This is a genomic window from Nocardia sp. NPDC050697 (assembly GCF_040654395.1).
In the GTDB taxonomy this organism is placed as follows: Bacteria; Actinomycetota; Actinomycetes; order Mycobacteriales; family Mycobacteriaceae; genus Nocardia.
Genome location: NZ_JBFAHY010000002.1, coordinates 54,337 through 169,679, shown reverse-complemented (window position 1 = coordinate 169,679; position 115,343 = coordinate 54,337). Strand labels below are relative to the sequence as shown.

The following is a 115,343-nucleotide window of genomic DNA, read 5'->3' as shown; positions in this document are numbered from 1 at the left end:
TCGATGCCCGCTCCCTGATCGGGTGCAGGCACCGGTTGCATCTGGACGCGGCGTTCGGGCAGCAGATCGCCGGGGTCAGGGAGGACGCCGGGGTCATCGAGCGCCGCGAGGCGGCCGCGCTGCACCGGCAGCAGGTGCGCGCGGCGCTGGTCGGCGCGGCGCCGGAGCAGTGGGTGGTGATCGACGCGAGCGGCCGCGCCGCCGACCGGGCCGCCGCCACGCTGGCGGCCTGCGCGAACGGCACCCCGCGGATCTGGGGCGCGCTGCTGCCGCAGGAGCCGGATACCGGCCGCCGCGGCGGCGTCGAGATCCTGCTCCGCGATGCCGAGCGCGGCGGCTACATCCCGGTGCTCGTGGTGAACCACAAGGTCACCGACCCGCGCCGCCCGGAGCCGGCCGATTTCCACCCCACCACCACCGACCCCCACGTCTGGAACCCCGCGCCCGACCCGTACCGCAAGCTGCGCCAGCAGCCGCGCGACCAGCAGCGCCTCGCGCACCTGTACCGCATGCTGCAGCGCCACGGCCTCGCCTCGCCCGCCCTGGTCGGCGGGGTGATCGGCTACGAGGGGAACCGCGTCCTCGTGCACGACCTCGGCCCGCTGCTGGCCGACTACGACCGGCGCTACGCGGACCGGATCGCGGTGGTGCGCGGCGAGCTGCCGACGCTACCCTCGAAGGTGCCGGAGTGCAGGCAGTGCCCGTGGTGGAGCCGCGGCCCCGGCGCCGGGCCCGGCTGCGAGGGCGTGCTGGCCGAGCGCAGGGACGTCAGCCTGGTCGCGCCCGGCTCGCGGGCCGAGGTGCTGCGCGGGCACGGCGTGCAGACCATCGACGACCTGGCCGCCTGGTCCGGCCCGGAGCCGGAGGATTGGCAGCACGGCCCGTTCGTCGAGGCCGTGGTCACCGCGCGGGCCTGGATCGTGGGCGCGCCGCTGGTGCGCCGGGTGCAGCCGGTGCGGGTGCAGCGCGCGGACGTCGAGGTCGACGTGGATCTGGAGAGCTTCCAGGAGTTCGGCGCCTACCTGTGGGGCACCCTGCTGGACGGCGTCTACCGCCCCTTCGTCACCTGGGATCCGCTGCCGACGGTGGACGAGGCGCGCTCCTTCGGCGAGTTCTGGACCTGGCTCATGCGCACCCGCGCGCAGGCGCACACCGCGGGCCGCACCTTCGCCGCGTACTGCTACTCCCGCACCGCCGAGGACAAGTGGCTCTACGAGTCGGCGCGGCGCTTCGCGGGCAAGCCGGGGGTGCCGACCGTCGAGCAGGTGCGCGCCTTCGTGGACTCCCCGGAGTGGGTGGACATGTTCCAGGCCGTCTCCGAGCAGTTCATCTGCCCGAACGGCAAGGGGCTCAAGAAGATCGCGCCGGTGGCCGGGTTCGCCTGGCGCGATCCGGAGGCCGGTGGCGAGGCCTCGATGAGCTGGTACCGCCGGGCCGTCGGGTACGAGGCCGAGCCCGATCTCACCCAGCGCACCCGGCTGCTGGAGTACAACGAGGACGACGTCCGCGCCACCAGGGTGCTGCGCGAGTGGATGACCGAGCGGGCAGACCTGGAGGTTCCGGCACTCGACGATTTCGCCCGTCGTACTATCGCGACGTGACAGAGCACGTCGAACAACTCGAGTTCCGGGCGGAGACCCATCAGCTGCTCGAGCTGATGATCCACTCGGTCTACTCCAACAAGGACACCTTCCTTCGCGAGCTGATCTCGAACTCCTCCGACGCGCTGGACAAGCTACGGCTGGAGTCCTACCGCGACAAGGATCTCGAGGTCGACACCTCGGATCTGCACATCGAGCTGGCGACCGACCCCGAGGCGCGCACGCTCACCGTGCGGGACAACGGCATCGGCATGTCCCGCGCCGAGGTCGTGGATCTGATCGGGACGCTGGCCAAGTCCGGCACGGCCGAGCTGCGCAAACAGCTCGCGGAGGCCAAGAGCGCCGACGCCGGTGAGCTGATCGGCCAGTTCGGCATCGGCTTCTACTCGACCTTCATGGTCGCGGACAAGGTCGTGCTGACCACCAGGAAGGCCGGAGAGACCGAGGGGACGCGGTGGGAGGCCGCCGCGGGCAGCTCCACCTACACCATCGAAACCGTCGCGGACGCCCCGCAGGGCACCTCGGTCGGGCTGCACCTCAAGCCCGCCGACGAGGACGACCACCTCTTCGACTACACCCTGGAGTGGAAGCTCAGGGAGATCGTCAAGAAGTACTCCGATTTCATCGCCTGGCCGATCCGGATGCGGGTCGAGCGCACCGTCACCGAGGGTGAGGGCGAGGAGAAGACCGAGAAGACGGTCGTCGAGGACCAGGTCCTCAACTCGCAGAAGGCGCTCTGGACCCGGCCCCGCTCGGAGGTCTCCGACGAGGAGTACACCGAGTTCTACAAGCACGTCAGCCATGCCTGGGACGATCCGCTGGAGATCATCCCGCTCAAGGCCGAGGGCACCTTCGAGTACCAGGCGCTGCTCTTCCTGCCATCGACCGCGCCGTTCGACCTGTTCACCCGGGAGCACAAGCGCGGGGTGCAGCTCTACGTCAAGCGGGTGTTCATCATGGACAACTGCGAGGAGCTGATGCCGGAGTACCTGCGCTTCGTCAAGGGCGTGGTGGACGCACAGGACCTCTCGCTGAACGTCTCGCGGGAGATCCTGCAGCAGGACCGGCAGATCCAGATGATCCGCAAGCGGCTGGTGCGCAAGGTGCTCTCCACCGTCAAGGAGCTGCAGGGCGCCGAGGACCAGGGCAAGTACCAGACCTTCTGGCGCGAGTTCGGCCGCGTCCTCAAGGAGGGGCTGCTGAACGACGCCGACAACCGGGAGACGCTGCTCCAGGTGTCGTCGTTCGCCTCGACGCACTCCGACTCCGAGCTGACCACGCTGGCGCAGTACGTGGAGCGGATGCCGGAGGGGCAGGACGCGATCTACTACATGACCGGTGAGAGCCGGCAGCAGGTGGAGAGCTCCCCGCACCTGGAGGCGTTCCGCGCCAAAGAGCGCGAGGTGCTCATCCTGACCGACCCGGTCGACGAGATGTGGGTCGGCTCGGTGCCGGAGTTCGACGGCAAGCCGTTCACCTCGATCGCCAAGGGCGAGGTCGACCTGGAGACCGAGGAGGAGAAGAAGGCCTCCGAGGCGCTGCGCGAGCAGCAGGACAAGGAGTTCGCTGAGCTGCTCGGCTGGCTCGGCAACACCCTGTCCAGCCAGGTGAAGGAGGTCCGGCTGTCGTCCCGGCTGACCTCGTCGCCCGCCTGCCTGGTCGGTGATGTGTTCGACTTCACCCCCATGCTGGAGCGGATGTACCGCGCCTCCGGGCAGGAGCTGCCGGAGTCCAAGCGGATCCTGGAGCTCAACCCGACGCACCCGCTGGTCACCGGGTTGCGCGCGGCCTACGACAGCCGCCGCGACGATGCCGACGCGGGCAAGGTGCCGGAGCTGGCCGAGACCGCGGAGCTGCTCTACGGCACCGCGGTGCTGGCCGAGGGCGGCGAGTTGAAGGATCCGGCGCGGTTCGCGCACCTGCTCACCGATCGGCTCACCCGGACGGTGTGATCCGCCCCGCCGGGGATCGGTCGCACCGATCCCCGGCGGCGGGTCCGTTTCCGCACGATTTCGCGGAGCGGGGTTTGCCGGAGGGATGCGGACGTAGTCTGGTGCGGTCGGAAGGATCGTCGGAACATGTCGGGGAGTCCGCTGGAGACCGCGGAGGTCTGGGACGCCGTCGCGGTCGGGTACGGGGAATTCGCCGCCGCGGTGATGCGGCCGTTCGCCGTGCTCGCGCTGGAGTTCGCCGCGCTGACCAGCGAGTCGGCGGTGCTGGATGTGGCCGCGGGCACCGGCGCGCTCAGCCTGCCTGCCGCCGAGCGGGCGGGCCGGGTCGCCGCGGTCGACATCTCGCCGGGGATGCTGCGTTTGCTGGCGGACGCCGCGGCCGCCGCCGGGCTGCACAACATCGTGACCGACGTGGCCGACGCCAGGGAGCTGCCGTACGCCGACCGCAGCTTCGACGCCGCCTTCTCCATGTTCGGGCTGATGTTCTTCCCGGACCGCTACCGCGCGCTCGGCGAGCTCCACCGGGTGCTCCGCCCCGGCGGCACCGTCGTCATCTCGAACTGGGCGCCGGTCTGCGAATCCCCGCTGCTGACGATGCTGTACGAGGCGTTCGCCGAGGCGGTGCCCGAGCTCGGCGAGCCGCAGCAGGACTTCCTCAGCCTGGAGAACCCCGAGGTCTTCCAGAGCGAGCTGCGCACCGCCGGGTTCCACGGGGTGGTGATCCAGCGCCACTCCATCGTCACCCGCTTCGCCGACGGCGCCGAGCTCTGGGAGACCATGGTGCGCAGCAGCGCCGCGCTGCAGCTCATGCGGACGCTGTGGGGCGAGGAGCTGTGGGCCGAGCGCTCCCGGCGGGTCCGGGAGTACCTGGACCGGCGGTACCGCCCGAACCAGCCGCTGCCCGCCATCGCGCTGCTCGGCATCGGGCACAAGCCGCAGCTCGACTGAGACGAGCGAACCCCCCGCGGCCGGGGCCGAGGGGGGTTCGCGGAGCGCGGGGAGCCTAGCGCGGGGCCATGCGCAGCGCGCCGTCCATCCGGATGGTCTCGCCGTTCAGGTAGTCGTGCTCGACGATGTACTGCGAGAGCTGCGCGTACTCGTCCGGGCGGCCGAGCCGGGACGGGAACGGCACGCCGGCCTCCAGCCCCTTGCGGTACTCCTCGGTGACACCGGCCAGCATCGGGGTGTCGATGATGCCGGGGGCGATGGTGTTCACCCGGATGCCGAACTGCGCCAGGTCGCGCGCGGCGGGCACGGTCATGCCGTGCACGCCGCCCTTGGAGGCGGAGTAGGCGATCTGGCCGACCTGGCCCTCGAAGGCCGCGACCGAGGCGGTGTTGATGACCACACCGCGCTGGCCGTAATCGTCCACCGGATCGGTCTTGGCGATGGCGTCGGCGGCCAGCCGCATGACATTGAACGAGCCGAGCAGGTTCACCGTGATGACGGTGCGGAACAGCTCCAGATCGTGCGGGCCGTTCTTGGACAGGATGCGCCCGGCCCAGCCGACCCCGGCGCAGTTCACCACGATGCGCAGCGGGACGCCGGACTCGACGACCTTCGCCACCGCGGCGGCGACATCGTCACCACTGGTGACATCGGCGGCCAGCAGCGTGACGCCGTCGGGTACGTTGTCGCCTGCGCGCTCGATCGACTGCGGCACGTCCAGTCCGAACACGGTCGCACCCAGGTCGGCGAAGCGCTTGGCGGTGGCGGCACCCAGGCCGGATGCCCCTCCGGTGACGATGGCGGCGGAACCCGAAATCTCCACGATGGTCCTCTCGTTCGTGACAGCCCATTGGCTCTGGGTCATTCGCACCCTAACCGGTCGGAATTTCCGGTTCGGCCACCTCCCTGCCCGGTGAATTGCGAACACCATTGTTCGCAAGGTGGTACCGTCGAGCCATGAAGCTCTCCGCCGGTGCTTCGCTCGCCGGCCGCAAGATCCTGATCACCGGCGCGGCGCGCGGTATCGGCGCCGTGCTGGCCAGGCAGTTGCACGCGCGCGGCGCCGCGGTGGCGCTGCTCGGGCTGGAGCCGGACCTGCTCGCCGATGTCGCTGCCGACTGCGGCGACGCCCCCTGGCGCTACTGCGACGTGGGCGACCAGGCTCAGGTGGAGCGGGTGGTCCGCACCCTCGTCGCGGAGCTCGGCGGGCTGGACGTGGTCGTCGCGAACGCGGGCATAGCCCGGCAGTTCCCGCTGCTCGGCGGGGAGGCCGCGGTACTGGAGGAGATGCTCGCGGTGAACGTGCTCGGCGTCTACTACACGCTGCGCGCCACCGGCCCGCACGTGGCGCACCCCGGCGGCTACGTGCTGCTGGTCTCCTCGCTCGCCGGCGCGGTGCACCTGCCGCTGGCCGGGGCGTACAGCGTCACCAAGGCCGGGGTCGAGGTGCTCGGCAACACGCTGCGGCACGAGATCAGGCACACCGGCGCCAAGGTCGGGATCGCCTACTTCGCCGAGCTGGACACCGATATGACCTCGCGCGGCTTCGGCACCGCGGCCGCGCGCGCCATCCTCGGCCGGGCTACGGTGTCCGGCGTCGCCCCGCTCGGCCCGGCGATCGATACGCTCGAACGCGCCATTCTGCGGCGCAGGCGGCAGGTGGTCTCCCCCTGGTGGGTGGCCGGGGTGCTCCCGTTCCGCGGGATCGCCCAGCGCGTGATCGACCTGGCCCTGCGGCACGGCGTCGAGCAGGCGGTGGAGATCGCGCGCACCGAGCGGGCCGGCTTCACCACCGACCAGCCGCCGCGCACGCGCAAGATCGAGCGATCGGCCTGACACCGGGTTGTGCACAATGGACAGGCCTGGTGGCCCGTCCAGGATCCGCCGGCGGCGCTACCCCCGAGCAACGGAGCCGACCCACATGACCGAACCGACGCCGAGCCTCCGCCATCTGCCGCGCGGGCGGCACGGCCTGCCCCGCGAACAGGTGGTGGCGTCGCAGCGCGAGCGCATCCTGAGCGCGATGGCCGACGCGATGGTGGACTACGGCTATATCGGCACGTCGGTGGCGGCCATCCTGAAGCGCGCCGGGGTGTCGCGGGAGACCTTCTACGAGCAGTTCCGCTCCAAGGAGCACTGCTTCGAGGCCACCTACGAGCGCGCGGTGACGCTGCTGCTGGACAAGATCGAGCGCGCCGCCGCCACGGTGGACGACCCGGAGACGGTGGACGAGTGGACCATGCGGAGCAACCGGATGGACCGGATCTTCGAGGCGTACCTGGACCACCTGGTCGACGACCCGGCGAGCGCGCGGGTCTTCCTGGTCGAGGTATTCGCGGTCGGCTCGCCCGCGGTGGCCCGCAGGGCCGAGCTGCAGCGGCTCTTCGTCGAGCTGATCGCCGAGGTGCTCGATGTGCAGACCGACGCGCAGATGTTCGCCTGCGCCGCGCTGGCGGCCGGGATCGGCGGCATGGTGACCGGGCGGATCGCCGCGGGCGACATGTCCGGGGTGCGCGCGCTGCGCGCGCCGCTGCTCGACCTGGTGCACCGCGGCGGGGTGCTCTACGGCAACGCCTTCGCCGAGCCCGCCCGGCGCTGAGCGGGTCAGCGCTCGGCGCGCACCGGCGGCTCGGCGGGCTGCTCCGCGCGCCCGCGCCGCAGCACCAGCAGCGTGGCGCCCGCGAGCGCGGGGGCGAGCAGCGCGAGCAGCGCGGCGACCGGCGTGCCGAGCACGGTGCCGAGCCCGGTGAGCGACCCGAAGTAGAGGAAGAGCAGCCCGGAGCCGATGCCGATGGCGTGCTCGGGCAGGTGCTTGCCGAGCAGGATGCCGAGCGCGATGGCGAGCGCGTCGGCGGCGACCATGCCGATGGTGGAGCCGATCCACACCCCGAGCCAGTCGTAGTCGGTGGCGAGCGCGGCGGTGGCGAACATGGTGCGATCGCCGAGCTCCGCCAGCAGGAAGGCCGAGCTGACCACGAAGAACGGCGCCGCCCGGGTGGCGAGGCGCGGCTCCTCGTCGTCCTCGTCGCCCCCGCCGGCCGCGTGCTCGCGCAGCGTCCACACGCCGACGGCGAGGAAGATGACCGCCGCGAGCAGCGCGATGGCGGTGGTCGGCAGCGCCGAGCCGAGGAAGTGGCCGACGCCGACCGAGATCAGGTGCACGCCGGCGGCGGCGACGGCGATCCCGCTCAGCACCACCCACCAGCGGTACTTGAGCGCGAATGTCAGCGCCATCAGCTGCGACTTGTCGCCGAGCTCGGCGAGGAAGACGATGCCGATGGCCAGCATTGCGGTGGTGAGCACGAAACCGAATTTACCTGCGGAAATGCCGGTAGGGCAATACCGTTCTCGTCAAAAGATAACCGCCACAATAAGTTTGGGAATACCGGTTCCGAAAGTTAGGGAACCCTCAAGCGGCGAGCAGCATAGCCAGAACCGCGGTGTCGGGATCGCTGATCGGGTCCAGCCCGACCCGGCTGACCAGCGACGTCACCGTTCCGTCCGACTCCGCCTCGGCCCACGCCGCGCGGTGCTGGAGCCCGAGGTGCGGCACCCCGGGCAGCAGCACGCAGCCGGAGGCCGCGCCCGCGCACTCCGGGAGTGTGGGCTTCGTCTCCGAGGGCGGGTGCAGCATGATCAGTGCGGGCGGCACCGGATCGGCGAACCGGCCGGGCGGCAGCGCCTCCGCGCCGAGCACCGGCCCCTCGGCGAGCACCATGCCGATGGTGCCGGGCGCCGGGTCGTCGGGCAGGTCCTCGCGCACCCCGAAGACGGTGGTGGTGGCGAGCAGCCCCGGCATCGAGGCCACCCGGACCGCGAGAATCAGGAACTGCGCCCACTCCTTGGTGCTGTCCGGCCAGCGGCCGGAGATCACGAAGCCCCGCAGTACCCCGCTGGAGTGGAACGGCGTGATGCCGATGGGTTCGTTCGCGCGCATGGCTGCCTCCCGTGCGGTGGGAGTTTCGAGGATGACGCAGAGATCATCTGGCACACAAGTACCACCGACTGCCAGCGGCGAACGCTTTACCCAGCCGAAACACACGACGGCCCGCGGACATTCGTCCGCGGGCCGTCGGGGCGGGATCGGCTCAGCCGAAGATCAGGCCCTTGGCCTGGCCGGTCGCCTTGGCGAAGCGGTCCTGGACGTCGGCCCAGTTGACCACGTTCCAGAACGCGGTCACGTAGTCCGCCTTCACGTTCTTGTACTGCAGGTAGAAGGCGTGCTCCCACATGTCCACCTGGAGCAGCGGGATGATGCCGAGCGGCACGTTGGCCTGCTGGTCGTAGAGCTGGAAGGTGAGCAGCTTCTGGCCGAGGGTGTCGTAGCCGAGCACGGCCCAGCCGGAGCCCTGCAGGCCGTTGGCCGCGGCGGTGAACTGCGCGCGGAACTTGTCGAACGAGCCGAACTGGTCGTCGATCGCCGAGGCCAGCTCGCCGACCGGCTTGTCGCCGCCGTTCGGGGAGAGGTTCTTCCACCAGATGGAGTGGTTGACGTGGCCGCCGAGGTGGAAGGCGAGGTTCTTCTCGTGCAGGAAGATGGCGCCGTGGTCACCCGCTTCGCGGGCGCCCTCCAGCTTCTCCAGCGCGGTGTTCACACCCGCCACGTAGGCGGCGTGGTGCTTCGAATGGTGAATCTCGTTGATCTGCCCGGAGATGTGGGGCTCCAGGGCGCTGTAGTCGTAATCCAGATCCGGCAGCGTGTACTCAGCCACGTTGTCCCTTCCTGTGTCGGGCCGGGGCGCGCTCCGGCTCGGACGCGCCCCCGACCATCATTCGTACACCCGCTCGGTATCAACCGGCCTCTCGGCACGGTATTCCGCGCACGCTGATCACAACGGCGGCGCGATGCCCGGCCGGACCGCCCTGGGGTCGCCCGCGTCGTGCGCCGCCCACCAGCGCCTGCCGTCCGCCACGAAGTGTGCGGGGGAGAGCTCGGCGCCGGTCGCGTCCTGCACGGAGAGCTCATCGAACCACACCCGGACGTCCAGCTCGCGCGGGTCGACCCCCTCCTCCTGGGAGAACTCGAAGACGTGCGCACCGGGCCGCTCGGGGTCGAGCACCGCGTCGAAGCTGAGCAGTTCGCGCCAGAGCGACCAGCCGCTGTCGTCCACGTCGACGAACTCCCAGCCGTGCAGCCTCCCGCCGCCGAAGCTCTTGATCGCCTGGTCCAGGGTGTCGGGGGCGAGCGGGAGGATATCGGCGCCGACGTGGTTCCAGAGCTGGCGGCGCAGCGAGGCGGCCACCCGGCCGACCCCGCGCAGCGTCAGCCGGACCCGGCCGTCCCGATGGTCTCCGCCGACCCCGGAGCGGGTCTCCGGTAGCCGCAGCACCTCCAGCTCCAGGCAGAGCGTGCGGCCGTCCGCGTCGAAGGCCGAGCCGAGGCAGACCGCCTCGGCGAGCGCGATATTCAGCCCCTCGGTGTCGAGCAGCGGATCGAGCGCGCGGGAATCGTGCCCGGCATCACGCCGCGCGACGATCTCGTTGGGTGCCGTTTCCGGCCCGGTTTCCGGCGTCGAAGTGGGGTCGAGTGCCGTCTGCCGCGCGCCGCTGGTCATAGCGCCAGGCTACCGATGGTGCCGCCGGACGTCGCTGTTTCCGCAGGAAGAGTCCCGTGGCCCGGCGGGAAGATCGCGGCCGAGGGAACCGAATCGCTCCCGGCCCCGTCCAACTAGATATCGGAGCCTCCCTGGGTTCCGAGCCGGCGGCGAGTGGCCGCTCCGGGATGTTTGGAGGGGAGTCCCGGATCGGTCGCTCCCGCCGCCGGCGTAGCGGGCAGCCTGTGGATAACTCGGTGGATAGCTCGTGCGGCGGTGTTTACCGAAAGGTAGCTGTGGTGCCTGAGGTTATAGTCGCCGCCTGTGAATCGCGCGCAGGGCGATAGCTGACCCCTGTGGATCAGGTTGTGGAATCTGTGGATAACTCGGTCGTGGCCATGCACAACGCGGAGAGATCGAGAGCGGCGTCCGGCGCCGGAGCTTCGAAACCTACCCCATGCCCGTTCGCGCTGTCGAATGCGTGGACGGGGGGTGCGGAGATCCGGCGGGAGCGGTCAGCTGTGGATACCCGGCGCGCAACCACGCGGCCGCCCGGCACGCATGGCAGGATCGAAACCGTGACGAGCCCCGATGTTCCGACGGTTCCGGTCCGGGAGGTTCCCGGCGCGTTCGACTCGGCCGCCCCGGCGGCGGTCACCCCACCGGCGATCCTGCTCGACGTGCGCGAGGACGACGAGTGGCGCCTCGGCCACGCGCCCGGCGCGGTGCACATCCCGATGGCCGACGTGCCCGCCCGGGTCGGCGAGCTCGACCCGGACGCCGACATCTACGTGGTCTGCCGCCAGGGCGGCCGGTCGCTGGAGGTGGTGAAGTACCTGGCGAACATCGGGTACGAGGCGGTGAACGTCGGCGGTGGCATGGTGTCCTGGCAGCGGGCCGGGCGGCCGCTCGCCGCCGAGGGCGACAACGAGGCGCGAATCTACTGAAGGGCGGGGTCCGGTGAGTACGGTGGTGCAGCCTTGCGCCCGGTGCGGCGCGCGCTGGGCGGTGCACGGCGCGCCCATGCACTGGTGCCCGCGCTGCCGCGGCGTCCTGCTCTCGCCCGGCCCGGTCGACGCGCCGCCGGAGCGGCGCAACTACCGCTGGGTCGCGCGCAAGCCGGAGCACCGCGGCGCCCGGGCCGCCCCGCGCCCGCACCCCGGGCCCGCAGCGGGCACCCCGCGCTACACCGAGATCCCGCGCTGGGGGCTGCTCGACACCCCCGCCGAGCCGGGCGCCGCGCCCGCGAGCAGGCTCGACCGCGCCGCCGCCGCGGCCAGGAAGCTGCTGCTCTGGACCGCGCTCACCTTCGCGCTGGCCGCGCTCGCCGAGCTCGGCCGCTACGGCATCCTGCTGTACAACCGCACCCGGCTGGTCGACCCGCTGCTGCTCCGGATCTCGGACGCGGCGGTGCTCACCTTCGCGGTGCTCGCCGCCGTGCTCGCGCTGCTCGCCGCCGTCGCGGCGGTGGCGCGGCTGATCCAGCTGCGCCGGGCCGCCTACGCCCGGATCGGCGGGCGGGACCCGCGGTCGCCACGCGCGCTGCTGCTCGGCACGCTGATCCCGGTGCTGAACCTGGTCTGGCCCGGCGTCTTCCTCACCGAGGCGCTCGCCGGCCGCGACGATCCCCGCGCGCTGCGGGTGATCCGGGTCTGGTGGCTGGTCTGGGTGCTCGGCGGGCTGGTCGCGGTCGCCGCGCTCTGCTGGCGCAGCGCCGACTCGCTGCAGGCCAAGGCGGACGGCGTGCTCGTCACCGCGCTGACCGACCTGCTCGCCGCCGCCGTCGCGCTGCTGACGGTCGGCGTGCTGAACGCGCTGGAGGGCCGCGACCTGCGCGGCCGCACCAGGATCTCGCACCGCCTCACCGTGGCGGTCGATCCGGCGGTGCCGGTCATCGCGCCGCTGCACCGCACCGAGCAGCCCCAATCGACCGCCGCCGCGCGCCAGGAGCCGGCGGCGGGAGACAATACCGGCGACGAAGCGGGCGACCGCGAACAGGAGGAGGTCGGGGCCAAGTGACCCAGGGCAGTCGCGCGCCGTTCGTGGTCGCGCACCGCGGCGCCTCGGCGGCGCGGCCGGAACACACCCTCGCCGCCTACGAGCTGGCGCTCGAGCAGGGCGCCGACGGGGTCGAGTGCGACGTCCGGCTCACCCGCGACGGGCACCTGGTCTGCGTGCACGACCGCACCGTCGACCGCACCTCCGACGGCAGCGGCGTCGTCAGCGAGCTCACCCTCGCCGAGCTGGCCGACCTCGACTTCGGCGCGCCCGGCGCCCCGGCCGGGCTGCTCACCCTGGCCGAGCTGATCCAGCTGGTGCTCGATTGGCGCAGCCGTCCCACCAAGCTCTTCATCGAGACCAAGCACCCGGTGCGCTACGGCGCGCTGGTGGAGAACAAGCTGCTCGCCGAGTTGCAGCGGTTCGGCATCGCCACCCCGGCCTCCGCCGACCACTCGCGCGCGGTGGTCATGTCGTTCGCGGCGAGCGCGGTCTGGCGGATCCGCCGCGCCGCGCCGCTGCTGCCGACGGTGCTGCTCGGCGAGTCCTCGCGCTACCTCGGCGGCAGCGCGGCCACCACGGTTGGCGCCACCGCCGTCGGACCGTCGGTCAAGACCCTGCGCGAGCACCCGGACCTGGTGGACAAGGCCGCCGCGGCGGGCCGGGCCACCTACTGCTGGACCGTCGACGACCCGGAAGACGTCACGCTCTGCGCCGAACTCGGGGTCAGCTGGGTGGCCACCAACCACCCCGGCCGCACCAAGGCGCTGCTCGCCGCCCCCGCTTGAACCACACCCGCGCCCCGACCCTGTAGGTTGACCCCCCGTGGGTAAGAGCAAGCGCAACACTCCGAAGCCCGACGGCAACCGGGCCCAGCGGCTCGCCGAGCGCCGGGCGGCACTGGAGCAGGCGGCCAATGCCGTCACCCGGCCGTTCCAGGGACTGGCCGCCGAGTGCGACCTGGTCGCGCTCCGCGAGTTCGTGCCCTCCGCGACCGCGACCCTGAAGCTCGCGCCCGGCGTGGCCGCCGAGCGCTCGGTGGTGCTGGCCACGGTGCTGCCCGGCGCGGTGGCCGCGCTGGTGCGCGCCGGGGACGAGGAGATCGGCTTCGTCGGCGTCCAGGTGCAGCAGCAGGGCCCCGACCCGGCGGCCGATCTCGCCGCCGCCGTGCTGTGGACCCAATCCGCCGAGGGTGGTGAGTCGCTGAACAGCGCGGACGCCGTCGAAGGCGGCCCGACCCTGACCGACGTCCTCGATCCCGGCGCCGATCTGGAACTCACCGTGCACCAGGACTTCGACTGGTGGGTCCCGGAGGGCGTCGTTCCCGACGCCCAAGTGGCTGCCACCATCGAGCAGGCCAAGCAGGCCATCATGCCCTCGGCGCGGCTCGCGCTCGGCCCCGACTCGATCGGCGCCGCCTGGTGGGTGGATGCCGGGGAGAAGGCGCACGTGCGCTGGGTCCGCCCGGAGCCGGAGGACGAGCTGATGGCGGCGCTCGCCCGGCTGCACGCCGCCGGCGGGCTGCACCTCGGCGACGGCTCGCGCTTCGCCGGCACCTTCCGCACGCACGGCCTGCTGGTCCCCGTCTTCGACCTGGACCGCGAGCGGCACCCCGACGAATGGGTAGCCCCCGCCGACGAATTCGCCGCCCGGCTGGCCGGTGCGCTCGCCTCCGACGAGCCGCTCACCTCCGAGGAGCGCCGCTCCAGGGATGGCCTCCGCTCCCGCCAGGTGACATTGCGTTGAATTTGTCGCGCCTTCGGCGCGACGGGTTCGCGGCCCCGGGGAGTCTCGCCGTTCAGCGCTCGAGACTCGCGGCTCCGCCGCATGCGCTTCGAGCGCTGAACGACGAGACGGGCCGCGAACGGGGCTCGTAAGACTCGCCCCCTGGTGGCTGGGTTCGGGGCTACGGCAGCGGGCCCGGCTCCCTGTGGGAGCCGGGCCCGCGGTGTTCAGTCGCCGTGGAGCCGATCGGGTCGGTCAGAGATGGCCGCCGGCGGCGTGGGGGGCGCCGGAGGTATCCGCGGGGCCGCCCATTTCGCGGGCGATGAACTCCTCGAGATCGAACAGGTTGGACCCGGCCCGATCGGCGATCGTGAGCAGGGTGGTCATCCGAGCGACCTCCTCGACCTGCTCCTTCAGGAACCACTGCATGAACTGCTCACCGAGGTAGTCACCCTCCTCGCGGGCGGTGCTCGCGAGCTGGACCACCTGGTCGGTGACGGTCTTCTCCTGCGCCAGCGCCAGCGCGATCGGCTCGCGGGCATTCTCGAAGTGCGACTTGGCCGCGTCGACGCTGGTGATCTCGACGCTGATATCGCGATCCAGGAAGTACTGGACGATCATCATGGCGTGGTTGCGCTCTTCGACCGCCTGCTTGTAGAAGAGCTTGGCGAGCTGCGGCAGATCCGCGTTGTCGTACCAGACCGCCAGGGCGATGTACTGGTGCTCCGCATTGAATTCATTGTGGATCTGATCCTGCAGCAGGCCGTGGAATTTACTGCGCGGTGGCTCCGGGTGGGTCGACATGCTGACCACATTAGTGCTGGTCAAAGGCGCTGTCATCCAAGTACACCCTTATTGAGGATAGTATTGCCTAATTCCGCGCTGAATAGAATAGTGAATTCAGCTACTGCTCCGGGAAGCAATTCCGGGAATGCGCGGCGGTACTCCGGTGGGCACCGCCGGGCGCGCCGACTGTTCCCGCGCCAGGAATTCCTCGACGTCGAACAGATTGCCATCGGCCCGCTCCACCACGGTGAGCAGCGTGTTCGCCCTGGCCAGCTCCTCGATCTGCTGCTCCAGGAACCAGCCGGTGAACTGCTCGCCCAGATAGTCGTTCGCCCGCCGCGCCTGCTGCGCCAGATCGGTGAGCCGATCGCTGCGCTCGCTCTCCAGGGCGCAGATGTGCGCCGCGGCCTCCTGTGACGAAGCGAACTCCGAGCGGATGGGATCGATTCCGGCCACCCCGACCGGGAGCTCCCGGTCCAGCAGGTAGCCGATCATGCGCAGCGCGTCGGTGCGGTTGTCCTCGGAGCGCCGGTACGCGTACGCCGCCGAGCGCGGCAGCCGCGCCGCGTCGAAATACACCGCGACCGCCAGGTACTGCTGCGACGTGGTCAGCTCGAATCGAATGTGGTCGCGGAGCAGCCCCGCGAAGAGCTGCTCCACCGATGCGCCTGCCATGATTCGAACCTACCCCGTGCGGAGGTCCTCCGGAATCGGCTGATCGTTGGCGAGGGCGTCGAAGAACCGGCTGGCTCGGTCGCGGTCCCAGAGCAGCACATTGCCGCTGTCGGTGTCCTCGAAGCCGCCGATCGGCACCGTGGTGTTGATCGTGTCGCCGCGCATCGCCCAGCCGAGCGCGGCCAGGTGCCAGAGGTGGTCGCCCTCGTCCACCTTCACCGAGCCGACGGTGTCGGTGGCCAGCGGCCAGAGCGTGAACGGATTGGCCAGCGTGCCCGCGCCGGTCGCCTTCTTCAGCAGCGCCGACATGAACTTGCGCTGGTTGTTCATCCGGTCGATATCGGCGAGCGCGGTGGCCCGGCTGCGCACGAAGCCGAGCGACTGCGGGCCGTCCAGGGTCTGGCAGCCCGCGGGCAGGTCGATGCCGGCCAGCGGGTCGCTGATCGGGGCGTCCAGGCAGACGTCGATGCCGCCGAGGGTGTCGACCACGGAGGCGAAGCCGCCGAAGCCGATCTGCGCGTAGTGGTCGATGCGCAGCCCGGTGGCGCCCTCGACGGTCTGTACCAGCAGGGTCGGGCCGCCGAGCGAGAACGAGGCGTTCAGCTTGTCCCTGCCGTGGCCGGGCACGCTGACGTAGGAGTCGCGCGGCAGGCTGACCAGCGTCGCCTGCCCCGAGCTCGGGATGTGCACCAGGATGATGGTGTCGGTGCGCTCGGAGCCGACCTCGCCGCCGGTGGCGAGCTCCTGCTCCTGCTCCTCGGAGAGCCCGGCCCTGCTGTCCGAGCCGACCAGCAGCCAGTTGGTGCCCGGGGTGTCGCCGCCCCTGCCCTCGTAGGCGCTGAGCGCGTCGATCCGGGTCAGCGAATTGTCCAGGTGCACAACGGCCGCCACCATGCCGACGATCAGCACCAGCAGGAGCACCAGGAACCAGCGGAAGGGGTGCCGCTTGCGGCGCCTGCGCGGGCGCTCCGGCTGCGGCGCCCGCGGGGGCGCGGTGCGGCCGCGGCCGGGCGGTGGCGGGGGCGGGCGGCGCTCGTCCCGGTAGGGCTGCGGCTGCTGGGTCGGCGCGTGCTGCGCCCGCTGCGGCGGCTGCTGGGTGGGGTACTTGCTGGTGTAGCGGCGGGTCGCCTGCTCCGGCTCCGGGGACTGCGAGTAGGCGAGCTGGTTCTGGTCGCGCCTGCCGTCCCGGCGCACGACCTGGGTCGGCTCGACGTGCCGTTCGCCGGGCGGGGGATTGCGGCGCGGATCGCCGCCGCGCGGCGGCTGCCCGCCGGGTGCCCGATGGCCGGACTCCCGGTTCCCGCCGCGAGGCTGTCCGCCGGGACCGGGCCCCCGCTTTCCGTCGCGAGACTGGCCGCCCGGACCGAATCCCTGATTTCCGTCGCGAGGGGGCTGTCCGCCAGGGTTGGGCCCCCGAACTCCCTCGCGGTGCGGCTGCCCGCCGGGACCGAACCCCCGGTTCCCGCCACCGGGCACCCCCCGACCGCCGCCGGGCGGATTGCCCCCACCCGGCGCACCCCGACCGTCGGGCCCGGGACGACTGCCCCCGGGCGACGGCGGCGGCCCCGGCCTGCGCCCTTGCTGTCCGGGCGGCGGCGTCCGGCGCGCGGGGTACTTGGGGTCCTCGCCGTTCATCATGCAGACTCTACTGATCCGTCGGGTCGATCGGGCGGTACGCGGGAGGGCGCTGAGATCCCCCCGCTCACATGATGAATCACCCGGAGCGCCGCCGGTGTTAGCGGCTCAGGGCAACCAGCCGACGTGGCCGCGCAGCACCGTGTAGCCGACGTAGGCGATGGTGTCGATCAGCGCGTGCGCCACCAGCAGCGGCCAGAGCCGCCCGGTGCGCTGCCACCAGCGCCCGAAGATCAGCCCCATCACGACGTTGCCGAGCCCGCCGCCGAGCCCCTGGTAGAGGTGGTAGCTGCCGCGCAGCAGTGCCGAGGCCAGCAGCGACGAGTTGCCCGACCAGCCGAGCTGCCGCAGCCGGGTGAGCAGGTAGCCGACCACGAGGATCTCCTCGGCCGCCGAGTTGGCGCAGGCGGAGAGGATCAGCACCGGCAGCCGCCACCAGTGCTCGGCGAGCGAGCTCGGCACGATCGTCACGCTGAAGCCGAGCGCGTGCGCGATCAGGTAGAGCCCGAGCCCGGGCAGCCCGATCAGCGCGGTGAAGCCGAGCCCGGCCAGCAGGTCGGCGCGCCACCGATCCCTGGCCAGCCCGACCAGCCGCGGCCCGATCCCGCTGCGCCAGAGCAGGTAGAGCCCGAGCGCGGCCCATGCCGCCAGCCGGAGCACCCCGAGCAGCTGGAAGGCCAGGTCGAGCAGGGGCTGGTCGGCGCGCGAGGCGTTCAGCGCGACGGTCCGGCCGCCCACCCCGCCCGGCTGCAACGCGCTCTCCAGCAGCGAGAGCGCGGCGCTGAGCCCGCTCGCCCCGAAGGTGAGCGCGAGGACGATCACCACCTCGATCCGGAGCGCGCGCCGCTCGGACTCGTCGAGCGGGCGGACGGAGGCGGGATCGGCGGCCATGACAGCGAATCTAGTCAGCGGCGGAACTCCTCCACGGGTGTGTACTCGGCCGCCGCCGCGCCCATCTCGTTGCGGTACCAGGTCTCCCTGCGGGCGCGCTGCACCCGATCGGCCACCCGGTCCAGGCCGGGGATCAGCCTGCGCGCCGTCTCCAGTGTGAACAGCACCGGGAACTGTGCCAGCGGGTGCAGCACCCAGGGCAGCCTGCGCGGCATGGCGTGCCTGGCGTAGGTGCCGGGCGGCAGCCAGAAGCCGGTGTAGCCGATCTGCACCCGGTAGTTGACCTCGTCGCGCAGCCGCTTGCGCCACGGCGTGCCCGGCTTCGGCTCGAAGGCGGGCAGGTACGACTCGACCAGCTCCTCGCCGTCCGCACCCGCGGTGTGCGCCCGCTTCACGAAGGCGGCGAACATGAGCTGCACCGACTCCCGGAAATCCCGCGGGTACCAGTCCGGCTGCACCCCGAGCAGGTGCCCGACGTAGCGCCAGAAGTGCAGCGTCGCCTCGATCTCCCGCTTCGTCGTCTGCAGCCCGACGCTCCAGAGCGCCAGCCCGGGCACCACGCTGCCCGCCATCAGGGTGAGTGTGGCGTCGCCGACGCTGATCGGCACGCCCCAGGCGGCGGCGTCCCACTCCGGCCGCCGCACCAGCTTGCGCCGGATGAAGACGTGCATGATCCGCACCCGCATGGTGGTCTGCCTGCCGCGCGCGCCGATCGCCAGCCCGCCCGGCTCGGAGATATCGATCCAGAACCGCACCGTCTCCAGCTGTCGCTTGTGCGCGCGGGCGCCCGCGTAGCCGCCGGTGTAGGCGAGCGGCTTGGTGATCGAGCTCTCCGAGTACATCTCCAGCGTGCTGGTGGTGGCGAAGGCGAAGACCGAGGTGCCCCAGCGGCGGAAGACAGCGGCGCCGCGCTCCACCAGCGCCGGGTCCAGCCAGGGCGGCGGCGTCTCGAACTCGGCGAAGAGCCGGACCAGCGAGGCGGGCGGGTCGGGGACGGCGTCGATGCCGTGCTCCAGCGCGAGGTCGAGCATGGCGCGGCCCGCCTTGGGGCCGAGTTCGCCGAGGTAGACCTCGTCCACGAACGCCTCCGCGACCGGATCGGCCTGGTAGTAGGCGGCCGCGAAGCGCTCGACCAGCGCGTCGTCGGGTTGCGGGTCGAAGCGGAAGATCGTGCGCCAGAGCTTGCGCATGCGCTGCACGGCCGGGTCCTGCACCCGGTCCCAGTACCTGAATTCGCCCGGCGCGAGTCGAGTTGCCACGAATTCAGCGTAAGGTGAGCAAAAGCTCAGGTTCTACTCGTGTTTCCCGGGGGTGGGTTCGGTGGTCGAGAAGGTCGGTGACCAGCGGCGCAGGCCGCAGCAGGAGCGTTCCCGGGACACTCGCGAGCGGATCCTCACCGCCGCGACTCAGCTCTTCGCCGAGCACGGCGTCGGGAATGTGTCGACCAACCGGATCGCCGCGCACGCCGGCATGAGCATCGGCTCGCTCTACCGCTACTTCGCGGATAAGGACGCCATCCTGGAGACGCTGCGGCTGCGCCTCGTCGGCGAACTCGAGGAGCAGTTCACCGCCGCGGTGCTGGCGGGCATGGCGCTCGCCCCCGCCGAGTCCTTCGCCCGCAGCCTGCACGGCATCGCCGACACCCTCGCGCGCCGCCGCGAACTCGTCCGCGCCCTCTCCCCGCACGCCACCCTCGAGGCGCTCGGCCTCGGCGACCTGGAGCGCCGCCTCCTCATCCTGACCCGCGGCTACCTGCTGAACCTGCTCGGCCCGCTCCCGGACGCCGAACTGGAGGTCAAGGCGTACGTCATGGTCAGCGTCGGCGTAGCGAGCAGCCTCCGCATCGGCCTCGAAGCCCCGTCGCACCTCGACCGCGATGCGGTCATCGCGGAGATCGCCCGGATGGTCGCGGGCTGGCTCGAGCCGTAGTCGCTCAGATCCGCCGCAGCCCGTTCAGGAAGGGGCAGCCTGCCAGGGTGCGGACGGCTCGGCTGAGCTCCTCCACATCATCGGCCGGGGTACGGAACGGAAGCCGGAAGTCGTGGTCGCCGTCCATGCCCTCGATGCGCAGGGTGAGGCCGTATCGGTCGATGGCGAGCGGGTGCACGATGCCGCGCTGCAGGTGTGCCGGGAGCTGCCTGGCGATCATGGCGACCAGGTCGGCGTGGTCGCTCTCCATGTGCTGGAGCCAGGCGGACTCCATGGCGCAGAAGGGGTCGGGGGTGGCGGAGCGGAGCTCGTCGACGTCGACCGATTCGGCGCCGGTGGCGTCGGCCACGACGGCGGATTTGATCACGACGCGGAGCAGGGTGAGGCCGTGCCCGACGTCGAGCAGCATCGGGTGCGGCAGCTCCTCGGCGACCTCGGCGGCGAGCGCGCGCTGCGCGGGCAGCGGCACCGCGCGCACCCAGCCGCGCAGCCAGACCAGGGCGCGCACCGGCTCGCGGACCACGATGGGGGCGTGATCGGTGAGCTCGAGGACCGCGGGCGCGCCGCCACCGCCGGAGTTGGCGACCAGCACCGCCGCCACCGAGGCGCTCGGCACCGCGATCACCGCGTCGCCGCACTCGCGCACGTGGTGCACCGAGACCGGGGTGGGGTCGATTCCCGGCATGGCGAGCACCGCGTGCTCGGCGTGCGCGCAGGCGCTGCGCACCCGCTCCGCGGTCGACGGTGCGAGGGTCGAGTGCGGCATGAAGTCCTCCTGGTGCCCGCTCGCCCGGCTCGGCGAGAATTAGGTTACCCTAAGCTAAGTGAGTGGACGATCTTGCGCAAGAGCCTCGATTCGGGTGGTGCGGCCTCCCGCCCCGGCCGGGAGCGCGCGCCCGTGCCTCTCGGGGCGGGGTTACCGTGAGCGGATGACCGAGTCCTCCGCCGCGCCGGGCGCCGCAGTACCGGAGTCGGGCGCGCCGAGCGGCAGTGCCGTGCCGGCGGGTGGCGGGGAGCCGGTGCTCATGTCGCTGCAGCCGCCCGCCCGGCGCAACCTGACCGATGGCCTGTTCCGTGAGCCGGGTCCGATACCACCGGGGATCAGGGCGCTCGGCCCCGAGATCCCGGACGCCGAACTGGCCGACCTCATCGGCACGGTGGTACACACCGCCGACGGCTTCATCGCCCGCGCCGAGCACGCCGGCCGGGCACTGGCGATCCTCGCCGCGACCGCGGCGGCGCTCTGCGGCGAGGATGTTCGCCGCGCGCTCGCCACCCCGGACATCGCCTTCCTGACCGGGCTGAACCCGCAGGCCGTCGAGGCGGTGCGGGGCGTACTGCTGTGGATCGAGGCGGCGAACCCGGCCGAGCTGACGGCCGGCCTGGCGGCGCTGCTTCGCAGGGGCGGCGAAGGCAGCGCAACGGCGGGATGAGTGCGGAGCGACGCAAGTAGTGTCATAGGCGTGCCTCGTATCGCCTACTTCGGACCATCCGGAACCTTCACCGAGATGGCGCTCGCCCGATTCGAATCGGCGGGCGCCTTCGACGGGCAGGTGGAGCGGGTCGCCGCGCCGAGCCAGGGCGCCGCGCTGGACCTGATCCGGGCCGGCGCGGTGACCGGCGCGGTGGTGCCGATCGAGAGCTCGGTGGAGGGCTCGATCGCCGCCACCCTCGACTCCCTCGCGCTCGGCCCGCGGCTGCAGATCGTGGCCGAGACCGAGCTGGAGGTCACCTTCAGCATCCTGGCCAGGCCGGGCACCGAGCGCGGTGCCGTGCGGTTGCTCGCCGCCTACCCGGTGGCCGCCGGGCAGGTGCGCGAATGGGTGGCGCGCGAGTTGCCGGACGCCGCCTACTACACCTCCACCTCCAATGCGGCCGCCGCCGAGGACGTGGCGGCGGGCCGGGCCGATGCCGCCGTCTCCACCGTCCTGGCCGGCGAGCGGCTCGGGCTGGCCACGCTGGCCGCCGGGGTGGCCGACCACGACCAGGCCATCACCCGCTTCGTGCTGGTGACGGCGCCGCGCCCGGCTCCGCCCGCCACCGGCGCCGACCGCACCTCGGTGGTGCTGGAGCTGACCAACGAACCCGGCGCGCTCATGCGCGCCTTCGCCGAGTTCTCCACGCGCGGCATCGATCTCACCCGGATCGAATCGCGGCCGACCCGAACCGGCATGGGCGCCTACCGCTTCTACCTGGACTGCGTCGGGCACATCGACGACAGCGCGGTGGCGGAGGCGCTCAAGGCGCTGCACCGCTCGGCGCCCCGCATCCGCTTCCTCGGATCGTGGCCCGCGTTCGCCAAGCCGGGCACGCCGCCGCCGCCGGATACCGATGCCGCGCTGTGGCTTTCCCAGCTGAGAAAGGGGGTGGCGGACCGTTGAGCGCACGACTGATCCTGGTCCGGCACGGAGAGACCGAGGGCAACGTCGCCAAGCTGCTGGACACCAGGGTGCCCGGCCTCCCGCTCACCGAACGCGGGGTGGCGCAGGCGAAGACGCTCGGCGCCGCGCTGGCCGCGCCGCCGCGCGCGCTGTACTGCTCGGCCGCGCTGCGCGCCAGGCAGACCGCGAGCTATATCGAGGAGGCCACCGGGGTGACCGCCCAGGTGCTCGACGGCACCTACGAGGTGCAGGTCGGCGATATGGAGGGGCAGAACACGCGCGCCGCGCACGACCTCTTCCAGGAGATCTACCACGCCTGGCACGACGGTGAGCTGAACCGCCGCCCGCCGGGCGGGGAGTCGGGGTACGAGGTGCTCGCCCGCTTCCTCCCGGTGGTCGAGCAGCTGCGGCAGACCTGGTTCACCGACGGCGCCGACGGCGATGTGCTGCTGGTGATCCACGGCGCCGCCATGCGGCTGCTGGCCCGGGTGCTCACCGATATCCGGCCGCCCTTCACCACCAACAACCACCTGGACAACACCGAGACCATCGAGCTGCTGCCGCGGCCGGACCGCGGCTGGGAGCTGCTCCGCTGGGGTCGCTTCACCCCGCCCTTCGGCCCGGATACCGAGCCGCGACAGGACGACCCGATGGGCTGACTTCTACCGGACCGGGAACTCGTCGCGCTCCGGCAGGCCGTTGACCAGGTCGAGCAGCGCGGCGCGCAGCCGGGCCGGGGTGCCGCTGCTCAGCGAGGTCCACTTGCTGCCGTCGTCGGCCCGGCTGGCGGTGGCCAGGAAGCGGCCGTTGCGGGTGTCGAAGACGGCGATGTGGTTGTCGGCGTACTCGCGGGTGCCGTCGCGGTAGGCCACCCCGACGATCTCCGCGTGCGCCTCCAGGTGCACCAGCGCCGAGGCCAGCGCCTGCGCGTCCCGATCCGGGGTGCCGACGGCGGCGAGCCGCCGCGCGGTGGCCGCGGCATCGCCGAGCTCGCCGAAGATCGGCACCAGATCGTCGGTGTAGGCGTTCATGCCGGTGAGGTCGAGCGGCTCGGCCGGGCCGAGCGCGGCCAGCAGCGGGGCGGACAGATCCTCGGCCACCTCGTCCAGGACGTAGGAGTTCGGCCCGCGGAGGGCGACGGTCACCAGATCGTCGCCCTTCGCGAGGCAGAGCCTGCTCACCCGGCCCTCCACCACCAGCCGCAGCGCCACCACCCAGTGCGGGCGGTTCAGCGTGCGCAGCCGGTCGGCGAGCTCCGGGTGCACCTCGCCGTCGGTCAGCAGGGCGCGCTCGGTGAGCGAATCGGCGGCCGCGGCGAGCGCGGCATCGTGCTCGGCGGCATTGTCGTACCGGCCGATGGCGTCGAGCACGACCGGCACGTCATCGATCTGCAGCTCCTCCAGGAGGAACTGCATCTCGTCGAGCGAGAGCACTACCGATTCGAGGGCCGCGGGATTGCGGCCCGCACCGAGCACCGTCACCGAGAGGTGCCGGCGTCCGCGCCGATCACGCCGTCGGTGGCCCAGCGGCCGTCGTGGAAGTGCTCGGCGCTGCGCAGGTAATCCGCGGCGTCGTGCTCGCCCTCGTCGTCCTGGCCGGTGCCGCGGGCATTGCCGAGCAGCGGGCTCTGCCCGCCGGTGGCGGTGCGCACCGGCGCGCCGTCCACCCGGGCGACCACGGAGTCACCGACCGCGGCGGCCACGGGCATGCCCGCGCCGATCGCCGCGCCCGCGCCCCAGCCCTCGGGCAGGGTGAGCTTGCCGTTGCCGTTCGCCGAGCCGCCCGCGCCGACGCCGGAGAGCGCCGCCGAGCGGGTGCTCGCGGCCGCGGCGCCCGCCGCACCGGCCACCCCGAGCCCCATCGGCGCGAGCGCCGCCGGGGCGGTGGAGCCCGCGCCGGTGAGCGCGGAGATGGCGGCGCCGCCGAGGTTGCCCGCGGTGGTGACGCCGGTGCCGACGACCGAGCCGGCCACATTGGCGGCCTGGGTCGCGGCGCTGACCACGGCCGGGTTCTGCGCGAAGGCGGTGGCCGCGGCGACCGCGCCCTGGATCGGATCGCCCTGGAACGCCGTCTCGGCCGCCTCCTCGGAGGCGCCGTCGGCCGTGCCCGCGCCGTTGGCGATGGCGGGCGGCCGGGCGAACTCACCCGGGGTCGTGACGAGCGCGCTGGTGGCGGCCTCGTAGGTCTCCATGACCAGGGCAGCGCGGATATCCATGGCATTCTTGGCGACTTCGGCCACCTCGAAGGCGCCGGAGAGCGCGCCGGGCGGGTTCGCCGAGGCGACCACCGCCGCGTTCACGGCGACGATCTCCGGCAGGCTCGGCATGGCCAGCGAGGCGACGGTGTACGCGGTGGCGTTGGCCGCCGTCTTGGTGGCCATGGCGGCCGCCATCACGCCCTGCTGCTCGGCCCAGCCCATGAAGCCGGTGAGCCGGGAGAGCGCGGCGATGCCGTTGATGCCCTGCATCCCGACGCCGAGCTCGGCCATCACCCGCGCGACGGTGGCGGTCGCGTCCACCCACACCCCGGTGAGCGCGCCCCACGCCGTCGCCGCGGCGGAGATGGGAACGGCGTGCGCGCCCGCGTTCAGCGCGATCGAATTCGCCTCGGCCATGCGCGGCAGCCAGAAAACCCCGGTGATCCCTGCGGTCATTCTCGTTTCTCCCCTGTTCGAATTCGCTCGCGGATCAGGCGCCGATCGCGCCGAGCGCGGCGGCCTGGACGACGTCCGCGCCGACCTGGGCGGCGAGCTGGCTGCGCAGCACCGCGGCCGCGTGGTGCAGCTCGAGGATGCCCTGCGCGACCGCGTGGTCGTGGGTGGCCGCGGCGCTGTTGAAGTGGTTCGCCGCGAGCAGCGAGACCTCCTCGGTGCCGGACGGCAGCACGTGGGTGGCGGGCGCGGTGACGGTGGCGGCTGCCGCCAGCCGCTCGGCGAGCAGATCGAGCTCCGCCGCGGCCAGAAGCACGGCCTCCGGCGACATGAGTACGTGGCCAACCATGACTCGACTCCTTCTAGTGGCTATGGGGCGGAACCACGAGAATTCCCCCTACGAGTTCTAGGACGCGACGGCGACACCATCGGTTCCCTCGAGTCCTCGAGTTCCCTGAGACTAACGCACTTCCGCGCGTTCGCTCCGGGAAAACTCAACCCCAGCCGAGCTCGTGCAGCCGCGCGTCGTCGATGCCGAAGTAGTGCGCGATCTCGTGGATCACGGTGACCGCCACCTCCTCGACCACCTCGGCCTCGGCGGAGCAGATATCCAGGATGGCGTCCCGGTAGATGGTGATGGTGTCCGGCAGCGAGCCGCCGTAGTGGCTGTCCCGCTCGGTGAGCGCGATGCCGTGGTAGAGCCCGAGCAGATGCGGGTCTTCCGGATTGCGTGGCTCGATCAGCACGACCACGTTATCGATGGCACGGGCCAGCTCCGCCGGGACGAGATCCAGTGCGTCGCCGACCAGTTCCTCGAACCGGGCGGCGGGCATGGCGACGGTCACCGCGGCGCCGGCTGCGGCGGCAGCGGGGCCGCGCCGGGCAGCGGGGCCGGGGTGGAGCGGCCGCTGTTCGGCGGCGGCACCGGGGCCTGCCCGTTGATCAGGATGTCACCGCGCGCCGAGCCCTGGATCGGCGCGAAACCCTCGCGGTCGGCGCCCTTTCCGATCATGCAGTCCAGCTTGCGGCTGCCCGCCAGCCAGCTGCGCGCGTCCAGGTAGTCGAAGAAGAGGGTGAGCGTCTTGTTCCGGATGGCGTCCGGGCTGCCCAGGTAGTCCGTCGAGGTGCGGGTGCACTCCTGCTCCATGAACTTGTCCTGGTCGTCCTTGCTCGGCAGCCCGCTGGTGAAGTGCGCGCCGAGGTCGATGGTGGAGACGATCTCGACGGCGTGCTGCTGGGCGCAGTCGACCGGGTCGGACGGCAGATTCTGGTTGATGCCGAGGCAGACGCCGGGCTGGTAGACCCGGGACTGGTCCTGCGCGGCGGCGCTGCCCGACGTGGTCGGCGTCCCGGTGGCGGCCGCCACCTGCAGCCCGCAGCGCAGCGTGCGGTCGCCGGCCTGCCAGCCGTCCGCGCTCGGGTACATGAGCCCGACCACATACCGCCCGCGCGGATCGAACCGCCCGTCCATGTACTTCTGCACCGCGGGCACGCAGTGCTCCTCCTTGAGCTCGGTCAGGCGCAGCGAGTCCGGGAAGCGGGAGCCGGGGGCGAACTCGCGGCCCGGGTAGCGGCTCATGTCCACCTCGGCGGCCACCTCGAACAGGTGCTTGCCGTCGCAGCTCACCTTCACCAGGTCGCTGCGGTCGGTGGTGCTCCAGGTCAGGCAGTCGCCGGCGGCCGCGGTGCCGAAGGCGGCGTCGCGCACGCCCGCCGGGGCGGCGGGGTTGTGCGCCTCCAGCCCGGTCTCGTTGTCGAAGCCGGTGACGAAGAGCGTCACCAGGGCGGCGGCGACCGCGCCGACCGCGACCGCGAGCAGCCCCCAGCGCAGCGTGGGGGCGGACAGGTGCAGTCCGCGCCTGCCCGCGCGCGGCGGCTCGCCCGCGCCCTTTTTTCCGGTGGCGCGGTCGCGGGGGTTCGGCTCGTCGGGAGACATCGCGATCCATCATGGCAGCGCCATCGCGCGGTGTGCCACGTTCGGGTGTATCGGCGGGGGTTCAGCGGGGTCGATTACGCTGGTCGCCCATGATCGACCTCCGATTCTTGCGGGAGAATTCCGACGTCGTCCGGGCCTCCCAGCGCGCCCGCGGCGAGGACCCGGCGCTCGTCGACGCGCTGCTCGAGGCCGACTCCGCGCGCCGCTCCGCGGTGGCGAAGGCGGACAACCTGCGGGCCGAGCACAAGGCCATGGGCAAGCTGGTCGGCAAGGCGAGCAAGGACGAGCGCCCCGCGCTGCTCGCCCGCGCGCAGGAGATGTCCGCCCAGGTCAAGGCGGCCGAGGTGGATCAGCACGCGGCCGACGCCGCGCTGGACACCGCGCAGCGGGCGCTCTCCAATGTGGTCCAGGAAGGCGCGCCCGCGGGCGGCGAGGACGACTACGTCGTGCTGGAGACCGTCGGCACTCCGCCGGAGTTCGGCTTCGAGCCCAAGGACCACCTGGAGCTCGGCGAGGCGCTCGGGCTGATCGACATGGAGCGCGGGGCCAAGGTCTCCGGCGCCCGGTTCTACTTCCTCACCGGGTACGGCGCGCTGCTGCAGCTCGGGCTGTTGCAGCTGGCCGCGCAGCGGGCGGTGGCGAACGGCTTCACCATGATGATCCCGCCGGTGCTGGTCCGCCCGGAGATCATGGCGGGAACCGGGTTCCTCGGGCAGCACTCGGCCGAGGTGTACCACCTGGAGGAGGACGACCTCTACCTGGTCGGCACCTCCGAGGTGCCGCTGGCCGGCTACCACTCGGGCGAGATCATCGACCTGAGCGCGGGGCCGAAGCGGTACGCGGGCTGGTCGTCCTGTTTCCGCCGGGAGGCGGGCAGCTACGGCAAGGACACCAGGGGCATCATCCGGGTGCACCAGTTCGACAAGATCGAGATGTTCGTCTACTGCGACCCGGCCGAGGCCGATGCCGAGCACCGGCGGCTGCTGGCCTGGGAGCGCGAGATGCTGGCCGCCATCGAGGTGCCCTACCGGATCATCGACGTCGCCGCGGGCGACCTGGGCAGCTCGGCCGCGCGCAAGTTCGACTGCGAGGCCTGGGTGCCCACCCAGGGCGCGTACCGGGAGCTCACCTCCACCTCGAACTGCACCACCTTCCAGGGCCGCAGGCTCTCCGTGCGGTACCGCGACGCGGACGGGAAACCGCAGATCGCGGCCACCCTGAACGGGACACTCGCGACCACCCGCTGGATCGTCGCGATCCTGGAGAACAACCAGCTCGCGGATGGCTCGGTGCGGGTGCCGGCCGCGCTGGTGCCGTTCGTGGGTACCGAGGTGCTGGCGCCGCAAACCCGGACATCGGCATGACGTCGCGGTAGCCGGGAGTTCGCCGGGGCCTGAAAACGGTGATCGGGCTGTGGCACCGGTGGGTTGCCTCTACCCTGTTCTCGTGCGAGGAATCGGGTCTCGCGGCGATACCCGAACCCGGGTGCGGGCCGCGTCTGCGCTGGCGACGGCCATGGTCATGTCCAGGACCACCGGCGCCTTCTATGTCATGGGCGGAGCCCTCGGGCTGCTGCTCACCGCGATCGCGCCGGGCGACGAGGGCAACCGGGTGCTGGTCGGCAGCGCGGCGGCGGTCGCGCTGCTACTCGGGCTGAGCCTGCTCGGCTGGGGTCCGCGGATGCCGCACAACGTGCACCACGCCTACGTCGCCATCGCGACCGTGCTGGTGACGGTGGCGGTGCACTCGTTCCCGAACACCGTCGGCGCGATCAGCCTCGCCGCCTTCTATGTCTTCGTCGCCTGCGACGCGGCGCTCTTCTTCGCCTGGCCGCTCGCGGTCACGCACATCGGCTTCGCCATGGTGATGTGTTTGTGGGCGCTGCCGACCCGGGATCTCCCCGGCTGGTCCGGGGTGATCCCGGCGGGCGTGACCTTCGGCGTCGGCGTGGTGGTCGGCATCCTGACCAGGATGGCCTCCGAGGCCGATATCGACACCCTGACCGGGCTGCTCAACCGGCGCGGCTTCGACCGGCTGCTGAACGTCGCCATCGAGCACGCCGGGCGCACCGGGCAGAGCCTGGCGCTGGTCCTGGTCGACCTGGACCGCTTCCGCAAGATCAACGACCACCTCGGGCACCGGGCAGGCGACGCCGTGCTGCAGCGCGTCGCCGACGCCTGGACCGAGCTGCTCGCCCCGGACCAGCGGCTGGCCCGCTACGGCGGCGACGCCTTCGCGCTGCTGCTGCCGAACACCACCGAGCAGGCGGCCATCCTGCTCACCGAGCGGCTGCGCGCCGCCGTCACCACCGGTTGCTCGGCCGGCGTCACCTCGTGGCAGCCGGGGGAGTCCGGCTCGCTGCTGGTGAGCCGCGCGGACGTCGGGCTGTACCGGGCCAAGCAGAGCGGCCGGAACCGGACCGTGCTGGAATCCTCGCGGCAGCAGCCGCTCGCGGTCGAGCTGCGCGAGGCCATCGACAACGGCGCGCTCGACGTGCACTACCAGCCGATCGTCAGCCTGACCGAGGGCGGCGGGAAGGCGGTCGGCGTGGAGGCGCTGCTGCGCTGGTCGCCCGCGGCCCAGCCGGATGTCACCACCGAGGGGCTGATCCGGGTCGCCGAGGAGTTCAACCTCATCTCCGATCTGGACGAGCTGGTGCTGCGCAAGGCCTGCGCCGACGCGGCCCGGCTGCAGGAGACCTTCGCCCAGCTCGACCTGACGCTGAATGTCAATGTCAGCGGGCTGGAGCTGGCCGAGACCGAGTACGCCGACCGGGTGGCCGGGATCCTGGAGAGCACCGGCTGGCCCGCCGACCAGCTGGTGCTCGAGGTGACCGAGAGCGAGCTCGCGGCCGAATCGCAGACGGCCATCGCCAACCTGCACACGCTGCGCGAGCGCGGGGTCCGGATCGCCATCGACGACTTCGGCACCGGGTACTCCTCGCTGAGCCGGCTGGCCACGCTGCCCAGCGACATCATCAAGGTGGACCAGTCCTTCGTGGCCGCCATCCGCTCGGATTCGCCCGCGCCGCCGCTGCTCGGCGTGATCGCGGCGCTGAGCAGCGCGCTCGACCTGCAGGTGATCGCCGAGGGGGTGGAGACCGAGTACCAGGCCGCGGTGCTCACCGAGCTCGGCTTCGCGCTGGCGCAGGGGTACCACTACAGCGATTCGCACCCGGTCGCCGAGCTGATCACCGACCTGAACGCCGGGCGGGCCGAGCTCACCGCCGAGCCGGCCGCACCGCCGCGCACCGGCGACGACGACACGCACGAGACCGCCGACGGGTGGCTTCCGCTCGGCTGAGCGAAATACCGTTGACCCGGTACCGGGCGGGGCGCAGGATGGGCGCATGCACCTGCTGATCTACGCCTGTTGAGTTGCGCTCCGCCGCGCTGAGCGCGGCCGCACCGAGGCGGGGCTCGCGCTCCGCGCGGTGCTCTACACCGGCACCCGCGATTTCGTGCCGTATTACGCGCTGTACGCGCTGCTCTTCGCCGACCACGGGCTGAGCACCGCGCAGATCTCCTCGCTGCTCGCGCTCTGGTCGGGGACGGCGTTCCTGCTCGAGGTGCCCTCCGGGGCCTGGGCCGATGCCTACTCGCGGCGCGCGCTGCTCGTGCTGAGTGGTTTGCTGCTGGTGGCCGGGTTCGGGGTCTGGACGGTGTGGCCGGGGTATCCCGGGTTCGCGCTCGGGTTCGTGCTGTGGGGTGCGGCGGGGGCGCTCTCCTCGGGGACCTTCGAGGCGCTGCTCTACGACGAGCTCACCGCGTTCGGGGCGGCCTCGCGGTATCCGGTCGTGCTCGGGCGGACCAGGGCGGCGGGGGAGTTCGCCGTCGTCATCGCGATCCTCGCGGCGGCGCCGCTGTACGCGTGGGGTGGGTACGCGCTGGTCGGCTGGGTGAGTACCGGGCTCGCCGCGGTGCACACGCTCGCGGCCTGCGCGTTGCCCGCCGCACCGCGGGTGGTCGGGGTCGGGGACGTGCCCGAGGACGGGGAAGAGATCGCGGCCGCCGCGCGCGGGGTGCCCGCCGAGGGGGACGTACTCACCGAGTCCGTCGTGCCCGCGGAGTCTGGAGTGCCTGCGGAGTCTGGAGTGCCCGCCGAGCGAGACGTGCCGGGCGGGCCTTTGGTGCCTACCGAACTAACCGAGCCGGCCGAGTCGGTAGTGCCTGCCGGACCATCTGAGCCGGGCGAGCCGGTAGCGCCCGCCACTCACACCTCCGGCGGCGATGGGAAGCGGCTCGGCGCGCGGGCCGCCGCGGCGGTCCCGGCCGCCGGTGCGGAGCCGGGGCCGACGGGAGTCGGCGAGCGCTGGATCGCCATGCTGCGCAGCGGGATCGGCGAGGCGCTCACGCATCGGAAGGTGCGGCGCGGCGTGCTGCTCGGGGCGGCGCTGTACGGGATCACCTCGTACGACGAGTACTTCGGGCTGCTCGCCGAGGCGGGCGGCGCGGCCACCGCGGTGATCCCGCTGCTGGTCGGGGTGACGGTGGTCGGCTCGCTGCTCGGCTCGCTGGCGGCGGGGCGCACCGAGAACCGCTCCGGCCGGCTGCTCGGCGCGCTCGTCGGCGCGGGCGCGCTGCTGCTCGCCCTCGGCGCGGTACTGACCGGCGGTGCGGGCGGCGCGGTGGCGATGATCGCCGGGTTCCTCGCCATCGCCGTCGGGTACGGCATCGGGGTGAATGCCGAGGTGGTCGCCGACGCCCGGCTGCAGGAGGCGATCGACGGCCCGGCCCGCGCCACCGTCACCTCGGTCTCCGGCCTGCTCTCCGAGGTGGTGGCGCTCGCGGTATTCGGCTTCGTCGCGCTGGCGACGGCGGTGCTCTCGCTGGCCGCCACCATGGCGCTGCTCGGGCTCGCGGTGCTCGGCATCGCGGTGGTCACCCCGCGCTGGCTGCCGCCCCGGCGGTAGCGTGCCGTGGATGACCGGACGCACGCGCATCGGGGTGCTGCTCGGCTTCGGGATCGGCGCCGGGGTCGCCGTGCAGGCCAGGATCAACGGCGCGCTCGGCGCCCGGCTGCAGGACGGCATCGCCGCCGCCACGGTGAGCTTCCTGGTCGGGCTGGTGGCGCTGCTGCTCGCGGCGCTGTTCGACCGCCGGGTGCGCGCCGGGCTGCGCCGGGTGCGCGCCGCGGTCGCCGACCGGTCGCTGCGCCCCTGGCAGCTGCTCGGCGGCCTCTGCGGAGCCTTCTTCGTGGCCGGGCAGGGGCTCACCGTCGCCGCCATCGGCGTCACCGCCTTCACCACCGCGGCGGTGGCCGGGCAACTCATCAGCAGCCTGGTCGTCGACCGGCTCGGGATCGCGCCGAGCGGCCGCACCCCGGTGACCCCGCGGCGGCTCGCCGGCGCGGTACTCGGCATCGGCGCCGTCGCGCTCGCGGCCTTCGGGCAGCACGGCGCGCCCGCGGGCGCGGTATCGCTGCTGCCGGACGTCCCGCCGGTGCTGCTGGTGCTGCTCCCCGCGCTGGCCGGGATCGGGCTGGCCTGGCAGCAGGCGGTGAACGGACGCGTCGGCGCGGTGGGCGGCCCCGCCGCCGCCGCGCTGGTGAACTTCGTGGTCGGACTGGTTTTACTGGTCCCGGTCGCGGCGGCGGTCATGGCGATACGCGGCCTGCCCGCGGCCCCGCCGCCCGAACCCTGGCTCTACCTCGGCGGCCTCATCGGCGTGGTCTTCATCGCCGTCGCCGCCTTCACCGTCCGCTGGATCGGCGTCCTCCTGCTCGGCCTCACCTCGGTGGCGGGCCAGCTCACCGCCGCCGTCCTCCTCGACGTCCTCACCGGCCCCGGCCTCTCCGCCGCAGCCTTGATCGGCTGCCTGCTCACCCTCGCCGCCGTCCTCGCCGCCACCCGAACCCGGGAATCCTGAGCGGTTCTCCGCAACCTCCCGGCCAACGTCGCGCGGTGTGGTTGGGTTCCTCCATGCTGATCGAATACGGGGTGTGGGTGTCGCGGTTGCTGCTCGGCATGGTGTTCGGGCTCGCCGCGGCCGGGAAATTCCTGGACGCCGCGGCGACGCGGAAGGCGGTGGGAGAGTTCGGGGTACCGGTGCGCCCCGTCCCCGCCGTCGCGGCCGGATTGCCCTGGCTGGAGGCGGCGATCGCGGCCGGGGTGCTGATCCGGCCGCTCGCCGGGCTCGCGGCGGCCGTGGCGATGCTGGTCCTGCTGGTCTTCACCGGCGCGGTGCTGCGGCTGCTGCACGCCGGGAAGCGCCCGGCCTGCGCCTGCTTCGGCGCGAGCGAGCGCCCCATCGGCCGGATCACGCTGCTCCGCAATACGATCCTGCTCGCGCTCGCGGCAACGGTGCTGGCGGGCGCGATGCGCTACCCCGAGGTCCCCGCGATCCTGCCCGCGGACAACACCTTCGGGCTCACGCTCTTCGCGCTGCTCGCCGCGGTGCTGCTGTGGCTCGCCGGTGAGCTGCTCGCGGTGCGCCGCAGGCTGGATGAACAGGCGCTGACCACGCTCGGTGCCGAGGGTTTGCCCGCCGGTGCGGTGGCGCCGGAATTCGAGCTGCGCCCGGCCGCTCCCGGTGCGGCCGCGGTGACGCTGGCCGACCTGCTGGCCGGCGGCCGCGGCGTCCTGCTCGTCTTCGTGCACCCGGGCTGCGAGATGTGCGCGGCGCTGGCCAGGGAGCTGCCGCGCTGGCAGCGCAGGGTCGCGGACTCGCTCACCCTCGTCACGGTCGGCAACGGCGACCCGGCGGAACATGCCGCATGGGGCGCCAAGCAGCAGCTTGGTGAGATCCCGGTCCTGGTCCAGCAGGGAAACGAGGTGGCGCTGCGCTATCGCATCCGCGGAACACCGTCCGCGGTTCTGATCGACCGGGAAGGGCGGGTCGCCGCCCCGGTCGGGCGCGGTGCGATGGCCATCAGGGATCTGATCGTGCACCCGAAGGTGGGTGCCCCTCGGTAACCGAGGCGGGTTCCGGGGAGTGTGCCCGAAATTTGCTCGAAGACAATCGGATTCGCGGTGAACCCTGTCAAGTCCCATTACGATCGGCGGCGCAAGGCTCCATCGCCCGACAACAACCGAGGTGACATATGGCTGACTTCGCATTCACGGACTACTCCGGCAAGGAGTTCATCATCCGGCTGACCAACGATCAGCGGATCGAGGAGGCCAGGCGCATCCTCTCCGGGGAGGAGACGATGTCGGTCCACGTCATGGGCCGCATCCGGAAGCAGCGGGCGGACTACAACCCGAACTGGAGCTTCCACCTCGACCCCGACACCATCACCTTCTTCACCATGGCGATCGAGGTGTGCGACTCCTCCATCGAGTACACCGAGGACCACCTGGACGAGGCCTGCGGCGCCTTCCTGCCCGGCTGTTTCTGGTGCCCGTGGTCGTCCAAGCTGACCAGGGAGGTCACCGCGCGAGTCAGCGCCTGACCGCGGCGGTCCGCCGGCCCGCCCGCTGCGGGGCAGGCCGGCGGACCGGCGTCAGCGCGTCTCCAGCTTCTTCGACCGCAGCTCGTGGCCCTTGGAGGTCTTGCAGCGCCCGCTCTCCAGGTCCCACTGCCAGCCGTGCAGGTTGCAGGTCAGGGTGCTGCCCTCGATGACCCCGAAGCGGGAGAGGTCGGCCTTGAGGTGCGGGCAGCGGCGCTGTACCTCCCAGCCGTCCAGCTCGACCGAGGCGGTGTCGTCGTGCGCCTCGGAGAACCAGCCGTCGGCGTAGGCGATCCGCTCGTCGGTGAGGCACTTGAAGAAGGTGTAGAGGAACTCGTTGTAGCCCCCGATCCGCCAGGTCTGGAACCGGGTGGAGAGGAAGATGGTGTTGACCCAGTCCGGCTCGTCGTCGCGCAGCACGGTGCGCACCAGCTCGGGCGCGATGCGGAAGCCGTAGCGGTACTTGCCGTCGCCCTCGGCGGGTGCGCGGACCACCCGCTTCGGGAAGTCGAGCACCACCGTCTCGTCGCCCATGACCAGCCCGACCGGGTAGCCGATGCCGTCGCAGATGAGGTCGCTCTGGGCCATGATCGGCTCGAACTTGGCGCGCAGCGGCTCCAGCAGGGGGCCGTCGCCGTGCGCCCAGGTCGCCTTCTGCGCGGCGATGACCGGCGCCAGCCGCTGCGCCATCTCCTCGATGTAGGCGGCCTTGTCGCCGTAGATCGTCTGCGGATCGACCGGGTGGGTGAGCTCGAGTTCCTTGCCGTGCACCTCGGCGACCGAGCCGGGGATCATCAGGATCCCGCCCTCGTTGCCGTTGATCCGCATCTGCTCGAGGAAGGTCTCCTGGTCCGGGAAGATATTGCTGTTCTCCGGGGAGAAGCGGTCCTCGGTGTCGTTGAGGTAGCGCAGCTCGGGGTCGAGGAAGACCGGCGGCCCCGCCGACGGCACCACCCAGGTGGCGCCGACCTGCTCGATGTAGGAGCGGGCCCGGTCCATGCCGCGCTGACGCTTCTGCCTGGCGAAGTTGGCCTTGGTGCGGGACGGGATGTCGTAGACCATCGGGTACCAGATGGCGCCGGAGTACTGCAGCAGGTGGATGTCGATGTGGCCGAAGGCGGCGTCCAGGACGTCCATGTCGACCGGGCGGGCGTCGTTCATGTTGAAGCAGGTGGTCTCGCCGTCGGAGACGACGATGCCGGAGTCGCCGATCGGGCCGTCGGCGGGCGCGCGCAGCGCGATGATCATGATCTCCAGCTCGCCGCCGGGGCCGGTGACGGTGTGCTTGACCGAGTCCTCGGTCTCGAAGAAGGTGTGGAAGCCCAGCTTCTCCAGCTCGCGGCGCAGGTCGGGCACGGGGTAGTCCGGCAGCAGCACCGTCGCGTTCTTGTTGACGTGCTCGAGCAGGTTCTTCGCGTCGAAGTGGTCGCGGTGCAGGTGCGAGACGTAGAGGAAGTCGACGTCGCCGAGCGCGTCCCAGTCCAGCCCGGTGTTGTCCGGGAACGGCACCCACGAGGCGAAGTAGGCCGGGTTCACCCAGGGATCGCAGAGAATCGTCCCGGCCGTGGTGCGGATATGGAAACCGGCGTGTCCGACGCTGGTGATCTGCACGGAATACTCCTCCTGACCGTTGCCAGATGCCCAGGGTAATCCGTCGGAACGGCGCCTGCTCAGGGGGTGACGTCGCCGATGCAGTAGCCCTGCGCGGCGGCCTCGCCGGTCGCGCTCGCGGACCCGTCGGTGAGGGTGAAGGTGCGGGTCTGGGCGGCCCCGGTGGCCGAGGTGACCGGCGCCCGCACGGTGATGTAGCCGGCGCCGAGCCAGGCCGAGGTGAGCTCGGTGTCGTCGAAGGCGGTGATGCCGGTGAGCGCGCCCGGCTTGCCCGCCAGCGGCGCGGGCAGCGGGGTGCCGGTGCCGCGCGGGTCCCAGGTGGCCGGGGTGGCGGCGCAGACCAGCGGGTGCTCGCCCTCGGTGTCGGCGGGGTCGAGCGGCTGCCCGACGAAGCGGGCGAGGTAGCGGCGCACCACGTGCCTGGCGTCGGCGTCGTCGTACTCCGGGGTGGTGCCGGTGGCGAAGACCCGGGGGCAGGCGTAGCCGGACGCGATATCGCGCAGCTCGGCGCGGACCGTCACCGCGGGGCCCTGCCAGCTGACCGCGGTCGCGGTGGCGGTGCCGGGCCGGGCCAGCGCGGCGAGCACCGGCGCGGCGTCGGCGTACATCTCCGCGACGTGCGCGGGCGCCAGCGTCCAGCAGGAGCTCTGCAGCTCCTCGATCGGCTGCGTGGTCAGCCCGGCGGCCCAGCGGCGCAGCGCGGGCGCGGCCTCGGGGACGCCGGGCACCTCGCCGACCGGCGGGGCGTCCGCGGGCACCGGTGACGCCTGCGGGGCGGGCGGCGGAGCCGGGGCCGCGCTGCTCGGCGCCGTGGCGGTGGACGTCGTGACCTGCGCCGCAGGGTGTTCCGGCTCGTCGCCGGGAATGCCGGAGACGGAGTCGCAGCCCGCGATCATCGCCACCGCGAGCCCGCCGAGCACCAGCCTTCGCGCCTGCCGCCGCTGCCGTTGCGGGGGAGCAGTGCGCGGGGCTCGCGGATCGCGGTGCACGTCGACGTACCTCTTCTCTCGTGATGCCTGGTGCCGGATCGGGTATGCGGCGACTACGCTAGCGGAACTGTGGAACCCGTCTACCGCACGATCATCGGCCTTGCCCGGACCGTCTTCTTCGTGCAGGGCCTGAAATTCACCGTCACCGGCGCCGAGCACATCCCCGCCGCCGGGGGCGGCGTCGTCGCCATCAACCACACCGGCTACCTGGACTTCACCTACGCCGGCCTCCCCGCGCGCACGCCGAAGCGGTACATCCGCTTCATGGCCAAAAAGGAGGTCTTCGACAACAAGATCTCCGGCCCGATCATGCGCGCGCTCAAGCACATCCCGGTGGATCGCGGCGCGGGCGCCGACTCGTACAAGGCCGCGGTGGCGTACCTGAGCCGGGGCGAGCTGGTCGGGGTGTACCCCGAGGCCACCATCAGCCGCAGCTTCGAGATCAAGGACTTCAAGTCCGGCGCGGCCAGAATGGCGATCGAGGCCCAGGTGCCGATCATCCCGGTCGCGATCTGGGGTGCGCAGCGGGTCTGGACCAAGGGCCACCCCAAGCGCCTCGGCCGCACCAACACCCCGATCCACATCGTGGTCGGGGCGCCGATCCAGCCGTACGAGCCCGCCACCGAGCTGACCGCCGAGCTGCGCGCGACCATGCAGCGGCTGCTGCTGGAGGCACAGCGCGACTACCGGCACGAGGAGGGCGCGTACTGGGTGCCGTCCCGGCTCGGCGGCTCCGCGCCAACCCTGGACGAGGCGAACGAGCTGGACGCCGCCGAGGTGGCTGAGCGGGCCGCGAAGCGCGCCGCCGCGACCGAGCCCGAGCAGCGCGATTTCCGGAATCCCGGGGCGGACGGATAGAGTTTTTCCAGCGCCTCGGGGCGCGTGCGGATGTAGCGCAGCTGGTAGCGCATCACCTTGCCAAGGTGAGGGTCGCGGGTTCGAATCCCGTCATCCGCTCTTCGAATGATTCGGCCGGGGGTCTCCGGCTACCCCTCCCGCATGTGCGATCAGCCTGGATTGGCCGAATCGGCCACTTCGCCCGGGGGCTGGTGCAGCCGTGCGGCCAGGCGGTTGCTGGGGTCCGGAAACCGGCCCGGCGACGGCCGATGCGGCCGGAGCGGCGGGGCGGGCGGGGGTAGGCCGGACGCAGACTCAGCCCCCCGGCGCGAAATCCGGGTGTGCCGTGCGGTAACAGCCTGTCACCTGGCACGATCTCCCCTGTGGTCGCGTCGTACAGCTGCACACGACGACGCGATCCGGCGCCGCGCGCGGCGACGTTGCACAGAATTCACCGAGGAATTTCTGGATACCGACCAATCGGTAGCCGCAGTCGTGTCGAATCGCCGAGGAGTGTGTGTCGTGCAAGAGCTCGAGGTGTGAACCCAATGGCCACAGCTGGTGTGTCCGCAGAACGGACAGTGGTGAGCGGGGTGCTGCTCTCGCGATCGTCGACCGACGGCGCGAGCCCCACCGTGCTGCGCACGGCGGAGCGTGACGTCGCCGACGGCGCGACCGTCGAGACCATCGTCACCGTCCTGGACGAGGTGGGCACCGCGCCCGGCTCGGAGGTGACGATCGATGACATCGCCGTCGCCTACCGTTCCCCGGCGCAGCGCCGGGAGATCCTGACCGCGCTGGCCGACGGCCCGTGGCACACGGCGTCGCTGGTCTCGACCAGGTCGGCGCTGGCCGCCTTCGTGGCGCACCTGCCCGAGGTGGCAGGCCACGACACCGTGCTGGTGCTGGAGGCCGCCGACTTCCACACCACCTGCGCGGTGGTCGGCCCGGCCCGCGACCAGGCGCCGGTCGGTGATTCCTGGCAGACCGTCGTCGCCGATGCCGAGGGCATCGAGCGCACGCTGGCCCGGGTCCGCTCGGTGCTGACCGCGGTGGACGCCACCCCGGACGCGGTGGTGCTCTGCGGCTCGGCCGCCGCCGACGCCGCGCTGGAGGAGGCGCTGCGCACGGCGTTCGAGGTGCCGGTCGTGCACCCGGCCGACCCGGGCAAGGCCGTGGCGCAGGGCGCGGCGCTCGCCGCGGCGGCCGGCAGGGCCGTCCCGGTCGCCGCCGCCCCCCGCCGCCGCGGCGTCCGGCCGCTGCTCGTCGCGGCCGCCGCCGTGCTGGTGCTCGGCGCCACCGGCTTCGCGGCCGCGCAGGTGCTGGAGAGCGACCGCGGTGACCAGCAGCCCTCGCCCGCCGCCGTCGCGACCTCGGCGCCCGTGCCGTCCTCGGCTCCCGCCGAGCCGCCGGCGCCCGCCGAGACCCCGCCGCCGGTCGAGCCGCCTCCGCCGCCGCCCGCCGAGGTGCCGCCGCCCCCGCCCGCGGAGATCACCGCCGAGGTCGCCGAGCCGGCTCCGGCACCGCCGCCCGCGCCGCGGCCGGTGCCGCAGCGCCCCGCGCCCCCGCGCACCACGCAGGCCCCGCCGCCGCCCGCGCCGGAGCCGGAGCCCGCGCCGGAGCCCGCCCCCGAACCGGCGCCCGCCCCCGCTCCCGCCTCGCCGATCGCGCCGCTGCCGAGCGGGCTCTTCCCCGGCGAGTCCATGCCGCCCGCCGCGGATGCCGACCCGGAGGTGCAGCGCCGGTGGTGGGAGAACCACCTGCACATGAAGGAGCAGTGGCTCAACAGTGGCGGCGGTTAGCGGAAGGCGCGCAGCCGCAGGCTGTTGCTGACCACGAACACCGAGCTCAGCGCCATGGCCGCACCGGCGAGCATGGGGTTGAGCAGCCCGGCGACGGCCAGCGGGATGGCGGCCACGTTGTAGGCGAAGGCCCAGAACAGGTTGCCGTGGATGGTCCGCAGGGTGCGCCGTGCCAGCCGGATGGCGTCCGCGGCCACCCGCAGGTCGCCGCGGACCAGGGTGAGGTCGCTCGCCTCGATGGCGACGTCGGTGCCGGTGCCCATGGCGATCCCGAGGTCGGCGGTGGCCAGTGCGGCGGCGTCGTTCACGCCGTCGCCGACCATGGCGACCACCCGGCCCCGCTCCTGCAGTTCGCGCATGGTGCCCGCCTTCTCCTCCGGCAGCACGTCGGCGATCACCTCGTCGATCCCGACCTGCGCCGCGACGGCCCGCGCGGCGGCGGCATTGTCGCCGGTGAGCATGATCGGGGTGAGCCCGAGCGCGCGCAACCGGGTGACCGCCTCGGCCGAGGTCGGCTTGACCGCGTCGGCGACGACGAGCACCCCGCGGGCCGCTCCCGCCCACCCCGCCAGCACCGCGGTGCGGCCGGCGCGCTGGGCCCGCTCGACCGCCGCGCGCAGCTCGGCGCCGAGTTCGAGCCCCTGCTCGGCGAGCAGCCGTTCCCGCCCGACCAGCACCTCGGCGCCGTCCACGGTGCCGCGCACCCCGAGCCCCTCGCGATTGGCGAAGCCGGTGACCGCGGCGAGCGCGCCGGTGCGCTCCTCGGCGGCGGTGGCGATCGCGCGGGCGATGGGGTGCTCGGAGCCGTGCTCCAGCGCGCCGGCCAGCGCGAGCACGCGATCGGCGTCCTCGCCGTCGGCCGGGACCACCTCGAGCAGCGTCATGGCGCCGGTGGTGACGGTGCCGGTCTTGTCCAGCACGACGGTGTCCACCCGGCGGGTCTGCTCCAGCACCTCCGGCCCCTTGATCAGGATGCCGAGCTGGGCGCCGCGCCCGGTGCCGACCAGCAGCGCCGTCGGCGTCGCCAGCCCGAGCGCGCACGGGCAGGCGATGATGAGCACCGCCACCGCGGCGGTGAAGGCGGCGGCCACCGCACCTCCGGTGCCGAGCCAGAAGCCGAGCGTGGCGACGGCCAGCGCGATCACCACCGGGACGAAGACGCCGGAGATCCGGTCCGCCAGCCGCTGCGCCCTTGCCTTGCCCGCCTGCGCCTCCTCGACCAGCTTCGCCATCCTGGCCAGCTGGGTGTCGGCGCCCACCCGGGTGGCCCGGACAACCAGCCGCCCGCCGACATCGACGGTGCCGCCGGTCACCGCAGCGCCCGGACCGACCTCGATCGGCACCGATTCGCCGGTGAGCAGGGCGGCGTCCACCGCCGATGAGCCGTCGACCACGATGCCGTCGGCCGCGATCTTCTCGCCCGGCCGCACCACGAATTCATCGCCGACCAGCAGTTCGCGCACCGGAATCCGCCGCTCGACCCCGTCCCGGCGCACCGCGACGTCCTTGGCGCCGAGCTCCAGCAGCGCCCGCAGCGCGGCCCCCGCCTGCCGCTTGGAGCGCGCCTCGAAGTACCGCCCGGCCAGGATGAAGGTGGTGACGCCGGCCGCGGCCTCCAGGTAGATCGCGCCGGTGCCGTCCATCCTGGCGATGGTGAACTCGAACGGGTGCGTCATCCCCGGCATGCCCGCGGTGCCGAGGAACAGCGCGTACAGCGACCAGCCGAAGGCGGCGAGCACCCCCATCGAGACCAGGGTGTCCATGGTGGCGGTGGCGTGCCGCAGGTTGGTCAGCGCCGCGCGATGGAAGGGCAGCGCGCCCCACACCACCACCGGCGCGGCCAGCGTGAGCGAGAGCCACTGCCAATTGGTGAACTGCAGCGCCGGGATCATGGCCATGGCGATCACCGGGACGGTGAGCAGCGCCGAGATCACCAGCCGGTTCCTGGCCTCGGCCGCCGGGTCGGACTCCGGCGCGGCGGCCGCCTCGGCCGCGGGCGGTGCGGGCAGCGCGGCGGTGTACCCGGCCTGCTCGACCACGTCGATCAGCTGATCGGTGTGCACCGCACCGGTGACCTCGACGCTGGCCTTCTCGGTGGCGTAGTTGACCGTCGCGCGCACGCCGTCCAGCCGGTTCAGCTTCTTCTCGATCCGGTTGGCGCAGGACGCGCAGGTCATGCCGCCGATCACCAGCTCGACCTGCCCGGCGGGCTGCTGCGTGGCCGTGCTCATCGGGCGCTCCTTCGTCGGTGGGTTCGCCCTCTACCATACCCCCCTAGGGTAATTTGTCGAGACCGGGCAGCCGCCGCGCGGTCGGCGAGGCGGCCACGGTCTCCGGGTCCGGGTAGGTGCCGAAGAGCCGGTCGGCGGTGCCGGAGCTGGTCACCGTGAACCAGTAGTGCTCGTTGCGATAGTGGTGGTGCCGGTGGTTGCGCCAGACGGCGCGGTAGGGCGCGTGCCTGGGCTTGTAGTCGGTGTGGATCAGGTAGTGCGTCCACTCGTAGGCGATACCGAGCACGGTGATGCTCAGCAGGAAGGTGAGTCCCAGCTCCACCCGGGGGAAGGCGAGCAGCGCGATCGCGGTCAGCACCGCGATGGTGACCAGCAGGGAGCGGGGCGGGATGAAGATCAGCGGGATAGCGCGCGGGTCGGCGTGGTGTTCGCGGTGCTTGCGGGCCAGCTCGGAGTCGATCGGCACCGGCCCGACCCGGCGCGGGCGCCAGTGCAGCACGGTCACGTGAATGACCCACTCGACGACCGGGAACGCCGCCAGCGCGAGCAGCGGGACCAGGGCGTCGGTGGGCTGCCAGTCGCCGAGCGCGAGCCGGGCGGCGAGCGCCGCCGCCAGGGTCGCGCCGATCATCCAGGGCGAGGGGTGGCGCAGGAACTCCGCGAACGCGGCGCGCAGGGTGAGATTGCGGCGCACGGGCTTGCGGGTCCGGGCGGCGGCCGGATTCTCGGTGCTCACGGCTCCTCCTCGGGGGTGAGGATCTCGATCAGGGCGGTGGTGGCGGGCTCCAGCAGGGCGCGGGCGCGCGCGGCGGCCTCGTCCGGGCGGCCCGCCGCGACGGCGGCGGCCAGCGCCCGGTACGCCTCGGCATTGCCCACCTCGGCGGCCATGACCGGGGCCAGCGCCGCCAGCGCGGGTTCGTAGGCGGCGCGCAGCATGGTGAACATGAGCCGGAAGACGATGGAGTCGGCGGCGTCGACCAGGTGGTCCCAGAAGGTGAGGGCCGCCCGCTGCGCGGCGATGAGATCGCCGGCCGCGGCGACGTCCTCCGCGGCGGCGACGATCCCGTCCGCGATGGCGCTGCGAGGTGCCGCGCCGGAATCGGCCGTGCCGGTCGCGGACTGCCGCCCGCCGAGGCGGGCCGCGGCCAGCTCGGCGATCTTCGGGCCGTTGTGCAGCCGGACCTCCAGGATGCTGCGCGCCACCGCGGGCTCCAGCACGCCCTCGCGGATCAGCAGCCGGGGCAGGATCTCCAGCCCGGAGCCGTGCCGGTAGTCCAGCACGGTGGTCGCGTCGCCCTGCCGCACCGCGACCAGCCCGGCCCCGGCCAGCCGCTGCAGCGCCTCCCGCACGGCGGGCCGGGAGACGCCGAGCGCCTCGGCCAGCTGCCGCTCACTGGGCAGCGTCGAGCCGGGCGGTAACTCGCCGCTCAGGACATCGGCCGCGATCTGTTCGAAGACGTCGGCCGAGACCGAACGCTTGACCACCGGTTGCAAGGGCATGCCGGAAGTCTGCGCCGGAATTGGTCAGAGGTCAAGTGGTCAGACCAGTCAGCTCGGGTCGGACCCCCGGATCGCCGCGAGCCACAGCGCCGCCACCGCCGCCACCGAGCACGCCGCCGTGAAGACCGCGAGCCCGCCACCGGCGATATAGACCCAGAACAGCGCGGCGAACGGCGCCGCCACCGCCGACTGCGCATCCAGCACCAGCCGCCGCCCAACCCGCCCGCGCGCCGCGGCATCGGGATCCGGCCGGGACGGATTGTCGACCAGCTGCCCCGGCGGCTCGGCCTGCCGCACCGGCCCCGACGGGAAGAGCCGTCCGCTCCGCACCCGCGGCGCCGCCCCGGCCGGAACGTCCTGCTCCACCAGCGTGAGCAGCGCCGGATCGAAGTGCACCGGCACCCAGACCGGCCTGCCTCCCGCCGCCGGCGCGATCTCGATCCAGGACCGGCTGACCAGCCGATGCTGCTGCCGCACCCGCCGCACCCGCCCGGCGGGCACCCCGCCCCCGATCCACCCCAGCGCGAACGCCAGCTGGACCCCGCTGTACCCGAGCACCCCGAGCGCCACCGCCGCTACCCCGCCGAGCTGATCCGGATCGGCGAACGGCGCCCACGCGGCACAGACCGCGAGGGCGCCGATCGTCACGGACACCGGGTAGGCCGCCACTCGACGGCCCGCGCTCACTTCACGAAACCGATGATGGTGTAGTCCAGCGAGGCCAGCCCGGCCGCGCCGAAGTTGGCGAGGTCGGCGCGGACGGCGACATTGCCCGGCGACTGCAGCAGCGGCAGCGAGTGCCCCTCCTCGAAGACCGCGCGGTCGATCTGGTTCGCCATCTCCACGGCCTTCGCCGGGTCGAGCTCGGAGATGGTCGCCTCGATCAGCGCGTTCAGCTCGGGCGAGCCGATCCGGCCGTAGTTGCCCTGCAGGTTGTCCGGGTTGTAGCCGTAGATCTGGTCCAGGCTGCCCAGCGGGAACGGGTCGCCGACCCAGGTCCACTGCGCGACATCGAAGTTGCCGGGCTGGATCACGTCGGTGAAGTAGCCGCGGCCCGGCTTGGTCTCGATGTTCAGCTTGACCCCGACCGCGCTCAGGTTCTGCTGGATGATCTGCGCGATCTGCACCCAGGTGTCCGCGTCGTACATGATGTCGCGGATCTCCAGCCTGCGGCCGTCCTTGACCCGGACGTCGCCCTCCAGCTTCCAGCCGAGCGCGTCCAGCTCGGCGGCGGCCGCGGCCGGGTCGAAGGGCAGGCTGTTGTCCTGGTACCCCTGCTGACCCTGCAGGTAGATGTGGTTGTTCAGCGGCTTGGGCTCCTGCACCAGCCCGTTGTGGATGGCGGTGGCGATGCCCTGCCGGTCGATCGCCTTGAAGATCGCCACCCGCAGCGCCGGGTCGGCCAGGATCGAGCCGGGCGCGCCGTTGAAGGTCAGGTGGCTCCAGCCGTTGCCCGGTGCGCGGCGGATCGCGATGCCGGGGGTGGACTGCGCGGTGCGCAGGTCGTCGCGGGAGCCGATGCCGACGGCGTCGATCTCGTTGTTCTGCAGCGCCGGAATCTGCGCGGCGCTGTCCAGCACGCTGTAGGTGATGGTGTCGAGCTTGGGCTTGGTGCCCCACCAGCGCGGGTTGTGGCCGAGCACGATCCGGTTCTGCGCCCGGTCCACCGACTGCACCAGGAACGGCCCCGCGGTCTGGCCGATGCCGTCCACCAGGCTCTTGTTGAACGCCTCCGGATTCCCCATCACCGCCTTGGGGAAGAGGAACGAGTTGCCGGCGAACTGGCCACGCCAATCGGCGAAGTGCCGGTCGAAGGTGAGGATCGCCTGCTTGTCGTCGACGCCGCGCTCGACCTTCGCCACCCGGTCGAAGCCGCTGGTGTTGGCGATCAGGTAGGCCGGATCGCGACCGCTCAGGGCATTGGCCTGGGCAGCGATGTCCTCCCAGGTGATCGGGGTGCCGTCGGACCACACCGCGGCCGGGTTGATCGTGTAGGTGACCTGCTGCGGCTCGGTACCCGTGAGCTCGACGCTGGTGAAGTAGTCGGTATTCACCGAGAGCGCACCCGCCGCGTCGGTGCGGAACGAGCGCGGCATCACGGGCCGCAGCAAGCTGCCGAGCTCGGCGTCGTTGCCGTCGTTGGAGAGCGCGTTCCAGTTGGCGGGCAGCGCGGAGAGCGAGAGCCGCAGGTTGCCGCCCTCCTTGATATCGGCGGGGTCGCGCGGGTTGATGTCGCTGGTGCTGCCGATCGCGGCCACCGCGCCGTCCGGCGCGCCGGAGTCGTCCGCGGCACAGCCGGTCGCGATCAGGCTCAGCGCGATCAGGGGTATCGCGAGACGGGCCACCGTGGTTCTGGCACGCATGGCACTCCTTCCGGTCCGGTGCGGCGAGGTCACTTCAGGAACCCGATCGTGGTGTAGTCGTAGGAGGCGAGCCCCGGCGCGCCGTAGTTCGCCAGCTCGGCCCGCACGGCGACGTTACCCGTGGACTGCACCAGCGGAACCGAGAAGCCGATCTCGAAGAGTCTCCGGTCGACCTCGTTGGCGAGTTCGATCGCCTTCGCCGGGTCCAGCTCGGCCAGCGTGCGGTCGATCAGGGCATTGATCTCCGGGGTGCCGATCCGGCCGTAGTTGCCCTGCACGTCGTCCGGGCTGTAGGCGTACACCTGCGGCAGGCTGCTCAGCGGGAAGGCGTCGCCGACCCAGGACCAGTGCGCCACATCGAAATCGCCCGGCTTGATCACGTTCGTGAAGTAGCCCGTGCCGGGTTTGGTCTCGATGCTCATCTTCGCCCCGACCACGGCCAGGTTCTGCTGGATGATCTGCGCGACCTGCACCCAGGACTGGGCGTTGAACATGACGTCGCGGAACTCCAGCCTGCGCCCGTCCTTGACCCGGACGTCGCCCTCCAGCTTCCAGCCGAGCGCGTCCAGCTCGGCGGCGGCCGCGGCCGGATCGAAGGGCAGGCTGTTGTCCGCGTACCCCACCTGGCCCTCCACGTAGACGTGGTTGCCGAGCGGCCGCGGGTTCTGCACCAGCCCGTTCTGCGTGGCGTTCGCGATGCCGGCCCGGTCGATGGCCTTCGAGATCGCCACCCGCAGCGCAGGGTCGGCGAAGATCGAGCCGGGGGCGCCGTTGAAGGTCAGGTGCGTCCAGCTGTTGCCAGGCGCGCGCCGGATCGCCACCCCCGGCGTCGCGCGCGCGGTGCGCATGTCGTCGATGGAGCCGATGCCGACCGCGTCGATCTCGTTGTTCTGCAGCGCGGGCAGGAAGGCTTCGTCGGCGAGCACCGAGAAGGTGATGGTGTCCAGCTTGGGCCGGTTCCCCCACCAGCGCGGGTTGTGCGCAAGCACGATCCGGCCCTGGGCCCGGTCCACCGACTGCACCAGGAACGGCCCCGCGGTGAGCGTGCCGCCGTTCACCAGGCTCTCGTTGAACGCCTCCGGCGTCGCCGTCACCGACTCCGGCATGAGGAAGGTGTTGCCGGCGAACTGGCCGCGCCAGTCCGCGTAGTGCTCGTCGAAGGTGAGGATCGCCTGCTTGTCGTCGACGCCGCGCTCGACCTTCGCCACCCGGTCGAAGCCGTTGGTCATCTTGATCAGGTAGCGCGGGTCGCGGCCGCTCAGCGCGCCGGCCTGGGCGGCGAGGTCGCGCCAGCTGATCGGGGTGCCGTCGGACCAGACCGCGTCGGGGGCGATCGTGTAGGTCACCCGCTGCGGCTGCTCGCCGGTGAGCTCGACGCTGGTGAAGTAGTCGGTGTTCACGCTGAGCGCGCCCGCCGCGTCGGTGACGAAGGCGCGCGGCAGCGTCGGTCGCACGATGCTGCTCACGGTGCCGTCGGCATCGGTGTGCAGCGGGTTCCAGTTCTGCGGCAGCGCCGTGATCGCGAGCCGCAGGTTGCCGCCGTCGCGCAGCTCGGCCGGATCGCGCGGGTTGATGTCGCTGGTGCTGCCGAGCGTCGCATCGCCCTCGGCGGCCGGGTCGTCGGGGCTCGCGCACCCGCCGAGCACCAGCCCCGCCGCCAGCAGCGGAATGACCCAGCGTGAGACGCGCCTGCCCACCGTCGTTCTCCTATCCGCTGACGACCGGAATCGGCACCGCGTCGATCAGCGTGCGGGTGTACTCGTGTTGCGGGTCGGCGAAGATCTGCTCCGCCGGCCCGGATTCGACGATCTTGCCGCGGTACATGACCGCGATGTCGTGCGCCAGATTGCGGACGACCGAGAGATCGTGCGAGACGAAGAGGTAGGAGAGCTTGTGCTCGGCCTGCAGCGCGCGCAGCAGGTTCAGCACCCCGGCCTGGATCGAGACGTCCAGCGAGGAGACCGGCTCGTCCAGCACGAGGATCTTGGGCGCGAGCGCGAGCGCCCTGGCGATGCTGATCCGCTGCTTCTGACCGCCGGAGAAATCGGCCGGGTAGCGCTCCGCGTGCTCCGGCCGCAGCCCGACCTGGGCGAGCAGCTCCGGCACCCGGCGGGCGATCTCGGCGCGCGGCCGCCGGTCGATGCGCAGCGGCTCGGCGATGGCGTCGAAGACCGGGAGCCGCGGGTCCAGCGAGGCGGTCGGGTCCTGGAAGACGATCTGCATGGCCCGGCGCAGCTCCCGCCTGCGCTCGCCGGTGAGCGCCGCGACATCGGTGCCGAGGATCTCGATCCGGCCCTGCTGCGGCCGGGCCAGGTCCAGGATCTGGCTCAGCGTGGTCGACTTGCCCGACCCGGACTCGCCGACCAGCGCCAGCGTGCGGCCCTCGCGCACCTCGAGGTCGATGCCGTCGACCGCGCGGACCTCGCCCTTCTTCCGCTTGAAGACCAGCCCCGAGGTCAGCGGGAAGGTCTTGACCAGCCCGGAGACCCGCAGCACCACCTCCGGTTTCGCGACGGCGACCGGCTCCGGCGGTGCCGCGATCTCGGCCCGGTAGGCGCCGAAGAGCTCGGTGGAGCCGATCTCGCCGGTGCGGATGCAGGCCGCGCGGTGCGCGGGCGCCACCTCGGCCAGCGGCGGCTCCGCGGCCAGGCAGTCGTCGACCGCGACCGGGCACCGCGGGGCGAACGAGCACCCCGGCGGCAGCGCGTGCATGGCGGGGGGTGCGCCGACGATGGGGATGAGCGGCCTGCGCGCGGGGCCGTCCATCCGCGGGATTGAGCCGAGCAGCCCCACCGTGTACGGCATCCGGGGCACGCCGAAGAGCGCGCCCGCGCTCGCCGTCTCCACGATCCGGCCCGCGTACATGACCGCGACCCGGTCGGCCAGGGTGGCGGCGATGCCCATGTCGTGGGTGATCATCACCACGCCCGCACCGGTGATGTCGCGCGCTTTGCGCAGCAGCCCGAGGATCTGCTGCTGCACCGTGACGTCGAGCGCGGTGGTCGGCTCGTCGCAGATGATCAGCGCCGGGTCGTTGGCGATGGCCATGGCGATCACCACGCGCTGCCGCATGCCGCCGGAGAACTCGTGCGGGAACGCCTTGGCGCGCAGCTCCGGCTCCGGGATGCCGACCAGGTCGAGCAGCTCCACCGCGCGCTTCGCCGCCGCTGCCTTGCCCATCTTCCCGTGCGCGAGCAGCGCCTCCGCGATCTGCTCGCCCACCCGGTACACCGGGGTGAGCGCGGAGAGCGGGTCCTGGAAGACCATGCTCACGGTGCTGCCGCGCAGCTTGGAGAGCTCGCGGTCGCCGAGGCCGAGCAGCTCCCGGCCGCGCAGCCGGATCGATCCGCGCACCCGCGCCTGGTCCGGCAGCAGCCCCATGACGGCCAGCGAGGAGACCGACTTGCCGGAGCCGGATTCGCCGACGATGGCGAGGACCTCGCCGTCGGAGACGGTGTAATCCACCCCGCGCACCGCGTCGATGCGCCCCTCTTCGCCGGGGAACGAGACTTGCAGATCCCGCACCTCGAGCAGCGGCTGCTCACTCATTTCTTCTTCTCCGACTTCTTGCTTCGAGCTCGCGCGGCCGAGGGATCGAAGGCGTCGCGCAGGCCGTCGCCGACCAGGTTGGCGCAGAGCACGACGAGGATCAGCAGCCCACCGGCGAAGAGGAAGAGCCACGGGTAGGTGAGCGCGGAGCGGGTGCCCTCGGCGATCAGCGAGCCGAGCGAGACATCCGGCTTCTGCACGCCGAAGCCGAGGAAGCTCAGCCCGGTCTCGGCCATGATCGCCGCGCCGACGCTGAGCGTGGTGTCGATGATCAGGATCGAGGCGATGTTCGGCACGATGTGGCTGACGATCACGGTCCGGGTCGAGGCGCCCATGTACCGTGCCGCCCTGACGAATTCACGGTCCCGCAGGCTCAGCGTGAGCCCGCGCACGATGCGCGCGCTGATCATCCAGCTGAAGACCGCGAGCAACACGATGAGCAGCGCGATCGAGCTGCTGCCCTTGGTCCGCGGCGCGAAGATCGCGATGATGATGAAGCTCGGCACCACCAGCAGCAGGTCGACGAACCACATGATGGCCCGGTCGGTCCAGCCGCCGAGCAGCCCGGCCATGGCCCCCGCGATGGCGGCGATGGCGGTGCTGAAGACCGCGACGAAGAAGCCGATGGTCAGCGATTTCTGCAACCCGCGCAGGGTCTGCGCGAGCACGTCCTGGCCGATCTGGTTGGTGCCGAAGGGGTGGCTCGGGCTCGGCGGCTGCAGCAGCGCGGTGTAATCGAGCTGCTGGTAGTCCCACTTCAGCAGCGGCGGCAGCGCGAAACTCGCGAGCACCATGAGGATCAGCACCACCGCGCCGACCACCGCGGGCTTGTTCCGCAGGAAGCGGCGCAGCACCAGCTTCTTGCGCCCGGCCGCCGCCGTGGGCTCCGGCGCGCCCTGGACGATGAGCTCGGCTTCGGTCATCCCACACGCACCCGTGGATCGAGGACGGCGTACACGACGTCCGAGAGCAGCCCGGAGATCAGCACCACCAGCCCGGCGAAGGCGGTCACCGTCACCACCACGTACAGATCCTGGGCATTGATGGAGTCGATCAGCCACTCGCCCATGCCGTGCCAGCCGAAGATCTTCTCGGTGAAGGCGGCGCCGGTGATGAGCCCGCCGAAGCTGTAGGCGAAGAGCGTCGCCATCGGGATCAGCGCGGTGCGCAGCCCGTGCTTGTAGAGCGCGTGGCTCCGGGTGAGCCCCTTGGCCCGCGCGGTCCGGATGAAATCGCTCTGCAGCACGTCGAGCATGGCATTGCGCTGGTAGCGGCTGTATCCGGCCATGCCGCCGAGCGCGAGCGCGAGTGTCGGCAGCACCAGGTGCTGCACCCGGTCGAGCAGCTGCGGGCCGAACCCGACGATGGTGTTGGCCGAGGTCTCGCCGGTATAGAGGAAGATCTGCGTGCCGGTGGCGGTATTGATCTGCAGCGCACCGTACTTGAGTAGCGTCGCGAGCAGGAAGATCGGCGTGCTGAGGATGAGCAGCGAGACGATGGTGGTGAAGTAGTCGCTGAACTTGTACTGCCGGATCGCCCCCGCCGCGCCGATCAGCACGCCGAGCACGGTGCCGATGATCGAGCCGGTGATCAGCAGCCGCAGGCTCACCAGCACCCGGCGGCCCAGCTCCTCGCTCACCGGCTGGCCGGTCAGGGTGGTGCCGAAATCGCCGTGCGCAACGCCGGCCACCCAAATCAGGTAGCGCTCCGGAATCGGGTCGTTCAGATGGAGTTCCTCGGCCTTGGCATCGATCACCGACTGCGGCGGCCGCGGGTTGCGCTGCTCCAGGCTGTCCAGCGGGCGGAAGGTCAGCGAGGCGAGGCTGAAGGTGAGGAACGACGCGAGGATCAGCAGCACCACGTAGTTCAGCGCGCGTCGGAGCAGAAAGCCCGTCATCGGTCCCCTGGGTCACTCGTCGGCCGGATGTTGATCCCCGCATCATAGGGACGGCGGTACCGGTCCTGCATGCCGTGTATCGGCGACCGCGGCTCCGCGCGATCCGGCAGGATGGGTGGGTGACCGGTCTGCACCTTTCCAAGCCCGAGCTGGTGGCCTCCGATGTGGACGGCACGCTCATCGACCACGACGAGCGGGTGACGCCGCGCACCAAGGCCGCCGTCGGCGCGCTCGTCGCCGACGGCGTGCCGTTCGTGCTCGCCACCGGCCGCCCGCCGCGCTGGGTGCACCCGGTGATCGACGGCCTCGGCTTCGCGCCGCTCTGCGTCTGCGGCAACGGCGCCGTGGTCTACGACAGCGCGGCCGACCGGGTGCTGCTCAGCCGCACCCTCGACGTCGAGACGCTGGCCTGGCTCGCCGATGTCGCGGAGCGCGCGCTGCCCGGCTGCGGCCTCGCGACCGAGCGGGTCGGCGAGAGCGCGCACGACGCGGTGACCCCGCAGTTCGTCAGCACCCCCTCGTACCAGCACGCCTGGCTGAACCCGGACGACACCGCGGTGGCGCGCACCGAGGTGATCGATACCCCGGCCATCAAGATGCTGATCCGGCTGGTCGGCGCGCGCAGCGGGGCGATGCGGGCGGCGCTGGCGGCCGAGGTCGGCGCCGCCGTCGACATCACCTACTCCACCGACAACGGGCTGATCGAGCTCTCCGCGCCCGGGGTGACCAAGGCCTCCGGGCTGGCCGCGGTGGCCGAGCGGCTCGGCGTGGCGCCGGCGGCGGCGATCGCCTTCGGCGACATGCCCAACGACGTCCCGATGCTGACCATGGTCGGGCACGGCGTCGCCATGGGCAATGCGCACCCGGAGGCGATCGCCGCCGCCGACGAGGTCACCGAGACCAATGCCGAGGACGGCGTCGCCCAGGTGCTGGAGCGCTGGTGGAGCTGACCCCGGCCGGGTCCCTCGACCGGCCGGGGCCGGGTTCTCAGCCCGCCGGGGCGGCGGCCGGGTTCTTGCGCATCTCTTCCTGGTAGGTGTCGTTGTAGGTCTTCCAGATCGTGGTCACGATGCCGGTGATCTGGTTCAGGATGAGCGACCCCTGCTGGAAGTCGGCGCGCAGCCCGTCCGGCACCGGATAGGCATTGGCCAGCGGCAGCCCGAGCACCCCGGCGTCCGCCCCGAGCTGCAGGAACCGATCCAGGATCGGGCCGAGCACCTCGACCACCTGCCCGGTCGGCGCGGTGTAGACGTAGCCGTTGGTGAACCTGGCGAACTGCTGCCCCTGCGCCGCGGGCAGCGGCTCGGAGACGGCGTCGCCGAGCGGGCTCGCGGCGCCGCCCTTCTCCGCGTAGTACCTGGCGATGATGTTGTCGTTCACCCGTTGCAGCAGCCGCCCGGTCAGGTTGGCGAGCGCGGCGAGATCGGCGCTGCCACCACCCGGCGGGGTGCTCAGTCCGGGGCCGCCCGCGGCGATATCGCGGATCGTGTCCATCAGCGCGTAGCCGGCGTCGCCGGGGCAGGTGGTGTTGCCGACGTCGCGGTGCGCGAAGACGATCGGCAGCACCACCTCCTCGCCCTCGGCGTACGGGGTGAACTCGGTGCCCTCGGAGTACATGAGCGTCTCGCCCCTCGGGTCGAGCCCGGCGATCCTGGTGCGCCAGCCCACGTACTGCCCGACGGCGTTGATCGCCACGCTGGTCGGCGCCTCGGTCTCGTGGTTGCCCATCAGCGCGACCCCGGCGGTGTTCTCGTTGAACCCGCCCGCGTGCGCGCCCTGCACCGGCCGGTCCAGCCCGCCGTACCTGCCCTCGAAGATCTGCCCGTACTTGTCGACCAGGGCGTTGTAGCCGATGTCGCACCACCCGAGGGTCTCCGCGTGGTAGGCGTAGATCGCCCGCACGATCCCCGCCGACTCCGCCTTGGTGTAGTCGTTGCGGCCCGCCGTGTGGTGCACCGTGACGCCGCCGAGCGAGTCGTCGTAGGTCGGCTCCGAGCAGCGGATGGATTCGTCCGCGCCCCACTGCGCCCGGCTGATCACCCGCGGCCCGCCGTCCGGCAGCGCACCCGCGACCTCGCTCAGCCCGCCGTCGATATCGGCGCGGCCCGGGTCGATGAGCACGGCGGTGAGGTCGGGAAGGGCGTGCGCGGGGTCGGCCTGCTCGGCGATCGGGGCGATCGACGGGCCAGGCGCAGCCGCCTTCGTCACCAGCACCTGCACCGCATTGGTGCTGCCGACGTAGACCGGCTCGGTGCCCTCGGTGCGCGGCGGGCCGCTGTGGTCGGAGGCTCCGGTGTCCACCGGCTCGGCGTCGAACCACGGCCCCCAGCCGCCGTCCGGCGCCGCGGCGCGGACCAGGGCGCTGGTGCCGGCCAGGTCGGCGGCGGTCAGCGCGACCAGGCTGAACGGCTGCTCCCGGGAGATCTGCTTGACGTCGGCGCCGACCAGGCCGGCGTACTCGGCGGGCAGCGCGCCCGGGGTGAGCGCCGGGGTCGACGGCGAGGTGCCCGGCTCCAGGCGGCCGGGCTCGGCGATGAAGCGGGTGCCGCCGAGCTTCGGGAGCGGGACCTGCGCGGGCAGCGCGACCCCCGGCGGCGCCGGGATACCCGGCGGCACCGGGACCGACTCCGGCAGCGGCAGCATCCGCAGATCGGAGAGGCGCAGGTCGGGCAGGTCGAGCCCGGTCAGCTCGTCCAGCGGGAGCACCACGTCGGGGGCCGCGCTGAGCGCCGCCTCGACCAATTGGGCTGGGATCGCGGCGAGTTCGCTCTCGTTCGCTGCGTCGTAGCGGGCGGAATCGCTCTGGGTGAACGTCGCGAGGGGAGCTGCCACCGCCAAGATCGCCACAACCGGGAGAACATAGGAGCGTTTCGGTTTGCGAGAGGGCACGAGCGTCTCCAATCAGGTGGAACGGTGGATCAAGCTGCGCAATCCAGGGGGTTGCGTGTCAGGCGGTTCTGCTATCACACTAGTCACTATTGTCACATATCTAAACCTCTGGTCGAGGTTGAGGTGATTGCTCGAATGTAGCTTCCGATCTGCTCGCGCGGGCGCTACGACATGCCGTTCGAAGGGAGTTCGTCGTGCAGCGAATCCATCGGCGCCGGGGGCGGCGCGGCCGCCGCACCCCGGACCCCGCCCTATTCCCGAGACGGCTGCTGATCGCCTGCGGCGCGCTCGCCGCGGTTGCGCTCGCGGTGACCATCGCCTGGCCGGGCGCGCCCTACCGGGCGACCACCGGCGACGGCCACGGCCGCGGCCTGAGCCAGCACGGCGCCTTCGAGAGCGCGCAGGACGGCTGGAACGCGGAACGCATTCTGGCGCACTACTACCCGGGCGCCGAACTCGCCCGGATCGCTCCGACGCTGCTCCGGGTCCGGCTGCAGACGCAGGACGATTCCACACTCGACACCTACGCCGACGCGGGCGCCATCGTGGCCGGTCGCGCGCTGGAACCGGGGCAGGTCGCGCACCTCACGCCGCTGCCCGACGGCGGCGCGAACGTTCTGGTGACGCTGGGCTGCGACGGCGAGGTGGTGTGGCAGGGCGCCACCGACGACCCGTGGGTCTACCCGATCGACCTGGGCCCGGACCGGCCGCCGGCCGAGCACCTGAAGCTGTGCGGCGGCACCGGGTATCGCGGCGCGCTCGGCGTCGCGCTGGAGGACGGCGCGGCGCGCACCGTCAACGAGGTGGATGTCGAGGACTACCTGCTCGGCGTCGTCCCCACCGAGATGCAGGCGAACTGGGCGGACAAGGGCGCGGGCGAGGCGCTGCGCGCGCAGGCCGTCGCGGCCCGCTCGTACGCGCTCGCCGAGCAGCGCTACGACTACGCGCAGACCTGCGACAGCACCGACTGCCAGGTCTACCCCGGCACCGAGCGGGAGGATCCGCGCACCGCCGCCGCGGTCGCCGCCACCGCGGGCACCGTGCTGCTGCGCGACGGCCACCTGCTGCGCTCCGAGTACTCCGCCGCCCCCGACGGCGGCGAGCCCGCCGATATCGACACCTTCGAGATCGGCCCGCTCCCCGCCGACCTGCCCCCCAACCCGTACCTGAGCCCCGGCCCGCTGCCACAGGACCCGCGGGTGAACACCGCCACCGACGGCCCGACCGCCATCCAGGTCGAGTACCAGCGGATCGGCGGCGAACGGAGCGCCGTCGGCGCCCCCGTCGGCCCCGAACTCGACCTCCCGCTCGGCGCGGGCACCTACCAGCTCTTCGCCAACGGGGTGATCATCGCGACCGAGACGCTCGGCGCCCAGGTGGTCGACTTCGACACCCTGCTCTCCATGATCCCGGAGAACCCCTGACCGAAACCGGCTCGACTCCCGGAGACTTCAAAAGTACTTTTAAGGTATGCCTCCGCCTGAAGTGTCGTTCTCAGAACTCCAGCTACATGGCAAGGCGACGGTGGAGCGGCTGCACCGTACGCCGGGCCAGGCCCTGCTGGTCCGGCGCCGCGATGCGGAAGACCTGGTGCTCACCACCGCCGCCAGGGCCGAGCTGGAGCACACCGCGGCGTCGGTGACCACCCGCATGTTCGTCGCGCTCATGCAGCACGACGAAGGCGTCCGCGAACTGGTCACCGACGTGCTGCCGGAGGTGTTCCCCTGGGTGGCTTTCCTCTCCCGCGACGAGGTGCGGGAGTTCGTGCTCGAGCTGGTGGCGACCCTGCGCGCGGCCGACTCGCTGCACAACCCGGCCCCGGTCGTGCAGGTGATCCAGAGCTGGCGGCACACCGCCGAAGTCCTGGCCGACCCCGACTTGGCCGCCGTCCTCACCACCGACTCCGACCTCGACCTGGGCCCGGTCACCCGGCCCGGGCTCCCGTGAGCCCGAAGCGCGGCGACCGGGTCGCGCCACCCGCCGCCGCGGGCGCCTGGGACCTCCGCTTCGCCACCAGCGAGGCGGCCAAGGGCTGGGAGGACCTCTGCCAGCAGGCTCCCGCCAACGTCCTCGACACCTGGGAACTGTTGCGTGGCCGCGCCGATACGCCACCGCATACGCCGCGGCATCATCGGCTGAAGGGCCGTTTGGCCAGTGCCGCGCACCGCGGGGTGTCGATGGAGCAGTGGCAGGTGGAGGTCACCGGCGGCGGCAGGATCTTCTACCTGGTCGACACCGAGAAGCGCACGCTGTGGCTGCGGGCCGCGTCGACCGGGCATCCCAAGGTCACCGACTGAGCTTTCCGGTGGCGAGCAGCGCCGCGTCCAGCTGACCCGGGGTGAGCGGGGGAGCGGGGAGGGGGTGGGCGGCCCCTGCTCGCAGCCCGTCGAGGAGCAGGCCGAGGTTGCGGCGCCAGGCGTCGGGGGCGATGCCGGCGGTGACCGCGACGACGCGGGTGTGCGACCACATGACGAAGGCCAGGTCCTCCAGGGTCCAGTCGGTGCGCAGGACGCCCGCGCGCTGCGCGCGCTCGACGATGGCGCGCATGACGGCATGCCCGGCATCGCGGGCGGCGGCGATCTCGGTGCTCGGCGCGGCGCGCACGGCGAGGTCGCCGAGCAGCCGGTCGTGCGCCTGCAACCGGCACACGCCCTCGACCAGGGCGACGAAGGAGTCCCAGGGGTCGGGCACCTCGGCGGCGGCCCGCGCCACCTCCAGCCCGAGCTCCATGCGGTCGGCGACGGCGGCGGCGATCAGGGCGTCGCGGGTGGGGAAGCGGTTGTAGAGCGTGCCGATGGCGACCCCGGCGCGCGCGGCGATCTCCTTGAGCGGCGCGTCCAGCCCCTTCTCGTCGAAGACCGCGCGCGCCGCGAGCACGAGCGCGTCCCGGTTGCGCACGGCATCGCGGCGGAGCGGCTTCTCGGTGGGCATCCCGTGATTCTACGAATCCGGCAATAAGTTGAGCGCGGGTTCAACTTGCCGTACCGTCGAGTAAGTTGAACCCAGGCTCAATTTTCTCGGAGGGTGCCATGACGCTGGCGATATTCGGCTACGGCCCGGGGCTCGGCCGCGGGGTGGCGCACCGCTTCGGCCGCGCGGGCTTCCCGGTGGCGGTCGTCGGCCGCGATGCCGAACGTGCCGCCGCACACGTTCGTGACCTGGAAGAACACGGCATCCGAGCCCGCCCCTTCACCGCCGACGTCACCGACGAGCAGCGCTTCCCCGCCCTGGTCGAGGAGATCGAGAACCAGCTCGGCCCGATCCGGGTCGCCCTGCACGCCGCCGCTGCGGACATGTCCGTGCGCAGCGCCGCCACCCTGACCACCACCACCGCGCAGCTGGCCTTCCCGCTCGCGCTCAAGCTCTACTCCCCGATGCTCATGGCCAGAACCCTGATCCCGCGCTTCCGCGATGAAGGCACCCTGCTCTTCACCTCCGGCGCCTCGGAGCAACACCCCGCCGCCTACCTGGCGAATGTCGGCATCGCGCTGGCCGCGCAGCGCGGTTACATCCGGCAGCTGGCGCTCGAGCTCAGGGATACCCCGGTGAACGTCGGGCTGTTGAATATCGGCTCGCTGATCGAGGGCAGCGCGGCGCAGCGGATCGTCGACGCGCACCCGGAGGCGATCCCGCCGGGGCTGGAGCTCACCCGGATCAGCGGAGCCGAGCTGGGCGAACACGCCTGGCGGCTGCACACCGAGCGGGAGCTCGTCGAACTCGACGCCGGATTCCCGGCCTGATCGCGGCCACCTGCGCTTCGGCGCGAGTTTCGACTGCGCCGGAAGCCCGGGATGGCGTCCGATACGCTGGGCCACCGTGACCGTCGCATCGTCCCCCGGTAACGCATCTGCCCCCTTCGATCTCATCGTCGTCGGCTCCGGTTTCTTCGGGCTGACCATCGCCGAACGCACCGCGAACCTGCTCGGTAAGCGCGTGCTCGTGCTCGATCGCCGCCCGCACATCGGCGGCAACGCCTATTCGGAACCGGAACCGGAAACCGGGATCGAGATCCACAAGTACGGTGCGCACCTCTTCCACACCTCCAACAAGCGGGTGTGGGATTACGTCACGCAGTTCACCGAGTTCACCGGCTACCAGCACCGCGTCTTCGCGCTGCACAAGGGGCAGGCCTACCAGTTCCCGATGGGGCTCGGGCTGATCTCGCAGTTCTTCGGCCGCTACTTCACGCCGGAGGAGGCCCGCAAGCTGATCTCCGAGCAGTCCGCGGAGATCGAGACCGGCGACGCGCAGAACCTCGAGGAGAAGGCGATCTCGCTGATCGGGCGCCCGCTCTACGAGGCGTTCATCCGCGATTACACCGCCAAGCAGTGGCAGACCGACCCCAAGGAACTGCCCGCGGGCAACATCACCCGGCTGCCGGTGCGCTACACCTTCGACAACCGCTACTTCAACGACACCTACGAGGGCCTCCCCCAGCAGGGGTACACGAAGTGGCTGGAGAACATGGCCGCCTCCGAGCTCATCGAGGTCCGGCTGGACACCGACTGGTTCGACGTGCGCGACGAGCTGCGCGCGCAGAGCCCGGACGCCCCGGTCGTCTACACCGGCCCGCTCGACCGCTACTTCGACTTCGCCGAGGGTGAGCTGGGCTGGCGCACCATCGATTTCGAGACCGAGGTGCTGGAGACCGGCGATTTCCAGGGCACCTCGGTGATGAACTACAACGACGGCGACGTCTCCTACACCCGGATCATCGAGCCGAGGCACTTCCACCCCGAGCGCGATTACCCCACCGACAAGACCGTGATCATGCGCGAGTACTCCCGCTTCGCGCAGACCGGCGACGAGCCGTACTACCCGATCAACACCCCGGAGGACCGGGCCAAGGTCAAGGCCTACCGGGACCGGGCGAAGCGGGAGACCGCCGAGGCGAAGGTGATCTTCGGCGGCCGGCTCGGCACCTACCAGTACCTCGATATGCACATGGCGATCGGCAGCGCGCTGAGCAAGTTCGACAACGTGCTGCGCCCGCACCTGGAGAACGGCGCGCCGCTCGCCGACGACCAGGAGTCCTGAATGAGTTTGCTGCACAACGATTCGCACGCGCTGCTGGCGCGCGTCATCCTGCCGCGGCCGGGCGAGCCGCTCGACGTCCGCACCCTCTACCTGGAGGAATCGGCCACCAACGCACGCCGCGCGCACGCCACCACCCGCACCTCGCTCGCGGTCGGCGCCGAGTCCGAGGTCTCCTTCTGCACCTACTTCAACGCGCTCCCGGCCAGCTACTGGCGGCGCTGGAGCGTGCTGGACTCGGTGCTGCTCAAGCTGGAGCTCACCGGGCACGGCCGGGTGGATCTCTACCGCTCCAAGGCCGACGGCTCGCGCATTCACGTGCACGGCGAGGAGTTCTCCGGCAGTGAGCCGGTCGCGGTCACCTTCGAGGCCGACCTGGGCCCGTTCGAGGACGGCGGCTGGCTCTGGTTCGACATCACCACCGACACCGCGGCCGAGCTGCACGCGGGCGGCTGGTACGCGCCGATGGAGGCGCCCGGCCAGGGCACCATCGCCATCGGCATGCCCACCTTCAACCGCCCCACCGACGCGGTGAAGACGCTGGAGGCGCTCGGCTCCGACCCGCTGGTGCTGGAGCGCACCCGCGCGGTGATCATCCCCGACCAGGGCACCCGCAAGGTCGTCGACGAGCCCGGCTTCGCCGCGGCCGCCGCCGTGCTCGGTGACCGGCTCGCCATCCACGACCAGCCCAACCTGGGCGGCTCCGGCGGCTACAGCCGGGTCATGTACGAGGCGCTCAAGACCACCGACGCCGAGTTCATCGTCTACATGGACGACGACATCGAGATCGAGCCCGACTCCATCCTGCGCGCGCTGGCCTTCAGCCGCTTCGCCAAGTCGCCGGTGCTCACCGGCGGGCACATGCTGAACCTGCAGGAGCGCTCGCACCTGCACGTCATGGGCGAGGTCATCGACCGCGGCGTCTTCATGTGGACCGCGGCGCAGAACGTCGAGTACGACCACGACTTCGCCAAGTACCCGCTGCGCGACCGGGACAACTCCAAGCTGCTGCACCGCCGCATCGACGTCGACTTCAACGGCTGGTGGACCTGCGTCATCCCGCGGCAGGTGGCCGAGGAGATCGGCCAGCCGCTGCCGCTCTTCCTGAAGTGGGACGACGCCGAGTACGGGCTGCGCGCCCGCGCCGCCGGCTACCCCACGGTCACGCTGCCCGGCGCGGCGGTCTGGCACATGGCGTGGAGCGACAAGGACGACGCCATCGACTGGCAGGCCTACTTCCACCTGCGCAACCGCCTGGTCGTCGCCTCGCTGCACCTGCCGGGCAACCCGCGCGCCATGGTGGTGAACACGGTCAAGGCGACGCTCAAGCACCTGCTCTGCCTGGAGTACTCGACCGTCGCCATCCAGAACCAGGCCATCCGCGACTTCCTGGCCGGCCCGGACAAGCTCTTCGAGCTGCTGCCGAGCGCGCTCGGCGCGGTGCACGCCATGCGCAAGAGCTACCCGGACGCCGTGGTGCTGCCCTCCTCGACGGCGCTGCCGCTGGCCAGCCACGCCGGCGTCGGCGCGGTCGGCGAACCGGGCAACCCGTTGGCGAAGGTGGTCCGGCTGGCGAAGGGGCTGGTGCACAGCGCCCGCCCGGCGCACACCGAGCACCACGAGACCCCGCAGCTCAATGTCCCGACGCTGGACGCGCGCTGGTTCCTGCTCTCGCAGGTGGACGGCGTCACCGTCACCACCGCCGACGGGCGCGGCGTCGTCTACCGCAAGCGCGACCCACGCCAGGCGCTCGCGCTCTTCAAGGAGGCGATGCGGCTGCGGAAGGAGCTGCTCGCCCGCTTCCCGGAGATGCGGCAGCGCTACCGGGCCGCGCACCCGCGGCTCACCAGCACCGCCGCCTGGGAGCAGATCTTCGGGATCGGCGATGCGCCGAGCACCGTGCCCACCGTCGAGACCAGCGAGGCGAAGTGAGTGCGCTGAACGCCGAGCCCACCGCCCTGCCCCTCGACCCGGCGCCAGCGGCGGGCAAGCCGAGCCCGCCGGAGGTGGCGATCATCACCGCCGTGCAGTCGGCGATCGGCGGCACCCCCGCGGTGATCTCCGCCGCGCGCGGCCTCTCGCACTTCGGCGAGCACGCGCTCGGCTGGGTCGGCATCGCCGCCGCGGGCTGGCTGGTGGACAAGCCGCGGCGCAGGCAGTGGGCCGGGGTCGCGGTCGGCGCGGTCGGCGCGCACGCCGCCTCGATCGTGATCAAGCGGGTGGTGCGCAGGCCCCGCCCGCACGACCCGGCGGTGCGGATCAATGTGAGCACGCCGAGCAAGCTGAGTTTCCCCTCCTCGCACGCGACCTCCACCGCGGCGGCTGCGGTGTTGCTCGGAAAACTGACCGGGCTACCCTTGCCTGCGGTGCTCGTCCCCCCGATGGTGCTCTCGCGAGTCGTCCTCGGGGTGCACTACCCCTCCGACGTGCTCGCCGGGTCCGCGCTGGGCGCCGCGTCCGCCGCCGCCCTGCTCGCCGTCGAAAAGAGACTCGAGAGTGACCGCACGAGAAAGAGCCTTGGTTGACATGAGCGAAGAGCCGACAGGCACCGACCTCGCGGAAGGCGTGACCAAGGGCCCGCCCAAGACGCTGGCCGGTGGGCTGATCAAGACCATGCGCCCGCGCCAGTGGGTGAAGAACGTCCTGGTCCTGGCCGCGCCGCTGGCGGCGGGGTCGGCGACCGACATCGACGTGCTGATCCACGTCGCCATCGCCTTCGCGGTGTTCTGTCTCGCGGCCTCCGGGATCTACCTGGTGAACGACGCGATGGACGTCGAGGCCGACCGGGCGCACCCGACCAAGCGGTTCCGGCCGATCGCCGCCGGCGTGGTCCCGGTGAACCTGGCCTACGCGCTCTCGGTCGTGCTGCTCATCGCCTCGATCGGCATCTCCTTCGTCGCCGCCTGGCAGCTGGCCGTGGTGATGGCGGTCTACATCGGCATCCAGCTGGCCTACTGCTTCGGGCTCAAGCACCAGGCGGTGCTGGACATCTGCATCGTCTCCTCCGGCTTCCTGCTGCGCGCGGTGGCGGGCGGCGCGGCGGCGAACATCCCGCTCTCCCAGTGGTTCCTGCTGATCATGGCCTTCGGCTCGCTCTTCATGGCGGCCGGCAAGCGGTACGCGGAGCTGCAGATCGCGCTCGGCACCGGCGCCAAGATCCGCAAGTCGCTGGAGTACTACACGCCGACCTACCTGCGGTTCATCTGGACCCTGGCGGCGACGGCGGTGGTGGTGTTCTACGGCCTCTGGGCCTTCGAGCAGGGCGACGCGAAAGACACGAACTGGTTCGCGATCTCCATGATTCCGTTTACCATCGCAATCCTGCGTTACGCGGTCGACGTCGACGGTGGCGAGGCCGGTGAACCCGAAGAGATCGCGCTGGGGGACCGTGTGTTGCAGTTCCTCGCCATCGCCTGGATCGGAGCGGTAGGTGTCGCTGTCTATCTCGCCTGACGAGAGAGTGGCCGAGGGGGCCGGGACAACCGAAGACGAGCGCGAGCGGGCCGGTGAATCGGTCCGCTCCGCGCCGCGGTACACCCGGTTCTCCCGCGCCCTCTTCGTCGGCGGGATCGCGGTGACCGTCGCGCTCTTCGCCATCGGCGGCTGGCAGCGCCGCTGGATCGCCGACGACGGCCTGATCGTGCTGCGCACCGTCCGCAACCTGCTCGCGGGCAACGGCCCGGTCTTCAACGCGGGCGAGCGGGTCGAGGCCAACACCAGCACCGCCTGGACCTACCTGGTCTGGTTCTTCAGCTGGATCACCGGCGCGCGGCTGGAGTACGTGGCGCTGGCCCTGGCGCTGGCGCTCTCGCTCGGCGCCGTCGTCTTCGCGATGCTCGGCACCGCCCGGCTCTGGGGCGGCCCGCGCGCCGCCTTCCTGCTGCCCGCGGGCGTGCTGGTCTACATCGCGGTGCCCCCGGCCCGCGACTACGTGACCTCCGGCCTGGAGAGCGGGCTGGTCATCTTCTGGCTCGGGCTGCTCTGGTGGGCCATGATCCGCTGGGCGAAGGCCGAGCGGGTCCGGCTGCCCGCGCTGCTCGGGCTGGTCTTCCTGGCCGGGCTGGCCCCGCTGATCCGCCCCGAGATGGCGGTGCTCGGCGCCGCCGCGCTCGGCATGATCTTCCTCGCGCCGCTCCCCGGCGACCGCCCGGTGCTGCTCCGGCTGCTGATCGTCGCGGTGGCCGGGCTGCTCCCGCTCGGCTACCAGATCTGGCGGATGGGGTACTACGGCCTGCCCTACCCGAACACCGCGGTCGCCAAGGACGCGGGCGGCGCCAAGTGGAGCCAGGGCTTCACCTACCTCTGGAACCTGGTCGGGCCGTACTGGCTCTGGCTGCCGCTGCTCCTGCTGCTGCTCGCCGGGCTCGGCGCGCTGCGGCTGGCGAGCGAGTCCACCGCGCGCGGCGACCGCGAGCGGGCCGAGCGCGTGCCCCCCGTCACCCGGTTCCGGCGCTGGCTGCGCTCGCCGAGCGCCGTCGTCACGCTGGTGCTCGGCGGCGCGCTGCTGCTCACCGTCTACGCGCTGCGGGTCGGCGGCGACTTCATGCACGGCCGCATGCTGCTGCCGCAGCTCTTCCTCTTCCTGCTGCCGATCGCGGTGCTTCCGGTCCGGGTGCCGCGCGGCGCCTTCCGGCCGTTCTCCCTGCGCGACGTGCGCTACCTGCTGATCCCCGCGCTCTGGCTGGCCGTCGTCGGCTGGGCCTTCTTCGCCGCGGGCACCACCGCCATCACCACCGGCACCAAGATCAGCTCGACCGGCATCGTGGACGAGCGGGTGTACTACGTGCTGAACACCGGGCACGACCACCCGATCCGGGCCGAGGACTACCTGGACTACCCGCGCATGCGGGCCATGGTCGACGGCATCGCCAACACCCCGGACGGCGGGCTGCTGCTGAACTCCCCGTCCTTCATGTTCTGGTACATCGCGCCGCCGCCGCAGCCCATCCCCGAGGGCGGCGCCGGGCACACCGTCTTCTTCCTCAACCTCGGCATGACCAGCATGAACGTCCCGCTGGATGTCAAGGTCGTCGACCCGATGGGGCTCGCCTACCCGCTCGCCGCGCACACCGACCGGCTGGCCGACGGCCGCATCGGCCACGACAAGAGCCTCTACCCGGACTGGGTGATCGTGGACGCGGGCATGGTGGACAAGAAGCCGTGGATGCCCTGGTACCTGGACGAGAAGTGGGTGAGCCAGGCCCGGGTCGCCATGTCCTGCCCGGACACCTACGCGCTCATGCTCTCGCACCGCGACCCGCTCACCCTGGACCGGTTCAAGCACAACCTGCGCAACGCGCTGAACTTCGCGTCCTACCGGATCGAGCGGGTGCCGAAGTACGAGATCGAGCGCTGCGGGCTCGTCGACCCCTTCCCGCAGCCCCCGCGCTGATCCTTGATCTTTTCCGACGCCTCGCCGCCCGGTCCGCCCGGGCGGCGAGGCTCGTTTCGGCCCGCCGGGCTGTGGCGCGCCGGACCGGTCGTGACCGGGCACAAGCCGGGCGCCGAATCTCTATTACATTTCGATAACGGGCTGCCTCCGTTCCGCCGCTAGGCTCGGTGCGATTTCCGGACCAGGCACGCAGGAAGGCCCCTTGATGCGAGGTGTGAACATCCGAAGACGAGCGGGTTCCCGGCTCCGCCGGACCGCACTGCTCGCGCTGGCGGCGCTGCTTCCGGTCGGCACCGCGCTCGGCGCGGCCGCCCCGGCCTCGGCGGCGTTCGACCCGGCCGGGATCGACGTCTGGGTCGACTCCCCGATGGGGCCGATCAAGTCGCGGATCTTCCGCGCCGCCGACGGCAATACCGATCGCGTGGTCTACGCCCTGGACGGCATGCGCGCCAGGGAGGACCTGAGCGGCTGGGAGCTGCACACCGAGGTGCCGAGGCAGCTGGCCGCGGCGAATATCAACGTGGTGCTGCCGATCGGCGGCCAGTCCAGTTTCTACGCCGACTGGGCGGCCCCGAGTTCGATGGCCGGGCTGCCGCCCGCCACCGGCTCGGCGGGCTCCTCTACCGGCTCCGGCGGGCTCCAGGCGCTGGATCCCGGGCCGGGGAAGAGCTACCGCTACCAGTGGGAGACCTTCCTCACCGGCGCGCTGCCCGCCGCGCTGCGCGACCGCTACGGCTTCGCCACCGCGCGCAACGGGGTCATCGGGCTCTCCATGGGGGCGAGCGCCGCGCTCGCGCTCGCCGCGTTCCACCCGGAGCGCTACTCCTACGCCGCCGCCTACAGCGGCATGCTCGATGTCAATGCCCCCGGCATGCGCGAGGCCATCCGGCTCGCCATGGTCGACGCGGGCGGGTACAACATCGATTCCATGGCGCCCGCGGCCAGCGAGCTGTGGCGCCGGCTGGATCCGTTCTCGTTCGCTCCGCTGTTGCGGGACAATGGGACCCGGCTCTGGATCGCGGCCGCCGACGGCCGCCCGGTCCCCGCCGACGGCGCCGATTTCGATACCCTGAACGCCATCGTGCTGGAGAACCTGGCCTCCGCCAACACCAGGTCGTTCCGGGCCCGGCTGGACGCGCTCGGGGTCGCCAATGTCACCTACGACTTCGCGAACGTCGGGGTGCATACCTGGCGCAACTGGGAGTCCGAGGTCGGCCGGATGCTGCCCGACCTCTCCGCCTCGATCGGCTGAGCGCGCGGAGCCGCAGATCGGGCCGGGTGGGCACGGCCCCGCCCGGCCGGGTACGGTCGGCTCAGGCGCCCGGTGGGCGTCCGCGGGACGGTCGGCAACGAATCGGTAGCGCTAGGGTGCGTCGGTTGTGGCTCGGATCACTATCCAGCAACATGGAGGCATGCGCTTCCGATGGATACAGCGGGAAGCATGCGCCGAGGTCGCACATGTCCGTTTTGCGAGGCAATGACGTGTCCTGGTGCCCGAAGAGGGGCCGGTTTCGATAGCTTGTGATTTGCCAACCGGTCGCCAGAGCGAAAGGTTTCGACGAATGCGAAGTGCGCGCTGGAAACGCGGAGCCGGTGTGGGAGCACCCGGCTCCCGGCTCGGGCGGTGGAGTATGGCGCTGGCACTGGCGCTGCTCGCCCCGATGGGGATCGCGGTCACCGGGCCGGCGGCGCCGGCCGAGGCGGCGTTCAACCCCGCGGCCTTCGACTTCTGGGTCGACTCCGGGATGGGGCCGATCAAGTCGCGGGTGCTGCGCGCGGCCGACGGCAACACCAACCGCGTCGTCTACCTGCTCGACGGAATGCGCGCGCCGGAGAACCTGAACGGCTGGGAAATCGAGACCCCCGTCGCCGAGATGCTGGCCGGCGCGAACATCAACGTCGTGATGCCGGTCGGCGGCATGTCCAGCTTCTACGCCGACTGGAATGCGCCGAGCACCTTTGTCGGTATTCCGGCCGGTACCGGTTCCAGCTCCGGCTCCGGCGCGCTGAACGCCTTCGCCGCCGGACCGGGCAAGAGCTACCGCTACCAGTGGGAAACCTTCCTCACCAACGACCTGCGCAATGCGTTGCGTGACCGGCTCGGTTTCCGCTCGACCCGCAACGGCGTCTTCGGGCTCTCCATGGGCGGCAGCGCCGCGCTGACGCTGGCGGCCTACCACCCCGACCAGTTCAGCTTCGCCGGTTCGTACTCCGGCTACCTGAACATCTCGGCGCCGGGCATGCGCGAGGCCATCCGGGTCGCCATGCTGGACGCCGGCGGCTACAACGTCGACGCCATGGCGCCGCCGTGGGGCCCGCAGTGGCTCCGCATGGATCCCTTCGTTTTTGCGCCGCAGCTGGTCCGCAATGGCACCCGGCTCTACATCGCCGCCGGTAGCGGCCTGCCGACCGCGGTCGACGGCCCCAGCTTCAACACCCTGAACGCCATGGGGCTGGAGGCGCTCGCGCTCGCCAACACCAGGGCCTTCCAGGTGCGGATGGCGACGCTGGGCGGCGGGAACACGACCTACTCGTTCCCCGCGTTCGGCGTGCACAACTGGGTGAACTGGACGGAAGAGGCGAAGCGAATGCTGCCCGACCTCTCCGCGAATATCGGCTGACACCCGCTCTCCCGGACCGCCCGGCACCCTCGAGGTGCCGGGCGGTCCGTCTTTTTCCGCCGTCCCGGAAATGGGAAGGATGCGGGATTCGTCACAGTGAAACCCCCGTATCCGCCCCCTCATAACCGCGAATTCCGCTGTCGCGTGGCCGCATCTGTGGATAACGGAAACGAATCGGAACCAAGCGACGACATCAACCGGAGAACGCGATATGGTCTCCGCACGATCACAGCGCCACCCGGTGGGTAAACGACCGCTCCGTCTTGCGAAGGATTACGGGGTCGAATATCGTCCAGCGAGCGCGAGTGTGACCAGATCGTTGTAGTGCGCTCCGCAGGGCCGGTGGTCGGGATCCGGTCCGGCGGGGCCGCGCGTCTCGTAGGCAACACTGGTGCGGCCCCCGCCGGGGTGGGGAGCCGTGCCACGACAGCAGGAAGAGAGCAAAATTCATGCGTTTCGGCAGGGCGGCCGCGCCGAAGAAGACGAAAACGGGATGGCGTGGCCGAATTCTGGCCGTCGGTGCTGCTGCGCTAGCGCTGCCGATCGCCGCCGGTATCGCGGCCCCGACCGCCGCCGTGGCGGCTCCCGCCCCGGCGCTTCGGGCGCCGGCGGGCGGGGTCGAGGACCTCATGGTCCCGTCCGGGATGGGCCCGATCAAGGTTCAGGTGCAGTGGGCGGCTCGCGGCGGTAACGCGGCGCTCTACCTGCTCGACGGCCTCCGGGCGCGGGACGACCGCAATGCCTGGTCGTTCGAGACCAATGCGCTCGAGCAGTTCAAGAACGACAACATCAGCCTGATCATGCCGGTCGGCGGGCAGTCGAGCTTCTACACCGACTGGTACGCCCCCAGCAACACCAACGGTCAGAAGTCCACCTACAAGTGGGAGACCTTCCTGACCAAGGAGCTGCCGGACTTCCTGGCGGGCTACGGCGTCTCCAAGACCAACAACGCGGTCGCCGGCCTCTCGATGGGTGGCAGCGCCGCCCTCGCGCTCGCCGCCTACCACCGGGATCAGTTCAAGTACGCCGCGTCCTACTCCGGCTACCTGAACATCTCCGCGCCGGGCATGCGCGAGGCCATCCGCGTCGCCATGCTGGACGCGGGCCGCTTCAACGTCGACTCGATGGCGGCCCCGTGGAGCCCGCAGTGGCTGCGCATGGACCCCTTCGTCTTCGCGCCGCAGCTGAAGGGGCTGCCGATGTACATCTCGGCCGCCAGCGGCCTGCCGGGGCAGTTCGATCGCCCGAACTCGGCGGTCGGCGTCTTCAACACCGGTAACGCGATGGCGCTCGAGGCGCTCTCGCTGGTGAACACCCGCGCGTTCCAGGTCCGGCTGAACTCGCTCAAGATCCCGGCCGCCTTCAACTTCCCGGCCGCGGGCACCCACTCGTGGAAGTACTGGGAGGGCGAGCTCTTCAACTCCCGCCAGGGCATCCTCGACGCCACCGGCGGTTGGTGACCCCACCCCCGTTCGACGCCGCGGCGCCGTCAGCTTCCTCCCGGAAGCGGCGGCGCCGCTGCCGTTTGCGCACCGGCTACCTCCCCGCATAATTCGGGCAAATCTTGAGCATCGGTCTGCGGTTGGCGCGTCGCGCCAGGAAAAGCCCTGTATGCGGGGTACAAACGATGGGTGGCAGGGAAAGCCGGGGGCGGCAGGGGGCGGAAATGGATGCGCGCTGGCGCTTCGGCAACCGGCGCGCGACCGCGTGGTAGCCGAATGCTGGCGGTCGCCGCCGCGGCGGCCATGGCGCTGCTGCCCGCCGCCACCCCGGTGAGCTCGGCCCAGCCCGCCGCCGCGGTCGGCGGCGCCACGGTGAGCAAGGTGGTCTGGCTGGACGACCGGCGGGTCTCGCTCTGGATCGACTCGCCGTCCATGGGCGCGCCGACCCAGGTGCAGCTGCTGCTGGCCAGGGACTGGAACGCCCGCCCCGAGGCCACCTTCCCGGTGCTCTTCATGTTGGACGGGCTGCGCGCCACCGACAGCGAGTCCGGCTGGACCAAGGACGCGGGCGCGGAGAGCTTCTACGCCGACAAGAACGTCACCGTCGTGCTGCCGGTCGGCGGCCAGTCCAGCTTCTACGCCGACTGGGTGCGCCCGGACAACGGCCACAACTACCAGTGGGAGACCTTTCTCACCAGGGAGCTGCCGCCGCTGCTCGAGCAGCAGTGGCGGGCGACGAACGCGCGCGCCATCGCCGGGCTCTCCATGGGCGGCACCGCGGCCATGTTCCTCACCGCCCGCAACCCCGGCTTCGCGAAGTTCGCCGCCTCCTACTCCGGCTTCCTGACCACCACCACGCTCGGCATGCCGCAGGCCATCCAGTTCGCCATGCGGGACGCGGGCGGCTTCGACTCCAACGCCATGTGGGGCCCGCCGACCGACCCGGGCTGGCCGGAGCACGACCCGTACCTGCTCGCCGACCGGCTGCGCGGCGTCAGCCTGTACGTCTCCAGCGGCAGCGGCGCCACCGGCCCGCACGACCTGGCCTCCACCATCCCCGGCATCAGCACCAACTACGCCGGCACCGGGCTGGAGATCCTCTCCCGGCTCACCACGCAGAACTTCGTCGGCAAGCTGGGCGAGCTGAACATCCCGGTGCAGGCCAACTACCGGGCCTCGGGCACGCACTCCTGGCCGTACTGGGACTTCGAGATGCGGCAGTCCTGGCCGCAGGTGGCCGCCGCGCTCGGGGTCGAGGCCGACAAGCCCGCTTGCGCGGTCGGCGGGGCCATCCAGCCGGTGACCGCGGTGAACCCCTGGCTCGGCGACTGCCTGACCGGCGAGTACCCGGTGCCAGGCGGCGTGGCGCAGGACTTCCGCTCCGGCCGGGTGCTCTTCGCCGCCGAGTCCGGGGCGCACCCGGTGGCGGGCGCGCTGGCGGGCGGGTACATGGCGGCGGCGGCCGGCCCGGCGCCGCTCGGGCTGCCCACCGGTGACGAGGTGCTGCTGCCGGACGGCCGCGGCCGGTTCCAGGGCTTCCGGGACGGCTCGCTGTACTGGACCCAGGAGACCGGCGCCCAGGTGGTGCGCGGCGCCGTGCTCGGGGCCTGGGGCGCGCAGGGCTTCGAGCGCGGGCCTGCGGGCTACCCCGCGGGCCCGGAGCTCCGATTGCCCGATCGCGACGGAATGGTGCAGAGCTTCGAGAACGGCGCCTTCTACTACAGCCCGGCCACCGGGGCGCACCGGGTGCAGGGGCTGATCCTGGGCAAGTACGCGCAGCTCGGCTTCGAGAAGAGCCCGGTCGGGCTGCCGGTCGACGAGGAGCAGCCGGCCAGGGATCTCGGCCGGTACGCCCGGTTCGAGGGCGGCACGCTGTACTGGAGCCCGCTCTCCGGCGCCTGGGCGGTGCGCACCGGCCCGATCATGGACGCCTGGCGGGACGCCGGGTACGAGAACGGCAAGCTCGGCTACCCGATCAGCGACGAATTCGCGGTGCCCGGCGGGGTGCAGCAGAACTTCCAGGCCGGCTTCGTCACGGTGCGCGACGGGAGGCCGGAGATCCACGGCATCTGAACGGCATCCGGGAACGGCCCGCTAGCCTGGTGGGCGACCGACCCCCGAACGCCGACAAGCGAGGACAAGAATTCATGCATCGGACCCGTGGAAAGGTGATGGGCGTCGCCGTGGCGCTCGCCGCCACCGGCCTGCTCGCGGCCTGCGGTGACAACGACTCGACGGCGTCGAGCACCCCGTCGCTGAGCACCACCGCCGCGCCGGCGAGCCAGGCGCCCACCTCCGCCGCACCGGCGCCGGACCAGGGCGCCACCCCGTCGGCCGAGGTCTCCGCCCCGCCCGCCGCGGAGTCGCCGGAGCGCCCCGAGCCGGTGCCGACCGATGCCGTCCCGCCCGCGAACACCTCGACGCTCGGCGACAAGGACAAGAAGTTCCTGGACGCGCTGGCCACCAAGGGCATCACCCCGTCCACCCCGGACATCGCGCTCAGCATCGGCGCCTACGTCTGCCAGGGCAGCGCCGCCGGCGCCTCGGATCAGGACCTGATGACCTTCGTCTCCGCGATGGCAGGCTCCGACCCGTCCTTCGATCCGGCCAAGATGCCGGTCGAGCAGGCCGGGAAGATCTACCTCGACACCGCCAAGCAGACCTACTGCTCGTGAGCGCACGCCGCGGTTCGTCGCCCCGCCGGTCCCGGCCGGCGGGGTGCCTGGTGTTCCTGCTGGTCGTCGCGCTGATCGTGATCGCGGCGCTGCTGCTCTGGTACCTGCTCGCCGGACGGCTGAAGGTGCCGGGCCCCGGCCCGACGCCGCCGGAGCCGCCCGCCTCGCAGCCCGCGGACTGCCCGGACGTGCAGTTCCTCTCGATCCCGGGCACCTGGGAGTCGAACAGCAACGACGACCCGCACAACCCGGTGGCGAACCCGGTGTCGCTCATGATCAATGTCTCCGCCCCGATCGCCGAGCGGTTCCCGGCCGAGCGGGTCGACGTCTACACCGTCCCGTACGTGGCGCAGTTCTCGAACCCCATCGCCATCCCGCCGGACGGCCAGCAGTCCTACAACAACAGCCGCTCCGAGGGCACCACGCGCGCCGTCGAGCTGCTCACCCAAGTGCACGAGCGCTGCCCGCTCACCTCCTACGTCATCGCCGGGTTCTCTCAGGGCGCGGTGATCGCGGGTGACATCGCCGCGCAGATCGGTGCGGGCGACGGGCCGGTCCCGGCGAAGCTGGTGCTCGGCGTCACGCTCATCGCGGACGGCAGGCGGGCCCCCGACACCGAGAACGCGGCCATCACGATCGGCGCCGCGCCGCCCGGCGTCGGCGCCGAGGTGGCGTTGAAGGGGCTGAACGTGCCCGGAATCACCATGACCGGCCCGCGAGAAGGCGGATTCGGCGAACTCGCGGGGCGCGTCTACACCATGTGCGCGCCCGGCGACCTCATCTGCGACGCCCCGCGCGACGCGCTGAGCCCGGCGAACATCATGGGCAGCGTGCTCACGCTGACCAGGGCCGTCGGCAATCCGGTACACAGCCTCTACAACGGGTACGTCGTCGACGGTGCCGGGACCACCGCCACCGGGTGGACCGTGGACTGGGCGGCGGGGCTCATCGAAGGGGCTCCGCGCCCGCCCCATTCGTGAGGTCTCACAGCAGCGCGGCGCGCCCGTTCGCGTGCTCGCCAGCGGTGCGGCCGCAACCGTTCTCGGGGCTTGCGGGACGCTGTAAAGTGCGCTGGTGATCGCACCTGGCCCCAGAGGAGCATGAGTTCATGACACAAGCCGGAGCACCGGCCACCGCCGAGCCACGCGCCGCGGCAGCCGAGCTGACCGCGCTGGGCACGCCGCTGCGCAGATTCCGGTTCGCGGCCGCGGGCGAGGGCAACAAGCAGGAGGGCGGCGCGCGGAAGTTCGTGCAGACCGCGCAGCAGGCCGAGGAGTACGGCTACGACACCTTCGTCGTACCCGACCACCTCGGCGACCAGATCGGCCCGATCGCCGCGCTCGGCGCGCTGAGCCAGGCCACCGAGCGGATCCGGCTCGGCACCTCGGTCCTGGCGAACGGCTTCCGCCACCCCGTGGTGCTGGCCAAGGACCTGGCCACCATCGACGTGCTCTCCAAGGGCCGGCTGGAGGTCGGGCTCGGGGCGGGCTGGAAGCAGGACGAATTCCTCGCCGCCGGGCTCGAGTACGATTCCCCCGGCGTGCGGCTGGCCAAGCTCGACGAGGCGCTCACCATCCTCGACGTGCTGCTGCGCGGAAGGGAGTGCACCTTCGAGGGCAAGTATTACCAGGTCGAGGGCATCAAGGGCACGCCGCGACCGCGGCAGGGGCCCCGCCCGCCGATCTGCACCGGCGGCGGCGGGCCGAAGATGCTCCGCCTCGCCGCCAAGCACGCCGACATCGTCTCGGTCGTTCCGGTCACCACCAAGAACGGCAAGGGTCTGCTCTCCGGGATCACCCTGGAGAAGACCATCGAGAAGGTCGAGCTCATCCGGGAGGCGGCCGGTGACCGGTTCGGCGACATCGAGCTGAACTGGGCCATCACCGCCATCGTGATCACCGACGATCGGGAGAAGACCGCCGAGATGGCGCTCTCCGCCATCGAGCGCGGGCTGCACCCCGACCTGGAGGTGGACACCAAGCTCTCGGTGGAGGACATCCTGAACTCCCCGTACGTCGCCATCGGCACGTTCGAGGAGATCGCGGAGCAGATTCGCCGGGTAAGGAAGCTCACCGCCCTGTCGTACGTGGGCATCTTCCCCACCCAGATGGATGCCTTCGCACCGGTGATTCCGCTGCTGCGGGAAGAGTGATCCGGTCTTCTCTGTAACATGACTCTGGTTTGAGTACATCTAGCCTTTAGCGGTCACCGCGCAGACCGCGACGAAATCTGCCGCGCCGGTGCTCGGACACGGAGTGCCCGCCCGGCGAAAGCGAGTCGGGGCCTCACAGGTATCAACGGCATCTCGCCGTCGGGCTGTTCGTGCCTCGGAGGAGAAGAAGGAATGGAAACGACTTTCGACGAGTACCTGGACGAGACCGGGAACATCCGTATTCCCCTGGATCACACCCTGGTCGACCACGTCGAGAAGCACACGCGGAACGACGCGAACACGCTCGCGTACCGCTACATCGATTACTCGCGCGAGCGAGACGGTGAGGCACTCGAGCTGACGTGGCGTGAGTTCGGCGTCCGGTTGCGCGCGGTGGCCGGCCGACTCCAGCAGGTGACCAACCCGGGCGACCGGGTCGCGATCCTGGCTCCGCAGGGGCTGGACTACGTGATCTCCTTCTTCGCCGCCATCTTCGCCGGGAACATCTCGGTGCCGCTCTTCGACCCGGACGAGCCCGGTCACACCGACCGGCTGCACGCGGTGCTCGGCGACTGCAAGCCGTCGGCGATCCTCACCGCGAGCTCGTCGGCCGCGGGCGTGCGCCAGTTCTTCCGCTCGCTGCCGGCCGCCCAGCGGCCCCGGATCATCGCGGTCGACGCGATCCCGGACAGCGTCGGCGACAGCTGGGTGCGGCCGGAGCTCGATATCGACGACATCGCGTACCTGCAGTACACCTCCGGCTCCACCCGGACCCCGGCGGGCGTGGAGATCACGCACCGCGCGGTCGGCACCAATGTGCTGCAGATGGTGGACGCGCTGAAGCTCGACATGAGCTCGCGCGGCGTCACCTGGCTGCCGCTCTTCCACGACATGGGGCTGCTGACGGTGATCCTGCCCGCGGTGGGCGGCAAGTTCATCACGATCATGTCGCCGAGCGCCTTCGTGCGGCGGCCGTACCGGTGGATCAAGGAGCTGGCCGCGGTCTCGGACGGCGCAGGCACCTTCGCCGCCGCCCCGAACTTCGCCTTCGAGCACGCCGCCGCCCGCGGCCTGCCCAAGAACGGCGAGTCGCTGGACCTCTCCAATGTGATCGGGCTGATCAACGGCAGCGAGCCGGTGACCACCTCCTCGATGAAGAAGTTCAACGAGGCCTTCGCCCCCTACGGCCTGCCCAAGACGGCGATCAAGCCCTGCTACGGCATGGCCGAGGCCACGCTCTTCGTCTCGGCGACCAAGCACGAGGACGAGGCCAAGGTCAACTACGTCGACCGCAACGAGCTGAACGCGGGCCGCATGGTCCGGGTCGACCCCACCCACGAGAACGCCATCGCCCAGGTGAGCTGCGGCTACGTCGCGCGCTCGCAGTGGGCCGTGATCGTGGACCCGGACACCGTGGAGAGCGGCGTCGGCACCGAGCTGCCGGACGGCCGGGTCGGCGAGATCTGGCTGCACGGCGAGAACATGGGCATCGGGTACTGGGGTCGCGAAGAGGAGACCACCAAGACCTTCAAGAACCGGGTCGGCGAGCGGCAGCCCGGCGACAGCCGCGCCGAGGGCACCGAGAAGGACGCCGACTGGATGCGCACCGGCGACTACGGCGTGTACTTCGACGGCGAGCTCTACATCACCGGCCGGGTCAAGGACCTGGTGATCGTGGACGGCCGCAACCACTACCCGCAGGATCTGGAGCACTCGGCGCAGGAGGCGAGCACCCAGCTGCGTCCCGGCTTCGTCGCCGCCTTCTCGGTGCCCGCGAACCAGCTCCCCGCCGTGGTCTTCGAGCAGAACTCCTCCGGGCTCAAGTTCGACGCCGACGACGGCTCCGAGCAGCTGGTGATCGTCGGCGAGCGCGGGCCGGGCGCGGGCAAGGCCGATCCGCAGCCGATCGCCGACGCGGTGCGGGCGGCGATCTCGCAGCGGCACGGCGTCACCGTGCGCGACGTGCTGCTGGTGCCGGCCGGGTCGATCCCGCGCACCTCGAGCGGCAAGATCGCCCGGCGCGCCTGCAAGGCCGCCTACCTGGAGGGGACGCTGCGGGGTGGCTACACCCAGCAGGCCTTCCCCGACGCACCCGACGAAGAGTGAGCACGGATTCCCGGCGCCCGAGCGGCGCCGGGAATCGTCCCCGTATGCCGGAGCCTCGGTGCACCGCTCGATTCCGGCGTTCGCCCGGTGCGACGCACGCACCCGAGTAGCTTGAGGAATTGATGGCTGACAACGAGGGCAACCCCACTTCGCCGTCCGGCGGCGCCGAGCGACCCGACATCTCCGTCGCCGAGCTGCGGGAATGGTTGCGCAACTGGGTCGCCGACGCCACCGGCCAGCAGGCCGACCAGATCACGGTCGACCGCCCGATGGAGGAGTTCGGCCTCGCCTCGCGCGACGCCATCGCGCTCGGCGGCGATATCGAAGAGCTGACCGGCGTCATGCTCACCGCCACCGTGGTCTACCAGCACCCGACCATCGCCTCGCTGGCCGAGCGGATCGTGAACGGCGAGCCGGAGGCACCCGCCGAGACCACCGACGACGCCTTCTACACCTCGTACCGCCCCGGCGCGGCGCACGACATCGCCATCGTCGGGCTCGCCACCCGGCTCCCCGGTGCCGGCGACACCCCCGAGTCCACCTGGGACTTCCTCATCAACCGCGGCGACGGCATCCGCGAGCTGCCCGAGGGTCGCTGGTCCGAGTTCCTCGGCGAGCCCGAGGTGGCGCAGGCCGTCGCGGCGAGCAACAGCCTCGGCGGCTACCTCGACCAGGAGGTGGTGAAGGGCTTCGACGCGGAGTTCTTCGCCATGTCGCCGATCGAGGTCGAGCGGGTCGATCCGCAGCAGCGGCTCATGATGGAGCTCACCTGGGAGGCGCTGGAGCACGCGCGGATCCCGGCCAGCGAGCTGCGCGGCACCCCGGTCGGCGTCTTCGTCGGCTCCTCCAGCAACGACTTCCAGCTCATCGCCGCGCTCGGGCTCGGCGGCGAGAAGGACCCGAGCGTCCCGGCCTCGGCCGATGCCTACGCCATCATGGGCAGCGTCAGCAGCATCATCCCGAACCGGGTTTCGTACTTCTTCGACTTCACCGGCCCCTCGGTGGCCATCGACACCGCCTGCTCGTCCACCCTGGTCGCGGTGCACCAGGCGGTGCGCGCGCTGCGCGAGGGCGATGCCGACCTGGCGCTGGCCGGCGGCGTGAACATGATCCTCGCGCCCTTCGCCAACCTGGGCTTCGACAAGAACGGCGCGGTGGCCAAGGACGGCCACATCAAGGCGTTCTCCTCGGATGCCGACGGCATGGTCCGCTCCGAGGGCGGCGGCCTGGTCGTGCTCAAGCGGCTCGCCGACGCCGAGCGTGACGGCGACCGCATCCTCGCCGTGGTCAAGGGCTCGGCCACCAACAATGACGGCCGCTCCAACGGCCTGCTCGCGCCGAACCCGGATGCCCAGGCCGAGGTGCTGCGCCGGGCCTACCGGGACGCCGGCATCGTGCCCTCCTCGGTGGACTACATCGAGGCGCACGGCACCGGAACCCTGCTCGGCGATCCCATCGAGGCCGATGCACTCGGCCGGGTGGTCGGCCGCGGCCGGGACGACGACAAGCCCGCGCTGCTCGGCTCGGCCAAGACCAACTTCGGGCACCTGGAGTCGGGGGCGGGCGCGGCCAGCCTGGCCAAGGTGCTCATGGCCTTCCAGCACGACGTGCTGCCGCCGAATATCGGGTACGCCGGGCCCAACCCGTACATCCCGTTCGAGCAGGCGCACCTGAAGGTCGTGGACGAGCCGACGCCGTTCCCGCGCTACAGCGGAGTGGCCACGGTCGGTATCTCCGGCTTCGGCTTCGGCGGCACCAATGCGCACGTCGTGCTGCAGGAGTACCGGGGTCCGGAGGGCGTGCCCGCCGCCGGGACCTCGGCCCCGGCCGAGGCCGCGGATTCCGGCGCGGTCGCCGCGCAGCCGCTCGTCGCGGTCGGCGGCGCCGCCGCGGCGGACGACGTGACCGCCGATGCGACCGGCGATGCCGCGGCCGACGACGCCGCGGCGCCGTCGGGTGCCGGTGTGCCGGTGCCGTCCGGGAACGGCGCCGCCGGTCCCGGTGGCGATGCCGCCGCCGTGCCGCCGGGCACCGATGCCGCCGCCGGGGAGCCCGGCGCCGATGTCACCGCCGCGACCGGCGACGACGTCATCGCCGCCGCGACCGAGATTCTGGTCGAGTCCGCGGAGCCCGCCGAGTGGACCGGCGAGCGCGAGGAGCCGCTCCCGGTGATCCTCCCGGTCTCCGCCTACCTCCCCTCCCGCCGCCGCCGCGCCGCCACCGAGCTCGCCGACTGGCTGGAGACCGAGGCCGGGCAGGCCACCCCGCTCGCCGACGTGGCGCGGGCACTCGCCAAGCGCAGCCACTGGCGCTCGCGCGGCGTCGTGCTGGCCAAGACGCACGAGGAGGCGATCGCCGGGCTGCGGCAGCTGGCCGCGAACAAGCCGGGCCCCGGCGTGTTCAGCGCCGACGCCCCCGCCGCGCAGGGCGCCATCTGGGTGCTCTCCGGCTTCGGCGCCCAGCACCGCAAGATGGGCAAGCAGCTCTACGCCGAGAACGCCGTCTTCCGCCGCGCCGTCGACGAGGTCGACGAGCTGGTGCAGGACGAGGCCGGGTACTCGATCCGGGAGATGCTGCTCGACGACGGCCAGGACTACGACGTCGGCACCTCGCAGGTCGGCATCTTCACCATCCAGATCGGGCTCGCCGCGCTGCTGCGCGCGCACGGCGCCGAGCCCGCCGCGGTGGTCGGCCACTCCATGGGCGAGGTGGCGGGTGCCTACATCGCCGGTGGCCTGGCGCTGGAGGACGCCGTGCGGGTGATCTGCGCCCGCTCCCGCCTGATGGGCGAGGGCGAGGCCATGATCACCGACGACGACGTGCGCAATATGGCGCTCGTCGAGCTCAGCGCCGCCGATGTCGCCGAGCTGCTGCGGGACTACCCGGACGTCGAGGTCGCGGTGTACGCCGCGCCGACGAACACCGTGGTCGGCGGGCCGCAGGCGCAGGTCGCCGCGATCGTGGCCAAGGTCGAGGAGGCGGGCAAGTTCGCCCGGGTGCTGCCCACCCGCGGCGCGGGCCACACCTCGCAGATGGACCCGCTGCTCGGCGAGCTCGCCGCCGAACTGGCCGGGCTGGAGCCCACGCCGCTGCGCGCCGGGCTCTACTCCACCGTGCACAAGGAGCAGTTCTTCAAGGCCGGGCACGAGCCGGTGCACGACGAGGACTACTGGGTGAAGAACATGCGGCACAGCGTGTACTTCACCAATGCCGTCAAGCTCGCGGTCGACGCCGGGCACAGCACCTTCCTGGAGCTGGCGCCGAACTCGGTCGCGCTCATGCAGGTGCTCGGCACCACCTTCGCGGCCGGGCTGCACGATGCCCAGCTGATCCCGACGCTCAAGCGCAAGGAGGACGAGTCGGCCGGCGTGCTCGGCGCCTTCGCCCAGCTCTACGTGCACGGGCACCGGGTCAACCTCTCGACGCTGCTGCCCGCGGGCGGCTTCGGCGACATCCCGCGCACCTCGTTCCTGCGCAAGCAGTACTGGCCCAAGGCCGCCATCCGGGTCTCCGGCCCGGCCGGGGTGCCCGGCGCGCACGTCGCGCTGCCGGACGGCAGGCACGTCTGGGAGGTGCCGGCCGGCGCCGTCACCGATGCCGCCGCGCTGGTCACCGCCGCGGCCGCGCAGGTGCTTGCCGATCCGGCGCTCGGCGCGTCCCAGCCGCACGGCGCGCTGCCCGGCTCGGGGTCGCTCACCACCACGCTCACCCCGCACCCCGGCGGCGCCTCTGTGCAGGTGCACGCGAAGGAGGAGAGCGGGTTCCGGCTGGTGCTGGACGCCGTCGTGGTCTCCGGCGCCCCGCTGCCCGCGAACGCGCTCGCGCCCGCTCCGGCCGCCGCCGCGCCGACCGGCGAACCCGATATCGAGGTGGTCGAGAGCTTCGGCGACCGCTGGGATCCGAACGGCACGCAGCCGCTCGAGGACCGGCTCGCCACCATCGTGGCGGAGTCCATGGGGTACGCGGTCGAGGACCTGCCCATGGAGATCCCGCTCATGGAGCTGGGGCTGGACTCGCTCATGGCCATGCGGATCAAGAACCGGGTGGAGTACGAGTTCGACATCCCGCAGCTGCAGATCGCCGCGGTGCGCGATGCCAGCCTGCGCGAGGTCGGCAAGGTGCTGCACTACGCCATCGACCACCGCGAAGAGGTGCAGGCGATCGCCGACCGGCAGGCCGCGGGCGAGGGTGAGCTCGAGGTCGGCGGTGACTTCGTCGCCGCCGCGCGCGCCGCGCTGGAGGCGGGGGAGGAGCCGGTGGCCCCGGCCGCGCAGACCGCGCCCACCGAGATGCCCCCGGTGACGGCCTCCGCCGACGACACGGCGGCCCGCGCCGCCGATGCGGCCGACCGGGCCGCGACCACCGGTGGCGGCACCACCGCTGCGGACACCGCCACTTCCGCCGCGACCGGCGCCACGCCGAGCCCGGCGGACCGGCCGAGCGCGGCCGCCGATCCCGCCCCGGCGCCGAAGTCCGGCTCCTCCTCCGACGAGGAGGGCGTACCGCCACGTGACGGCGCCGAGCGGCTCACCTACGCCACCTGGGCCCTGGTCACCGGCAAGTCTCCCGGCGGCATCTTCGACACCCTGCCGATCCTGGACGAGGACACCGCCGAGAAGCTCGCCGCCCGGCTCACCGAGCGGGTCAAGGCCGAGGTCACGCTGGATGATGTGCTGGACTGCGAGAGCATCGAGCAGCTCGCCGACGTGGTCCGCAACCTGCAGGACACCGGCGCCGACGTGGACGGCTTCATCCGCCCGCTACGCGCCAAGACCGACGACGCCGTGCCGGTCTTCGTCTTCCACCCGTCCGGCGGCAACACCCTGGTCTACGAGCCGCTGCTCAAGCGGCTGCCCGCGGAGACGCCGATGTACGGCTTCGAGCGGGTCGAGGGCAATATCGAGGAGCGGGCGCGGCAGTACCTGCCCGAGCTGCGCAAGATCCAGGGCGACGGCCCCTACGTGCTGTACGGCTGGTCGCTCGGCGCGGTCTTCGCGCTGCAGGTGGCGCGGCTGCTGCGGGACGAGGGCGCCGACGTCCGGCTGGTCGGGCTGATCGACCTCGCCATCCCGGCCGAGCCCGAGGACAACAGCCCGGACGAGCGGCTGCGCCGTATCCAGCGCTACCAGGAGTTCGCCCGCAAGACCTACGGCGTCGAGGGCGACCTGCCGGAGGAGCAGCTGCGCGAGCTCGCCAATGCCTCGGACGACGAGCAGTACACGATCGTCAGCCAGCTGATCAAGCTGAGCGGCGCCAAGATCCCCGGCGGCGTGCTCGAGCACCAGCGCACCTCCTGGATCGAGGGCAGGCACCTGGCCGGCATGCAGCCGATCCGGTACGACGGCGATGTCGTGCTCTACCTCGCCGACCGCTACCACGACGGCATGATCGAGCTGGAGCCGCGCTACGCCGAGCGCAAGCCGAACGGCGGGTGGGGCGAGTACCTCTCGAACCTCGACGTCATCGAGATCCCCGGCGACCACCTGCAGATCATCGACGAGCCGCGGGTCGGCCGGATCGGAGCCGACCTCAGCGCCCGGCTCGACGTCATCGAAAAGTCGAAAGGGGACTAGTGACCAACACCGCCGAGAAACTCGCCGACCTGCGCAAGCGACTGGAGCTGGCGCAGGAGCCGGCGGGTGAAGCGGGTGTGGCCAAGCGCGCGAAGAAGGGGATTCCGAGCGCGCGCGATCGAATCAGCATGCTGGTCGATCCGGGCACCTTCGTGGAAATCGGTGCGCTGGTGCGCAAGCCGGGCGATCCGGCGGCGCTCTACGGCGACGGCGTCGTCACCGGGCACGGCCTGGTCGACGGCAGGCCGGTCGCGGTCTTCTCGCACGACCAGACGGTGTACGGCGGGTCGGTGGGCGAGATGTTCGGCCGCAAGGTCACCCACCTCATGGAGTACGCGGCCAGGGTCGGCTGCCCGGTCGTCGGGATCAACGACTCCGGCGGCGCCAGGGTGCAGGAGGCGGTGACCTCGCTGGCCTGGTACGCCGAGCTGGGCCGCAGGCAGGAGCCGCTCTCCGGGCTGGTGCCGCAGGTCTCCATGATTCTCGGCAAGTGCGCGGGCGGCGCGGTGTACGCGCCGATCAACACCGACGTCGTGGTCGCCACCGAAGAGGCGTACATGTTCGTCACCGGGCCCAAGGTGATCCGCGAGGTCACCGGCGAGGACGTCAGCCTGGAGGAGCTCGGCGGGGCGCACAGCCAGGCCGAGTACGGCAATATCCATCACGTCGCGAAGGACGAGCAGGCCGCCTTCGAGTGGGTGCGCCGCTACCTCGGCTTCCTGCCCACCAGCTGCACCGAGCGGCCGCCGGTGGTGAACCCCGGCATGGAGCCCGAGGTCACCCCCAGCGACCTGGAGCTGGACGCGATCATGCCGGACTCCGACAATGCCGGCTACGACATGTACGACATCCTGCTCCGCATCTTCGACGACGGCGATTTCCACGAGTTCGGCGCCTCCGCCGGGCGCAATGTGATCACCGGTTTCGCCCGGGTGGACGGCCGCAGCGTCGGCGTGGTGGCGAACCAGCCCATGGTCTACGCCGGCGCGCTCGACGCCCGCGCCTCGGACAAGGCCGCGCACTTCGTCCGGATCTGCGACGCCTACGGCCTGCCGCTGGTCTTCGTCGTCGACACCCCCGGCTTCCTGCCCGGCGTCGAGCAGGAGAAGATCGGCGTGATCAAGCGCGGCGGGCGCTTCCTCTTCTCCTTCGTCGAGGCCAGCGTGCCCAAGGTGACCGTGGTGATCCGCAAGGCGTACGGCGGCGGGTACGCCGTGATGGGCTGCAAGCAGCTCGGCGCCGACGTCAACCTGGCCTGGCCGACCGCGCGGATCGCGGTCATGGGCGCGGAGAGCGCGGTGAGCCTGATCGGCGGCAAGCAGATCGCCGCCGCCCCCGAGGAGCAGCGCGCCGCCATCAGGCAGCAGATGATCGACTTCTACAACGCCACCATGGCGACGCCGTGGGTGGCCGCCGAGCGCGGCTACGTCGACGCCGTGATCGAGCCCTCGGCCACCCGGCTGGAGCTGCGCAAGGCGCTGAAACTGCTGGCGGACAAGAAGGTCGCGCCGAGCCCGCGCAAGCACCACCTGCTCCCGCTCTGACGCGATCGGCCCGCCACCGGAGTTCCGGGGCGGGCCGATTCGAGCTGCTCGATCAGGCGAGCGTGGCCTTCTCGATGACCACGTCGGTCTTCGGCACATCCTGGTGCGGCCCCGCGCTGCCGGTCTGCACGCCCGCGATCTTGTCGACCACCTCGGTGCCCTCGACGACCTTGCCGAACACCGCGTAGCCCCAGCCCTGACCGGCCGGCGCGGAGTGGTTCAGGAAGTCGTTGTCCGACACGTTCACGAAGAACTGCGCGGTGGCCGAGTGCGGATCGTTGGTCCGCGCCATGGCGACGGTGTACTTGAGGTTCTTCAGCCCGTTGCCCGCCTCGTTCTGGATCGGGGCATTGGTCGGCTTCTGCTGCAGACCCGGCTCGAACCCGCCGCCCTGGATCATGAAGCCCGGGATGACGCGGTGGAAAATGGTGCCGTCGTAGTGCCCGGCCTGCACGTACTCGACGAAGTTGCGCACGCTCTCCGGCGCCTTCGCCTCGTCCAGCTCCAGCACGATGGGCCCGTGGTTGGTCTCGAGATTCACCTTGGTCATACCCCCAGCTTTCCATCCATCGGGCCGGAGACGTGTATCAGGGGCCGTCATCGCCCCGGTGTCGCGCGGTAGCATCGGCTCGGGGGTAGCGGATGGGGGAACTGTGGTGGACCAGGATGGTTTCGCGGCGGTGCCGGAGGATGTGGCCGCGTTGGGCCGCTTCGCCTACCGCATCGCAATCGAACTCCGCGACGGCGCGAATTCGCTGGACGGCGAGGTCTCGGCGCTGATGAATTCCTGGCGCGGCGCGGCGGCGCAGTCCTATGCGGACGGCTGGGGAGACATGCACTCGGGTGCTGGATGAGAGGCCCCGCACACGCTGTTCCAGCTCCCTGATGTGCCCCGCGAGGAAGTCCTGATAGTCGTGCAGTTTTGCGGTGAGATTCCGGAGCTGCTCCGGATCCACCGAATAGGTCCGGTGTCGCCGCCGATGCGTACGCGGAGGCGCACAGCGATTGGGCGACTGCGTTGGACGATATTCGCGACGGTCTGACCGCCCTGGAGCGGACGGCCGCACGCGCGGCCGACAGCTACACCACCGCGGTGGCCACGAACCTGAAGATGGTGGGGCGCAATCGGTGAGACGAGGGGGGAATGGACGGCGATCCGGAAGTCTTCTACGAGTGCAGCCGCCGGTGTCTCCGCACCGCTGATCAGCTGGCGGGGTGTTTCGAGAAGCTGAAGGCGATCGTCACGGCGTCGACCGGCGCGGCAGGTACCGACGGGGTAGGGCGGGAGTGGGGAGGGCGGCACGATGCGGCCGCTGATGAACTTCTCGACTTCCTGCACAGGTCGGCAATTCCCGCACTGGACCGCTATGCGGCGCTCCTCACCGTGGCGGGTTACAACCACGCGCTCGCGGATCACCGGGCGACGCACTCGCCCGAATCCGCGGCACCGGTGCGACCGGAGCTGCCCGCGGAGCGGGGGCTGGTGCCGCCCGCGCCGATCACCACCGGCATGGGTACCGGGCACGGCGTAGTCGACAATGGCGTCGGCTTCGCTGACATGGTCGGTCCCCTGGTCACCGACGCGGACAAGGAGGAGGTGGCCGATCTCGCCACAGCCTGGCGCAATGCCGGCGAGACGGAGTTCACGGACGATCTCTTCGCCGCCCTCTCCCTGGTACGCGAGGTGGACGCGGACGATGCCCGCGCCTCCGCCGACGATCTGAACGATCTCATCGCAGTGATCGGGAGCTGCCGACGCCGCTTCGCCGAACTCGCGGCCTTCACGGCGGATCATTCGCGGGAAGTCGTCGCGCTCCGCGAGACCAGACTGCCCCGCTTGATCCTGGCCAACGCGGCCGCGCTCGGCGGGGTCGAGGTGACTCCGCACAGCCGTGCACTCGAAGTTCGATTCCGGGCGGGCATTCCTTCCGCCTCGCTCACCGCCTTCACCCGCCTGGTCCTCGCCGACCTGAACGACTGGAAAGCCCTTCGCCTTCCCGATGTCGAGCGCTTTGCCGCCGAGGATCTCGGCGAGCCGCGCCGCATCACCGACGACATCAACTCGCGTCCGATCGCCGAGGTGCCGGATCCCGTCGGCGGCTCGACTACACCGGACCCGGCCGCACGCACGGTGCGGGACCGGGCAGGCGCGGAAGAGGTTCTCGGCCGGGACGCAGTCCGCATCAAGAAGAGCAGCTCCATCATCTACAGCAAGGACGGCGGGGCAGCCCGAGCCGAGTACGACTTCGCCATCGTCTCGCAGGGCTACGACGTCCGGACCTACGACAACGGCGCCAGGTCGGTGACCCTGGAGGACGGAAGTAATGTCACGCTCCGGCCGTCGTCCGACGGGCGGGTAACCGTCTCCATCCAGCCGCCCACCGGTTCCGATCGGAAATACAGGTACAACCCATGAGGGAGCGCGAGTTGGAATACCTTGCCGACGGCACCTCGGCGGTGCTGCGTGCGGAGCTACTCGGTGCGGGTGAGGAGTTCAATCCGCGGTGGCTCGGCGCGGCCGATCGGATCGTTGTTCCCGCTGAGGAGATCCCGTTCGATATGAGCGGGCCGTTCGCGGCCCGCTTCCTCCGGGCACTCCGCCACCGGGGGATCGGCGAGCTGCTGTGTTTCACCGCCGAGGAACTCGGCGCCGGGTATCCGGAGCAGGCGGCGCGGTGTGCGCTGGACGAGGTGGCGGGCTGGCGGCGTGCGGTCGGCCAGTTCGACGCGATCCTGGTGGACGAGAACAGGGAGCACGCGGTGCGGCTATCGGCGGACGAGTACGTGCTGGTGGCCGGCGACCGCGCGTTCGTGGAGGCGGCGCTCGGCCGGACGATCGCGACCGCCCGCGCGGACTTCCGCGACTACGCCGCGGACATGGCCGAAGCCTCGCACCACCTCCCCGCCCTCGCGGACAAGTACGGGTGCTGATTCATCCCCAGCCCGCACCCCCTGTGGACAACCCCGGCATATTGGGGGCGAGCGCGCGCCCGCGCCGACACGCGGGCGGTTAGCATTGCCAACCGTGCCCGACGCCGCTACCGCTGTCTTGACGAAGCCCCCCGCCGCGCCTCAGGTCGCGCCGCAGGATTACCGGATCGCGCGCCTGATCGCGCTGATCGCCGGTGTGCTCGGCGCGCTGCTCGCGCTGGCGACGCCGTTCCTGCCGGTGACGCAGACGACGGCGGCGCTGCAGTGGCCGCAGGGTGGGTCGGTGCAGAACGTGCAGGCGCCGCTGATGTCGCAGGTGCCGCTGGAGCTGCGGGCCACGATTCCGTGCTCGGCGGTGGAGCAGCTGCCGCCGCAGGGCGGGATGCTGCTGGCCACCGCGCCGCCGCAGGGCACGGGGGCGGCGCTGGAGTCGCTCTTCGTCCGGGTGTCGGAGACCGCGGTGGACGTGATCGACCGCAACGCGGTGGTCGCGACGGCGGAGCGGTCGCGGATGGCGGAGTGCGGCACCATCGTGATCGGCTCGGATATCGACGCCACCACGGCGGTGTTCGACGGGCTGCTCACCTCGGACGGCAAGCCGGTGGCGGGCACGCTCGCCGGCGACCTGCGCCCGCAGGTGGTCGGCGTCTTCACCGACCTGCGCGGCGAGGTGCCGGCCGGGCTCTCCTTCGACATGGACGTCGACACCAGGTTCAGCACCAGCCCCACCTGGATCAAGCTGAGCGCGATGATCGGCGCGGTGCTGCTCACGCTGCTCGCGCTCGGCGCGCTGGCCCGGCTGGACGGCAGCGACGGCCGCGGCCACCGCCGCTTCCTGCCGCGCAACTGGCTGAAGCCGACCTTCGCCGACGGCGCGGTGATCGGCACCCTGGTGGTCTGGCACTTCATCGGCGCCAACACCTCCGACGACGGCTACATCCTGAGCATGGTGCGGGTGGCCCCGCACGCCGGGTACATGGCCAACTACTTCCGCTGGTTCGGCGTCCCGGAGGCGCCGTTCGGCTGGTACTACTACGTCATCCAGGTCTTCTCCGAGATCTCCACGGCCAGCCCGTGGGTCCGGGTGCCCGCGCTGCTCTGCGCGATCCTCTGCTGGATGGTGATCAGCCGCGAGGTGGTGCCCCGGCTCGGCCGCGGCGTGCGCACCAGCCGGGTCGCGCTGTGGACCGGCGGCCTGGTCTTCCTCGCCTTCTGGCTGCCCTTCGACAACGGCCTGCGCTCGGAGCCGATCGTGGCGCTCGGCGCGCTGCTCACCTGGGTCTCGATCGAGCGCGCGGTGGCCACCGGCCGGTTGCTGCCCGCCGCCATCGCGATTCTGATCGCCGCCTTCACCCTGGCCGCCGCGCCGACCGGGCTCATGTGCGTGGCCGCGCTGCTCGCCGGTATCCGCCCCATGGTGCGGATCGCGGTGCGCACCAGGCGCAGGCTCGGCGGCAGCCTGGCCGCCACCGCCGCGCTGCTGGCGCCGATAGCGGCGTCCGGGCTGCTCGTGCTCACCGTGGTCTACAGCGACCAGACCTTCGCCGGCATCCAGGAAGCGAACCGGGTGCGCCAGGCCACCGGCCCCAACCTGGCCTGGTACGAGGACTACCTGCGCTACTACTACCTCTTCGTGGAGACGGTGGACGGCTCGCTGGCCCGCCGCTTCGCCTTCCTGGTGATGCTGCTCTGCCTCTTCACCACCATGCTGGTGCTGCTGCGCAGGCGCCGGGTGCCCGGCATCGCGGCCGCGCCGACCTGGCGGCTCATGGGCATCGTCTTCGGGACGATCTTCTTCATGATGTTCAACCCGACCAAGTGGACGCACCACTTCGGCGCGTACGCGGGGATCGCGGGCTCGCTGGCGGCGGTCACCGCGGTCGCGGTCTCGGCCTCGGCGCTGCGGGCGCGCAAGAACCGCGCCATCTTCCTGGCCGGGCTGCTCTTCGTGCTGGCGATCTCGTTCTCCGGGATCAACGGCTACTGGTACGTCTCCAGCTTCGGCGTCCCGTGGTTCGACAAGCGGATCTCGCTCTCCGGCTTCCAGTCCAACACCCTCATGCTGGTGCTCTTCGGCGCCGCGCTGGCACTGGTGGCCTGGCTCTCGCTGCGCGAGGGGTACGCCAAGCCGCCGAGCTCGCCGCGCTCTGCGCGCGGGCAGCGGGTGCGCCGGTTCGCCGCCATCCCGCTCACCGTGGTGGCCGCGCTCATGGTGCTGCTCGAGGTGGCCTCGCTGGCCAAGGGCGCGGTCTCGCAGTACCCCGGGTACTCGCTGGCCCGCGGCAATATCGACGCGCTGCGCGGCGAGACCTGCGGCCTGGCCAACGACGTGCTGGTCGAGCCGGAGCCGAACGGCGGCAGGCTGGAGCCGATCGCCGACCCGGCGAACCCGGCCGCCGACCCGCTGGCCGGGGCGAACCCGGTCGGCTTCGACCCGAACGGCGTGCCGGACGATCTCTCCGCGGACAGCGTCGAGGTCAAGCCGGGCACCGGCAATACCTCGACGCAGTCGGTCGGCGCCGCCTTCGCCGAGGGCGAGAGCGCGGGCACCGGCGGCGGCCAGGGCGCGCTCGGCGTCAACGGCAGCACCGTCGCGCTGCCCTACGGCCTCGACCCGGCGACCACCCCGGTGCTCGGCAGCTACCAGGAGGGCGTGCAGCAGCCCGCCAACCTGACCTCCAGCTGGTACCAGCTGGCGCCGCGCTCGGCGGAGCGCCCGCTGGTGGTGCTCACCGCGGCCGGCCGCATCCTCTCCTTCGACGACACCGGCGCCATGAAGTACGGCCAGTCGCTCACCGTCGACTACGGCAAGCGGCAGCCGGACGGCACCGTGCAGCAGCTCGGCACCTACCTGCCGCGCGATATCGGCCCGTTCCCGTCCTGGCGCAACCTGCGGGTCCCGCTGGACGAGATCGCGCCGGAGGCCGACGCGGTGCGCGTGGTGGCCAACGACCCGATCCTGATCGGCGACCAGTGGCTGGCTTTCACCCCGCCGCGCATGCCGGAGCTGCGCTCGCTCAACGGCTACCTGGGCAGCGAGCAGCCGATCCTGCTGGACTGGGCGGTCGGGCTGCAGTTCCCCTGCCAGCGCCCGTTCGATCACGAGTACGGCGTGGCCGAGGTGCCGAACTACCGCATCCTGCCGGACCGGCCGCTGGCGATCAGCTCGACCAATACCTGGCAGGCGCAGGAGTTCGGCGGCCCGCTCGGCTTCTCGCAGATGCTGGCCCGCTCCACCACGGTGCCCACGTACCTGGAGAACGACTGGGCCCGCGACTGGGGTTCGCTGGAGCGCTACGACCAGTACCGCTCGGCGGTTCCGGCGCAGTTGCAGACCGGCACCGTGAGCCGGTCCGGGCTGTGGACGCCGGGCCCGCTGCGGGTGTTCGAGCAGTAGCCCGCCCCGCCCGCGGCCGCGGCGCGCGGCCGCGGGCGGGGCAGGTACCGAAACGCGACGAAGGCCGTCGGGCGACGCTGGTTCAGCGCCTCCCCGACGGCCTTCGTCGGTTCGTCCGTGCGCCCGGGTAACCGGGCGAAAAGTGTCTAGACCTTGGTCAACCGCCGCCCCAATTCCCGCCGGAGTACCTCCTGGGGAGGAAGCTTCGACAGCATCCGCAGTACGGCCGGGCGCAGTTCCCGCTGCTCCTCCTCGTTCAGCAATCCGACGAGGTCGCGCAGCTCCATGTCATCGAATTCCGTGGTCATACGGGTCAGGGTACGTATCCATTCGGAAGTTCGCCGGGCAATCCGGCGGGTGGCTGCGAAGATGCGAAACCCCGCCCGGCGACCTGCCACGACGGTAGCGGGAGGGTGACCGGAGCCTTCGCACCCTGTGTGGAACGTTCGCTCCGGCAACGGTTTTGCCCGCTACTTCACCCGGATCGGCGGCGCCGGCTCCAGCCCGGAGCGGGTCACCTCGGTGACCGAGACCGACGCCGGCACCGCGGCCGGGTCGAGGGGGGTGAACTGCTCCAGCGCGCCCCAATCCCGGCCCCAGTCGTCGTCCAGGTAGGTCGGCACGGTCTGCGCGTCGAGCAGCAGCCCGGTCCAGCCGAGCGGGCCGCCGCCGATATCGTCCTGCCAGGCGTTCGAGGCGTCCGAGCCGACCCGGTCCGGCAGGATGCGCCAGCGCGGCACCTCCGCGACGCCGTGCGCGTGGTCGAACGGCCGCTGGCACGGGAACGCCAGCCCGACGTGCCAGTCCAGCAGCACCGGATCGGTGGTGCCGACCACGCTGCTCAGCGTCGCCAGCCGCGGCAGCCGGGGCGGGGTGACGGCGAGCCACTGCCGCGGCGTGATGTCGTTGTCCACCGCGACCAGCCGCACCGCGTTCGCCTCCAGCGGGATCTCGTCCAGCGGCACCCGCAGGTTCCGCCAGGACGGCGACGGCCCGATATCCAGCGGCAGCACCGAGCCGAGCGGCCGCACCGACGCGCCGTCGCGCACCCCGTACTCCAGCTTCAGATCGGAGCCGTAGGTTGCGACGCCGTCGGCGTCGATCGAGCGGATCCGGCCCGCGGCGGTGATCACCAGCGTCCGGTAGGCGGGGTCGTGGCGCATGCTGTCGCCCAGGTTCAGGCCGTACCACTCGGTGGTCAGCGACGCCTGCTGCTGCACCCCCGCCTGGTACGAGCCGAGCACCGGGGTGCGGGCGGGGTCGAGGCCGAAGGGCAGCGCGACCGTGCTGCCGTTGATCCCGGTCTCGGCGGAGACGCCGCCGCCGGTGCCTGCCCCCGTGGTGTTGGTGGTCTTGTTCTCGGCGCCGCCGTCCACCGAGTTGGCGCCGCCGCTCGCGGTCTCCTCGGCGTCGGCGGTGAGGTCGGCCGCGACGCCGTCCGGGGTGAAGCCGGTGTTCTTCGCGGCGAGGCCGTCGGCGGCGGAGCCGGTGATCGGGGCCAGCACCGACCCGGGGGTGTCCGTCTCCACCAGCACCTCGTCGGCGAGCGCGCAGGGCTGCCCGGCCAGCGCGCGGGCATTGGAGAGCGCGATGCTGTAGGCGGGGGCCTGCCCGGCCGCGCCCTTGAGCAGCGAGGCCACCTCGAAGAGCACGACCAGCGTCGCCGCGACGGTGAGCGGCGCCGAGGCCAGCCGGTCGAAGCGGCCCGGCCTGCCGCCCGCGCGGAACGGCGCGCGATAGTGCGCCCAGGCCGCGACCAGCAGCGCGACCCCGGCCAGCCCGAGGAACAGCGTCGAGAGCCCCTTGCCCGCCACCAGCGGCGCCTTGTCCCACCACGGCACGCCGTAGCTGGAGACGTACCACCAGCCGTTCGAGCCGGTGAAGGTGATGGCGAGCACGAAGAGCACCGCCGCCGCGAAGAGCGCGCGATTGCGCGTCTGCCCGATGCCACGCACGCCGACCGCGACGGCGGCGAGCGCGGCCAGCGAGGCGGCCAGCCCGGCGTAGACGCCGAAGTGGTGCGTCCACTTGGTCGGGGTGAACATCATGAGCAGCAGCGAGCCGAAGACGATGCCGAGAATCCGCACCGAGGGCCCGCGCGAGGTGCCGGGGATGCCGTTCTTGCGCAGCACCTGCAGCACGCAGACCAGCAGGCAGAGCAGCATGAGCAGCACCCCGAAGCGGCGCGCGAGCGAGCCGTCGGGGGCCAGCATGAGCAGCGAGTCCCAGCGGGTGCGCTCATCGAACCAGGCCACGTTCGGCCCGACCTCGGTGCGCACCCGGGTGGCCTCGCGCACCGTCGCCAGCGTCTGGTCGGCGAAGACCACCACCAGCACCGCGGTGCCCGCGGCCAGGATCGGCGCGCCGTAGGCGAGGTAGCGCAGCGCGGTGCCGGCCCGGCCGGCCGGATGCGAGCCGCGCACCTTGCGCACCAGCACCACCAGCGCGGGGCGCGACCCGGCCAGCAGCGCGGCCAGGCAGATCAGCCCGGTGGGCCCGGCGGCCAGCGAGAAGGCGGCGATCAGCACGCCGAGCGCGGCCGGGAGCAACCTGCCGGTGGCGATGGCGCGCTCGATCGAGCACCAGGTGAGCAGCGCTCCGGCGGCGATCAGCGGCTCCGGGCGCAGACCGTTGTCGTAGGGCAGCCAGAAGGCGAGGAAGACCAGCCCGGCGGTCCACAGCGCGGTGCGGTCGCGCCGCACCCGCGCCCCGAGCCGGGGCAGCACCTCGCGGCTGATCACCAGCCAGCAGACGATGCCGGCCAGCAGCGCGGGCAGCCGCATCCACGGGCTGGAGGTGGAGATCTTCGCCATCCAGGCCAGCACCTCGTAAGACCAGCCGAACGGCGCCTCCGGCACCCCGAACCAGCGGTAGTAGTTCGCCAGGTACCCGGACCGCTCCGAGGCGCGGGCCATATTCAGGATGTAGCCGTCGTCGGAGGTATTGGCGCCGATCACGTGCCAGAGCGCCAGGGTGCCGAGCACCGCCACGTCGGCGAGGGTGAAGCGCCACCAGTGCGCCGGGAGCACGCGGCGGGCCCTCCGGCCGTCGGCGGTGTCCAGGAAGTGCAGCGCCACCAGCGAAATCAGGGTGGCCAGCAGGGCCAGCGCCATGACCGTCAGCTTGAGCGGGGCGGGGCTGGAGGTGAAGCGCGAATCCAGCTCGGCGTGCAGGGTCGCGCCGGTGAGCTGCTGCTCGCCCAGGTCGGTGAAGACGCCGACCAGCTGCGGGCGGATATCGCGGGTGACGGTATTGCGGAACGCGGTCCCGTCCGCCCGCGTCGCGCCGGTGAACTCCACGGTGGCGGCCTTGTCGTTCACCCCTACGGTGATGGCGGTGCAGCCCTGGATCTCGGCCACCGGGGCCGCGAGCATGGGGACGTCGCGCAGCAGGACCGAGAGGGTGCCGTCGCGCACGGTGACGGTGAGCCCCTTGGCGCTCGCGTCCGGGGAGGCGGGGGGAATCGTGGCGAGCAGCGTCGTGCCCTGATCCGGCGCGGCCTCCCCGCCGGGGGCTTCCGGCACCGCGCCGAGCAGCGTGCACGGCAGCGTGGCGTCCAGGCGCAGCGGGACGTACGAGACGAGCGGCGCCTCCACCGAGGCCGCCCCGGCCTGCGGCCAGTCCAGCGCCGCCGCGTCCTGGCGCACCGGAAGCAGCGGCGTGAGCAGGGCGAGTACGAACCCGAGCAGCCCGGAGACGAGGGCGATCAGGCGGTATCGGGTGAACGCAGCGGTGGGTCGGTCCGGTCGCACGGTCGTTGATGCTATAGACCGCCCGCGGCGGCACCGACCGCGCGCACGTCCCAGACCCACGCGTCGGCCACGCGCACCGGCTCCGCGCCGACGAGCAGCGCGGTGGTGCCGCGCAGGACATCGGTACCGGTGCCGCCCACCGGCAGCACCAGAACGTCGGCGCGCCAGTACCGCAGATCCGCCAGCGCCCGCTCGCGTGTCGCGGCGTCGACCGCCGGCACCCGCCCGGTTCGCTGCGCCTCGATCAGCAGCGCCGCCGTCGGCCGCGCGGGCGGGCCGTAGCTGCCCTTCCGGTCGGCGCCGGTCGGCCCGACGAAATAGCCGTCCGCCAGCGGGAATCCGAACCCGGCGTCGGCCTGCCAGCGCAGCGCCCTCGCATCCGCCGGGCGCGGCGGCGGGATCACCACCACCGAGCCGCCGTGCAGGTACGGGTCGATGAGGTGCTCGGCGAAGATCCGCGGCGTCGGCTCCCGGTGCACGACGGGAAGCACCGTCGGGATGAGCGGAAGCAGCGCCGCGACCAGCCCGAGCAGGAAGAAGGCGGGCCGCGGGTCGCTGCTGTCCGCCCGCGCGCGGGCGCCCATCCGGGTGCAGGCGCGCACCAGGATCACCGCGATGGCGGGGACCGCGGCCATGGTGAGCCGGCTCTCCAGCACGGTGCTCAGCAGCGGCACCTCCTCGGCCCAGCGCCACGGCCCGGTGATCCCGGTCGGCTGCTTGCCGAGCATGACCTCCGACCCCAGCGAGAGCACCCCGAACACCGCGATCACCGCCACCGCGCCGCGCACCGCCCGTTCCCGCCACAGCAGCGCCGCCGCCACCGCGGCGAAGAGCAGCAGCGGCCAGCCGAAGTAGGCGTTCTGCTCGGTCGGGTTGATCGCGACGCTCTGCCCGGGGGAGAGCACCCCGCCCAGCGACTCGGACGGGAACTGGGTGAGCGCCTTCAGGTCGTTGCCCATCGGCCCGTGGTCGATGGAGCGGTAGCTCTGCGGCCCGAAGAACTGCCACCACAGCGGCACCGCGCAGAGCAGCAGCGTCAGCGCGGCCGCGGCGAGCACGGTCGGGGTGAGCGCGCGCAGCGCCCGCAGCCCGCCCCGCCGGTCGTGCAGGTGGTACACCAGCCCGAACAGCCCGAAGGCGAGCGCGAAGACCAGCAGCGGCTCCTCGCCGAGCGCGATCTGCGCGGTGACGAGCAGCCCGAGCACACCGGCGGCCCGCCACCGGACACCGCCTGCCCGCCCGCGCCCGAGCCGGATGAGCAGCCCGGCGAGCACCGGGAGCAGCGGCAGCACCACGAAGTTGGGGTGCGCGTTGGCGTGCGAGATCATGGCGGGCGCGAAGCCGCAGCACAGCCCGCCGAGAATCGCGGCGCCCCTGGACTCGGTGAGCTCGGCGGCGAAGAGCCGGTACCAGGCGTACGCGGTCCCGGCCAGCCCGGCGGTGAGGACCAGCACGAAGGTGACCGTCGGCCCGAAGAGCAGCGTGACCGGCGTGAGCGGCACCCCGACGCCGAACATGGCGGTATTGGCCATGAGGTTCACCCCGGCCGGGAAGTTCTGCAGGTCGGTGCCGAGCGGATTCTCCAGGTGCGCCACCGAGTGCGCGGTGACCGCGAAGAACCACTCCCACATGGTCTGGTCCTGGCCGCTCTTCACCAGGTAGCCGCTGCCGGTGTCGCGCCACTGCCCGGAGAGCACGGTGCAGGCGAGCGCCAGGTACCCGGCGTCCACCGCGAGATTCGCCCGGTGCCGCCGCGGGAAGCGCCGAGTCCGCGGGGCGGGCGCTCCGCCGATGGTCTCCGCCGCGACGTCCTGCGCCTGTCGCACTCGGGAATCACTCCTCACGCTCGCCGGTTACGGCCGCCCACCGTACCGGCTCCCGCTGAGTGGACCCAGTCGGCGGGATTCGGGCGTATACCTCAGCGCTTCACGGTGACCAGCGTGAACGGCCCAATGTCGGTGATCGTGAAGGCCGGGTCGGCGAAGAGCTCGGTGGGGAAGCTCACCGTGTAGCGGCGCACGTTCGGGTCGTTCGGGTAGACGTCGGCGGCCAGCCGCAGGGTGTAGCCGTCGCCGCCGCGCCGGAAGAGGAAGGCGTCCGGCGCGCGCCAGGGCGCGGTGTCCAGTGCTTCCAGCAGCTCGGCGGGGGTCTCCAGCTCGCTCCAGCGCTCGATGGCGGCGGCGCGACCGGCGAAATCGGCGAGCGGGTTGGCGTAGTGCGAGGTCAGCCCCTGGAAGCCGAAGTACGGGTAGTAGGCGAGGAAGCTGGTGTCGGCGGTGAGCAGCACGGTGTCGGCGGGGGCGCGGCCGGTCTGCGAGCGCAGCGCCTCGTCGATCTGCCGGTAGTGCGAGACCGCGGAGGGGTTGCGCTTGTCCGCGCGGTTGCCGTCGCCGTCGGTGTCGGTGTACGCGGTGGTGATCTCCGCGGCGAGCACGTGCGGGATCTGCTGCGCGAAGGCGAGCGCACCCGCGAGCCCCACCGCGACGGCGACCGCGCGGAACCGCGCCGGCTCGTTCAGCGCCTGGTAGATCGCGCGCGCGCCCTCCACGAAGCCGAAGGTTCCGGCCGCCGCGAGCAGCACGAGCAGGATCGGCTCCAGCCGGAAGGAGAGCAGGGTGGTGCCCGCCGCGGTCGCCAGCATGGAGAGCAGGGTCCACAGGTACACGGCGGCGACGCCGATCCCCAGCGCCTGCGCCCGGCGCGAGGAGCCGATCCGGAGCACCAGCCAGACCAGCCCGAGCAGGCAGAGCGCGCCGCGCAGCGAGAACTCGGCCATGGGCAGGGGCAGTTCGGCCCCGGCCTCCGGGAGGTAGTGGAAGGCGCCGCCGCCGAGCGCGACCTTCCCGGTCGCGGCCTCCAGCAGGTAGGGAGTCCACACCAGCAGCGCAACCAGCGCGGAGATCCCCGCGATCACCGCCAGCCGGACGAGCGGCGGCAGCGCCGCCCGCCAAGCGCCCCCCTGGGGGAGCGTGTGCGCCACGGTGCTCGTGGCGCGTAGCCCCTTGCGCGCCACCCGGCGCGCCCGCACCGCGAGCCACGCCGCGCTCAACCCCATGAGCCCGACCGCGAACGCCGCGACCGCCGCGTACAGCGTGTAGAACGTCGCGCACAGCCCCAGGAACAGCCCGGTGCCGAGCACCGCACCCCACCCACCGGCGGACGAACCCCTCGGCCCCGGCCGGTGCAGCGCACCCCAGGCCAGCACCAGCGCGGGCGCGATCAGCACCACGAGCACGGCGCTGTACGCCTCCGGCGCGGCATACGCGAGCGTGAGCGCGACCGTCGCCGCCGTCACCGCCACCGCCAGATCGGCCCGGACCAGCTCACTCCACAGCACCAGCGCCAGCACCGACGCCACCGCGAGCGCCACGATGGCGTACGGCTTGAAGACCTCCCACCCGTCCATGCCGAGCAGGTTCGCGACCCGCCCGCCCAGCCAGAACCACCCGGCCGGGTAGAACGGCGGCAGGTCGGCATAGGTCATGTCGCGCAGCGCCGCGCTGTCGGTGAGCCGGGTCAGGTACTCGGTGCGGAACTCCTGATCCACCGAGATTCCGAAGAGGTACAGCTTCGTCGCGGCCAGCGGCATCCCCAGCGTGACCGTGACGAAGGTCGAGATCCCCGCCCAGGAGAGCACCCGCGCCAGCCACGGCAGCCGATGCCGCCGCAGCAGCAGCACCGAGGCGACGAGCAGCACCGCCGCCCCGACCTGCCCCACCGTGGTGAGCGCCCGCGTCACATTCGACGAATTGAACGCGGGCCACTCCACCAGCGAGAACGCCACCAGCTGCACCGCCGCGACGACAGCGGCCAGCACCGCGGCGAGCAGCGCGTTGCCCGCGCCCGATGCGGCGCGGCGGGCGAGGATCGCCAGGGGGCTGCTGGTCAACGGTGCGCTCCGATCGACGGGGCCGGTGCCTACGACTCGGCCGCACCGCCACGAAGCGACGGTGCGGCCGGAAGGCTCGCCGCGCTCGACCGCGCGGCCGGATACCGGGCTAGATGGGCAGCTTGCGGAAGATCGGCCGCGGAATGTGGCGCAGCACCGACATCACGTAGCGGAAGGTGCCCGGCGCCCAGATGAGCTCCTTGCCCTTCTCCGAGGCGGCCACCGCGAGCGCGGCCACCTCCTCCTTGTCCACGGTGAACGGCGCCTCCTTGGCCCCGGTCTCCGCCCAGTGGTTCACGGTGGTCGTGGTGCGCACCTGTCCGGGCCGGATGACGAGCACGCGCGGGCCGTGCGGCCGCAGCGCCTCGCCGAGGCCGAGGTAGAAGCCGTCCAGCCCGGCCTTGGTCGAGCCGTAGACGAAGTTCGAGCGGCGCACCCGCTCACCGGCGGCCGAGGACATGGCGATGATCCGCCCGAACCCCTGCGCCTTCATCTTCTCGCCGAGCAGCACGCCGACCGAGACCGCGGCGGTGTAGTTGATGCCGGCGATCTGCACCGCCTTGCGCTGGTTCTGCCACAGCTCCTCGGCATTGCCGAGCAGCCCGAACGCCACGATGGCCACATCCACGTCGCCGCCGTCCCATGCCGCGTCGATGACCTTGGGGTGGCTGTCGGTGTCGAGGGCGTCGAAGTCGACCACGTCGACCCGGCTCGCGCCCGCGGTCTTCAGCTGGGCCACCGCGGAGTCGCGCAGCGGGTCGTTCGGCAGCGCGGCCAGCACGATCCGCGCGGGCCCCTTCTTCAGGTACTCCGCGCAGATCGCGAGCCCGATCTCGGAGGTTCCGCCGAGCAGCAGGATGGTCTGCGGGTTGCCAACGGCATTGATCACTGGAGCTCCAGCCTTCTCGCCATGTCCGACATGAAAACGCCTGTGGGATCGACGCTGCGGCGGACCTTGATCCACTCGTCGATCCGGGGGTACATCCGATGGAAGGTCTCGGCGGAGGTCCGCGAGTCCTTTCCGGTGTAGAGCCGGCCGCCGAACTCCAGGACGCGGCGGTCCAGTTCGGTGACGAACTCGTTGAGCCCGGCCGAGATCGGGAAGTCGACGCAGATATTCCAGCCCGGCATCGGGAAGCTGAGCGGCGCCTGGTTGCCCGGGCCGAAGAGCTTGAACACGTTCAGGAACGAGTAGAAGCCGGACCGCTGGATATCGACGATGATCCGCTTGAACTCGTCCACCGACTCCGGCGGCACCACGAACTGGTACTGCAGGAAGCCGTTCGAGCCGTAGCCGCGGTTCCACTCGCCGAGCATGTCGAGCGGGTGATAGAACTGCGTCAGGTTCTGCACCTTGCCCCGGTAGGTGCCCGACTTGCGGTACCAGAGCTCCCCGATCGGGGTGAAGGTGTACTTGTTCGCCAGCCCGTTCGGGAAGACGTCGGGCAGCGTGAGGAAGGTCTTGCCGTTGAACTTCAGCGGGTCCTTCTGCAGCTTCTTGGGCAGCTGGTCCAGCTTGGCCAGGTTGCCGCGGGAGATCGCGGCGCGGCCGAGCTTGGGCTCCGGGCTGATCGCGTCGAACCAGGCCGAGCTGTACTCGTACTGATCCTCCGAGCCGTCGCTGTGGAAGGCGATGGTCGCGTCCAGCGTCGGGGTCACATCACCGTCGGCGATGAAGTACGCCGTCTCGGTCGGCGTCATCTCGATGCTCGCGCGCAGGATGATGCCGGTGAGCCCGCAGCCGCCGATGGTGGCCCAGAAGAGCTGGGGGTTCTTCTCCGGCGTGATGGTCTGCACCGTGCCGTCGGCGGTGAGCAGCTCCATCGAGCGCACGTGGTTGCCGAAGCTGCCCGCGCTGTGGTGGTTCTTGCCGTGGATATCGGAGCCGATGGCGCCGCCGATCGTCACCTGCCTGGTGCCGGGCAGCACCGGGACCCAGAGGCCGAACGGCAGCGCGGCCTTCATCAGCTGGTCCAGGTTCACGCCGGCGTCGACGTCGACCAGCCGGGTGTCGCGGTCGATCCGGTGGATGGTGTTCAGCGCGGTCATGTCGACGACGAGCCCGCCCGCGTTCTGCGCGTTGTCACCGTAGGAGCGGCCGAGGCCGCGCGCGATGACGCCGCGGCGCAGGTGTGCGGGCTTGCCGTCGTTGTCCTCGGCGACCAGGGCCACGGCCTTGGCGATCACCTCGGGATCACCCGTGGAGAGCACTTCGGAGGAGGTGGGTGCGGTGCGACCCCACCCGGTCAGCGAGCGGGTGCGCGTCGGCAGTTCGACGGCGTCACCGGCGCTGCCGGTACCGGTGGACGGTGTGGTGGCGGTCGGAGCTTTCGTGGACATCGGCATAGAGGCTACAGGTAGCGCTCCGGGGTCGATCCGCGTCTGTCGTACTCCCCGGTACGGGAGGTTAGGCTCTCCCCGTGTCAGCCGAACCGCACCTCCCGCTGCCCGCCGAGCTGCCCCTGGTCGACGAGCCGGGCGGCACCGATGTGGACCTGAAGACGCAGATCATCCGGTTCGTGCTCACCGGCGCGCTCTCGGCGGTGGTCGACTTCGGGCTGTACATCCTGCTCTACAAGGCGGCCGGGCTGCCGCTGGACGCCGCCAAGGCGATCGGCTTCATCGCCGGCACCACCACCGCCTACCTGATCAACCGGCGCTGGACCTTCCAGGCCCCGCCGAGCCGGCTCCGCTTCCTCGCGGTGGTGCTGCTCTACGCCGTCACCTTCGCGGTGCAGGTGGGGATCAACTCGCTGATCAACCGCTGGCTCGACGACAACCTGATCACCCTGGTGCTGGCCTTCGTCGTCGCCCAGGGCACCGCGACGGTGATCAACTTCGTGGTCCAGCGCGCGGTCATCTTCAAGATCCGCTGAGCGCGCTCCGGCTCGCCTTGGCGCCGAAGTAGTCGCCGCCCTTGGCCCGCACATTGTCGGTGCCCCAGTCGCGCAGCTCACGGTCCGCCGGAACCAGGTGCGGGATGTGCTTGCGGCAGTGGATGTAGGCCTCCTCGATATCGACCACCACCCAGCGCTCGGCCACCCGGCCCTTGTGCTGGGCGGGCAGCCCCGGCACCCGCGGCCGCAGCACGTCGTCCTCCACGATGTGCGCGCTGCCATTGATGTGCAGCCCGATCAGATCGTGCACGAAATCGATCAGCATGATGCCGACGTGCGGATTCTCCAGGATATTGCCGAGGCTCGCCATGACGCCGTTGCCGCGATATTCGGGATAGGCGACGGTGCGCTCGTCCACCACGTGCAGGAATCCGGGTACCCCGGCCCGGAAACTGGAATCGCACTCGCCCCTCCGGTCGGCGGTCGCGATGAACGCCATATCCATCCTGGCGATGAATCCGATCATGGCCGGGTTCAGGTGGTCGAGCACCTGCTCGTCGTAGAAGCGCTCGGCCCTGGCGGTACTGCCGTACTGCTCCTGGAGGTCGCGCTCCCCGTCGCTGCCGTGTCGAGAACCAGGCATGGCGCCCCCTCCGGTCGTCGAACGAAAACGTCGACCAGTTTAGGGAGGCGCCCCTCCGGCATTCACCGGAATGCGAACTATGTCTCGGCGAAAATGCTCGTGCGCAAGGGTTTTCCGAGAATTTGCGGACACCGCGCAGGAATAGTCGCTACCTACTGGTGAACCGGTTGGTATGCGCGGGGGCTCAGGCGGGGGCGAGCGATACCGGGACCCCGTTGAAGACGGCGTTCCCGGACGGCACGTCCAGCACCGAGTCGTCGGTGAGGATATTGGCGTTCACCCCGGCGTGCTCGCGCGCCACCTCCTGGCCGCTGCCGCCGTGGCCCCAGCCGTGCGGCAGGCTCACCACTCCCGGCATGATCGCCTCGGTCGGCTCGAGCGGCACCGTCACCGCGCCCGCCGCCGACTTCACCACCGCGTGCTCGCCGAGCCCGAGCCGGGCCACGTCGTCCGGGTGGATGTGCAGGGTGCAGCGGTTGCTGCCGCTCACCAGCCGGGGCAGGTTGTGCATCCAGCTGTTGTTGGAGCGCAGGTGCCTGCGGCCGATCAGCACCACGTCCGGCGGGGCGGCGGTGAGCGCGGCGCGCAGCCGCTCGGTGTCGGTGAGCAGCTCCGGCGGCGCCAGCTCCACCCGCTTCGACGCGGTGCGCAGGTTGCCGGGCAGCCGCGGCTGCAGCGGCCCGAGGTCGATGCCGTGTGGCTGCTCGAGCAGCGAGTTCAGCTCCAGCGTCCCGCCGTTCCATGCCCCGTACGGGCCGAGTCGCAGCATGAGGTCGATCCGCTGCTCGGTGCTGGTCAGCCCCTGCAGCTCGGGCCGCCGCTCGTCCAGCCCGGCCTGGTGCAGCATCCCCGCGATCACGAACTCGTCCAGCGCGGCCAGCGCCTCGGGGCCGTGCGGCTGCCCGGAGACCGCCGCCGCCAGCCGGGCCACCACCTCGGACTCCGACGGCCGGTCGCCGAGCGGCACCAGCGGCCGCGAGTACCTGGTGTAGTTGCGCACCGCGAACTGCAGCAGCGCGAAGTCGTAGTGCGGCGACTGCAGGGTGCGCGGCGGCGGCAGGATGACGTCGGCGTGGCGGGTGGTCTCGTTCACGTAGCGGTCGACGCTCACCATGAACTCCAGCCCGGCGAAGGCGGCGTCCAGCCGCGGCCCGCTCGGCGCGGAGAGCACCGGGTTGCCCGCGACCGTCACCAGCGCCCGGATCTGCCCCTCGCCCGGGGTGCCGATCTCGTCGGCCAGCGTGGCCACCGGGATCTCGCCCATGGCCTCGGGCAGCTGGCGCACCCGGCTGCGCCAGCGGCCGGGGCGGAACGGTTTGCTGCGCACGATGCCGAGCGCGGCGCCGGTGGCGAACATGGCGCCGCCGGGGGTGTCGAGGTTGCCGGTGAGCACGTTGATCACGTCCACCAGCCACTGGGTGAGCGTGCCGAACTCGGCGGTGCAGGTGCCGATCCGCGCGTACACCACCGCGTTCGGCGCCCCGGCGAGCTCCCTGGCCAGCCGCTCGACGGTCGCGGCCGGAATGCCGGTGCGGCGCTGCACGGCCGCCGGGGTGAAGTCGGCGGCCGCCGCGCGCACCTCGTCCAGCCCGTTGACCGGCACCGTGACCCGCACGAGCTGCTCGGCGAAGAGCGTGTGCACGATGCCGAAGAGCAGGTAGGCATCGCTGCCGGGGCGGATGAAGAGGTGCTCGTCGGCGATCTCCGCGGTCCTGGTGCGCCGCGGGTCGACCACGACCAGCCTGCCGCCGCGCTCCCGCAGCGCCTTCAGCCTGCCGGGGAAATCCGGTGCGGTGCAGACGGAGCCGTTCGACTCCAGCGGGTTGGCGCCGAGCATCAGCAGGTAGCCGGTGCGATCCAGGTCGGGCACCGCGACCGCGAGCGGGTCGCCGAAGAGCAACCCGCTGGCCAGCTGCTTCGGCATCTGGTCGGCGGTGCTCGCGGAGAAGAGGTTCTTGGTGCCGAGTGCCCGGACCAGCGCGGGGACGTAGAGCGCGCCCGCGACGGTGTGCGCGTTCGGGTTGCCGAGGTAGACCCCGACGGCCTGGCCGCCGTGCGCGGCCCGGATGGCCGGGATGCGCTCCGCGATCAGCGCGAGGGCCTCGTCCCAGGTCGCGGTGCGCCGGACTCCGGTCGCGCGGTCCAGGATCAGCGGCTCGGTGACCCGGTCGGGGTGTTCGTCGAGCTGCCCGAGGCTGGCGCCCTTCGGGCAGATGAAGCCCCGGCTGAACGGATCCTCCCGGTCACCGCGGACCGCGACCACGTGGTCGTCGGAATCGACGGTGATCTGCAACCCGCACACCGCCTCGCAGAGCGGGCAGGTGCGCAGCAGGTTCCTGGTGTTCGAGCTCGCGGCCATACCCCCATCATCGTCCATTGTGAGAGGAACGACAGGAAAAACTCTCGATGCAGACGCGAACGACCGGTGCCCGCGGTGCCGGGGTGGGGAGTTCCTCGGCGGTGCGGACACCGGTCGTGGTCGGTGGGGGTGTCTACCCCGATCGGCTCAGCAGGCGACGCTGGTGAGCTGCGCGCGCCGGTTGGTCAGCGCGGCGCGGACGGCGGCGCCGATGGCGACCACCGGCGGGACCCAGCGGGCCTCGCCCGGCGCGACGCCCCAGGAGGCGGAGCCGGCGGAGAGCTGGGTGGGCGGCAGCGGGATGCCCGCGCCGTCGGTGTGCACGACCGCACCCGCCTCGCGCAGCGCCTCGAGCGCCATCTCGGCCTTGGCCACACCCGTGACCAGGTGGATCTCACGACGCTCGGCGCCGGGGATCTCGATCACCGGGCCGGTGAGGTTGTTGGCGCGGAGGAAGCGACGGACTTCGGCGGCGAGCTCGCCGGCGACCTCGATGCCCGCGACCGCCTCATCGGCGATCAGGCAGAGGCCGTTGGCCGTTTCGGCGACCGTCCATCCACGCTGGGTGTAGTCCTGCGCGGCGGCGGTCATCGCGGCCGCCGAGACGGAAGTCGGAAACGTGGTACGCACTGTCTTTCTCCATTCCCCGGTCAGAGTCAGGTCCTGCATTCACGAGAGGTATCGGTGCGCGGTGTCCTCGGCGTTACGCGGTTCGCCGAAAAATTACGAACTGTCATGTTCGTCTCATTTCCGACCCGGACAGCCGATCTCTGGTAGTGCGCTCGGCGCCGTCCGGTGCGGTGGCCCGAGCGATGATATACGGGGAGGATTCGAGCATGAGCAACGACTCCGACAGCACGCCGGTGCCGTCCGGCGAACCCCCGCTCAGCGCGGGCGCGGACAGCGCGGACGCGGTTCCGCCGCCGGGCGAGCCGCGGCCCGCCGCCGACGTGGACCCCGAGGATCCGGACGCGGGCTCGCGCTGGGCGCTCTGGCGGGAGGCGGCGGCCCGGCGCTTCGCCCGCTCGGCCGCGGGCGAGCAGCCGCGCGCCGCGCTGCAGCGCCGCGACCCCTTCGAGAGCGGGGCGGCGCTGCGCGAGTGGGTGGCCGACGCGGTGCGCGGGCTGCTCGACATCCGGTTCCGCCGCGAGGCAACGCTCACCCTGTTGCCGCTGGCCTACCTGCTCGGCCTGGTCTTCGCCTGTGCGGTGCCGATCGCGCTGACCGTCTCGCTCTGGCAGTTCTCGGCGGTGCTCGGGGTGCTGGCCGCGCTGGTGGCGGTGCCGCTCGGGCTGACCATCGCGGCGGCGGTCCGGTTGGTCCTCGAGTTCCTGGTGAACGCCGCTCGGCTGGCGGGGCGGGTGGAGCACATCAGCGATCTCGCCGACGACCTATTCCAGGTGCTCTCCGATGTCGCGGAGCCGGTGAACCAGCTCTCCGAAGATGTTCGCGCGGTGCAGTTCTGGCGCTTCCGGCGCGGCTCACGGAAATGAGTACACCGATGTCCGTCGATCGATGGACAGAACCGGGTCGGCTGTTCCAAGTGATCGTCATTGCCCGACTTACTGTGAAACAATGCCGTCCGAGTGCCCAGATTCGTAACGGGGCGTTCGTGATCGATCAACCCGCGTATCCGGCGCGGTCGTCGGCCAGAGGGGTGTGGCCGGCCGCCCGCGGACGCGACGGGCAGCGTTATACACAGGGGGGACGTGACGATGAACGCACGCCGGGTGAGCGCCGGGGCCGGGCAGCCGGGCGGTGGCGGGGGTGTGACCGGTTCCACGCTGCCGCGCCGCCAGCTCGGCCGCCAGCTGCGTGACCTGCGCAATCGCGCGGGGATGACGACCAGGGCCGCCGCCAGGCACCTCGAGTGGTCGGAGGCGAAGATCTGGCGGATCGAGACCGGCCAGACCTCGCTGCGCGGGCTCGACGTCGAGGCCATGTGCAAGGTCTACGCGGCGCCGGACGAGCTGGTCGAGCCGCTCACCGTGCTGGCCAGGCAGACCAAGGCACGCGGCTGGTGGGCCGGGTACAGCGATGCCATCCCGGAGGGGTTCGAGGTCTTCCTCGGCCTGGAGGAGGCGGCCTCGGCGCTGCGCAGCTACGAGGTGGACACCGTGCCCGGGCTGCTGCAGACCGAGGCGTACACCCGCGCGCTGCTCGCGGGCGCGCGCCCCGGGCTCACCGCCGAACAGACCGAGCGCAGGCTGCGGCTGCGCGCGGTGCGGCAGGAGCAGCTCACCCGCTCCGCGGCGCCGCTGCGGCTGGATGTGCTGATCGCCGAACCCATGCTGTGGCGCCGCCTCGGCGGCAGCGAGGTGGCCGGCGCGCAGCTGGACCGGCTGCGCGAGCTGGCCGACCTGCCCAATATCCGAATCCGCGTGGTACCGGCCGATTCCGGCTACCACCCCGGCATGGAGTCCGGCCGCTTCGTGGTGCTGGAGTTCGATCCGGGCGCCACCGCCGCCTACCCGGAGCCGCCGGTGGTCTACGTGGAGGCCTTCACCGGCCCGCTCTTCGTGGACAAGGAGCAGGAGGTCGCGCGGTACCGCGCCGCCTTCGCCGGGATCGAGGCGGTGGCGGTCGACGCCCGCCGCGGTATCGAGGACGCGCGCACCGCGCTCTGAGACCTGCTGCTAGAACAGCATTTCCGCGAGTACGGCGCGGTGCGCGGGCTTGGCCGCGTCGTACACCGCGCGGCCCTTCTCGGTGAGGCAGACCGTGACGGCGCGGCGATCGTCGGCGCACATGCTGCGGGAGACCAGGCCATCGCGCTCCAGCCGGGCGACGGTGCGGGAGAGCGCGCTCTGGCTCAGGTGGCTGTCCTCGGCGAGCTCGCTCATCCGGTAGTCGCCGCAGGCGGCGTCGACCAGCCGGTCCAGCGTCTCGAACTCGCTGAGCCCGATGTCGTGCGGCTGCAGCGCCTTCTCCAGCGCGCAGCTCACCGTGGCGTGGCGATCGAGGAGCCGCCGCCACTCACCGAGCAGGTTCGACATGGCCCCATCTTAGTGTCCACGGCAACCTCATGCAATGACATTTAATGTGTTGGAATCTAATGCGTGTGCATGTAATGTTCCGGCTCATGACTTCCCCGGCAACGCATCGCGCCGTCTCGGCGGCGACCGATCCGGCCCGATGGTCGGCACGGCTCTGGGCCATGCTGATCACCCTCTGCATCGTGCTGTTCCTGGACGGTCTCGATGTCTCCATGATCGGCGTCGCGCTCCCGTCCATCGGCGCCGAACTCGATCTCTCGACGGCCACGCTGCAGTGGCTGGTCAGCGGCTATGTGCTCGGCTACGGCGGGCTGCTGCTGCTCGGCGGGCGCACCGCCGACCTGCTCGGCAGGCGCCGGGTCTTCCTGATCGCGCTCGCGGTCTTCGCGGTGGCCTCGCTGGCGGGCGGGCTGGTGAGCTCCGGCCCGCTGCTCATCCTGACCCGCTTCGTGAAGGGGCTGGCGGCGGCCTTCACCGCGCCGACCGGGCTCTCCATCATCACGACCAACTTCCCGGAGGGGCCCGCTCGCAACCGCGCTCTCTCCATCTACACCGTCTTCGGCGCGGGCGGCTACTCCTGCGGCCTGCTCTTCGGCGGGCTGATGACCGGCATCGGCTGGCGCTGGACCTTCCTGCTCCCGGTCCCGGTGGCGCTGGCCGCGCTCGCCGCCGCCTGGGTGCTGGTGCCGAAGGACCGCCCGGCCGGCGAGGGCGGCCACGACCTGCTCGGCGCGCTCTTCTCCACCTCGGCCATGCTGCTGCTGGTCTACACCGTGGTCACCGCGCCCGAGGTGGGCTGGGCGACCCCGCGCACGCTCGGCTCGTTCGTCGCGGTGGCGGTGCTCTTCGCGGCCTTCGTCGCGGTCGAGCGGCGGGTGCGGCACCCGCTGGTGCGGCTCGGCATCCTGCGCAAGCGCACCCTGGTCCGGGCCAGCCTGGCCGTGATCGCGCTCGCCGGTTCGTATTTCAGCTGGCAGTTCATCGTCACGCTGTACCTGCAGGACGGGCTGGGCTGGTCGCCGCTCACGCTGGCGCTGGCGCTGCTCCCGGTGGGGCTCATGGTGACGCTCTCCGCGGTCTTCTCCGACCGGCTGGTGGACCGGGTCGGCACCGCGCCGGTGATCGCGGTGACGCTCACCGTGATGACCATCGGCTACCTGCTCTTCCTGCGCATCGACACGGCGCCGAGCTACCTCACCGTGCTGCTGCCCGCCGTGCTGCTCATCGGCGTCGGCTGGATCGGCTTCCCGGCCATCAATATCCAGGCCACCGCCGGGATCGACGACGACGAGCAGGGGCTCGCGGCCGGGGTGCTGCAGACCTCCATGCAGGTCGGCGCGGCCATCGTGCTCGCCGTGACGACCGCGCTCATCGCGGGCGGGGCGCACGACGACACCCCCGCCGCCATGCTCGACGCCTACCGGCCCGGGCTGCAGTTCGCCGCCGCGGTCACCGCCGTCGGCGCGGTGATCGCGCTGGCCGCGCTGGTGCGGCGGCGCCGGAAGCCGGTGGAGCCCGCCCTGGAACCCGCGGGCTGACCCCCGCTACCCGACCGGGTGCCACTCCGCTGGGGTGGCGCCCGGTCAGCGGGGCGTGAAGGGCGGCGCCGCCTCGTCCTTGGGCGAGCGGACCACGGTGAGCGGCTGCCCGTCCCGGCCGACGCTCGGCCAGTCGATGCCGAGCGCGGGGTCGAGCGCGTCGATCTCGTGGTCGAACTCCGGGCTGTACTCCAGCGAGCAGAGGTAGGTCACCGTCGACTCGTCGGCGAGCGAGAGGATGGCGTGGCCCAGCCCCTCGGAGAGGAAGACCGAGCGCCGGTCGACATCGTCGAGCAGCACGCTGTCCCAGCGGCCGTAGGTCGGCGAGCCGGGCCGCAGGTCGACCACCACGTCCAGGAAGGCGCCGCGCACGCAGGTGACGTACTTGGCCTGGCCCGGCGGGTCCTCGGTGTAGTGGATGCCGCGCAGCACCCCGGCCGCGGAGACCGAGCAGTTCACCTGCTTCAGCTCCAGCGGCCGCCCGGTGGCCTTCTCGAACTCCGAGGCCTTGAACTGCTCCAGGAAGACGCCGCGCTCGTCGCGGAACTGCCGCGGCGTCAGCACCCAGGCGCCGGGGACCTCCAGCTCCCTGATCTCCATGCTCACCAGTCCCGTCCGCGCTCGAGCAGGTCGAGCAGGTAGCCGCCGTACCCCGACTTGACCAGTCGCTCCGCCGCGGCGCGCAGCTGGTCGTCATCGATATACCCCATTCGCCACGCCACCTCCTCGGGCACGCCGATCTTCAAGCCCTGCCGCTCCTCGATGGTGCGCACGTAGTTCGCCGCGTCCAGCAGCGAGTCGAAGGTGCCGGTGTCCAGCCAGGCGGTGCCGCGGGCGAGCACATCCACCCGCAGCCGGCCCTGCTCCAGGTAGGCGCGGTTGATATCGGAGATCTCGTACTCGCCGCGCGCGGAGGGCCGCAGCGAGCGGGCGATCTCCACCACGTCGTTGTCGTAGAAGTAGAGCCCCGGGATGGCGTAGTTGGAGCGCGGCGCCTTCGGCTTCTCCTCGATGGAGACCGCCCTGCCCTCGGTGAACTCCACCACGCCGTAGGCGGTCGGGTCGGAGACCCAGTAGGCGAAGACGGCGCCGCCGTCCAGCCCGTGGAAGCGGTTCAGGCCGGTGCCGAGCCCGGGGCCGTGGAAGATATTGTCGCCGAGCACGAGCGCCGCGCAATCGGTGCCGATGTGGTCGGCGCCGAGGACGAAAGCCCTGGCCAGGCCGTCGGGTTCGGGTTGGACCACGTAGTCGATGGCGATGCCGAAGGCGCTGCCGTCGCCGAGCAGCCTGCGGAAGGCGCCCGCCTCCTCCGGGGTGGTGATCACCAGGATGTCGGTGATTCCGGCGAGCATCAGCGTGGAGAGCGGGTAGTAGATCATCGGCTTGTCGTAGACCGGGACGAGCTGCTTGCTCACCCCGCGCGTGATCGGGTGCAGGCGCGAGCCGGTGCCGCCCGCCAGGATGATTCCGCGCATGGCCTGAGAGTCTGCCAGCTCGCCACGGGGCCGGAGACGGGGAGGTTCCAGCCCGACCGCGAAATGGTCACGACGGGTTTGCCGAACAGGCCGGGCGGGGCATGGTTGTTGCACGGATCACACTTGTCGTGATCTTCTGGAGTGGGACGTCAGCGAGGATGTCCCGCCCGTGGGTGAGGTAGGTACCGCCATGACCGCGATCGATGACGTACTCACGGGCCGGGTGATGAACCCGCACGGCCCGAGCCCGGCCGCCCGCCTGCTGCTCGCCACCTGCTCCGGTGTGCTCCGCCCGGTGCTCAGGCAGCTCCCGATCAACCGGCACACCATCCCGGTCGCCGCCGCCGCGGTGGACGGCCTCTCCCGGCTGCGCCGCGAGCCGCGCGGGGTGGAGCGCGAGCAGGTAAGGCTGCGCGGCTTCGGGCTGGAGATCCTGCGCCCGGCCGGCGGCTCCCGCGCGCTGCGCCACGGCGCGGTGCTCTACCTGCACGGCGGCGGTTTCGCGGTGTGCGGGCTGCGCACGCACCGGCCGATCGCCGCCAGCCTGGCCCGGCGCACCGGGCTGCCGGTGGTGAACGTCGACTACCGGCAGCTGCCCGGCAGGTCCATCCTGCAGTCGGTGGAGGACTGCCTGACCGCGTACCGCTGGCTGCTCGGGCACGGCGCCGACCCCTCCCGGGTGGTGATCGCGGGCGATTCGGCCGGCGGCTACCTGACCTTCGCCACCGCGCTGAAGGCGCTGGAGGAGGGGCTGCCCGCGCCCGCCGGGCTGATCGGGCTGAGCCCGCTGCTCGACCTGGACCACGTGGCCAAGCGCGGCTACGTCAATGTCTCCCGGGACGCCTACATCCCGCTCTCCGCGCTGGCCGCGGTGGTGCGGCTGGGCGCCGAGATCGACGGCGTGCTCGACCCGATCCTCTCGCCGGTCAACGGCAACCTGGCGGATCTGCCGCCGGTGCTGCTGGTCGCCGCGGAGGACGAGGTGCTGCGCTACGACAGCGAGCTGATGGCGGCCAGGCTGGCCGCGGCGGGCGTGCCGCACAGCCTGGAGCTGTGGCGCGGCCAGGTGCACGCCTTCATGAGCATCTTCCCGAGCCTGCCCGAGGGCAGGGCCGCGCTCGGCCGGGTCGCCCGCTTCGTGCGGGACCGGGTCGAGCACCAGGAGCGAGCTCGGACGGCCTGACGTAGATCGGCCGGACGAGTTCTGAACCTTGCCCCGCACCCGGTGCGGGGCAAGGTTCACCCGGAACGCCGAAACCCCGCCCCGGAGCAGCTCCGGGGCGGGGTTTCGCAGGTGCCGAATTACTTGGCCGGGGCCACGAACGGCTGGTTCAGGGTGCTCCAGTACTGGATGGCCGCACCGATCGCCACCGGGGCGGTGATCAGGATCTGGCCGGCCAGGGTGCCGAGCGCGCCGATGGCGAGGATGCCACCGATGCAGCCGATGGCGGCCGCCGGGATGAAGGGGCCGAACAGGCCGACGATGGTGGCCGAGGCGACGGTGGCGCCGGCGATGCCGCCGAGCACGCAGCCCAGCGCGCCGCCGGAGAGGCCGCCGACCAGGGTGCCGACGGTGGCGCCGACGGAGATGGTGTCCTTCAGCCGGTTGAACGCCGCGAGCTCACGGTCGTACTCGTTCTTCCAGGGCGCCTTGTCCTCGTAGGGCAGCGCGACCGGCTTGTAGACGGCCTTCTCCAGGTCCAGCTGCGGGGTCAGGGTCGCGTCGTTGCCGGAGATCTCGGCGGCGATCGGGAACTCGAACTCGTCGAGGCGGAAGCTCAGCGGGGTGCCGGCCAGCACGGTGCCGTCGGCGGCGACGACCTTGAAGACGCCGTCCTCGGCGACCAGCTTGCCGGAGTCGGTGGAGATGAAGGTGGCGGTCTCGGTGGCGTGCGCGGTGAAGTTCACCGCGTCGGCCGGGGCTTCCGCCGGCGCCGCGTTCACGGTGCCCGCGGTGACGCCCAGCGCCGCGATCAGCAGAGCCGACGTCGCGGCGAATTTCTTGATGAACATGTGTAGTGAACCTCATCGAGCGGTCGGATGGAGGGGGACCTGCTGATCGAAGGCCAGGTCAGCTAACGCGTGGTGAATGCGCTGTGACCGGGTGTTCAAATTCCGTTCACCGAGCAGACCTGGTGGTCCGTGGGGTCTTCGAAATCAGGGTTCTGATCAGGTCTTTCGGCGTGATTTAAACCGTCCGACACCGTTCTTTCCGGTCGGATTGTGATGCACATCACTGACGCCGGAGAATCGGTGGCCGGGCAAATCGGACTTTCGCACCGGGGCCGCGGTTTTCGGACCGCCCGCGCCCCGGCGGTAGAGTCGCGGAATGCGCTTGCTCGTCACCGGCGGAGCCGGGTTCATCGGTGCGAACTTCGTCCGGCAGACCGTGGCCGATCGCCCCGACGTCCGGGTAACGGTGCTCGACGCGCTCACCTACGCCGGGAACCGGGAATCCCTGGATTCGGTTGCCGACCGAATCGAATTCGTGAAGGGCGATATCGCCGATACCGCGCTCGTCGACGAGCTGACCGCGGAAACGGACGCGGTCGTGCACTTCGCCGCGGAATCACACAACGACAATTCACTGGCCGACCCGTGGCCGTTCGTGCAGACGAACATCGTGGGAACATTCGCGCTGCTGCAGGCGGTGCGCAGGCACGGCGTGCGCTTCCACCACGTCTCCACCGACGAGGTATTCGGCGACCTGACCTCGGACGATCCGCCCTTCTCCGAGCTGACGCCGTACAACCCCTCCAGCCCCTACTCCGCGACGAAGGCATCGAGCGATCTGCTGGTCCGGGCCTGGGCACGCTCTTTCGGCGTCCGCGCGACGCTCTCGAACTGCAGTAACAACTACGGCCCCTATCAGCACGTGGAGAAGTTCATCCCGCGGCAGATCACGAATCTCATCGACGGGCAGCGGCCGCGTTTGTACGGCGCCGGGCACCAGATCCGGGATTGGATTCACGTCGACGACCACAACCGCGCCGTCTGGGCCGTCCTGGAACGCGGCGAGGCGGGCCGGACCTATCTGATCGGCGCCGACGGTGAAACCGACAACCTGACCGTCATCCGAATGCTGCTCGCGGAATTCGGCCGCGATCCCGGCGATTTCGACCACGTCACCGACCGCCCCGGCCACGACCAGCGCTACGCCATCGACGCGACCCGGCTGCGCACCGAACTCGGCTGGACCCCGCGGTACCGGAATTTCCGGGACGGGCTGGCCGCGACCGTGCGCTGGTACCGGGAGAACGAAGCCTGGTGGCGGCCGTACAAGGAGCACACCGAGGCCGCCTACCGGAAGGCGGGCGAGCAGGTGCTGCCGCTGTAGCTCAGCCCCAGACCAGCACGTGGTACTTGACCGCGGCCGCGACCAGCGCGACCGCGGTGGCGCCGACGATGGTCAGCGCGGCGCCCCGGCCCGGTGCGGCGCCGTCCGGCAGCGCCAGCCGCCAGGGCAGCCAGCGCAGCAGCACCGCGAAGGTGAGCACCGCGAGCGGCACGAAGTACCTGCCCTGCACGCCGTCGATGATGAAGTAGTCCACCGGCGTGAACGACATGTAGAGCGTCACGTAGATCATGGCCACGTTCGCGAGCAGCACCAGCGCCACGATCAGGGTGCGGCGGAAGGTGGCCGCCTCCGGGCGCAGCCGGTCGCCGATGCCGATGCCGATCACGAAGGCGAGCAGGCAGGCCAGGATGGAGAGCGCGGGCACGTCGATGTAGGCGAAGCCGAGCTCGCCGAAGAACTGGGTGAACCAGCGCTGGTCCCGGCGCGAGATGCTCTCGCCGAACACCGAGACGAAGCCGATCGGGTCGGTGAGGATGCCGCGCAGCTGGTCGTCCGGGCGGACGGTGCCCCACTGGTGCTCCGGGCGCATGAGGCTCATGCCCTCGCCGGTCGGCGCGGCCACCTTCATCCAGGCGGCGAAGAGCAGGCCGCCCGCCGCCGCGAAGACCCAGTGCGTGTAGCGCCAGGCGCCGCGGAAGCCGAGGCGCTCGCCCGGGATCACCACGACCAGCAGGGCGAGCAGGATGTAGGCGGGCTTGCTCAGCGGGAGCGTGAGCGTGGCCGCGAGCAGCGCGGCGGTCTCCGCGCGGCGCAGGCCGTCGCCGAGGAAGAGCGCCTTCACCAGCAGCGCGGAGATCAGGAAGGCGAGCGCGTTGGTCAGGGTGTCGGCGGTGACGGTGCCCGCCTGGAAGACCGCGATCGGCAGCACCGCGACGGCGAAGGCCAGCCACTGGATGCGGTGGGCGCGCAGGGTCCACAGCGCGAAGCCGGTGATCGCCAGGTAGGCGGCCAGCCCCGCGAGCCTGGTCACCAGGGTGGTCGCGCCGACATTCAGGTCGAGCGCCTCGGCCGCGCGCAGGGCGACGGCGTTCGGAATGTACGGGACGGGGGAGTAGGCGGCGGTGTTGGTGAACCAGACCTGGTCCAGCTCTTCGGAGACCGGGGCGGACTTGTAGCGGTCGTAGGCCGACGGGTCGGCGGCCATGGGGTTCTGCTCGTCGCCATTGGTGGTGTAGTCGGTGAGGGCGTAGCCCATGAGGTCGGTGATGCTCTTCGGGACGTCGCCGCCGTAGGCGACGCCCCTGGTGTCCTCGATCTCCTGGGGCAGGAGGCCGCCGTGCGCCACCTGGTACGCGCGGCCGAACTGGGTGATCTCGTCGTGGCCCCAGAAGGGTGGGGTGATGACGGCGAAGACCGCGCCGAACAGTCCGGCCAGGATCAGGAACGCCGTCGTCGCCGGGCCCAGCTTCTGAACGAACCGGCCCGCCCGGCCCTGCCTGCCGGTATCTCGCCCGGCCTCCGGCCGCTCGACCGGTTTGTCCGCAGGGGAGTCCCGCGTAGTGCTGGGCTCGGCCTTCGAGGCGGCGGGTTCCGCGACCGTCACCGGCGGGGTCCGTCGTCGGTGGGCGCGCTGTAGCGCAGGTAGACGAGGCGCGCGGCCTCGTGGCGGGAGCGGCGGATGCCGTCCAGGATGAGCCCGGCGGTCCAGGCCAGGCTGCCGAGCAGCAGCAGGGTGAAGGCGAGGAAGAGGGTGGGGAAGCGCGGCACCTGGCCGATGTCGTAGTAGGTGATCGCGATCGGGATGGCGAGCACCAGCGCGATCAACCAGGCCAGGGTGCCGAAGAGCCCGTAGAAGGCGACCGGCCGCTCGTGCCGCGCCAGCCCGGCGATCAGCTTCAGGATCTTGAATCCGTCGTGGTAGGTGCGCAGCTTGGACTCGCTGCCCGCGGGGCGATCCCGGAACCCGACCGGCACCGCGGTCCGCGGCACCCGCAGGTGCAGCGAGTGCACCGTCAGCTCGGTCTCGATCTCGAACTCGCGGGAGACCGCGGGAAAGCTCTTCACGAAGCGCCGGGAGAAGACCCGGTACCCGCTCAGCATGTCCTCGACGTTCTCGCCGAACACCTTGCCGACGACCCCGTTCAGTACCTTGTTGCCGGTTTCGTGCCCGGCCCGGTACGCGGTGCCCGACTCGTCCTGGCGGCGCACCCCGAGCACGTGGTCGTACGGCCCGTCCAGCAGCGTCTTGATCATGAGTGGCGCGGCCGAGGCGTCGTAGGTGTCGTCGCCGTCGATCATGAGGTAGACGTCGGCCTCGATATCGGCGAAGGCGCGGCGCACCACATTGCCCTTGCCCTTGACGTTCTCCCGGCGCACGATCGCGCCCGCCTCCCGCGCCCGCTCGGAGGTCGCGTCGGTACTCAGGTTGTCGTAGACGTAGACCACGATCCCGGGCACGGCGGCCTGCAGGTCGGCGACGACCTTGGCGACCGAAGCCTCTTCGTTGTGGCACGGGACCACGGCGGCAATGCGAAGCTCGGAGGAGTCCACCCGGGTCAATCCTCGATCTCGGTGGGTCGAACAGGGAACACGGGGAGGGTACAGGCCGGGCGCGCCCACCGCGTGCCCGGTGTACCGTCGGCGAGCGTGTCGTCCCGCGAGTCCGCCGAAACCGCTCCCGCACCCCTGAGCCGCCGCCTGCTGACCGCGCTGCGGCAGGGCAGCGCCTTCCTGGTGGTCGGGCTGATCGGCTTCGCGGTGGACGCCGGGACGTACAACCTGCTGGTGTTCTGGGGCGGCGAGGGCGTCCTGTACCACGCGCCGCTGCCCGCGAAGATCATCGCGATCGGGGTGGCGACGGTGGTCACCTACTTCGGCAACAAGTGGTGGACGTTCGCGCACAAGCAGGGCGGGAGCGCCGCACGGGAGTACCTGCTCTACGCGCTCTTCAATGTGATCGCGATCGGGCTGCAGCTCGGCTGCCTGGCCTTCTCCCGCTATGTGCTGGATCTCTCCTCGCCGCTCGCGGACAATATCTCGGGCACCCTGATCGGCCAGATCGTCGCGGTGCTCTTCCGCTACTGGGCCTACGACACCTTCGTCTTCACCGGTTCCCGGGCCGCGGTGGAGCACGAGATCGACGACGCGCTCGGCGACCGTGCTGGGCAAGCGCCCGGTTCGCCGCGTTGATATCCTCGGGCCCGCCGCGAAGGTATCCAGGGACGACGGTGGCACAGCCCGTCCCGACGGCACGACACTGAATTTCGAGGACTTCATGGATCAGTCGGCTACGCAGGCCGTTACCGAAACGAACGACCGAGCTGTCGCCGAGGCGGCGCCCACCGCGCTGCGCTCCGATCACCGGGCTCCGGACCGCCTGGTGCTGCAGCGGGGAATCTTCACCGGCCCGTCGGCGAAGATCAACGACGAGCTCTACGCCGTCGTCACGAAGGGGCGCGCCCAGCGCGACCGGCTCGCGCTGCACCTGGACAAGGGCGCCACGGTGCACACCAACACCTACTTCGGCCGGTTCGCGGCGGCCTACTGGCAGCGCTGGACCACCGTCACCGAGGTGCAGGTCAACCTGGTGCTCGACGTCGCGGCGGCCGCCCGGCTGCGGCTGGTGGCCTCGGATATCGCCGGGCACCGCCGGATCGTGGACTCCATCGAGGTCTCCGCGAGCGGCCCGGTCAACCTCGGCGCCAAGCTGGACCAGTACGTCGACGGCGGCGCGCTCTGGGTCGAGGCGGACGCGGTCGGCGGCGCGCTCGGCATCACCGAGCTCACCTGGTCTGCCGATGCCCCGGAGCGCATGCGCCCGGTGGCCATCGCCATCTGCACGTTCAACCGCGCCGCGGACTGCGCCGAGACGGTCGCCGCGCTCGCCTCCGACCCGGCGGTGCTCGCCGCCATCGACGCGGTCTACGTGGTGGACCAGGGCACCGACCTGGTCGAGGAGCGGCCGCGGTTCCGCGAGGTGCTGCCGGTGCTC

98 protein-coding genes and 1 tRNA gene (2 of these 99 only partly in view) are annotated in these 115,343 nt (G+C 71.6%); 54 read left to right on the top strand and 45 right to left on the bottom strand.

Annotated elements, in window-relative coordinates:
* The 3 genes from AB0H71_RS08355 to AB0H71_RS08345 form a co-directional block, all read left to right on the top strand.
* On the top strand, positions 1–1,601 hold the 3' portion of the coding sequence (locus tag AB0H71_RS08355) for a TM0106 family RecB-like putative nuclease (protein ID WP_357018416.1). The gene continues 13 nt to the left of window position 1, outside the view; only the last 1,601 of its 1,614 coding nucleotides appear in the window; the start codon falls outside the window, past its left edge; it ends in the stop codon at positions 1,599–1,601.
* On the top strand, positions 1,598–3,553 hold the full coding sequence (htpG, locus tag AB0H71_RS08350; protein ID WP_357016621.1) for a molecular chaperone HtpG: 1,956 nt from the start codon (positions 1,598–1,600) through the stop codon (positions 3,551–3,553). Before AB0H71_RS08355 ends, htpG begins: the two co-directional genes overlap by 4 nt.
* Before the next feature lie 126 nt (positions 3,554–3,679).
* The gene (locus tag AB0H71_RS08345; RefSeq protein ID WP_357016619.1) at positions 3,680–4,501 is read left to right on the top strand and encodes a class I SAM-dependent methyltransferase; all 822 of its coding nucleotides are present in this window, start codon (positions 3,680–3,682) and stop codon (positions 4,499–4,501) included.
* Between the two features lie 55 nt (positions 4,502–4,556).
* On the opposite strand, the gene AB0H71_RS08340 is transcribed toward AB0H71_RS08345, so the two are convergent.
* Positions 4,557–5,324, bottom strand: coding sequence for an SDR family NAD(P)-dependent oxidoreductase (locus tag AB0H71_RS08340; RefSeq protein ID WP_357016616.1), 768 nt, complete (start codon positions 5,322–5,324; stop codon positions 4,557–4,559).
* Positions 5,325–5,458: 134 nt separating this feature from the next.
* On the opposite strand from AB0H71_RS08340, the gene AB0H71_RS08335 reads away from it, so the two are divergent.
* Positions 5,459–6,337 (top strand): SDR family NAD(P)-dependent oxidoreductase, encoded by an 879-nt coding sequence (locus AB0H71_RS08335; RefSeq protein WP_357016613.1) that lies wholly within the window; start codon positions 5,459–5,461, stop codon positions 6,335–6,337.
* Between the two features lie 85 nt (positions 6,338–6,422).
* Complete coding sequence (locus AB0H71_RS08330) at positions 6,423–7,100, top strand: TetR/AcrR family transcriptional regulator (RefSeq protein WP_357016610.1); 678 nt, start codon at positions 6,423–6,425, stop codon at positions 7,098–7,100.
* Between the two features lie 5 nt (positions 7,101–7,105).
* Here the strand turns inward: AB0H71_RS08330 and AB0H71_RS08325 are convergent, their stop codons facing one another.
* The 4 genes from AB0H71_RS08325 to AB0H71_RS08310 all read right to left on the bottom strand — a co-directional run bounded on the left by AB0H71_RS08325 (position 7,106) and on the right by AB0H71_RS08310 (position 10,056).
* Positions 7,106–7,804, bottom strand: coding sequence for a TMEM165/GDT1 family protein (locus tag AB0H71_RS08325; RefSeq protein ID WP_357016608.1), 699 nt, complete (start codon positions 7,802–7,804; stop codon positions 7,106–7,108).
* A 106-nt stretch (positions 7,805–7,910) separates the two neighbouring features.
* On the bottom strand, positions 7,911–8,438 hold the full coding sequence (locus AB0H71_RS08320; RefSeq protein ID WP_357016605.1) for a peptidase: 528 nt from the start codon (positions 8,436–8,438) through the stop codon (positions 7,911–7,913).
* A gap of 151 nt (positions 8,439–8,589) precedes the next feature.
* On the bottom strand, positions 8,590–9,213 hold the full coding sequence (locus AB0H71_RS08315) for a superoxide dismutase (RefSeq protein ID WP_357016602.1): 624 nt from the start codon (positions 9,211–9,213) through the stop codon (positions 8,590–8,592).
* 117 nt (positions 9,214–9,330) lie between these two features.
* Entirely contained in the window at positions 9,331–10,056 is a 726-nt protein-coding gene (locus AB0H71_RS08310) for a hypothetical protein (RefSeq protein WP_357016599.1), read from the bottom strand.
* Between the two features lie 557 nt (positions 10,057–10,613).
* Here AB0H71_RS08310 and AB0H71_RS08305 point away from each other — a divergent pair.
* Genes AB0H71_RS08305 through AB0H71_RS08290 form a run of 4 tightly spaced genes read left to right on the top strand, consistent with a single transcriptional unit; the run spans position 10,614 to position 13,779 of the window.
* Complete coding sequence (locus AB0H71_RS08305) at positions 10,614–10,982, top strand: rhodanese-like domain-containing protein (protein ID WP_357016597.1); 369 nt, start codon at positions 10,614–10,616, stop codon at positions 10,980–10,982.
* Between the two features lie 13 nt (positions 10,983–10,995).
* Positions 10,996–12,054, top strand: coding sequence for a DUF4328 domain-containing protein (locus AB0H71_RS08300; RefSeq protein WP_357016594.1), 1,059 nt, complete (start codon positions 10,996–10,998; stop codon positions 12,052–12,054).
* Positions 12,051–12,821 (top strand): glycerophosphodiester phosphodiesterase, encoded by a 771-nt coding sequence (locus AB0H71_RS08295; RefSeq protein WP_357016591.1) that lies wholly within the window; start codon positions 12,051–12,053, stop codon positions 12,819–12,821. The genes AB0H71_RS08300 and AB0H71_RS08295 overlap by 4 nt, the downstream gene beginning before the upstream one ends.
* Before the next feature lie 37 nt (positions 12,822–12,858).
* Positions 12,859–13,779 (top strand): DUF5926 family protein, encoded by a 921-nt coding sequence (locus AB0H71_RS08290; RefSeq protein WP_357016588.1) that lies wholly within the window; start codon positions 12,859–12,861, stop codon positions 13,777–13,779.
* Between the two features lie 234 nt (positions 13,780–14,013).
* On the opposite strand, the gene AB0H71_RS08285 is transcribed toward AB0H71_RS08290, so the two are convergent.
* The 5 genes from AB0H71_RS08285 to AB0H71_RS08265 form a co-directional block, all read right to left on the bottom strand.
* Entirely contained in the window at positions 14,014–14,562 is a 549-nt protein-coding gene (locus AB0H71_RS08285) for a ferritin (RefSeq protein ID WP_357016584.1), read from the bottom strand.
* A gap of 96 nt (positions 14,563–14,658) precedes the next feature.
* A complete protein-coding gene (locus AB0H71_RS08280; protein ID WP_357016581.1) occupies positions 14,659–15,219 on the bottom strand; it encodes a ferritin-like domain-containing protein in 561 nt (186 codons plus the stop codon).
* A gap of 9 nt (positions 15,220–15,228) precedes the next feature.
* Positions 15,229–16,413, bottom strand: coding sequence for an LCP family protein (locus AB0H71_RS08275; RefSeq protein WP_357016578.1), 1,185 nt, complete (start codon positions 16,411–16,413; stop codon positions 15,229–15,231).
* A gap of 549 nt (positions 16,414–16,962) precedes the next feature.
* Positions 16,963–17,745, bottom strand: a complete 783-nt coding sequence (locus AB0H71_RS08270; RefSeq protein WP_357016575.1) for a CPBP family intramembrane glutamic endopeptidase — start codon at positions 17,743–17,745, stop codon at positions 16,963–16,965.
* A gap of 14 nt (positions 17,746–17,759) precedes the next feature.
* A complete protein-coding gene (locus tag AB0H71_RS08265; protein WP_357016572.1) occupies positions 17,760–19,004 on the bottom strand; it encodes an oxygenase MpaB family protein in 1,245 nt (414 codons plus the stop codon).
* 61 nt (positions 19,005–19,065) lie between these two features.
* On the opposite strand from AB0H71_RS08265, the gene AB0H71_RS08260 reads away from it, so the two are divergent.
* Complete coding sequence (locus AB0H71_RS08260; protein ID WP_357016569.1) at positions 19,066–19,674, top strand: helix-turn-helix domain-containing protein; 609 nt, start codon at positions 19,066–19,068, stop codon at positions 19,672–19,674.
* A gap of 4 nt (positions 19,675–19,678) precedes the next feature.
* On the opposite strand, the gene AB0H71_RS08255 is transcribed toward AB0H71_RS08260, so the two are convergent.
* A complete protein-coding gene (locus AB0H71_RS08255) occupies positions 19,679–20,440 on the bottom strand; it encodes a DUF2470 domain-containing protein (RefSeq protein WP_357016566.1) in 762 nt (253 codons plus the stop codon).
* 163 nt (positions 20,441–20,603) lie between these two features.
* Between AB0H71_RS08255 and AB0H71_RS08250 the strand changes: the two genes are divergently transcribed.
* The 3 genes from AB0H71_RS08250 to AB0H71_RS08240 are packed head-to-tail and all read left to right on the top strand — an operon-like array spanning position 20,604 to position 22,714.
* Positions 20,604–21,107 carry a hypothetical protein gene (locus tag AB0H71_RS08250; protein WP_357016564.1) on the top strand — a complete coding sequence of 168 codons (504 nt, stop codon included), beginning with the start codon at positions 20,604–20,606 and terminating at the stop codon, positions 21,105–21,107.
* 30 nt (positions 21,108–21,137) lie between these two features.
* Positions 21,138–22,055 carry a prephenate dehydratase gene (gene pheA, locus AB0H71_RS08245; RefSeq protein WP_357016561.1) on the top strand — a complete coding sequence of 306 codons (918 nt, stop codon included), beginning with the start codon at positions 21,138–21,140 and terminating at the stop codon, positions 22,053–22,055.
* Complete coding sequence (locus AB0H71_RS08240) at positions 22,052–22,714, top strand: histidine phosphatase family protein (protein ID WP_357016558.1); 663 nt, start codon at positions 22,052–22,054, stop codon at positions 22,712–22,714. The genes pheA and AB0H71_RS08240 overlap by 4 nt, the downstream gene beginning before the upstream one ends.
* Before the next feature lie 3 nt (positions 22,715–22,717).
* Here the strand turns inward: AB0H71_RS08240 and AB0H71_RS08235 are convergent, their stop codons facing one another.
* From AB0H71_RS08235 to AB0H71_RS08215, 5 genes are all read right to left on the bottom strand, one after another.
* Complete coding sequence (locus AB0H71_RS08235; protein WP_357016555.1) at positions 22,718–23,536, bottom strand: ESX secretion-associated protein EspG; 819 nt, start codon at positions 23,534–23,536, stop codon at positions 22,718–22,720.
* Complete coding sequence (locus AB0H71_RS08230) at positions 23,533–24,708, bottom strand: PPE domain-containing protein (RefSeq protein ID WP_357016553.1); 1,176 nt, start codon at positions 24,706–24,708, stop codon at positions 23,533–23,535. Before AB0H71_RS08230 ends, AB0H71_RS08235 begins: the two co-directional genes overlap by 4 nt.
* A gap of 34 nt (positions 24,709–24,742) precedes the next feature.
* Positions 24,743–25,054 carry a PE domain-containing protein gene (locus AB0H71_RS08225; protein ID WP_357016550.1) on the bottom strand — a complete coding sequence of 104 codons (312 nt, stop codon included), beginning with the start codon at positions 25,052–25,054 and terminating at the stop codon, positions 24,743–24,745.
* 145 nt (positions 25,055–25,199) lie between these two features.
* A complete protein-coding gene (locus AB0H71_RS08220; RefSeq protein WP_357016548.1) occupies positions 25,200–25,550 on the bottom strand; it encodes a metallopeptidase family protein in 351 nt (116 codons plus the stop codon).
* Positions 25,547–26,641: a septum formation family protein gene (locus tag AB0H71_RS08215; RefSeq protein ID WP_357016545.1), complete on the bottom strand. Its 1,095-nt coding sequence runs from the start codon at positions 26,639–26,641 to the stop codon at positions 25,547–25,549. Before AB0H71_RS08215 ends, AB0H71_RS08220 begins: the two co-directional genes overlap by 4 nt.
* Before the next feature lie 89 nt (positions 26,642–26,730).
* Between AB0H71_RS08215 and serS the strand changes: the two genes are divergently transcribed.
* From serS to AB0H71_RS08185, 6 genes are all read left to right on the top strand, one after another.
* The gene (gene serS, locus AB0H71_RS08210; RefSeq protein WP_357016543.1) at positions 26,731–28,005 is read left to right on the top strand and encodes a serine--tRNA ligase; all 1,275 of its coding nucleotides are present in this window, start codon (positions 26,731–26,733) and stop codon (positions 28,003–28,005) included.
* 121 nt (positions 28,006–28,126) lie between these two features.
* Positions 28,127–29,944, top strand: coding sequence for an EAL domain-containing protein (locus AB0H71_RS08205; protein ID WP_357016540.1), 1,818 nt, complete (start codon positions 28,127–28,129; stop codon positions 29,942–29,944).
* A 130-nt stretch (positions 29,945–30,074) separates the two neighbouring features.
* Positions 30,075–31,553 (top strand): MFS transporter, encoded by a 1,479-nt coding sequence (locus AB0H71_RS08200; RefSeq protein WP_357016538.1) that lies wholly within the window; start codon positions 30,075–30,077, stop codon positions 31,551–31,553.
* 10 nt (positions 31,554–31,563) lie between these two features.
* Positions 31,564–32,508 carry a DMT family transporter gene (locus AB0H71_RS08195; protein ID WP_357016533.1) on the top strand — a complete coding sequence of 315 codons (945 nt, stop codon included), beginning with the start codon at positions 31,564–31,566 and terminating at the stop codon, positions 32,506–32,508.
* Positions 32,509–32,561: 53 nt separating this feature from the next.
* The gene (locus AB0H71_RS08190; protein WP_357016531.1) at positions 32,562–33,554 is read left to right on the top strand and encodes a MauE/DoxX family redox-associated membrane protein; all 993 of its coding nucleotides are present in this window, start codon (positions 32,562–32,564) and stop codon (positions 33,552–33,554) included.
* A gap of 128 nt (positions 33,555–33,682) precedes the next feature.
* The gene (locus AB0H71_RS08185; protein ID WP_357016528.1) at positions 33,683–34,033 is read left to right on the top strand and encodes a calmodulin; all 351 of its coding nucleotides are present in this window, start codon (positions 33,683–33,685) and stop codon (positions 34,031–34,033) included.
* 51 nt (positions 34,034–34,084) lie between these two features.
* On the opposite strand, the gene AB0H71_RS08180 is transcribed toward AB0H71_RS08185, so the two are convergent.
* Both AB0H71_RS08180 and AB0H71_RS08175 read right to left on the bottom strand, forming a co-directional pair.
* Positions 34,085–35,641: a Rieske 2Fe-2S domain-containing protein gene (locus tag AB0H71_RS08180; RefSeq protein ID WP_357016525.1), complete on the bottom strand. Its 1,557-nt coding sequence runs from the start codon at positions 35,639–35,641 to the stop codon at positions 34,085–34,087.
* A gap of 59 nt (positions 35,642–35,700) precedes the next feature.
* Positions 35,701–36,630: a hypothetical protein gene (locus tag AB0H71_RS08175; protein ID WP_357016522.1), complete on the bottom strand. Its 930-nt coding sequence runs from the start codon at positions 36,628–36,630 to the stop codon at positions 35,701–35,703.
* A gap of 69 nt (positions 36,631–36,699) precedes the next feature.
* Here AB0H71_RS08175 and AB0H71_RS08170 point away from each other — a divergent pair, with 69 nt between their 5' ends.
* The 3 genes from AB0H71_RS08170 (at position 36,700) to AB0H71_RS08160 (ending at position 39,269) form a co-directional block, all read left to right on the top strand.
* Complete coding sequence (locus tag AB0H71_RS08170; protein ID WP_357016520.1) at positions 36,700–37,488, top strand: lysophospholipid acyltransferase family protein; 789 nt, start codon at positions 36,700–36,702, stop codon at positions 37,486–37,488.
* Positions 37,489–37,514: 26 nt separating this feature from the next.
* A tRNA-Gly gene (locus AB0H71_RS08165) sits at positions 37,515–37,587 on the top strand.
* Positions 37,588–38,060: 473 nt separating this feature from the next.
* Positions 38,061–39,269 carry a hypothetical protein gene (locus AB0H71_RS08160; RefSeq protein WP_357016517.1) on the top strand — a complete coding sequence of 403 codons (1,209 nt, stop codon included), beginning with the start codon at positions 38,061–38,063 and terminating at the stop codon, positions 39,267–39,269.
* On the opposite strand, the gene AB0H71_RS08155 is transcribed toward AB0H71_RS08160, so the two are convergent.
* The 9 genes from AB0H71_RS08155 to AB0H71_RS08115 all read right to left on the bottom strand — a co-directional run bounded on the left by AB0H71_RS08155 (position 39,266) and on the right by AB0H71_RS08115 (position 50,809).
* On the bottom strand, positions 39,266–41,500 hold the full coding sequence (locus tag AB0H71_RS08155; RefSeq protein ID WP_357016514.1) for a heavy metal translocating P-type ATPase: 2,235 nt from the start codon (positions 41,498–41,500) through the stop codon (positions 39,266–39,268). The genes AB0H71_RS08160 and AB0H71_RS08155 overlap by 4 nt on opposite strands.
* A 43-nt stretch (positions 41,501–41,543) precedes the next feature.
* Positions 41,544–42,131: a sterol desaturase family protein gene (locus AB0H71_RS08150; protein WP_357018414.1), complete on the bottom strand. Its 588-nt coding sequence runs from the start codon at positions 42,129–42,131 to the stop codon at positions 41,544–41,546.
* Between the two features lie 101 nt (positions 42,132–42,232).
* Positions 42,233–43,000, bottom strand: coding sequence for a GntR family transcriptional regulator (locus AB0H71_RS08145; protein WP_357016512.1), 768 nt, complete (start codon positions 42,998–43,000; stop codon positions 42,233–42,235).
* Positions 43,001–43,048: 48 nt separating this feature from the next.
* Positions 43,049–43,642, bottom strand: a complete 594-nt coding sequence (locus AB0H71_RS08140) for a hypothetical protein (protein WP_357018411.1) — start codon at positions 43,640–43,642, stop codon at positions 43,049–43,051.
* 41 nt (positions 43,643–43,683) lie between these two features.
* Positions 43,684–45,363, bottom strand: coding sequence for an ABC transporter family substrate-binding protein (locus AB0H71_RS08135; RefSeq protein WP_357016509.1), 1,680 nt, complete (start codon positions 45,361–45,363; stop codon positions 43,684–43,686).
* A 29-nt stretch (positions 45,364–45,392) separates the two neighbouring features.
* Complete coding sequence (locus AB0H71_RS08130) at positions 45,393–47,060, bottom strand: ABC transporter family substrate-binding protein (RefSeq protein ID WP_357016506.1); 1,668 nt, start codon at positions 47,058–47,060, stop codon at positions 45,393–45,395.
* A 10-nt stretch (positions 47,061–47,070) separates the two neighbouring features.
* The gene (locus AB0H71_RS08125) at positions 47,071–48,912 is read right to left on the bottom strand and encodes an ABC transporter ATP-binding protein (RefSeq protein ID WP_357016503.1); all 1,842 of its coding nucleotides are present in this window, start codon (positions 48,910–48,912) and stop codon (positions 47,071–47,073) included.
* Positions 48,909–49,835 carry an ABC transporter permease gene (locus tag AB0H71_RS08120; RefSeq protein ID WP_357016500.1) on the bottom strand — a complete coding sequence of 309 codons (927 nt, stop codon included), beginning with the start codon at positions 49,833–49,835 and terminating at the stop codon, positions 48,909–48,911. Before AB0H71_RS08120 ends, AB0H71_RS08125 begins: the two co-directional genes overlap by 4 nt.
* Positions 49,832–50,809 carry an ABC transporter permease gene (locus tag AB0H71_RS08115; RefSeq protein ID WP_357016497.1) on the bottom strand — a complete coding sequence of 326 codons (978 nt, stop codon included), beginning with the start codon at positions 50,807–50,809 and terminating at the stop codon, positions 49,832–49,834. The genes AB0H71_RS08120 and AB0H71_RS08115 overlap by 4 nt, the downstream gene beginning before the upstream one ends.
* Before the next feature lie 128 nt (positions 50,810–50,937).
* Between AB0H71_RS08115 and AB0H71_RS08110 the strand changes: the two genes are divergently transcribed.
* A complete protein-coding gene (locus AB0H71_RS08110; RefSeq protein WP_357018409.1) occupies positions 50,938–51,759 on the top strand; it encodes an HAD family hydrolase in 822 nt (273 codons plus the stop codon).
* Positions 51,760–51,796: 37 nt separating this feature from the next.
* On the opposite strand, the gene AB0H71_RS08105 is transcribed toward AB0H71_RS08110, so the two are convergent.
* On the bottom strand, positions 51,797–53,641 hold the full coding sequence (locus AB0H71_RS08105; RefSeq protein ID WP_357016494.1) for an N-acetylmuramoyl-L-alanine amidase: 1,845 nt from the start codon (positions 53,639–53,641) through the stop codon (positions 51,797–51,799).
* Between the two features lie 251 nt (positions 53,642–53,892).
* On the opposite strand from AB0H71_RS08105, the gene AB0H71_RS08100 reads away from it, so the two are divergent.
* The 3 genes from AB0H71_RS08100 to AB0H71_RS08090 are packed head-to-tail and all read left to right on the top strand — an operon-like array spanning position 53,893 to position 55,995.
* Positions 53,893–55,122: a SpoIID/LytB domain-containing protein gene (locus AB0H71_RS08100; RefSeq protein ID WP_357016491.1), complete on the top strand. Its 1,230-nt coding sequence runs from the start codon at positions 53,893–53,895 to the stop codon at positions 55,120–55,122.
* 46 nt (positions 55,123–55,168) lie between these two features.
* Positions 55,169–55,645, top strand: a complete 477-nt coding sequence (locus tag AB0H71_RS08095; protein ID WP_357016488.1) for a hypothetical protein — start codon at positions 55,169–55,171, stop codon at positions 55,643–55,645.
* Positions 55,642–55,995, top strand: coding sequence for a hypothetical protein (locus tag AB0H71_RS08090; RefSeq protein WP_357016485.1), 354 nt, complete (start codon positions 55,642–55,644; stop codon positions 55,993–55,995). Before AB0H71_RS08095 ends, AB0H71_RS08090 begins: the two co-directional genes overlap by 4 nt.
* On the opposite strand, the gene AB0H71_RS08085 is transcribed toward AB0H71_RS08090, so the two are convergent.
* Positions 55,985–56,629: a helix-turn-helix domain-containing protein gene (locus AB0H71_RS08085; protein ID WP_357016482.1), complete on the bottom strand. Its 645-nt coding sequence runs from the start codon at positions 56,627–56,629 to the stop codon at positions 55,985–55,987. The two genes, AB0H71_RS08090 and AB0H71_RS08085, sit on opposite strands and share 11 nt — an antisense overlap.
* Before the next feature lie 98 nt (positions 56,630–56,727).
* Here AB0H71_RS08085 and AB0H71_RS08080 point away from each other — a divergent pair, with 98 nt between their 5' ends.
* From AB0H71_RS08080 to AB0H71_RS08005, 16 genes are all read left to right on the top strand, one after another.
* Positions 56,728–57,438, top strand: coding sequence for an SDR family oxidoreductase (locus tag AB0H71_RS08080; protein WP_357016479.1), 711 nt, complete (start codon positions 56,728–56,730; stop codon positions 57,436–57,438).
* Between the two features lie 76 nt (positions 57,439–57,514).
* On the top strand, positions 57,515–58,735 hold the full coding sequence (glf, locus tag AB0H71_RS08075) for a UDP-galactopyranose mutase (RefSeq protein WP_357016476.1): 1,221 nt from the start codon (positions 57,515–57,517) through the stop codon (positions 58,733–58,735).
* Positions 58,736–60,664: a glycosyltransferase gene (locus AB0H71_RS08070; protein ID WP_357016473.1), complete on the top strand. Its 1,929-nt coding sequence runs from the start codon at positions 58,736–58,738 to the stop codon at positions 60,662–60,664. It abuts the gene before it with no gap.
* A gap of 26 nt (positions 60,665–60,690) precedes the next feature.
* Positions 60,691–61,257, top strand: coding sequence for a phosphatase PAP2 family protein (locus tag AB0H71_RS08065; protein WP_357018407.1), 567 nt, complete (start codon positions 60,691–60,693; stop codon positions 61,255–61,257).
* Position 61,258: 1 nt separating this feature from the next.
* A complete protein-coding gene (locus AB0H71_RS08060; protein ID WP_357016470.1) occupies positions 61,259–62,185 on the top strand; it encodes a decaprenyl-phosphate phosphoribosyltransferase in 927 nt (308 codons plus the stop codon).
* 7 nt (positions 62,186–62,192) lie between these two features.
* Positions 62,193–64,124, top strand: coding sequence for a flagellar motor control protein ZomB (zomB, locus tag AB0H71_RS08055; protein WP_357016467.1), 1,932 nt, complete (start codon positions 62,193–62,195; stop codon positions 64,122–64,124).
* 205 nt (positions 64,125–64,329) lie between these two features.
* Positions 64,330–65,376, top strand: coding sequence for an alpha/beta hydrolase family protein (locus AB0H71_RS08050; protein ID WP_357016464.1), 1,047 nt, complete (start codon positions 64,330–64,332; stop codon positions 65,374–65,376).
* A gap of 379 nt (positions 65,377–65,755) precedes the next feature.
* Positions 65,756–66,745 carry an alpha/beta hydrolase family protein gene (locus AB0H71_RS08045; protein WP_357016461.1) on the top strand — a complete coding sequence of 330 codons (990 nt, stop codon included), beginning with the start codon at positions 65,756–65,758 and terminating at the stop codon, positions 66,743–66,745.
* A gap of 449 nt (positions 66,746–67,194) precedes the next feature.
* Positions 67,195–68,205, top strand: a complete 1,011-nt coding sequence (locus tag AB0H71_RS08040) for an alpha/beta hydrolase family protein (RefSeq protein WP_357016457.1) — start codon at positions 67,195–67,197, stop codon at positions 68,203–68,205.
* Positions 68,206–68,463: 258 nt separating this feature from the next.
* On the top strand, positions 68,464–70,260 hold the full coding sequence (locus tag AB0H71_RS08035; protein ID WP_357016454.1) for an alpha/beta hydrolase-fold protein: 1,797 nt from the start codon (positions 68,464–68,466) through the stop codon (positions 70,258–70,260).
* Positions 70,261–70,334: 74 nt separating this feature from the next.
* On the top strand, positions 70,335–70,862 hold the full coding sequence (locus AB0H71_RS08030) for a DUF732 domain-containing protein (RefSeq protein WP_357016451.1): 528 nt from the start codon (positions 70,335–70,337) through the stop codon (positions 70,860–70,862).
* A complete protein-coding gene (locus tag AB0H71_RS08025) occupies positions 70,859–71,842 on the top strand; it encodes a cutinase family protein (RefSeq protein WP_357016448.1) in 984 nt (327 codons plus the stop codon). Before AB0H71_RS08030 ends, AB0H71_RS08025 begins: the two co-directional genes overlap by 4 nt.
* Before the next feature lie 128 nt (positions 71,843–71,970).
* Entirely contained in the window at positions 71,971–73,014 is a 1,044-nt protein-coding gene (locus AB0H71_RS08020) for an LLM class F420-dependent oxidoreductase (RefSeq protein WP_357016445.1), read from the top strand.
* Positions 73,015–73,206: 192 nt separating this feature from the next.
* Positions 73,207–75,120 (top strand): long-chain-fatty-acid--AMP ligase FadD32, encoded by a 1,914-nt coding sequence (fadD32, locus tag AB0H71_RS08015; protein ID WP_357016443.1) that lies wholly within the window; start codon positions 73,207–73,209, stop codon positions 75,118–75,120.
* 122 nt (positions 75,121–75,242) lie between these two features.
* Positions 75,243–80,693, top strand: a complete 5,451-nt coding sequence (gene pks13, locus AB0H71_RS08010; protein ID WP_357016441.1) for a polyketide synthase Pks13 — start codon at positions 75,243–75,245, stop codon at positions 80,691–80,693.
* Complete coding sequence (locus AB0H71_RS08005; RefSeq protein ID WP_357016440.1) at positions 80,693–82,237, top strand: acyl-CoA carboxylase subunit beta; 1,545 nt, start codon at positions 80,693–80,695, stop codon at positions 82,235–82,237. Before pks13 ends, AB0H71_RS08005 begins: the two co-directional genes overlap by 1 nt.
* 52 nt (positions 82,238–82,289) lie before the next feature.
* Here the strand turns inward: AB0H71_RS08005 and AB0H71_RS08000 are convergent, their stop codons facing one another.
* Positions 82,290–82,787 (bottom strand): peptidylprolyl isomerase, encoded by a 498-nt coding sequence (locus AB0H71_RS08000; RefSeq protein ID WP_357016437.1) that lies wholly within the window; start codon positions 82,785–82,787, stop codon positions 82,290–82,292.
* Between the two features lie 106 nt (positions 82,788–82,893).
* Between AB0H71_RS08000 and AB0H71_RS07995 the strand changes: the two genes are divergently transcribed.
* From AB0H71_RS07995 to AB0H71_RS07980, 4 genes are all read left to right on the top strand, one after another.
* Entirely contained in the window at positions 82,894–83,091 is a 198-nt protein-coding gene (locus tag AB0H71_RS07995; RefSeq protein ID WP_357016434.1) for a WXG100 family type VII secretion target, read from the top strand.
* Between the two features lie 290 nt (positions 83,092–83,381).
* The gene (locus AB0H71_RS07990) at positions 83,382–84,653 is read left to right on the top strand and encodes a hypothetical protein (protein WP_357016431.1); all 1,272 of its coding nucleotides are present in this window, start codon (positions 83,382–83,384) and stop codon (positions 84,651–84,653) included.
* Between the two features lie 11 nt (positions 84,654–84,664).
* Entirely contained in the window at positions 84,665–85,168 is a 504-nt protein-coding gene (locus AB0H71_RS07985) for a hypothetical protein (protein ID WP_357016428.1), read from the top strand.
* 118 nt (positions 85,169–85,286) lie between these two features.
* The gene (locus AB0H71_RS07980) at positions 85,287–88,565 is read left to right on the top strand and encodes an arabinosyltransferase domain-containing protein (protein WP_357018404.1); all 3,279 of its coding nucleotides are present in this window, start codon (positions 85,287–85,289) and stop codon (positions 88,563–88,565) included.
* Between the two features lie 146 nt (positions 88,566–88,711).
* On the opposite strand, the gene AB0H71_RS07975 is transcribed toward AB0H71_RS07980, so the two are convergent.
* From AB0H71_RS07975 to AB0H71_RS07950, 6 genes are all read right to left on the bottom strand, one after another.
* The gene (locus AB0H71_RS07975) at positions 88,712–88,873 is read right to left on the bottom strand and encodes a hypothetical protein (protein ID WP_169811444.1); all 162 of its coding nucleotides are present in this window, start codon (positions 88,871–88,873) and stop codon (positions 88,712–88,714) included.
* A gap of 162 nt (positions 88,874–89,035) precedes the next feature.
* Positions 89,036–92,317 carry an arabinosyltransferase domain-containing protein gene (locus AB0H71_RS07970; RefSeq protein ID WP_357016426.1) on the bottom strand — a complete coding sequence of 1,094 codons (3,282 nt, stop codon included), beginning with the start codon at positions 92,315–92,317 and terminating at the stop codon, positions 89,036–89,038.
* A gap of 11 nt (positions 92,318–92,328) precedes the next feature.
* Positions 92,329–94,143 carry a glycosyl transferase gene (locus AB0H71_RS07965; protein ID WP_357016423.1) on the bottom strand — a complete coding sequence of 605 codons (1,815 nt, stop codon included), beginning with the start codon at positions 94,141–94,143 and terminating at the stop codon, positions 92,329–92,331.
* 92 nt (positions 94,144–94,235) lie between these two features.
* A complete protein-coding gene (locus AB0H71_RS07960; RefSeq protein ID WP_357016420.1) occupies positions 94,236–96,206 on the bottom strand; it encodes a galactan 5-O-arabinofuranosyltransferase in 1,971 nt (656 codons plus the stop codon).
* A gap of 109 nt (positions 96,207–96,315) precedes the next feature.
* On the bottom strand, positions 96,316–97,095 hold the full coding sequence (locus AB0H71_RS07955; protein ID WP_357016417.1) for a decaprenylphospho-beta-D-erythro-pentofuranosid-2-ulose 2-reductase: 780 nt from the start codon (positions 97,093–97,095) through the stop codon (positions 96,316–96,318).
* A complete protein-coding gene (locus tag AB0H71_RS07950) occupies positions 97,092–98,552 on the bottom strand; it encodes an FAD-binding oxidoreductase (RefSeq protein WP_357016415.1) in 1,461 nt (486 codons plus the stop codon). The genes AB0H71_RS07955 and AB0H71_RS07950 overlap by 4 nt, the downstream gene beginning before the upstream one ends.
* A gap of 74 nt (positions 98,553–98,626) precedes the next feature.
* Here AB0H71_RS07950 and AB0H71_RS07945 point away from each other — a divergent pair, with 74 nt between their 5' ends.
* Positions 98,627–99,082 carry a GtrA family protein gene (locus tag AB0H71_RS07945; protein WP_357016412.1) on the top strand — a complete coding sequence of 152 codons (456 nt, stop codon included), beginning with the start codon at positions 98,627–98,629 and terminating at the stop codon, positions 99,080–99,082.
* On the opposite strand, the gene AB0H71_RS07940 is transcribed toward AB0H71_RS07945, so the two are convergent.
* The 3 genes from AB0H71_RS07940 to AB0H71_RS07930 form a co-directional block, all read right to left on the bottom strand.
* Positions 99,069–99,686 (bottom strand): pyridoxamine 5'-phosphate oxidase family protein, encoded by a 618-nt coding sequence (locus AB0H71_RS07940; protein WP_357016409.1) that lies wholly within the window; start codon positions 99,684–99,686, stop codon positions 99,069–99,071. The genes AB0H71_RS07945 and AB0H71_RS07940 overlap by 14 nt on opposite strands.
* Before the next feature lie 184 nt (positions 99,687–99,870).
* Positions 99,871–102,045, bottom strand: coding sequence for a molybdopterin oxidoreductase family protein (locus AB0H71_RS07935; protein WP_357016406.1), 2,175 nt, complete (start codon positions 102,043–102,045; stop codon positions 99,871–99,873).
* Between the two features lie 147 nt (positions 102,046–102,192).
* Positions 102,193–102,675, bottom strand: coding sequence for a hypothetical protein (locus AB0H71_RS07930; RefSeq protein WP_357016403.1), 483 nt, complete (start codon positions 102,673–102,675; stop codon positions 102,193–102,195).
* A 206-nt stretch (positions 102,676–102,881) separates the two neighbouring features.
* Between AB0H71_RS07930 and AB0H71_RS07925 the strand changes: the two genes are divergently transcribed.
* Both AB0H71_RS07925 and AB0H71_RS07920 read left to right on the top strand, forming a co-directional pair.
* Positions 102,882–103,538, top strand: coding sequence for a DUF4282 domain-containing protein (locus AB0H71_RS07925; RefSeq protein ID WP_357016400.1), 657 nt, complete (start codon positions 102,882–102,884; stop codon positions 103,536–103,538).
* A gap of 222 nt (positions 103,539–103,760) precedes the next feature.
* The gene (locus AB0H71_RS07920; RefSeq protein WP_357018402.1) at positions 103,761–104,672 is read left to right on the top strand and encodes a helix-turn-helix transcriptional regulator; all 912 of its coding nucleotides are present in this window, start codon (positions 103,761–103,763) and stop codon (positions 104,670–104,672) included.
* A gap of 9 nt (positions 104,673–104,681) precedes the next feature.
* On the opposite strand, the gene AB0H71_RS07915 is transcribed toward AB0H71_RS07920, so the two are convergent.
* On the bottom strand, positions 104,682–105,041 hold the full coding sequence (locus tag AB0H71_RS07915; protein WP_357016397.1) for a MarR family transcriptional regulator: 360 nt from the start codon (positions 105,039–105,041) through the stop codon (positions 104,682–104,684).
* An 86-nt stretch (positions 105,042–105,127) separates the two neighbouring features.
* Here AB0H71_RS07915 and AB0H71_RS07910 point away from each other — a divergent pair, with 86 nt between their 5' ends.
* The gene (locus tag AB0H71_RS07910; RefSeq protein WP_357016395.1) at positions 105,128–106,579 is read left to right on the top strand and encodes an MFS transporter; all 1,452 of its coding nucleotides are present in this window, start codon (positions 105,128–105,130) and stop codon (positions 106,577–106,579) included.
* A gap of 45 nt (positions 106,580–106,624) precedes the next feature.
* Here AB0H71_RS07910 and rfbC read toward each other — a convergent pair whose 3' ends face one another.
* Both rfbC and rfbA read right to left on the bottom strand, forming a co-directional pair.
* Positions 106,625–107,179: a dTDP-4-dehydrorhamnose 3,5-epimerase gene (gene rfbC / locus AB0H71_RS07905; protein ID WP_357018399.1), complete on the bottom strand. Its 555-nt coding sequence runs from the start codon at positions 107,177–107,179 to the stop codon at positions 106,625–106,627.
* Positions 107,180–107,181: 2 nt separating this feature from the next.
* Positions 107,182–108,054, bottom strand: coding sequence for a glucose-1-phosphate thymidylyltransferase RfbA (rfbA, locus tag AB0H71_RS07900; RefSeq protein WP_357016392.1), 873 nt, complete (start codon positions 108,052–108,054; stop codon positions 107,182–107,184).
* Positions 108,055–108,244: 190 nt separating this feature from the next.
* Here rfbA and AB0H71_RS07895 point away from each other — a divergent pair, with 190 nt between their 5' ends.
* On the top strand, positions 108,245–109,237 hold the full coding sequence (locus AB0H71_RS07895; protein ID WP_357016389.1) for an alpha/beta hydrolase: 993 nt from the start codon (positions 108,245–108,247) through the stop codon (positions 109,235–109,237).
* A gap of 119 nt (positions 109,238–109,356) precedes the next feature.
* Here the strand turns inward: AB0H71_RS07895 and AB0H71_RS07890 are convergent, their stop codons facing one another.
* Complete coding sequence (locus tag AB0H71_RS07890) at positions 109,357–110,067, bottom strand: hypothetical protein (protein WP_357016386.1); 711 nt, start codon at positions 110,065–110,067, stop codon at positions 109,357–109,359.
* A gap of 316 nt (positions 110,068–110,383) precedes the next feature.
* Here AB0H71_RS07890 and rfbB point away from each other — a divergent pair, with 316 nt between their 5' ends.
* On the top strand, positions 110,384–111,391 hold the full coding sequence (gene rfbB / locus AB0H71_RS07885; RefSeq protein WP_357016383.1) for a dTDP-glucose 4,6-dehydratase: 1,008 nt from the start codon (positions 110,384–110,386) through the stop codon (positions 111,389–111,391).
* A gap of 1 nt (position 111,392) precedes the next feature.
* Here the strand turns inward: rfbB and AB0H71_RS07880 are convergent, their stop codons facing one another.
* Positions 111,393–112,955 (bottom strand): DUF2142 domain-containing protein, encoded by a 1,563-nt coding sequence (locus AB0H71_RS07880; RefSeq protein ID WP_357016380.1) that lies wholly within the window; start codon positions 112,953–112,955, stop codon positions 111,393–111,395.
* Positions 112,952–113,902: a glycosyltransferase gene (locus tag AB0H71_RS07875; RefSeq protein WP_357016377.1), complete on the bottom strand. Its 951-nt coding sequence runs from the start codon at positions 113,900–113,902 to the stop codon at positions 112,952–112,954. The genes AB0H71_RS07880 and AB0H71_RS07875 overlap by 4 nt, the downstream gene beginning before the upstream one ends.
* A 96-nt stretch (positions 113,903–113,998) precedes the next feature.
* On the opposite strand from AB0H71_RS07875, the gene AB0H71_RS07870 reads away from it, so the two are divergent.
* Together AB0H71_RS07870 and AB0H71_RS07865 are read left to right on the top strand one after the other, a co-directional pair.
* Entirely contained in the window at positions 113,999–114,541 is a 543-nt protein-coding gene (locus AB0H71_RS07870) for a GtrA family protein (protein ID WP_357016374.1), read from the top strand.
* 85 nt (positions 114,542–114,626) lie between these two features.
* Positions 114,627–115,343: the 5' end (the start) of a glycosyltransferase gene (locus AB0H71_RS07865; RefSeq protein ID WP_357016371.1), read on the top strand. It continues 1,185 nt past the right edge of the window; only the first 717 of its 1,902 coding nucleotides appear in the window; its start codon is at positions 114,627–114,629; the stop codon falls past the right edge of the window.

What these genes read in the sequence shown, in the direction of transcription:
- AB0H71_RS07935 (WP_357016406.1), bottom strand. Translation starts at nt 102,045, where the DNA reads ATGGCCGCGAGCTCGAACACCAGGAACCTGCTGCGCACCTGCCCGCTC.
- AB0H71_RS08145 (WP_357016512.1), bottom strand. Translation starts at nt 43,000, where the DNA reads ATGCCCTTGCAACCGGTGGTCAAGCGTTCGGTCTCGGCCGACGTCTTC.
- AB0H71_RS08215 (WP_357016545.1), bottom strand. Translation starts at nt 26,641, where the DNA reads ATGTCTCCCGACGAGCCGAACCCCCGCGACCGCGCCACCGGAAAAAAG.
- AB0H71_RS08150 (WP_357018414.1), bottom strand. Translation starts at nt 42,131, where the DNA reads ATGATCGGCGCGACCCTGGCGGCGGCGCTCGCCGCCCGGCTCGCGCTC.
- AB0H71_RS08045 (WP_357016461.1), top strand. Translation starts at nt 65,756, where the DNA reads ATGGCGCTGGCACTGGCGCTGCTCGCCCCGATGGGGATCGCGGTCACC.
- AB0H71_RS08320 (WP_357016605.1), bottom strand. Translation starts at nt 8,438, where the DNA reads ATGCGCGCGAACGAACCCATCGGCATCACGCCGTTCCACTCCAGCGGG.
- AB0H71_RS08080 (WP_357016479.1), top strand. Translation starts at nt 56,728, where the DNA reads ATGACGCTGGCGATATTCGGCTACGGCCCGGGGCTCGGCCGCGGGGTG.
- AB0H71_RS07915 (WP_357016397.1), bottom strand. Translation starts at nt 105,041, where the DNA reads ATGTCGAACCTGCTCGGTGAGTGGCGGCGGCTCCTCGATCGCCACGCC.
- AB0H71_RS08250 (WP_357016564.1), top strand. Translation starts at nt 20,604, where the DNA reads ATGACCGAGTCCTCCGCCGCGCCGGGCGCCGCAGTACCGGAGTCGGGC.
- AB0H71_RS08225 (WP_357016550.1), bottom strand. Translation starts at nt 25,054, where the DNA reads ATGGTTGGCCACGTACTCATGTCGCCGGAGGCCGTGCTTCTGGCCGCG.
- AB0H71_RS08125 (WP_357016503.1), bottom strand. Translation starts at nt 48,912, where the DNA reads ATGAGTGAGCAGCCGCTGCTCGAGGTGCGGGATCTGCAAGTCTCGTTC.
- AB0H71_RS07925 (WP_357016400.1), top strand. Translation starts at nt 102,882, where the DNA reads ATGAGCAACGACTCCGACAGCACGCCGGTGCCGTCCGGCGAACCCCCG.
- AB0H71_RS08115 (WP_357016497.1), bottom strand. Translation starts at nt 50,809, where the DNA reads ATGACGGGCTTTCTGCTCCGACGCGCGCTGAACTACGTGGTGCTGCTG.
- pks13 (WP_357016441.1), top strand. Translation starts at nt 75,243, where the DNA reads ATGGCTGACAACGAGGGCAACCCCACTTCGCCGTCCGGCGGCGCCGAG.
- AB0H71_RS08255 (WP_357016566.1), bottom strand. Translation starts at nt 20,440, where the DNA reads ATGCCGCACTCGACCCTCGCACCGTCGACCGCGGAGCGGGTGCGCAGC.
- fadD32 (WP_357016443.1), top strand. Translation starts at nt 73,207, where the DNA reads ATGGAAACGACTTTCGACGAGTACCTGGACGAGACCGGGAACATCCGT.
- AB0H71_RS08155 (WP_357016514.1), bottom strand. Translation starts at nt 41,500, where the DNA reads ATGAGCACGGCCACGCAGCAGCCCGCCGGGCAGGTCGAGCTGGTGATC.
- rfbC (WP_357018399.1), bottom strand. Translation starts at nt 107,179, where the DNA reads ATGGAGATCAGGGAGCTGGAGGTCCCCGGCGCCTGGGTGCTGACGCCG.
- AB0H71_RS08035 (WP_357016454.1), top strand. Translation starts at nt 68,464, where the DNA reads ATGCTGGCGGTCGCCGCCGCGGCGGCCATGGCGCTGCTGCCCGCCGCC.
- AB0H71_RS07895 (WP_357016389.1), top strand. Translation starts at nt 108,245, where the DNA reads ATGACCGCGATCGATGACGTACTCACGGGCCGGGTGATGAACCCGCAC.
- AB0H71_RS08030 (WP_357016451.1), top strand. Translation starts at nt 70,335, where the DNA reads ATGCATCGGACCCGTGGAAAGGTGATGGGCGTCGCCGTGGCGCTCGCC.
- AB0H71_RS07940 (WP_357016409.1), bottom strand. Translation starts at nt 99,686, where the DNA reads ATGCCTGGTTCTCGACACGGCAGCGACGGGGAGCGCGACCTCCAGGAG.
- AB0H71_RS08050 (WP_357016464.1), top strand. Translation starts at nt 64,330, where the DNA reads ATGCGAGGTGTGAACATCCGAAGACGAGCGGGTTCCCGGCTCCGCCGG.
- AB0H71_RS08020 (WP_357016445.1), top strand. Translation starts at nt 71,971, where the DNA reads ATGACACAAGCCGGAGCACCGGCCACCGCCGAGCCACGCGCCGCGGCA.
- AB0H71_RS08085 (WP_357016482.1), bottom strand. Translation starts at nt 56,629, where the DNA reads ATGCCCACCGAGAAGCCGCTCCGCCGCGATGCCGTGCGCAACCGGGAC.
- AB0H71_RS07890 (WP_357016386.1), bottom strand. Translation starts at nt 110,067, where the DNA reads ATGTTCATCAAGAAATTCGCCGCGACGTCGGCTCTGCTGATCGCGGCG.
- AB0H71_RS08345 (WP_357016619.1), top strand. Translation starts at nt 3,680, where the DNA reads ATGTCGGGGAGTCCGCTGGAGACCGCGGAGGTCTGGGACGCCGTCGCG.
- AB0H71_RS07990 (WP_357016431.1), top strand. Translation starts at nt 83,382, where the DNA reads ATGGACGGCGATCCGGAAGTCTTCTACGAGTGCAGCCGCCGGTGTCTC.
- AB0H71_RS08280 (WP_357016581.1), bottom strand. Translation starts at nt 15,219, where the DNA reads ATGGCAGGCGCATCGGTGGAGCAGCTCTTCGCGGGGCTGCTCCGCGAC.
- AB0H71_RS08330 (WP_357016610.1), top strand. Translation starts at nt 6,423, where the DNA reads ATGACCGAACCGACGCCGAGCCTCCGCCATCTGCCGCGCGGGCGGCAC.
- AB0H71_RS08135 (WP_357016509.1), bottom strand. Translation starts at nt 45,363, where the DNA reads ATGCGTGCCAGAACCACGGTGGCCCGTCTCGCGATACCCCTGATCGCG.
- AB0H71_RS08095 (WP_357016488.1), top strand. Translation starts at nt 55,169, where the DNA reads ATGCCTCCGCCTGAAGTGTCGTTCTCAGAACTCCAGCTACATGGCAAG.
- AB0H71_RS07975 (WP_169811444.1), bottom strand. Translation starts at nt 88,873, where the DNA reads ATGACCACGGAATTCGATGACATGGAGCTGCGCGACCTCGTCGGATTG.
- AB0H71_RS08285 (WP_357016584.1), bottom strand. Translation starts at nt 14,562, where the DNA reads ATGTCGACCCACCCGGAGCCACCGCGCAGTAAATTCCACGGCCTGCTG.
- rfbA (WP_357016392.1), bottom strand. Translation starts at nt 108,054, where the DNA reads ATGCGCGGAATCATCCTGGCGGGCGGCACCGGCTCGCGCCTGCACCCG.
- AB0H71_RS08190 (WP_357016531.1), top strand. Translation starts at nt 32,562, where the DNA reads ATGCTGATCGAATACGGGGTGTGGGTGTCGCGGTTGCTGCTCGGCATG.
- AB0H71_RS08120 (WP_357016500.1), bottom strand. Translation starts at nt 49,835, where the DNA reads ATGACCGAAGCCGAGCTCATCGTCCAGGGCGCGCCGGAGCCCACGGCG.
- AB0H71_RS08230 (WP_357016553.1), bottom strand. Translation starts at nt 24,708, where the DNA reads ATGACCGCAGGGATCACCGGGGTTTTCTGGCTGCCGCGCATGGCCGAG.
- serS (WP_357016543.1), top strand. Translation starts at nt 26,731, where the DNA reads ATGATCGACCTCCGATTCTTGCGGGAGAATTCCGACGTCGTCCGGGCC.
- AB0H71_RS08070 (WP_357016473.1), top strand. Translation starts at nt 58,736, where the DNA reads ATGAGTTTGCTGCACAACGATTCGCACGCGCTGCTGGCGCGCGTCATC.
- AB0H71_RS08185 (WP_357016528.1), top strand. Translation starts at nt 33,683, where the DNA reads ATGGCTGACTTCGCATTCACGGACTACTCCGGCAAGGAGTTCATCATC.
- AB0H71_RS08310 (WP_357016599.1), bottom strand. Translation starts at nt 10,056, where the DNA reads ATGACCAGCGGCGCGCGGCAGACGGCACTCGACCCCACTTCGACGCCG.
- AB0H71_RS08335 (WP_357016613.1), top strand. Translation starts at nt 5,459, where the DNA reads ATGAAGCTCTCCGCCGGTGCTTCGCTCGCCGGCCGCAAGATCCTGATC.
- AB0H71_RS07950 (WP_357016415.1), bottom strand. Translation starts at nt 98,552, where the DNA reads ATGCCGATGTCCACGAAAGCTCCGACCGCCACCACACCGTCCACCGGT.
- AB0H71_RS08060 (WP_357016470.1), top strand. Translation starts at nt 61,259, where the DNA reads ATGAGCGAAGAGCCGACAGGCACCGACCTCGCGGAAGGCGTGACCAAG.
- rfbB (WP_357016383.1), top strand. Translation starts at nt 110,384, where the DNA reads ATGCGCTTGCTCGTCACCGGCGGAGCCGGGTTCATCGGTGCGAACTTC.
- AB0H71_RS08270 (WP_357016575.1), bottom strand. Translation starts at nt 17,745, where the DNA reads ATGGCCGCCGATCCCGCCTCCGTCCGCCCGCTCGACGAGTCCGAGCGG.
- AB0H71_RS07920 (WP_357018402.1), top strand. Translation starts at nt 103,761, where the DNA reads ATGAACGCACGCCGGGTGAGCGCCGGGGCCGGGCAGCCGGGCGGTGGC.
- AB0H71_RS07910 (WP_357016395.1), top strand. Translation starts at nt 105,128, where the DNA reads ATGACTTCCCCGGCAACGCATCGCGCCGTCTCGGCGGCGACCGATCCG.
- AB0H71_RS08000 (WP_357016437.1), bottom strand. Translation starts at nt 82,787, where the DNA reads ATGACCAAGGTGAATCTCGAGACCAACCACGGGCCCATCGTGCTGGAG.
- AB0H71_RS08195 (WP_357016533.1), top strand. Translation starts at nt 31,564, where the DNA reads ATGACCGGACGCACGCGCATCGGGGTGCTGCTCGGCTTCGGGATCGGC.
- AB0H71_RS08040 (WP_357016457.1), top strand. Translation starts at nt 67,195, where the DNA reads ATGCGTTTCGGCAGGGCGGCCGCGCCGAAGAAGACGAAAACGGGATGG.